This is a genomic window from Thermostichus sp. MS-CIW-36, assembly GCF_054059035.1.
Map to the genome: position 1 here is coordinate 1 of NZ_JBSSBR010000002.1, position 111,807 is coordinate 111,807.

104 protein-coding genes, 2 tRNA genes, 2 pseudogenes and 1 riboswitch (1 of these 109 only partly in view) are annotated in these 111,807 nt (G+C 58.7%); of the genes and pseudogenes, 54 read left to right on the forward strand and 54 right to left on the reverse strand.

Annotated features, from left to right (window positions below):
• Positions 1-90 precede the first annotated feature (90 nt).
• From ACVWVQ_RS01345 to ACVWVQ_RS01355, 3 genes and pseudogenes are all read left to right on the forward strand, one after another.
• Positions 91-1,347, forward strand: a pseudogene (locus tag ACVWVQ_RS01345) (B12-binding domain-containing radical SAM protein); the annotation flags it as partial.
• Between the two features lie 42 nt (positions 1,348-1,389).
• Positions 1,390-2,559: a SpoIID/LytB domain-containing protein gene (locus tag ACVWVQ_RS01350; RefSeq protein ID WP_457506489.1), complete on the forward strand. Its 1,170-nt coding sequence runs from the start codon at positions 1,390-1,392 to the stop codon at positions 2,557-2,559.
• 37 nt (positions 2,560-2,596) lie between these two features.
• Positions 2,597-2,797 (forward strand): hypothetical protein, encoded by a 201-nt coding sequence (locus ACVWVQ_RS01355; RefSeq protein WP_457443114.1) that lies wholly within the window; start codon positions 2,597-2,599, stop codon positions 2,795-2,797.
• 60 nt (positions 2,798-2,857) lie between these two features.
• Here ACVWVQ_RS01355 and topA read toward each other — a convergent pair whose 3' ends face one another.
• Positions 2,858-5,653, reverse strand: a complete 2,796-nt coding sequence (topA, locus tag ACVWVQ_RS01360) for a type I DNA topoisomerase (RefSeq protein WP_457506491.1) — start codon at positions 5,651-5,653, stop codon at positions 2,858-2,860.
• Between the two features lie 195 nt (positions 5,654-5,848).
• Here topA and ACVWVQ_RS01365 point away from each other — a divergent pair, with 195 nt between their 5' ends.
• From ACVWVQ_RS01365 to ACVWVQ_RS01375, 3 genes are all read left to right on the forward strand, one after another.
• On the forward strand, positions 5,849-6,298 hold the full coding sequence (locus ACVWVQ_RS01365) for a VOC family protein (RefSeq protein ID WP_414342591.1): 450 nt from the start codon (positions 5,849-5,851) through the stop codon (positions 6,296-6,298).
• A 166-nt stretch (positions 6,299-6,464) separates the two neighbouring features.
• Positions 6,465-7,433: a CobW family GTP-binding protein gene (locus tag ACVWVQ_RS01370; RefSeq protein ID WP_414342593.1), complete on the forward strand. Its 969-nt coding sequence runs from the start codon at positions 6,465-6,467 to the stop codon at positions 7,431-7,433.
• A gap of 44 nt (positions 7,434-7,477) precedes the next feature.
• Positions 7,478-8,350 carry a hypothetical protein gene (locus tag ACVWVQ_RS01375; protein WP_414383135.1) on the forward strand — a complete coding sequence of 291 codons (873 nt, stop codon included), beginning with the start codon at positions 7,478-7,480 and terminating at the stop codon, positions 8,348-8,350.
• 210 nt (positions 8,351-8,560) lie between these two features.
• On the opposite strand, the gene ACVWVQ_RS01380 is transcribed toward ACVWVQ_RS01375, so the two are convergent.
• Positions 8,561-9,529 carry a 30S ribosomal protein S1 gene (locus tag ACVWVQ_RS01380; RefSeq protein WP_457506494.1) on the reverse strand — a complete coding sequence of 323 codons (969 nt, stop codon included), beginning with the start codon at positions 9,527-9,529 and terminating at the stop codon, positions 8,561-8,563.
• Between the two features lie 196 nt (positions 9,530-9,725).
• On the opposite strand from ACVWVQ_RS01380, the gene obgE reads away from it, so the two are divergent.
• The 4 genes from obgE to ACVWVQ_RS01400 are packed head-to-tail and all read left to right on the forward strand — an operon-like array spanning position 9,726 to position 12,609.
• Positions 9,726-10,769, forward strand: coding sequence for a GTPase ObgE (gene obgE / locus ACVWVQ_RS01385; protein WP_414342608.1), 1,044 nt, complete (start codon positions 9,726-9,728; stop codon positions 10,767-10,769).
• A 60-nt stretch (positions 10,770-10,829) separates the two neighbouring features.
• Positions 10,830-11,204, forward strand: coding sequence for a hypothetical protein (locus ACVWVQ_RS01390; protein ID WP_238376778.1), 375 nt, complete (start codon positions 10,830-10,832; stop codon positions 11,202-11,204).
• Between the two features lie 18 nt (positions 11,205-11,222).
• Positions 11,223-11,936 (forward strand): L-threonylcarbamoyladenylate synthase, encoded by a 714-nt coding sequence (locus tag ACVWVQ_RS01395; RefSeq protein WP_457473574.1) that lies wholly within the window; start codon positions 11,223-11,225, stop codon positions 11,934-11,936.
• Positions 11,937-11,991: 55 nt separating this feature from the next.
• On the forward strand, positions 11,992-12,609 hold the full coding sequence (locus ACVWVQ_RS01400; RefSeq protein WP_457506496.1) for a PAP/fibrillin family protein: 618 nt from the start codon (positions 11,992-11,994) through the stop codon (positions 12,607-12,609).
• 8 nt (positions 12,610-12,617) lie between these two features.
• On the opposite strand, the gene ACVWVQ_RS01405 is transcribed toward ACVWVQ_RS01400, so the two are convergent.
• The 6 genes from ACVWVQ_RS01405 to trpC all read right to left on the reverse strand — a co-directional run bounded on the left by ACVWVQ_RS01405 (position 12,618) and on the right by trpC (position 18,858).
• Positions 12,618-13,511, reverse strand: a complete 894-nt coding sequence (locus ACVWVQ_RS01405; protein ID WP_457506498.1) for a hypothetical protein — start codon at positions 13,509-13,511, stop codon at positions 12,618-12,620.
• Between the two features lie 97 nt (positions 13,512-13,608).
• Entirely contained in the window at positions 13,609-14,652 is a 1,044-nt protein-coding gene (locus tag ACVWVQ_RS01410; protein WP_457506501.1) for a sirohydrochlorin chelatase, read from the reverse strand.
• Between the two features lie 30 nt (positions 14,653-14,682).
• A riboswitch (cobalamin riboswitch) is annotated at positions 14,683-14,818 on the reverse strand.
• 127 nt (positions 14,819-14,945) lie between these two features.
• Complete coding sequence (locus ACVWVQ_RS01415; RefSeq protein WP_457506503.1) at positions 14,946-17,261, reverse strand: heavy metal translocating P-type ATPase; 2,316 nt, start codon at positions 17,259-17,261, stop codon at positions 14,946-14,948.
• Positions 17,262-17,373: 112 nt separating this feature from the next.
• Complete coding sequence (locus tag ACVWVQ_RS01420) at positions 17,374-17,568, reverse strand: heavy-metal-associated domain-containing protein (protein ID WP_457506505.1); 195 nt, start codon at positions 17,566-17,568, stop codon at positions 17,374-17,376.
• 64 nt (positions 17,569-17,632) lie between these two features.
• Positions 17,633-17,872, reverse strand: coding sequence for a DUF5340 domain-containing protein (locus ACVWVQ_RS01425; RefSeq protein ID WP_414357589.1), 240 nt, complete (start codon positions 17,870-17,872; stop codon positions 17,633-17,635).
• 65 nt (positions 17,873-17,937) lie between these two features.
• Positions 17,938-18,858, reverse strand: a complete 921-nt coding sequence (trpC, locus tag ACVWVQ_RS01430; protein ID WP_457506507.1) for an indole-3-glycerol phosphate synthase TrpC — start codon at positions 18,856-18,858, stop codon at positions 17,938-17,940.
• A 283-nt stretch (positions 18,859-19,141) separates the two neighbouring features.
• On the opposite strand from trpC, the gene hmpF reads away from it, so the two are divergent.
• The 4 genes from hmpF to fabD all read left to right on the forward strand — a co-directional run bounded on the left by hmpF (position 19,142) and on the right by fabD (position 24,061).
• On the forward strand, positions 19,142-20,869 hold the full coding sequence (hmpF, locus tag ACVWVQ_RS01435) for a pilus motility taxis protein HmpF (RefSeq protein ID WP_457506509.1): 1,728 nt from the start codon (positions 19,142-19,144) through the stop codon (positions 20,867-20,869).
• Positions 20,870-21,077: 208 nt separating this feature from the next.
• Positions 21,078-22,202, forward strand: a complete 1,125-nt coding sequence (plsX, locus tag ACVWVQ_RS01440; protein ID WP_457506511.1) for a phosphate acyltransferase PlsX — start codon at positions 21,078-21,080, stop codon at positions 22,200-22,202.
• A complete protein-coding gene (locus ACVWVQ_RS01445) occupies positions 22,189-23,190 on the forward strand; it encodes a beta-ketoacyl-ACP synthase III (RefSeq protein WP_457473582.1) in 1,002 nt (333 codons plus the stop codon). The genes plsX and ACVWVQ_RS01445 overlap by 14 nt, the downstream gene beginning before the upstream one ends.
• A 4-nt stretch (positions 23,191-23,194) precedes the next feature.
• On the forward strand, positions 23,195-24,061 hold the full coding sequence (fabD, locus tag ACVWVQ_RS01450; RefSeq protein ID WP_457506513.1) for an ACP S-malonyltransferase: 867 nt from the start codon (positions 23,195-23,197) through the stop codon (positions 24,059-24,061).
• A gap of 21 nt (positions 24,062-24,082) precedes the next feature.
• Here fabD and ACVWVQ_RS01455 read toward each other — a convergent pair whose 3' ends face one another.
• Entirely contained in the window at positions 24,083-25,627 is a 1,545-nt protein-coding gene (locus ACVWVQ_RS01455) for a glycoside hydrolase family 3 protein (protein ID WP_457506514.1), read from the reverse strand.
• A 579-nt stretch (positions 25,628-26,206) separates the two neighbouring features.
• Between ACVWVQ_RS01455 and ACVWVQ_RS01460 the strand changes: the two genes are divergently transcribed.
• A complete protein-coding gene (locus tag ACVWVQ_RS01460) occupies positions 26,207-27,073 on the forward strand; it encodes a hypothetical protein (RefSeq protein ID WP_457506516.1) in 867 nt (288 codons plus the stop codon).
• 35 nt (positions 27,074-27,108) lie between these two features.
• On the opposite strand, the gene ACVWVQ_RS01465 is transcribed toward ACVWVQ_RS01460, so the two are convergent.
• The 6 genes from ACVWVQ_RS01465 to ACVWVQ_RS01490 form a co-directional block, all read right to left on the reverse strand.
• A complete protein-coding gene (locus ACVWVQ_RS01465) occupies positions 27,109-28,335 on the reverse strand; it encodes a class I SAM-dependent methyltransferase (RefSeq protein WP_457506518.1) in 1,227 nt (408 codons plus the stop codon).
• Between the two features lie 40 nt (positions 28,336-28,375).
• Entirely contained in the window at positions 28,376-28,549 is a 174-nt protein-coding gene (locus ACVWVQ_RS01470) for a hypothetical protein (protein ID WP_414344869.1), read from the reverse strand.
• A 47-nt stretch (positions 28,550-28,596) separates the two neighbouring features.
• On the reverse strand, positions 28,597-29,148 hold the full coding sequence (locus tag ACVWVQ_RS01475) for an NAD(P)H-quinone oxidoreductase subunit J (protein ID WP_414407512.1): 552 nt from the start codon (positions 29,146-29,148) through the stop codon (positions 28,597-28,599).
• Between the two features lies 1 nt (position 29,149).
• Positions 29,150-29,884, reverse strand: a complete 735-nt coding sequence (locus tag ACVWVQ_RS01480; protein WP_457384275.1) for an NADH dehydrogenase subunit K — start codon at positions 29,882-29,884, stop codon at positions 29,150-29,152.
• A complete protein-coding gene (gene ndhC, locus ACVWVQ_RS01485; RefSeq protein ID WP_414331498.1) occupies positions 29,881-30,243 on the reverse strand; it encodes a photosynthetic/respiratory NAD(P)H-quinone oxidoreductase subunit C in 363 nt (120 codons plus the stop codon). Before ndhC ends, ACVWVQ_RS01480 begins: the two co-directional genes overlap by 4 nt.
• Before the next feature lie 106 nt (positions 30,244-30,349).
• Positions 30,350-30,592, reverse strand: coding sequence for a hypothetical protein (locus ACVWVQ_RS01490; protein WP_414344867.1), 243 nt, complete (start codon positions 30,590-30,592; stop codon positions 30,350-30,352).
• 403 nt (positions 30,593-30,995) lie between these two features.
• Between ACVWVQ_RS01490 and ACVWVQ_RS01495 the strand changes: the two genes are divergently transcribed.
• The 3 genes from ACVWVQ_RS01495 (at position 30,996) to ACVWVQ_RS01505 (ending at position 33,556) form a co-directional block, all read left to right on the forward strand.
• On the forward strand, positions 30,996-31,655 hold the full coding sequence (locus tag ACVWVQ_RS01495; protein WP_457506519.1) for an XRE family transcriptional regulator: 660 nt from the start codon (positions 30,996-30,998) through the stop codon (positions 31,653-31,655).
• A gap of 460 nt (positions 31,656-32,115) precedes the next feature.
• Positions 32,116-32,925, forward strand: coding sequence for an OmpA family protein (locus ACVWVQ_RS01500; RefSeq protein ID WP_457506521.1), 810 nt, complete (start codon positions 32,116-32,118; stop codon positions 32,923-32,925).
• Between the two features lie 118 nt (positions 32,926-33,043).
• The gene (locus ACVWVQ_RS01505; protein WP_414402360.1) at positions 33,044-33,556 is read left to right on the forward strand and encodes an ATP-binding protein; all 513 of its coding nucleotides are present in this window, start codon (positions 33,044-33,046) and stop codon (positions 33,554-33,556) included.
• Here the strand turns inward: ACVWVQ_RS01505 and ACVWVQ_RS01510 are convergent.
• Entirely contained in the window at positions 33,533-34,663 is a 1,131-nt protein-coding gene (locus tag ACVWVQ_RS01510; RefSeq protein ID WP_011433895.1) for a geranylgeranyl reductase family protein, read from the reverse strand. The genes ACVWVQ_RS01505 and ACVWVQ_RS01510 overlap by 24 nt on opposite strands.
• Before the next feature lie 274 nt (positions 34,664-34,937).
• Here ACVWVQ_RS01510 and ACVWVQ_RS01515 point away from each other — a divergent pair, with 274 nt between their 5' ends.
• The 3 genes from ACVWVQ_RS01515 to ACVWVQ_RS01525 all read left to right on the forward strand — a co-directional run bounded on the left by ACVWVQ_RS01515 (position 34,938) and on the right by ACVWVQ_RS01525 (position 35,986).
• A complete protein-coding gene (locus ACVWVQ_RS01515; protein WP_414331197.1) occupies positions 34,938-35,093 on the forward strand; it encodes a hypothetical protein in 156 nt (51 codons plus the stop codon).
• Positions 35,094-35,204: 111 nt separating this feature from the next.
• Positions 35,205-35,492: a hypothetical protein gene (locus ACVWVQ_RS01520; protein WP_011433893.1), complete on the forward strand. Its 288-nt coding sequence runs from the start codon at positions 35,205-35,207 to the stop codon at positions 35,490-35,492.
• 182 nt (positions 35,493-35,674) lie between these two features.
• Positions 35,675-35,986, forward strand: a complete 312-nt coding sequence (locus ACVWVQ_RS01525; protein WP_011433892.1) for a hypothetical protein — start codon at positions 35,675-35,677, stop codon at positions 35,984-35,986.
• 3 nt (positions 35,987-35,989) lie between these two features.
• Here the strand turns inward: ACVWVQ_RS01525 and ACVWVQ_RS01530 are convergent, their stop codons facing one another.
• Complete coding sequence (locus tag ACVWVQ_RS01530; protein WP_457506524.1) at positions 35,990-37,354, reverse strand: serine/threonine protein kinase; 1,365 nt, start codon at positions 37,352-37,354, stop codon at positions 35,990-35,992.
• Between the two features lie 134 nt (positions 37,355-37,488).
• Here ACVWVQ_RS01530 and ACVWVQ_RS01535 point away from each other — a divergent pair, with 134 nt between their 5' ends.
• Both ACVWVQ_RS01535 and ACVWVQ_RS01540 read left to right on the forward strand, forming a co-directional pair.
• Positions 37,489-39,060, forward strand: a complete 1,572-nt coding sequence (locus ACVWVQ_RS01535) for a photosystem II high light acclimation radical SAM protein (protein ID WP_414330735.1) — start codon at positions 37,489-37,491, stop codon at positions 39,058-39,060.
• Positions 39,061-39,189: 129 nt separating this feature from the next.
• Positions 39,190-40,017 carry a DnaJ domain-containing protein gene (locus tag ACVWVQ_RS01540; protein WP_457506526.1) on the forward strand — a complete coding sequence of 276 codons (828 nt, stop codon included), beginning with the start codon at positions 39,190-39,192 and terminating at the stop codon, positions 40,015-40,017.
• On the opposite strand, the gene ACVWVQ_RS01545 is transcribed toward ACVWVQ_RS01540, so the two are convergent.
• The 4 genes from ACVWVQ_RS01545 to ACVWVQ_RS01560 all read right to left on the reverse strand — a co-directional run bounded on the left by ACVWVQ_RS01545 (position 40,014) and on the right by ACVWVQ_RS01560 (position 42,086).
• A complete protein-coding gene (locus ACVWVQ_RS01545) occupies positions 40,014-40,709 on the reverse strand; it encodes a chorismate pyruvate-lyase family protein (RefSeq protein WP_457506528.1) in 696 nt (231 codons plus the stop codon). The two genes, ACVWVQ_RS01540 and ACVWVQ_RS01545, sit on opposite strands and share 4 nt — an antisense overlap.
• 74 nt (positions 40,710-40,783) lie before the next feature.
• The gene (locus ACVWVQ_RS01550) at positions 40,784-41,287 is read right to left on the reverse strand and encodes an AbrB family transcriptional regulator (RefSeq protein WP_414330730.1); all 504 of its coding nucleotides are present in this window, start codon (positions 41,285-41,287) and stop codon (positions 40,784-40,786) included.
• Entirely contained in the window at positions 41,284-41,766 is a 483-nt protein-coding gene (locus tag ACVWVQ_RS01555) for a Fur family transcriptional regulator (protein ID WP_457506530.1), read from the reverse strand. The genes ACVWVQ_RS01550 and ACVWVQ_RS01555 overlap by 4 nt, the downstream gene beginning before the upstream one ends.
• Positions 41,763-42,086 carry a DUF1825 family protein gene (locus ACVWVQ_RS01560; protein ID WP_011434128.1) on the reverse strand — a complete coding sequence of 108 codons (324 nt, stop codon included), beginning with the start codon at positions 42,084-42,086 and terminating at the stop codon, positions 41,763-41,765. The genes ACVWVQ_RS01555 and ACVWVQ_RS01560 overlap by 4 nt, the downstream gene beginning before the upstream one ends.
• A 150-nt stretch (positions 42,087-42,236) precedes the next feature.
• Between ACVWVQ_RS01560 and cobT the strand changes: the two genes are divergently transcribed.
• The gene (gene cobT, locus ACVWVQ_RS01565; protein ID WP_457506532.1) at positions 42,237-43,364 is read left to right on the forward strand and encodes a nicotinate mononucleotide-dependent phosphoribosyltransferase CobT; all 1,128 of its coding nucleotides are present in this window, start codon (positions 42,237-42,239) and stop codon (positions 43,362-43,364) included.
• Here cobT and clpS read toward each other — a convergent pair.
• The 3 genes from clpS to ACVWVQ_RS01580 all read right to left on the reverse strand — a co-directional run bounded on the left by clpS (position 43,313) and on the right by ACVWVQ_RS01580 (position 46,173).
• Positions 43,313-43,618: an ATP-dependent Clp protease adapter ClpS gene (gene clpS, locus ACVWVQ_RS01570; RefSeq protein ID WP_457506534.1), complete on the reverse strand. Its 306-nt coding sequence runs from the start codon at positions 43,616-43,618 to the stop codon at positions 43,313-43,315. The genes cobT and clpS overlap by 52 nt on opposite strands.
• A gap of 177 nt (positions 43,619-43,795) precedes the next feature.
• Positions 43,796-45,637, reverse strand: a complete 1,842-nt coding sequence (locus ACVWVQ_RS01575; protein ID WP_457506536.1) for a hypothetical protein — start codon at positions 45,635-45,637, stop codon at positions 43,796-43,798.
• 140 nt (positions 45,638-45,777) lie between these two features.
• Positions 45,778-46,173 carry a hypothetical protein gene (locus ACVWVQ_RS01580; RefSeq protein ID WP_011434124.1) on the reverse strand — a complete coding sequence of 132 codons (396 nt, stop codon included), beginning with the start codon at positions 46,171-46,173 and terminating at the stop codon, positions 45,778-45,780.
• A gap of 112 nt (positions 46,174-46,285) precedes the next feature.
• Between ACVWVQ_RS01580 and ACVWVQ_RS01585 the strand changes: the two genes are divergently transcribed.
• From ACVWVQ_RS01585 to ACVWVQ_RS01595, 3 genes are all read left to right on the forward strand, one after another.
• Positions 46,286-46,954 (forward strand): RibD family protein, encoded by a 669-nt coding sequence (locus tag ACVWVQ_RS01585; protein ID WP_238376797.1) that lies wholly within the window; start codon positions 46,286-46,288, stop codon positions 46,952-46,954.
• A gap of 619 nt (positions 46,955-47,573) precedes the next feature.
• Positions 47,574-47,774, forward strand: a complete 201-nt coding sequence (locus ACVWVQ_RS01590) for a DUF2811 domain-containing protein (RefSeq protein ID WP_041436785.1) — start codon at positions 47,574-47,576, stop codon at positions 47,772-47,774.
• Positions 47,775-47,923: 149 nt separating this feature from the next.
• Positions 47,924-49,744, forward strand: a complete 1,821-nt coding sequence (locus ACVWVQ_RS01595) for a tetratricopeptide repeat protein (RefSeq protein WP_457506537.1) — start codon at positions 47,924-47,926, stop codon at positions 49,742-49,744.
• On the opposite strand, the gene rpaB is transcribed toward ACVWVQ_RS01595, so the two are convergent.
• The 4 genes from rpaB to ACVWVQ_RS01615 all read right to left on the reverse strand — a co-directional run bounded on the left by rpaB (position 49,717) and on the right by ACVWVQ_RS01615 (position 53,125).
• Complete coding sequence (gene rpaB / locus ACVWVQ_RS01600; RefSeq protein ID WP_011434119.1) at positions 49,717-50,457, reverse strand: response regulator transcription factor RpaB; 741 nt, start codon at positions 50,455-50,457, stop codon at positions 49,717-49,719. The two genes, ACVWVQ_RS01595 and rpaB, sit on opposite strands and share 28 nt — an antisense overlap.
• A gap of 462 nt (positions 50,458-50,919) precedes the next feature.
• Positions 50,920-51,777, reverse strand: a complete 858-nt coding sequence (gene recO / locus ACVWVQ_RS01605) for a DNA repair protein RecO (RefSeq protein WP_457506539.1) — start codon at positions 51,775-51,777, stop codon at positions 50,920-50,922.
• On the reverse strand, positions 51,774-52,469 hold the full coding sequence (deoC, locus tag ACVWVQ_RS01610; RefSeq protein WP_414407456.1) for a deoxyribose-phosphate aldolase: 696 nt from the start codon (positions 52,467-52,469) through the stop codon (positions 51,774-51,776). The genes recO and deoC overlap by 4 nt, the downstream gene beginning before the upstream one ends.
• Positions 52,470-52,660: 191 nt before the next feature.
• Positions 52,661-53,125 carry a redox protein gene (locus tag ACVWVQ_RS01615; protein WP_414343843.1) on the reverse strand — a complete coding sequence of 155 codons (465 nt, stop codon included), beginning with the start codon at positions 53,123-53,125 and terminating at the stop codon, positions 52,661-52,663.
• 174 nt (positions 53,126-53,299) lie between these two features.
• Here ACVWVQ_RS01615 and ACVWVQ_RS01620 point away from each other — a divergent pair, with 174 nt between their 5' ends.
• Positions 53,300-54,193: a LysR family transcriptional regulator gene (locus ACVWVQ_RS01620; protein ID WP_457465503.1), complete on the forward strand. Its 894-nt coding sequence runs from the start codon at positions 53,300-53,302 to the stop codon at positions 54,191-54,193.
• Between the two features lie 272 nt (positions 54,194-54,465).
• On the forward strand, positions 54,466-55,500 hold the full coding sequence (locus ACVWVQ_RS01625; RefSeq protein WP_414418066.1) for an E3 ubiquitin ligase family protein: 1,035 nt from the start codon (positions 54,466-54,468) through the stop codon (positions 55,498-55,500).
• A 402-nt stretch (positions 55,501-55,902) separates the two neighbouring features.
• Here ACVWVQ_RS01625 and ACVWVQ_RS01630 read toward each other — a convergent pair whose 3' ends face one another.
• The 4 genes from ACVWVQ_RS01630 to ACVWVQ_RS01645 all read right to left on the reverse strand — a co-directional run bounded on the left by ACVWVQ_RS01630 (position 55,903) and on the right by ACVWVQ_RS01645 (position 59,691).
• Entirely contained in the window at positions 55,903-56,457 is a 555-nt protein-coding gene (locus tag ACVWVQ_RS01630) for a DUF4079 domain-containing protein (protein ID WP_414358456.1), read from the reverse strand.
• Between the two features lie 42 nt (positions 56,458-56,499).
• On the reverse strand, positions 56,500-56,829 hold the full coding sequence (locus ACVWVQ_RS01635) for a zinc ribbon domain-containing protein (RefSeq protein WP_457506541.1): 330 nt from the start codon (positions 56,827-56,829) through the stop codon (positions 56,500-56,502).
• Complete coding sequence (locus ACVWVQ_RS01640; RefSeq protein WP_457506543.1) at positions 56,714-57,850, reverse strand: RNA-guided endonuclease InsQ/TnpB family protein; 1,137 nt, start codon at positions 57,848-57,850, stop codon at positions 56,714-56,716. The genes ACVWVQ_RS01635 and ACVWVQ_RS01640 overlap by 116 nt, the downstream gene beginning before the upstream one ends.
• Positions 57,851-58,005: 155 nt before the next feature.
• On the reverse strand, positions 58,006-59,691 hold the full coding sequence (locus tag ACVWVQ_RS01645; RefSeq protein WP_457506545.1) for an S-layer homology domain-containing protein: 1,686 nt from the start codon (positions 59,689-59,691) through the stop codon (positions 58,006-58,008).
• 315 nt (positions 59,692-60,006) lie between these two features.
• Between ACVWVQ_RS01645 and psbE the strand changes: the two genes are divergently transcribed.
• The 7 genes from psbE (at position 60,007) to ACVWVQ_RS01680 (ending at position 62,571) form a co-directional block, all read left to right on the forward strand.
• Positions 60,007-60,252 carry a cytochrome b559 subunit alpha gene (psbE, locus tag ACVWVQ_RS01650; protein ID WP_011433109.1) on the forward strand — a complete coding sequence of 82 codons (246 nt, stop codon included), beginning with the start codon at positions 60,007-60,009 and terminating at the stop codon, positions 60,250-60,252.
• A 76-nt stretch (positions 60,253-60,328) separates the two neighbouring features.
• Positions 60,329-60,460 carry a cytochrome b559 subunit beta gene (gene psbF, locus ACVWVQ_RS01655; protein WP_414356645.1) on the forward strand — a complete coding sequence of 44 codons (132 nt, stop codon included), beginning with the start codon at positions 60,329-60,331 and terminating at the stop codon, positions 60,458-60,460.
• 5 nt (positions 60,461-60,465) lie between these two features.
• Entirely contained in the window at positions 60,466-60,591 is a 126-nt protein-coding gene (locus ACVWVQ_RS01660) for a photosystem II reaction center protein L (RefSeq protein WP_011433111.1), read from the forward strand.
• Positions 60,592-60,732: 141 nt separating this feature from the next.
• Positions 60,733-60,852: a photosystem II reaction center protein J gene (locus ACVWVQ_RS01665; RefSeq protein ID WP_414356643.1), complete on the forward strand. Its 120-nt coding sequence runs from the start codon at positions 60,733-60,735 to the stop codon at positions 60,850-60,852.
• A 526-nt stretch (positions 60,853-61,378) separates the two neighbouring features.
• Positions 61,379-61,849: a photosystem I reaction center protein subunit XI gene (locus ACVWVQ_RS01670; RefSeq protein WP_011433113.1), complete on the forward strand. Its 471-nt coding sequence runs from the start codon at positions 61,379-61,381 to the stop codon at positions 61,847-61,849.
• Between the two features lie 38 nt (positions 61,850-61,887).
• Entirely contained in the window at positions 61,888-62,001 is a 114-nt protein-coding gene (locus ACVWVQ_RS01675) for a photosystem I reaction center subunit VIII (RefSeq protein ID WP_011433114.1), read from the forward strand.
• Between the two features lie 303 nt (positions 62,002-62,304).
• Positions 62,305-62,571, forward strand: coding sequence for an ARPP-1 family domain-containing protein (locus ACVWVQ_RS01680; RefSeq protein WP_414329880.1), 267 nt, complete (start codon positions 62,305-62,307; stop codon positions 62,569-62,571).
• An 83-nt stretch (positions 62,572-62,654) separates the two neighbouring features.
• Here ACVWVQ_RS01680 and ACVWVQ_RS01685 read toward each other — a convergent pair whose 3' ends face one another.
• From ACVWVQ_RS01685 to ACVWVQ_RS01705, 5 genes are all read right to left on the reverse strand, one after another.
• Positions 62,655-64,088, reverse strand: coding sequence for a 1-acyl-sn-glycerol-3-phosphate acyltransferase (locus tag ACVWVQ_RS01685; protein ID WP_457506547.1), 1,434 nt, complete (start codon positions 64,086-64,088; stop codon positions 62,655-62,657).
• Between the two features lie 334 nt (positions 64,089-64,422).
• Entirely contained in the window at positions 64,423-66,015 is a 1,593-nt protein-coding gene (locus ACVWVQ_RS01690; protein WP_414344370.1) for an Hsp70 family protein, read from the reverse strand.
• Entirely contained in the window at positions 66,015-66,578 is a 564-nt protein-coding gene (locus tag ACVWVQ_RS01695; RefSeq protein ID WP_414356640.1) for a helix-turn-helix domain-containing protein, read from the reverse strand. Before ACVWVQ_RS01695 ends, ACVWVQ_RS01690 begins: the two co-directional genes overlap by 1 nt.
• A gap of 48 nt (positions 66,579-66,626) precedes the next feature.
• On the reverse strand, positions 66,627-67,169 hold the full coding sequence (locus ACVWVQ_RS01700; RefSeq protein WP_457506549.1) for a hypothetical protein: 543 nt from the start codon (positions 67,167-67,169) through the stop codon (positions 66,627-66,629).
• Positions 67,170-67,696: 527 nt separating this feature from the next.
• The gene (locus tag ACVWVQ_RS01705) at positions 67,697-68,056 is read right to left on the reverse strand and encodes a hypothetical protein (protein WP_011433121.1); all 360 of its coding nucleotides are present in this window, start codon (positions 68,054-68,056) and stop codon (positions 67,697-67,699) included.
• 180 nt (positions 68,057-68,236) lie between these two features.
• Between ACVWVQ_RS01705 and trpB the strand changes: the two genes are divergently transcribed.
• From trpB to lysS, 7 genes are all read left to right on the forward strand, one after another.
• The gene (trpB, locus tag ACVWVQ_RS01710) at positions 68,237-69,490 is read left to right on the forward strand and encodes a tryptophan synthase subunit beta (RefSeq protein ID WP_457506669.1); all 1,254 of its coding nucleotides are present in this window, start codon (positions 68,237-68,239) and stop codon (positions 69,488-69,490) included.
• Between the two features lie 37 nt (positions 69,491-69,527).
• Positions 69,528-70,310, forward strand: a complete 783-nt coding sequence (locus ACVWVQ_RS01715) for an AMMECR1 domain-containing protein (protein WP_457506551.1) — start codon at positions 69,528-69,530, stop codon at positions 70,308-70,310.
• Entirely contained in the window at positions 70,300-71,169 is an 870-nt protein-coding gene (locus ACVWVQ_RS01720) for a pantothenate kinase (RefSeq protein WP_457506553.1), read from the forward strand. Before ACVWVQ_RS01715 ends, ACVWVQ_RS01720 begins: the two co-directional genes overlap by 11 nt.
• Before the next feature lie 39 nt (positions 71,170-71,208).
• Positions 71,209-72,339 carry a chorismate synthase gene (gene aroC / locus ACVWVQ_RS01725; protein WP_457506555.1) on the forward strand — a complete coding sequence of 377 codons (1,131 nt, stop codon included), beginning with the start codon at positions 71,209-71,211 and terminating at the stop codon, positions 72,337-72,339.
• A gap of 18 nt (positions 72,340-72,357) precedes the next feature.
• Positions 72,358-73,752 carry a DNA repair protein RadA gene (gene radA, locus ACVWVQ_RS01730; protein WP_457506557.1) on the forward strand — a complete coding sequence of 465 codons (1,395 nt, stop codon included), beginning with the start codon at positions 72,358-72,360 and terminating at the stop codon, positions 73,750-73,752.
• Positions 73,753-74,114: 362 nt separating this feature from the next.
• Positions 74,115-74,993 carry a Uma2 family endonuclease gene (locus tag ACVWVQ_RS01735; RefSeq protein WP_457506559.1) on the forward strand — a complete coding sequence of 293 codons (879 nt, stop codon included), beginning with the start codon at positions 74,115-74,117 and terminating at the stop codon, positions 74,991-74,993.
• A 50-nt stretch (positions 74,994-75,043) separates the two neighbouring features.
• The gene (gene lysS / locus ACVWVQ_RS01740) at positions 75,044-76,579 is read left to right on the forward strand and encodes a lysine--tRNA ligase (RefSeq protein ID WP_457506561.1); all 1,536 of its coding nucleotides are present in this window, start codon (positions 75,044-75,046) and stop codon (positions 76,577-76,579) included.
• 93 nt (positions 76,580-76,672) lie between these two features.
• Here the strand turns inward: lysS and ACVWVQ_RS01745 are convergent, their stop codons facing one another.
• The 5 genes from ACVWVQ_RS01745 to ACVWVQ_RS01765 form a co-directional block, all read right to left on the reverse strand.
• Positions 76,673-80,440 (reverse strand): tetratricopeptide repeat protein, encoded by a 3,768-nt coding sequence (locus ACVWVQ_RS01745; protein WP_457506562.1) that lies wholly within the window; start codon positions 80,438-80,440, stop codon positions 76,673-76,675.
• Positions 80,441-80,577: 137 nt separating this feature from the next.
• The gene (locus ACVWVQ_RS01750) at positions 80,578-82,221 is read right to left on the reverse strand and encodes a copper resistance CopC/CopD family protein (RefSeq protein WP_457506564.1); all 1,644 of its coding nucleotides are present in this window, start codon (positions 82,219-82,221) and stop codon (positions 80,578-80,580) included.
• Positions 82,222-82,238: 17 nt separating this feature from the next.
• Positions 82,239-82,832: a YcnI family protein gene (locus tag ACVWVQ_RS01755; RefSeq protein WP_414356620.1), complete on the reverse strand. Its 594-nt coding sequence runs from the start codon at positions 82,830-82,832 to the stop codon at positions 82,239-82,241.
• A gap of 62 nt (positions 82,833-82,894) precedes the next feature.
• Positions 82,895-83,242, reverse strand: a complete 348-nt coding sequence (locus ACVWVQ_RS01760; RefSeq protein ID WP_414418544.1) for a hypothetical protein — start codon at positions 83,240-83,242, stop codon at positions 82,895-82,897.
• Entirely contained in the window at positions 83,242-83,583 is a 342-nt protein-coding gene (locus tag ACVWVQ_RS01765) for a c-type cytochrome (protein WP_011433133.1), read from the reverse strand. Before ACVWVQ_RS01765 ends, ACVWVQ_RS01760 begins: the two co-directional genes overlap by 1 nt.
• Before the next feature lie 135 nt (positions 83,584-83,718).
• On the opposite strand from ACVWVQ_RS01765, the gene dnaG reads away from it, so the two are divergent.
• Positions 83,719-85,659, forward strand: coding sequence for a DNA primase (gene dnaG / locus ACVWVQ_RS01770; protein ID WP_457506567.1), 1,941 nt, complete (start codon positions 83,719-83,721; stop codon positions 85,657-85,659).
• Between the two features lie 147 nt (positions 85,660-85,806).
• On the opposite strand, the gene alaS is transcribed toward dnaG, so the two are convergent.
• Entirely contained in the window at positions 85,807-88,461 is a 2,655-nt protein-coding gene (gene alaS, locus ACVWVQ_RS01775) for an alanine--tRNA ligase (protein WP_457506569.1), read from the reverse strand.
• Between the two features lie 284 nt (positions 88,462-88,745).
• Between alaS and ACVWVQ_RS01780 the strand changes: the two genes are divergently transcribed.
• Positions 88,746-90,407: a protein kinase domain-containing protein gene (locus ACVWVQ_RS01780; RefSeq protein WP_457506571.1), complete on the forward strand. Its 1,662-nt coding sequence runs from the start codon at positions 88,746-88,748 to the stop codon at positions 90,405-90,407.
• A 262-nt stretch (positions 90,408-90,669) separates the two neighbouring features.
• On the opposite strand, the gene ACVWVQ_RS01785 is transcribed toward ACVWVQ_RS01780, so the two are convergent.
• The gene (locus ACVWVQ_RS01785) at positions 90,670-91,173 is read right to left on the reverse strand and encodes a hypothetical protein (protein WP_011433137.1); all 504 of its coding nucleotides are present in this window, start codon (positions 91,171-91,173) and stop codon (positions 90,670-90,672) included.
• Between the two features lie 49 nt (positions 91,174-91,222).
• Here ACVWVQ_RS01785 and ACVWVQ_RS01790 point away from each other — a divergent pair.
• The 3 genes from ACVWVQ_RS01790 (at position 91,223) to ACVWVQ_RS01800 (ending at position 95,077) form a co-directional block, all read left to right on the forward strand.
• Positions 91,223-91,296: transfer RNA gene (locus ACVWVQ_RS01790), tRNA-Asp, on the forward strand.
• Positions 91,297-91,454: 158 nt separating this feature from the next.
• Positions 91,455-92,636 carry an aldo/keto reductase gene (locus ACVWVQ_RS01795; protein ID WP_414413599.1) on the forward strand — a complete coding sequence of 394 codons (1,182 nt, stop codon included), beginning with the start codon at positions 91,455-91,457 and terminating at the stop codon, positions 92,634-92,636.
• A gap of 92 nt (positions 92,637-92,728) precedes the next feature.
• Positions 92,729-95,077 (forward strand): AAA family ATPase, encoded by a 2,349-nt coding sequence (locus tag ACVWVQ_RS01800; protein WP_457506573.1) that lies wholly within the window; start codon positions 92,729-92,731, stop codon positions 95,075-95,077.
• A 227-nt stretch (positions 95,078-95,304) separates the two neighbouring features.
• On the opposite strand, the gene ACVWVQ_RS01805 is transcribed toward ACVWVQ_RS01800, so the two are convergent.
• A tRNA-Pro gene (locus ACVWVQ_RS01805) sits at positions 95,305-95,378 on the reverse strand.
• 290 nt (positions 95,379-95,668) lie between these two features.
• On the opposite strand from ACVWVQ_RS01805, the gene rpsB reads away from it, so the two are divergent.
• The gene (rpsB, locus tag ACVWVQ_RS01810) at positions 95,669-96,463 is read left to right on the forward strand and encodes a 30S ribosomal protein S2 (protein ID WP_414418796.1); all 795 of its coding nucleotides are present in this window, start codon (positions 95,669-95,671) and stop codon (positions 96,461-96,463) included.
• A gap of 144 nt (positions 96,464-96,607) precedes the next feature.
• Positions 96,608-97,399, forward strand: coding sequence for a translation elongation factor Ts (tsf, locus tag ACVWVQ_RS01815; RefSeq protein ID WP_457387299.1), 792 nt, complete (start codon positions 96,608-96,610; stop codon positions 97,397-97,399).
• A 199-nt stretch (positions 97,400-97,598) separates the two neighbouring features.
• Here the strand turns inward: tsf and ACVWVQ_RS01820 are convergent.
• Positions 97,599-97,782: pseudogene (locus tag ACVWVQ_RS01820) on the reverse strand (hypothetical protein); the annotation flags it as partial.
• A 118-nt stretch (positions 97,783-97,900) separates the two neighbouring features.
• Here ACVWVQ_RS01820 and ACVWVQ_RS01825 point away from each other — a divergent pair.
• Complete coding sequence (locus ACVWVQ_RS01825; RefSeq protein WP_457506576.1) at positions 97,901-99,316, forward strand: amidohydrolase; 1,416 nt, start codon at positions 97,901-97,903, stop codon at positions 99,314-99,316.
• A 2-nt stretch (positions 99,317-99,318) separates the two neighbouring features.
• Positions 99,319-100,320, forward strand: coding sequence for a tRNA epoxyqueuosine(34) reductase QueG (queG, locus tag ACVWVQ_RS01830; RefSeq protein ID WP_414417694.1), 1,002 nt, complete (start codon positions 99,319-99,321; stop codon positions 100,318-100,320).
• A gap of 711 nt (positions 100,321-101,031) precedes the next feature.
• Here the strand turns inward: queG and dnaN are convergent.
• From dnaN to pyk, 4 genes are all read right to left on the reverse strand, one after another.
• Positions 101,032-102,351: a DNA polymerase III subunit beta gene (gene dnaN / locus ACVWVQ_RS01835; protein WP_457506670.1), complete on the reverse strand. Its 1,320-nt coding sequence runs from the start codon at positions 102,349-102,351 to the stop codon at positions 101,032-101,034.
• A gap of 798 nt (positions 102,352-103,149) precedes the next feature.
• Positions 103,150-105,432 carry a RelA/SpoT family protein gene (locus ACVWVQ_RS01840; protein WP_457506578.1) on the reverse strand — a complete coding sequence of 761 codons (2,283 nt, stop codon included), beginning with the start codon at positions 105,430-105,432 and terminating at the stop codon, positions 103,150-103,152.
• A 150-nt stretch (positions 105,433-105,582) separates the two neighbouring features.
• Positions 105,583-105,813 (reverse strand): DUF4327 family protein, encoded by a 231-nt coding sequence (locus ACVWVQ_RS01845; RefSeq protein ID WP_457465464.1) that lies wholly within the window; start codon positions 105,811-105,813, stop codon positions 105,583-105,585.
• A 137-nt stretch (positions 105,814-105,950) separates the two neighbouring features.
• Positions 105,951-107,810: a pyruvate kinase gene (gene pyk / locus ACVWVQ_RS01850; RefSeq protein WP_457506672.1), complete on the reverse strand. Its 1,860-nt coding sequence runs from the start codon at positions 107,808-107,810 to the stop codon at positions 105,951-105,953.
• 170 nt (positions 107,811-107,980) lie between these two features.
• On the opposite strand from pyk, the gene ACVWVQ_RS01855 reads away from it, so the two are divergent.
• Positions 107,981-108,223 (forward strand): hypothetical protein, encoded by a 243-nt coding sequence (locus ACVWVQ_RS01855; RefSeq protein WP_414351871.1) that lies wholly within the window; start codon positions 107,981-107,983, stop codon positions 108,221-108,223.
• A gap of 88 nt (positions 108,224-108,311) precedes the next feature.
• Here ACVWVQ_RS01855 and ACVWVQ_RS01860 read toward each other — a convergent pair whose 3' ends face one another.
• The 4 genes from ACVWVQ_RS01860 to tnpA all read right to left on the reverse strand — a co-directional run bounded on the left by ACVWVQ_RS01860 (position 108,312) and on the right by tnpA (position 111,425).
• Positions 108,312-108,974: a hypothetical protein gene (locus tag ACVWVQ_RS01860; protein ID WP_457506580.1), complete on the reverse strand. Its 663-nt coding sequence runs from the start codon at positions 108,972-108,974 to the stop codon at positions 108,312-108,314.
• 143 nt (positions 108,975-109,117) lie between these two features.
• On the reverse strand, positions 109,118-109,864 hold the full coding sequence (locus ACVWVQ_RS01865; protein ID WP_414408714.1) for a GvpL/GvpF family gas vesicle protein: 747 nt from the start codon (positions 109,862-109,864) through the stop codon (positions 109,118-109,120).
• Positions 109,842-110,963 (reverse strand): sugar phosphate nucleotidyltransferase, encoded by a 1,122-nt coding sequence (locus ACVWVQ_RS01870; RefSeq protein WP_457506582.1) that lies wholly within the window; start codon positions 110,961-110,963, stop codon positions 109,842-109,844. Before ACVWVQ_RS01870 ends, ACVWVQ_RS01865 begins: the two co-directional genes overlap by 23 nt.
• A gap of 54 nt (positions 110,964-111,017) precedes the next feature.
• On the reverse strand, positions 111,018-111,425 hold the full coding sequence (tnpA, locus tag ACVWVQ_RS01875) for an IS200/IS605 family transposase (RefSeq protein WP_414408716.1): 408 nt from the start codon (positions 111,423-111,425) through the stop codon (positions 111,018-111,020).
• Between the two features lie 34 nt (positions 111,426-111,459).
• On the opposite strand from tnpA, the gene ACVWVQ_RS01880 reads away from it, so the two are divergent.
• Positions 111,460-111,807, forward strand: the 5' portion of a protein-coding gene (locus tag ACVWVQ_RS01880; RefSeq protein ID WP_414374316.1) for an RNA-guided endonuclease InsQ/TnpB family protein. It continues 846 nt past the right edge of the window; 348 of the gene's 1,194 nt are visible here — the first part of the coding sequence; the start codon lies at positions 111,460-111,462; the stop codon falls past the right edge of the window.

Here is a 111,807-nt window from a genome sequence, read left to right on the forward strand (position 1 = left end):
AAGACTTCTTTACTACTGATCAATCCATCCTCCTTCCGAAGTTGGTTTGCTAAGTGCTGCTATTGTACCCCTTGAGCCCTTAACAGGCTGTATCCAACTTCTGTGCCGCAAGACGCCCTGGAATCCGGGGCTCACTATTTGGTTTTGGACGAAGGGGAAGTGACCATACCGGCTTTCGTCAAGGCCCTAGAAGCAGGTCAAGAGTCGGGCATTTTTCGGGCTGCGGAAAAACCGGATGTAACCCAAAGTCCTTTGCCAAGGTTTGATCTGCTGCGTATGGATCAATACTTCATGATGTCAGTCCAATTTTCACGAGGTTGCCCCTTCAATTGTGAGTTTTGCGATATCATCTCTCTTTACGGACGCAAGCCAAGAACCAAAGAGCCAAGTCAAATGCTAGCTGAGCTGCAAGCTCTCTATGACTTGGGTTGGCGGGGTTCGGTATTTGTGGTAGACGACAACTTTATCGGCAACCAGCGCAACGTCAAGCGATTTTTACGAGAGCTGATCCCCTGGAGCCAGAAGCGCAATTACCCATTTACCTTTATGACAGAGGCTTCAGTCAACCTGGCGGAAGACGAAGATCTGATGAGGTTGATGGTAGAAGCGGGGTTCTATGCTGTCTTTTTGGGCATTGAGACCCCAGACCAAGACAGCTTACAGATGACTCAAAAGCTACAAAATACCCGTCACCCTTTGGTGGAAGCCTGTCGCAAGATCAACGAGGCCGGACTGCTGATCTACGCTGGGTTTATTCTAGGCTTTGATGGAGAGCGGCCAGGAGCAGGGGATCGCATCCAGGCTTTTGTCGAGCAAACCGGTATTCCTCAGCCGATGTTAGGCATTTTACAGGCTTTGCCAAACACGCAACTCTGGAATCGCTTGAAGAAGGAGGAACGTTTGCTGGAAGGGATCGGCGTTACTGAGTTCGGCGATCAAAATACGCTGATGAACTTTATTCCCACCCGTTCTCTATCGGAGATTGCTCAAGAATATCTGGAAAGTTTTTGGAAATTGTATGATCCTGCACGATATTTGTCTCGCTGCCTGCAACAATGCCTGAATATCGGCATCAAAGATGGCCGACGGCAAATGATGAAGCTGCCCCTTCGCAAAGGGATCCATCTGCTTCTACAACTCATCTGGCGGCAAGGGATCCTTCACCCTGAAATTCGCGCCCAATTTTGGCGACAGCTATGGACGATTTGGCGACAGAAACCGAGCCTGCTGAACCTATATTTGGGCCTCTGCGCTGCAGGAGAACACTTTTGGGAATATCGGGAATTGGCCCGCGCCCGGCTTACCCAGCAACTGGGATACGATCCTTTGCTGGCCGGCTCATCTTGACAGTATTTCTGGGGGAATGGTCTATCGATAGAGGATGCCCAGATGGGGCCTATGCGGCGACGACAGTTGGGGGCGATGGTGCTGGGATCCCTGTGGGCTGTTTGGGGAGGCTCTCGGCAGGCCCAAACGTCCGGGCGCGGAGATTGGCTGGCCGTGGAGCTGTTCAGCCGCTGGAGTGCGGATCCCTTGGTCGAGTTGGAGCTGATGGGCCCTTTTGTTTTAAATCAGCAGCCTTTTCCAACAGGCACCTGGAAGTTACAGGTTCGCCGCCAAGAGCTCCTTCTGACCGGGCCGGGACAGCCTCGTCGCTACCAGGGATCCCTTTGGCTACAGGGGGGAGCTCTGCGCTCCCTCGCAGGGGAGGAGCGTCGCTATCGGGGCTGGGTACAGATTCGTCCCAAGGGTTTAGGTCGCCTGCATCTGGTGAATTGGGTGAAGTTGGAAGACTATCTGCTGGCTTTGGTGCCCAGCGAAATGCCCGCCGACTGGCCAGCTGCCGCCTTGCAGGCGCAAGCCATCTTGGCCCGTACCTTGGCCGTTCCCCATCTGTGCCCCGGCCCCAGAAGAGAATGGCCCTCTACCTCGATAAGGCTATTGCAGGATTCCACCGCCCACCAGTTTTATGGTGGCCTGGCCTATGAAACGGCGGCGACCACTGCTGCGGTGCAGGCAACCCGAGGGCAGATCCTAACCCATGCCGGCCAGCCGATAGAGGTTCTGTTTCACTCCACCTGCGGCGGTCACACCAGTGCCAACCAGGATATTTTTGCCCCACCCGCCCGCCCCTACCTACAAGGGGTGATCTGTGACGGGTGTCGTGCCTCTCCTTTCTATGGCCCTCACAGCGTCCGGCTCAGCCGACGGGAGTTGGAGCAAGCCTTGGGCAACGGCGATCTGGAGATTGTGCAGTCGGATCCCTGGGGTCGCCCCCTGCGCATCCGCGTTGGATCCCAACTGTTGACTGGCCAAGAGTTTGTGCTGCGCCTTGGCCAAACCCTGGGTTGGGGGATCCTCCCCAGCAACCGCTTCACGTGGGAACGTCTCCAGCCAAAGGCCGGCCAGCAGGAAGTGTACCTTTTTACCTATCGCGGAGCCGGGCATGGGGTGGGACTGTGTCAGTGGGGATCCCGTGGCTTGGCCGAGAAGGGCTACACAGCGCCGCAAATTCTCAATCACTACTTCCCCGGCACCCAGGTGATAACGTTGAGCTGAAGGCTGTTGGCCCCGACTCCAACTCTCATTTACTCCCGTGTCCCTTGCACACCCCCATCGTCGCCATCCTGCCTACTGCTACTGCAGTGAGCTGGAACACGCCCAGATTCTCAAGTGCCAGCAGCAGGATCCCTTGCCGTTTGCAGAAGCAATGGGTTGCATTGCCAATCGGGAAGCCGCTGTGGCCGCTGCTTGTGGCCCTTGGAGCAGTTGTTTCGTCAGCAAAGCTGCTACATAGCCGATCCCTGAGCCACCTTGAGCAGGCGACCTTGGGCCATCGCACCCCAAGAAGCTGACCTCAGGCGGGGGCTTTGGGGGTGATCTTCACAATGGTGGGACGGGATCCCACCTGGGCTGACCCATTCGCTTGCGGCTCTTTGGCCATCCCGCCGCCGGTGGAAGTTGTTTGTGCTTTACGCCGCTTCTGCGGCACAGCATCTCCAGCCGGCTGGGCTGTAGGGCTGCTGGAGGCAGCTTTGGCTTGGGTTTTACTGACCGAGGAGCCCGCTTTGCCGGTCGAGCGGCTTTTCCCCTTGACCTCTGCAGAAGAGACTTCTTTTTCAGCCAGCACCTGCAGGGCCATTTCCAGGGTAACCGCTTCGGCAGGGATCCCTTTGGGCAAAGAGGCATTGACCTTGCCATGTTTGACATACAGCCCGTAGGGGCCGTCGTGCAGATTGACCGGCTCACCATCCTCAGGATGGGATCCCAGCTCCCGCAGCGGCTTGGCCGAGGCGCGCCCACGGCTTTTCTTGGGCTGGGCCAGCAGCTCCAGCGCCCGCTCCAGGCTGATGGTCAGCACATCCTCCTCGGCGGGCAGAGAGCGAAAATCGCCATCGCAGACCACGTAGGGGCCGAAGCGGCCAATACCGGCCTGCACCTTTTTCCCCGATTCCGGGTGTTCCCCCAAGGTGCGGGGCAAGCTCAGCAACCCCAAGGCGATCTCTGGCGTAACCTGATCCGGTTTCAGCCCTTTGGGCAGAGAGGTGCGCTTGGGTTTTTTGTTGTCCTCAGAAACTTCTCCCAATTGCACATAGGGGCCGTAGGGGCCCTGCGGGATCACATAGATTGGCTCCTGGGTTTCCGGGTGAAAGGCAATGGGCTTGGGGCCTTCTTGCTTCCGCTGGATTAGCTCCGCAATGTGTTCTGGGCTCAGATCGGCGGGGGGAATATCCTCCGGCAAGTTGGCGCGCACCTCTCCAGACTCAGTTTCAACTGCTACATAGGGGCCATAGGGGCCAATGCCGATCTTGACGGGCAGGTTCTCCAGATGGATGGAGCGGGCCAGGCCGGAATCAATTTCCAGCTCGCGGGCCTTTACCTGTCCCTCAAGACCCTGCTCGCCCAAGAAGAAATGGCGCAAATAGGGCAACCACTCCGCCTGTCCAGAAGCGATGTCGTCCAGCGTTTGCTCCATCTCGGCGGTGAAGCGGGTGTTCACCAGGTTGGGAAAGTATTTTTCCAGCAGCTCGGTGACTGCAAAAGCTGTGTAGGTGGGCACGAGGGCATTCCCCATCGGCCTGACGTAGCCACGGCTCATGATCGTATTCAAGATGGTGGCGTAGGTGCTGGGGCGGCCAATGCCCTCACTTTCCAACACCTTGACCAAGGAGGCTTCCGTATATCGGGCTGGAGGCTGGGTTTCGTGGGCAACGGGTTCCAGCTTCTGGCAGCGGAGGGGATCCCCCTGCCGCAACAGAGGCAGATGCACCTCCCGATCTTCCAAAGCCGCCTCTGGGTCGTCGGATCCCTCCACATAGGCGCGGAAAAAGCCGGGAAAATCGATGCGCTTGCCGCTGGCCCGGAACACCGCATCGTCTACGGCGATGAGTACGATGGTGTGGGTCTGCCGCGCCTCAGCCATTTGGCTGGCGACGGTGCGCTTCCAGATCAGGTCGTAGAGGGCCAGCTCCTGGCCGGAGAGGGGGGTTTGGCTGGGCAGGCGAAACTCTGATCCAGCAGGACGAATGGCCTCGTGGGCTTCTTGCGCCCCTTTGGTTTTGGTGGTGTACTGACGGGGCTCGGGGCTGAGATATTCTCTGCCGTACATCGACTCCACGCAGGCGCGGGCAGCGCGGATGGCCTGCTCCGACAGGTGTACCGAATCGGTGCGCATGTAGGTGATGTAGCCCTCTTCGTAGAGCTTTTGGGCAATGCGCATCGTCTGCTGGGCCGACAGGTGCAGCTTGCGGTTGGCCTCCTGCTGCAGGGTGGAGGTGGTAAAGGGAGGGGCAGGTTTGCGGGTGGAGGGGCGCTCTTCCACAGAGCTGACGATCCAGGCTTTTCCCAGCAAGCGATCCCGCAGGGCCTCGGCCTGGGCCTGATCCAACAACACCACATCCCGCCCGGCAATGAGCTGGCCGGTGCTGGGATCGAAGTCTTGCCCATTGGCCAGGCGTTTGCCACCCAAGCTCACCAGCTCTGCTGGAAAGACAGCCTGCTGGCCGGCGACGGTCGTTTTGGGCTGCAGCTCCGCTTTGAGATCCCAGTAGGAGGCTTTTCTGAAGGCGCGCCGCTCCCGCTCTCGATCCACCAAAAGCTTGACCGCCACCGACTGCACCCGCCCTGCCGAGAGTTTGGGGGCAATTTTTTTCCACAGCAGCGGCGACAGGGTATAGCCCACCAGGCGATCCAAGATGCGGCGGGTCTCCTGGGCACGCACCAGTTGTTCATCCACCTCACGGCAGTTTTGCAGCGCCTCCTGAATGGCCTCGCGGGTAATCTCGTGGAACACCATGCGGCGGGTGGGCACTTTGGGTTGCAGCACCTGCTGCAAGTGCCAGCTAATGCTTTCCCCTTCGCGGTCTTCGTCGGTGGCCAGGATCAGCTCGTCCGCCTTCTTGAGGGCCTCTTTCAGCTCCTTGACCACCTTTCTTTTGTCCTTGGGGATGACGTAGAGGGGCTCGAAGTCGGCGTGGACATTGACCCCCAGGCGGCTCCACTCTTCTCCTTTCAATTCTTCTGGAATTTCAGATGCCGAATCGGGAAGATCCCGCACATGTCCCATCGAGGCCTGAACCTCATACCCCGCAGGCAAGAACCCACGGATGGTACGGGCTTTGGTGGGAGATTCGACAATGACCAGCTTAGGCATAATTGAGGTTGGCAGCAATCGGCTTAGGTTGTCGCATTTCCCGCCCCAAGGATTGGGCGGGCCAGCATACACTGCAAGAGGTGCTTAAGATAGACAGCCTACTTTTCTGGAGCGTAGCAAGTCTACCTGCGCTTGACCAGCCGTCATCGGCGATGATCCGAGCGGTCTGGCCCCATCTGGCTGCTTTGCAGGACGATGAAACTACACCATTTTTCCATTCGCACCGCCGATATCTTCCGCTCCATCGCTTTTTACGAGGGGCTAGGCTTTGCGGTGGAAGAACGCTTTACTGCCGGGATCACGCTGGCCTGCTGGATGCGCGGCCCCTGGGGGCGTTTGGAGCTGATGCAAGTGCCGCAGCCCCATCCTGCCCCGGATCCCTTTGGGGATCCCCACTATGTGGGCTACTATCACCCCGCTTTTGAGGTGGGCCCCGAATGGGGATCCCTGGCCAACTACCTAGAACATTTGCGAGCGCAAGTGCCCCTTACCCTGCTGCTGCCGCCCCAGCTCCAGCAAATTGGGGGCCAGGTCTATGAAGTGGCGTTCATCGCCGATCCCGATGGCCTGCCGATCGAGCTCATTCGTCCCCAGGGATCCTCAGGAGAGAGTCTGCCCCAACGCCCAGAGGACATTAATAAATAAATAGTTGGATAACTAGTTGATGGGTTAGAGGATCTAATTTGGGTGGGAGCGGTCGTTCCCCCTTGTCCAGATCCTGGAGAGCCAACCCTAAAGCTAAGCTAGTAGAGCTTCTGGGGAACTTGAGAGAAGGGTTTGTTGGCCGCTTGTCAGTTCAGCCTCACCTGATATGAAAGCTCAGCTTCCGGTGACGATTTTGACAGGTTTTTTGGGCAGTGGCAAAACCACGCTGCTCAAGCGCATCTTGGAAGAGGAGCATGGGTTGCGCATTGGGGTTATCCTCAACGAGTTTGGCGAGATTTCCATCGATGGCGAGTTGGTCAACATGCCCGAGGGGGGGCTGATGCAGCTCAACAATGGTTGCCTCTGCTGCACGGTGCGAGAGGATTTTGAACGGGCGGCCCGCCAGCTGCTCCAGCATGCCCAGGCGTTGGACTATCTGGTGGTGGAAACCAGCGGCGTGGCGGATCCCAGGCAGGTGACCGAGCTATTTGTGCAGAGGGTCTTTCATGAGGAGTTGCGCCTGGATGGCGTGGTGACCTTGGTTGACGGTGCCGAATACTGGCGCAATTTCCAGCGCTCGCAAACCGCCGCCCACCAGATCGGCAGCGCTGACATTTTGTTGCTCAATAAGGTGGATTTGATCGACGAAGCCGAACGAGAGCGGATCCTTCTCGATCTGCGCCGCTACAACCCCGCTGCCCCTTGCCTGCTCACCACCCATGCCCAGGTGCCTCTGGCCCGCATCTTGGATGTGCATGCCTTCCGCCCAGAATTGTGGGATCCCAGGCTCCCCAATGCAGAGACTGAGGCCCACCATAGCCATCACCTCGAGGAAGACGGGATCCAATCGGTGAGCTTTCAACTGCAGCAGCCGCTGGATTTGGCGGCTTTTCGCGATTGGCTACAAGACATGCCCGAGACCCTTTTTCGCGCCAAGGGGGTGCTGTGGGTTGTGGATGAGCCGCAGCGGGTTATCTTCCATCAAGTGGGCCAGCGGCAAACCCTTTTTCTGGAACGGGACTGGGATCCCGATGAGCCCCGCTTGTCCAAAATTGTGTTGATTGGCAAAGGGCTGGAGCCGGAACAGCTGGCTGCCGGCCTCAGCCGGGTGTGCGGGGCAACCGCCGCTGGCTAAGGATCCTCTTCAGTTTTTTCGGTTTTTGGATTGAGTGATCTGGGATGGCTCGCAGCAAACTTTCAGAGCAAGAACAACAGCAAATTGTTAGCGCCTACCGCGGCTCGGCAGCGACCGCCGTCGAATTGGCGGAGCAATTTCAGGTGAGCATCACCACCATCACCCGCGTGTTGAAGGAAAATATCGCTGCCGATGAGTATCAGCGGTTGATCCATCTCAAACGCTCGGCTGCCCGCCGCAAAGACATGGGGGAAAAAGCTGTTGTTGGCGGGATCCCAGCCCCAGAGCAGCAGATTTTGCCGCTGGAGCCGGAGCTGCCTTTTTCATCTCCCTCGCTGCAGCCGAACGCAAACGACGAAGGCGAGGATAACACCGCTGGAACAGAGTCTCTGCCAAAACTGCCCCCAGAAGAACTGCAGTTGGCGGCTGAGCTTCAGGAAGATGTGGAGGATGTCGGGGAAGAGGATGAGGAAGAGACCGAAGAAGACCGTGACCTCGAAGACGAGGATGAGGACGACCCTGACTATCTCCTAGAAGATGAAGATGGGCCAGAAGAGGATCCCCTCACCGATCCCAGCTATCAAATTCAGGTGTTGCCCCTGGAAGAGCTCACCCTACCGGAAACCTGCTATGTCGTTGTTGACCGCTACCAAGAACTGACCACCCGCCCTCTCAAAGAATTCTTTGGCTCGGGATCCCTGCCCATCGAAGGGATGGATAACGCCAATACGCTGCCCATTTTCGACAACCACAAGGTGGCCCGCCGCTTTTCCGAAATGAGCCGTCGGGGCAGCAACACCTACCCACCCTACCGGGTAATCCAGTTTCCCGGCTACATTCTGGAGATTGTGCGCACCCAACTGCAAAAGAAAGGCATCACCCATCTGCTCATGGATGGGCAGATCTACAGTCTTTGACCAGCTCCTCAAGCTCAGGAGCGGGGGATTCCCGTTACTGGCGCAGGTTTGCAGCCCTGCGTGAGCGCCGTCGGCCTACTTCGCCACAGCAGCAGTACCCGTCCCCCTAGGAGCCTGGGCTGCCCCGCTCCCACGAGCCACCCACGCCAACGGAGCTGAAGGCTCCTAACCTCAGTCTCATCGCAGGCAGAGATGGCGCCAAGCTTGCCCTCATTCCACAGCCGTCGCCGCGTATTCCAGCTCCTCTTCCACCACTTCCGGTGGGGCCTCTACCGCTTGTCCTTGCTTAGCGGCCAACAGTTGCTCGCGGTACTTGGCTGCCATCTCCTCGGCCTTCTCGTAAACCAGCTTGGGATCCCGAATCATGTCGCCGGGATTGGGCTCCAGTTGCTTGGTGGACAGCGAGATCCGTCCCCGCTCCGCATCCAGATCGATGATCATCACCTTCACTTCGTCGTTGACGTTGAAGACGCTGTGGGGCGTATCGACATGATCGTGGGAGATCTCGGAAATGTGCAGCAGGCCAGAGACGCCGCCAATATCGATAAAGGCACCATAGGGCTTGATGCCCCGCACCGTACCGACCACCACCTCGCCCACTTCCAGCTTGTTCATCTTCCGCTCCACCAAGGCGCGGCGATGGCTCAACACCAGGCGGTTGCGGTCTTCGTCCACCTCCAGAAACTTCAGGGGCAGCTCTTCGCCCACCAGCTCTTCTTTTGGCTTGCGGCTGCTGATGTGGGATCCGGGGATAAAGCCCCGCAGCCCCTCAATCCGCACCAGGGCTCCACCTCGGTTGGTGGCAAAAATGGTTGAGCGAACGGTGGCATCTTCTTTCTGGAGCTGCCGTACCCGTTCCCAGGCCCGCATGTACTCGATGCGACGGATGGAAAGAGTGAGTTGTCCCTCTTCGTTTTCTTCGGTGAGGATAAAAAACTCGCGGGTTTCTCCGGGCTGCAGCATCTCGTGCGGGTCTTCCAGGCGGCTAATCGACATCTCCTGGAGTGGCAGAAAGGCAGCCGTTTTGGCCCCGATATCGATCAAGGCACCGCGTGGCTCCACCGAGAAGACTGTACCCGCCACAATTTCGCCAGGGCTGAAGTGATAGTCGTACTTATCCAGAAGGGCGGCAAAGTCTTCAGTGGTAAAACCTACATCGGCAGCAGTGAATCGACTCATAGGGGTGCAGTAACAGATCAGTTGCGCGGGATAAAGGGTAGAAGGCCAATCGAGTTTGGCAGGATCCCACTTCCACTTTCCCACCTGGGGAGGATGTGGCTGGGAAATACCATCGTAGCTTAGAGGAGCGTCTTTTGTGGCAAGTTTTCCGGGGATCTTGCCAAGCTGGAAGATAGAAGATTTGGGAGAAGAACGATTGCACTTTATCGACCAAGCCGAAATTGAAGTGCAAGGGGGGAATGGCGGAGATGGCATCGTTGCCTTCCGCCGTGAAAAGTATGTGCCGGCTGGGGGGCCATCCGGCGGCAATGGAGGGCGGGGCGGCTCAGTGATCCTGGTGGCCGATCCCGGCCTGCAAACTCTGTTGGATTTTCGCTTTCAACCGGTGATCAAAGCGGAACACGGGGCCAAAGGGGGGCCCAACCATCGCAGCGGGGCCAGTGGTGCGGATCGGCTGGTGCGGGTGCCCTGCGGTACTGTGGTGTTCAATGCGGAGACTGGGGAATTGTTGGGCGATCTGGTGGGCAAAGGGGATCAATTGCTGGTAGCCCGTGGGGGCAAAGGCGGCTTGGGCAATGCCCATTTTTTGAGCAACCACAATCGTGCCCCCCGCCAATTTACCAAGGGCGAAGCAGGAGAACGGGTGCGCCTGCGCCTGGAGCTGAAGTTGATTGCCGAGGTGGGCATTGTCGGCCTGCCCAATGCGGGCAAGTCCACTCTGATTTCGGTGGTCTCCTCTGCCCGGCCCAAGATTGCTGACTACCCCTTCACCACGTTGCAGCCCAATTTGGGGGTGGTGCCCCATCCATCGGGAGATGGGGTGGTGTTTGCCGATATCCCGGGGCTGATCGAGGGGGCGCACTTGGGGGTGGGGCTGGGCCATGAGTTTTTGCGCCATGTGGAGCGTACCAGGGTACTGATTCATTTGGTGGATGGCACGGCGGCGGATCCCGTCAAGGATTACCAGGTTATTCAGCAGGAGCTGCGCGCCTACGGCCACGGGTTAATCGATAAGCCACAAATCCTGGTTTTGAACAAGATCGATGTTCTGGATCCCCAGCAGGTTGCCGAGCGCGCCCAGAGGCTGTCTGCTGCTGCCGGCACTTCGGTGGTGACCATTTCTGCGATTGCCAAGCAGGGGCTGGATGCCCTCTTGCAGCGGGTGTGGCAGTGCCTGGGTCGGGGATCCCAACAGCCTGCGCAGTTGGATCTTGTGGGGGCAAAATCCATCCAGTCCTAGGGCAGAAGAATCTTAGAATGGGAAAGCCCCTGCCTTCCCAGAACCCAGAGACGAGTGGCCATGTATATCTCGGCGGAGGATCTGCCACCGGATTTGCGTCAGATTATGTTGGCCGTTGAACAGGCGGCTCAGGCGAGGGCGGGAGCGTGTGTGGAGCTGCTGATGCTCCTGCGGCTGCTGGAGGAGTTGCACCGCGCGATCCTGGAAGGTGCCTTTCGGGAGTCTTTGCCCAACACCCGTCAAGCTCTGTATCGGGTGCTTCAGGATTTGGAAGAAGCGGGCGACTGGCCCTATCTGCCCCGTCTGCACATCCAAGCCCTGATGCAACAACTGAAGGACTGGCCCGAATCTCAGGGATCCCCGCCCGCGTCGGTGCCACCGACCCCCCGCCCTCTTGTGGAAAACCCCCTGGGGGGTAGCTGCTCCCAGTCTTGACCTCTTCCCATCTGCCCGATGGCCGAGTACTTTAAGCTGCATCCGCAACAGCCCCAGGCCCGTTCCATCCGGCGGATTGCAGCGGCTTTGCGGGAGGGGGCGGTGATGCTTTACCCCACCGATACAGTCTATGCCATTGGCTGCGATGTGACCCACAAACAAGCAGTGGAGCGGGTACGCCGTATCAAGCAGCTCTCCAACGACAAGCCTCTTACCTTTTTGTGCCCTTCTCTCTCACGCATTGCCCACTATGCCCAGGTAACCGATTCGGCCTATCGGCTGATGCGGCGGCTGATCCCGGGCCCGTTTACGTTTCTGTTGCCGGCCACCAAGCTGGTGCCCAAGTTGGTGATGGAGCCCAAACGGAAAACCACCGGCATCCGCGTGCCCGACTCGGCCATTTGTCAGGCTTTGCTGGAAGAGTTGGGCAATCCAATTGTCTCCACCTCTGCCAAGCTGGGGGGGGATCCCGTCGGATCCCTGGGCTTAAGTTTTGGGCAAGCCTGGGAGTGGGAGAGCGACCCCTGGGATGAGGGTGGGATCTTTGCGGCTGAAGAGATGCGGCAGTTGGAAAAACAGGTGGATCTGGTGCTGGATGACGATGCCCCCCGTCGGGCCAAGGTCTCTACGGTAATCGATTTGACCGGATCCGAGCCGCTGGTGGTGCGGGCCGGGCTGGGGTATGAGCAGGTGGCAGATCTGAACCTGAAACTGGTGGGAGAAGACGGTTAAGGGCAGAGGGATCCCGCGTTCTCTAAAATAGGGTCAGTGCCTTCGGAGTGTGCCCATGTCTGAGGCCCTGGCTCAGCAAAAATCGGCTCTGCTGCACCTACTGGAGGCAACCGACCGGGGCCGGAAAGTTTCCCCTGAGCAGCAAGCCCAGATCCTGTCTCAGATTGCCGCCCTAGAAGCGCTCAACCCCACCCCCAAACCAACATCTGCTGCTGAAGGGTTGGAGGGGAACTGGCTCACCCTATTTACCACGAGCACAGCTCTGCTGCGGCTGGCCAATTTGCCCCTGTTCACCACCGGGGCGATCTACCAGTGTATTCGGGCCAAAGCTGGACGGGTCTTCAACGTGGCGGAGATCCAGGGATCCGGTTGGCTGGAGGCTTGGATGCCACGGGGAGTCTTGGCTGTATCAGCGCGCTTTTACCCCGAATCTGAGCGCCGGGTGAGGGTGATTTTCGAGCGATTGGTGCTCGGATCCCAAGCTTTGATGAGCTACGAGATCGAGAGTTTTCTCTATTTGCTCGAGCGGGCTCCGGAGCGGATCCCGGCTATTCAAATCGATATCCGCCGCCGCGAGCCAACGGGCTGGCTGGATATCACCTATTTGGATGAAGACTTGCGGCTGGGTCGGGGCAGCGAGGGGAGTGTATTTGTCCTGAAACGGGTGAGTTGAGACTTCGGCTAGCCGGAGGGCTTAGAGGGTTCCGTTTCGGCTATTTTGTGAGATAGGTTTTGGGTTAGGGTGAAGCCTATTTCCTGGAGAACTTGCAAGGCGCGGTAGGACTCCCGCAAAGCTTGCAGCTCTTGCTGAGTTTGCTCCAGTTGCCGGGCTTTTTGCTCCTGTAAGAAGCGCAGCCTTTGATTTTCGGACGCCGTGCGACGCAGAACGTGCTTGAGTTTCTGCTTCTGCTGCTGAAGCCGAGTCCGCCTCACCTCCAACTGCTGCAGTTGGATTTCTTGGAGTTCCAGTTCTATTTTCAGAGTGGCGACCTGCATCTGGAGTTGGCGAAGTTTTTGGTTGAGCTCTGGCTCTGGTGTGGGTTTTGCCGACTCAGGGCTTGGGGAAGAAGGTGATGACAATTCTTGTAGGGGCTGCAACTGTTGGGCCTTGGCCTGCGAAGCTTGATCCTGGTGCTGCTCGCCCTGCAGTCTTACTTGAGTGTGTTCGCTTACTTCGGTTTCAGTTTCCGTCTGCTGCTCAGCTTGATCAAGAATTTGTCGATCGCGGATCTGGGTTTGAGGATCCTCGTCAACCGACTGCAAAGGGAGAGAATCCTCCTCGGGTTGCCGAGGGTTGCCGCCATAATCGGCGGGATCAAAGGGAGACAGAGCCGCTACCAGCGAGGCCCGAAAATCAGTCCAGGAGCCCGACTGCAGACCCATCTGAACCACCCGCCAAACCCCATAGGCAGACCCAATTCCAGCCAGGATCCCAGGGATCCCGGCCAGGGAGAGGGAAACCTTGGGCAGGGTGGGCAGGATCTGATCCAGCAGCCCCACCACCAGGGCGAAAACAAAGATCCCGCTCCCCGCGGCAGCGGCACCTGAAACCCAAGAGGAGCGGGAGAGCATCATCGTTTTTTCGTCATCACAACCGCTAGAGCGGGAAAACCAGGTTCAAAAATGGCCTGTCTGCACTCAGTTTATCCCGCCAGCAGCCTCTGTTTCCCTCTTAGGGCACCTGCCATGCCCGTTGGTGGTAGCCCTCTAATTGGGCCCAGGGATCCCCAGCCGCTGCGTGGGTGTGGCCGTGCTGAGGGTGATGGTGAGAATGAGGGTGGTGATGGGATCCGTGCCCGTGATGGTGGTCATGAGGCTCGTGAGGGTGGTGATGGCTGGATCCAGCTCCAACCTCTGCGCTCACGGCCAGGCGAAACTTGCACAGGTGGCAGTTCATCGGGGTTTGGCCCTGCAGGGCTTCCTGCTCCAGTTGCTGCAGGCTGTGCAGCACCGTGTCCACAAGGCCCAATTCCGGCAGCATCAGCCAGTCGATTTCCGGCTGTCGTTGTCGTTGTTGTTCCACTGCCGCCTCGATTTTTTTCACCAACACCCCCGTAAACAGAAAGTAGGGCAGCACGATCACCCGACGCGGATGCCAGGACGAGGCCCGCTCCAACCCCACAGGCAGGCGGGGATGGGTAATGCCGATAAAGCAGGTCTCCACAGCGGCAAACCCGGATCCTTCCCAAAGCAGCCGAGCCAGTTTACAGGCTTCGGCATTGGCCTCAGGATCGCTGGAGCCGCGACCCACAAATAGGAGCACGGTTTCTGCCTCTGGGATCCGCCGCGGTTGGGCAGCTATCAGAGCAGCCAATCGGTCTCGCAGCAGTTGCAGGATCTCGATGCGGATCCCCAGCGGCCCACCGTAATGAATGCGCAACTGGGGATAGAGGGCCTGCAGGCGATCCAGTTCCATCGTCACATCGAACTTGTTGTGGCGGGCCCCAAACAGCAACAGCGGCAGGGCCACGATCTCCTGCCACCCTTGGGCCAAGCACTGCTCTACCCCCTGGGCAATGGTTGGCTGGGTCAGCTCCAGAAAGCAGGGGATCACCGGTCGATGGGGGGTGAGAGCTTGGTAAGCCTGGGCTAGCTCCAGAAAGGCTTGCTGCCCTTGGGGGTCGCGGGATCCGTGGCCGATAAGCAATAGGGGCAATGAAGGAGAAGCGAGCTGCCCAACCGAAAGGGGAGGGGAAACACTGAGGGTATTCAACACAAAAAACTCCGTTCCTTGTGAATCGCAAGGGGTACAGGACAACGGCAGGTGGGTGTTCTGGCTGAGGGAGGGATCCCATCACAGTTGCGTCACAGTGGCGGACTTGCACCGCGCTTTCCCCAGTCTGCCTGAGCCTTTTAGGTTAGCTTGCCGCTTGTCGTTCACCAAGCTCCCGGGGGGGATGTCCTTGTCTGCCAGAAGATAGCCCTGAGGCATGAGCGGTACGGCAGACTCATGCTCAAAGGGCAGCAAAACTGTTGCCGCGCTAATCCCCCTTGCCCCTGGGAGAGGGCCTAACGCCGGCCCGCTGGTCTGGGGGGCTGAAAGTGTCGCAGGCGCAGGGCATTGGCGACCACCGAAATGGAACTCAGGGCCATTGCCGCCCCGGCCAGCATGGGGTTGAGCAGCCAGCCTGTAAAGGGATAGAGCGCCCCAGCGGCAATCGGGATCCCCAGCGTATTGTAGATAAAGGCGAAGAAGAGGTTCTGGCGGATGTTGTTGAGGGTGGCCCGGCTGAGTTGAATGGCAGTGGCGACTCCGCGCAGATCTCCCGACATGAGGGTAATATCGCTGGCGGCCATCGCCACATCCGTACCTGTACCAATGGCGATCCCCACATCGGCTTCTGCCAGAGCCGGAGCATCGTTAATGCCATCTCCCACCATCGCCACCCGCCGTCGCGGTTGTCTTAGGCTGCGTATGTAAGCTGCCTTCTGATCCGGACGGACTTGGGCAATTACCCGCTGAATGCCTGCTTGCCGAGCAACCGCTTGGGCCGTGGTGGGGTTATCCCCGGTTAGCAGGATCACCTCTAGACCCATCTGTTGCAGGTGTTGCACTGCCTCAGGAGAGGTGGGTTTGAGCGGATCGGCAATGGCCAACAGCCCCACCAGGCTCTGGGATTGGGCTACGCCGATCACCGTTTTGCCCTGGCTTTCCCAATTCTGAACCCGCTCTGACCAAGAGGGATCCCAGGGGATCCCCATCTCCTGTAGCCAGCTCAGCCGACCGATGCGGATCCACTGGTCTTCCACCCAGGCTTCTGCCCCACTGCCTATCCTTGCCTGAAAATGCTGGGCAGGAGGGATGGCAATTTTTTCCGCTTCGGCTTTCTGCACCACCGCCTGGGCCAAAGGATGTTCCGAGTGCCGCTCCACCGCCGCTGCCAGGCGCAACACCGCCAGGGGAGAGGAGCCGTGGGCCCAAATATCGGTGACGGTAGGGCGACCTTCGGTCAGGGTGCCGGTTTTGTCCAAGACCACCGTGCGCAAGTGGTGGGCCAATTCCAGGCTGTCGGCACTTTTCACCAGGATCCCCAATTCTGCCCCTCGTCCCGTGGCCACCAGGATCGAGGTGGGGGTTGCCAACCCCAGCGCACAAGGGCAGGCGATGATCAGCACCCCAATCGTGTTCACCAAGGCCAGCGTCAGGTTATCGGCCAGCACCCACCAGAGCACAAAAGTTAGAACTGCCACCCCAATCACCGCCGGCACAAACCAGGAGGTGACCCGATCCGCCAACTGTTGAATCGGAGCTTTGGATCCCTGGGCTTCCTGCACCAGGCGCACGATCTGGGCCAGAACCGTGTCTTTGCCCACCCGCCGCGCCTCCATCACAAAGCTGCCCGTCTGATTCAGCGTTGCCCCAATCACCTCATCCCCCGCCGACTTGAGTACAGGCAGGCTCTCGCCGGTCACCATGGACTCGTCGAGGCTGGAGGATCCCTCTAGAATGACCCCATCCACCGGCACCTTCTCTCCGGGGCGCACTCGGATCCGATCCCCCACCTGCACTTCCCGAATCGGAATATCCTGCTCCACCCCATGGCGAATTACCCTTGCCGTTTTCGGTTGCAGCCCGATCAGCTTGCGAATGGCTTCGGAGGTTTGCCCCTTAGCCCGTTGCTCCATCCACTTGCCCACCAGAATCAGGGTGGTGACCACCGCCGACACCTCATAATAGACATCCGGGTGCAGTCCTTGCCGGTGAAAATAGTCGGGGAAAACCGTTGGGAAAACAGAATAGAAAAAAGCCGCGCTCGTCCCCAAGGCCACCAGCGTGTTCATATCCGCTGAACGCCGTTGCCAAGCAGCCCAGGCTCCCCGGTAAAAATGCCTGCCCACCCAAAACTGCACCGGAGCCGTCAGCAGCAACTGCAACCCAGGATTGTGCAGCCACATGGGAAAGCCCGGGATTTCCATTCCCAGCATCATCGGCAGGGATCCGATCACCAGCACCGTGCTGATGCCCACCCCCATCGCCACCTTGAGCTTCAATTCCCGTTCTGCGGCCCGTTGGGCGATCCGCTCTGGGTCTGTCGGATCGTCCAGTTGCCAATCCTCTTGGATGAGGCGCGCCCGATACCCCACCCGCTCCACCGCCCGAATCAACGCCTGCGGATCCACCAGCCGGGGATCCCCTTTGACGGTGGCCTGCTCACTGGCAAAATTCACGGATCCGGAGGATACTCCCTGCACCTGAGTGAGGGCCTGTTCGATGCTGCGGGCGCAGGAGGCACAGCTCATCCCTTGCAGGGCCAACTGCCAAGTGCCCTCAGGAGAAGGCGCAGAGGCCGATAGTGCACCCGATGACCCTTTATGGGCAGACATGGCAACACCTTGTTGATGAAACGACAGCTACTCTCCACCCTGGGCAGGGCGAAGGCAGCCATCTGTACAGAAATTCAAAACAGACGCCCGACCGTTCCCGGCCCAAAATTGACTAGGCCGGGGGATATCCCACCTGGGTGAGGGCCTGCCGCAAATCGCCCACAGACCGCCCAGAAGTAATCCGCACCTGTTTGGTTTTGGGATCCCCTTCCACCTGGGCCTGGGGATCCAGTTGCCGCACCGCTTGCGCAATGGTGTCCACGCAAGCCGCACAGGCCAGCTTGGGCACTGTCAAAACAACCTGCATCTTGGGAAACCTCCCCAACCCAATGCCACTGAAAGGATGCTAAACCTTACAGTGGACTGGAAGGTCAAGGGGGAGTCTGAGGCTCGTCCATATTCCAGCGGTAGTCCACCTGATAGCCCCGCTGTCGCCAGTCTTCTTCCAGTTGCACCTGTTGGGTGAGGGCTTTGCGCAGAGAGTTGATCAGCTCTTGCGTGCGGGCTCGGTTGCCGAAATCCTGTTCTTCCACTGCCGGAAAGGTTTGCCGCTCCAATACCCGCAGCAGAAATTCGTAGTGGATGTGAGCCGGCACAGGAATACGTTTCATCGGTCTGAGCAATCCTTAGAGATCCATTGTTCTTAACAGAGATCCATATGATGGAGGGTTCTCATTCACTGAGATGACAACAGGTGGCGCACAGCTTGGCCGGGATCCGGCTGTCTCACCAGAGCTTCCCCCACGAGCACAGAGCGCACCCCCCAGGCCCGCAACTGCTGCAAATCGGCAGGGGTATGGATGCCGGACTCGCTGACAATGGGCAGCTCGCCGAGGAGATCCGAGTGGGCGGCCAACAGGTCGCGCGTTGTGTTCAAGTCCACCGTAAAGGTTCTCAGATCGCGATTGTTGATGCCAATGAGCACCTGCCCTCTGGACTCTTGCAGTTGGGGCAAACGCAGCACCCGCTGCAACTCTTGGGAGGTGTGCACCTCCAGCAGAGCCGCCATGCCCAATTGCCGAATCAGCTTGAGAAAGTAGCCCAAATCCGCATCGGAGAGAATGGCGGCAATCAAGAGCACCGCATCCGCCCCCAAGGCGCGGGCCCAGAGGATTTGGTAGGGGTAGAGAATGAACTCCTTGCACAGGATGGGGATCCCTGCCGCTTGACGGATCTGCCGCAGATACTCGCCACTGCCCTGAAAGAACCGCTCATCCGTCAGCACCGAGAGACAACTGGCCCCACCGGCCTCATAGCTCTGGGCAATGGCCACCGGGTCAAAGGGATCCCGGAGAACGCCGCGGCTGGGAGAGGCTTTTTTGACCTCGGCAATCACAGAGATAGGGTGAGGCGACTGGGTGAGGGCCGCCACAAAATCCCGCACCGGCGGGGCTTGATCCAGTTGCCGTTGCAATTCCTTGAGGGGAAGCTGCTCCCGTTGCCGCTCCACCTCCTGCTCTTTATGCCAGACGATCTCTTCCAAGATGTGGCGCGGCTTGGCTTCCGGCGCTGTTGTCTGGTACACCTGAGAGGCTACGACCACCGGCGGGGCAGGAGAACGCCGACGAATAGAAAGCGGCTCACCTTGCAGCTCCATACAAACCCTGAGCAGAACCCTACACCACACCCTAGACTACCTTAGTGCTCCGCCACCGGTTTGAATAGCTACCCCGGACATCCCCAAAACTCATCTGGCGAAGGTGCTTTTTTTAGCCTATGGTTGAGTCTAGAGCGGTAAGGTATAGAGTCTGATGCCATCTTTTGCGCCTTGGGGAGCCCTACTCCGGCAGCCGTTCATTGTTCCCCAGCCAGGGGCGAGGGCTCGGTGGGGTTAGGGTTTGGGATTGGCGTTGTCCATGCTGTTTTGAAGGAGTTCAGGCGTGCTGTACCTGGCAGAGCTATCCAAGCCGATTGGGTTTGCTAAGTCGTCTCTACAATTGCTGGCCAAGCAGCAGCAGGACAATACCTGGGTGGCCGTGAACGAAGAATCGATTACCCTGGAAGGCCGCATTGCCCAGGAGGCCGGGCGTTTCAAGGATGGGTCGCTGGTGCTGGCGGAAATCTCCGGCAGCCGTCAGGTCGCCCGCATCAGCGAAGCTGCTCGCCAACTGGTGACTTACCTGCAAAACTTCAGCCAACTTCAGCTCAAAGCCCGCAGCCAGGAAGAGGAGATCGAGGTTTGGAAACAGTCCCTCACCTTTCAGGCCCATGAGCTTAAACGCCGCGAGATGGATCTGGCAGCCCAAGAAGAAGAGGTGCAGCGGCTGTACGAGCAATACAAAGCCGTAGAGGAAGATCGCAAACTCCTGGACAGCCTCAAAGAGGAGCTGGCAGCCCAGCAAGCTTACTTGGCCGAACAACAGCGGCTGATCGGAGAACAGCGGGAAGCTCTGAATCGACAGCGGCAAGAGTTGGAAGCTCAATTGCAAGAAGCTCGCTCCAGCCGCTTGGGGGAGGCAGAAGCAGCGCAGCTACAGGCTTTGATGCAACAGCTCCAGGAGAGTCTGCATCCGGCTGGAGATCCCTTGGCGCTTCTGCAAAGCTTGAAAAGCCACATTCAGCAGCAGCAGGAGCACTTGAATCAACAGATTGCCCAACTGGAAGCAGAACGTCAGCAGGCCCAGATCCGGCAAGACGAGCTGGATCGAGACTACCGCGCTTGGCAAGAACGCCACACCGCTTGGTGGGGATCCCGACAATCCCTGGAGCAAAGCCAAGCAGAGTGGCAAACTCGACAGGGATCCCTGCGAGCCCATCAAGAGCACCTGCAGAGGATTCTCCAGCAGCTGCAATCTCAAGAGAGCCTATACCAGAAAGCCTCTCGTCTGGTGCAGGAGTACGACTTTATCGTCGATGGCAGCAGCAACGGCAGGGCTGGGGAGCCGGCGATCTCGGTCGAGGAGCTGGCGGCTTTGGTCAGCCAACTGCGCCGAGATTACGAGCAGCGGGCGGCCCAGGTCAGCCAGCAGCGGGCCGAACTGGAGCAAAACCGGCAAACCCTGCGGGAGCTGCAAGAGCGGCTGGCCAGCGCCTCTCCAGAGGAGCGGTTTGACATCGAGATGGATATCGACTATGCCCAGTCTGCCTGCAGTGCTTTGGAAGAAGCCCTGCTGCCTCAGGAAAAAAACCTGCAGCGAGAGTATGAAGAGTTGACCCGCCAGGAAGCCCGCCTTAGACAGCTGCAAAATCAAGCTGCTGCCCCGGTTCAGGTCGATATTGGGCCGCTCCTGGAACAGATCGGCAGCCAGAAGCAGGATCTTCTCCAAGAAAAAGGTCGTCTGCAAACCCTCATTCAACAACTGGAATCGTCCTTGCCTTCTCAGCAGGAGCAGCTCGCCCGCCAACGGCAAGAGTTGGAGCAGCAGTGGCAACACCTGGAGCAAGAGGAGGGATCCCTGCGGGCGCGCGCCCAGGCCATGGCAGAAACCTGGGGTCGCCTGAATCACCTGCAGGCCACCCTCTACCCAGAGCGGGATCGGTGGGCAGCGTTGGCAGGAGAATTGGCGCAGTTGGAGACGGAGCTGGGCCAACACCAGGCCAGAAACTCCACTGCACACGCCCACGTCCAACAGGTACACTTTCTCCTGGCTACCCTCGCGCAGGCGTGAGGGAGTTCAAGTTTCCTGTGGGGGGTGGGGAGAACCGGCGCAAGCGGAACTGCGGCCTTAATTGAGGAAAACAAATCTGGTAAAATTCGCTAGCACCCTGCAGCCACTGGGGCTCCCAATTCTCGGGCGAGGGGACTGCAGAGGTTAGTGCGTTTTGCCCCGCTTCTTGCTTGCAGTTGCCAAGGATATTCCAGTGTGAGGTCAGCTTGTGCGAATTGCGGTTGATGCGATGGGGGGCGACTACGCTCCCGAAGAGATCATCAAGGGCGCCTTGCTGGCCCATCGGCATCTGCGGGTCGGGATTGCGCTGGTCGGTCGTCCAGAGTCCCTCAAGCCCTTTTTGCCTCAGCCCTTGCCTGCTGGGATCACCATTGTGCCTGCCGAAGAGGATGTGGGCATGGCGGAAGAGCCGCTGATGGTGCGCAAAAAGCCCAAAGCCTCCATCAACATCTCGATGCAACAGGTGCGCTCCAACCAAGCGGATGCCGTGGTGGCCGCCGGGAATACCGGAGCAGCGATGGCTGCGGCCTACCTGAATTTGGGCCGGCTGGCAGGGATCGATCGCCCGGCCATTGGTGCTCTTCTGCCCACTTTAAGAGGCAAGCCGGTGCTGCTGCTGGATGTGGGAGCCAATGTGGATTGCCGGCCCCGCTTTTTGGAGCAGTTTGCCCGCATGGGATCCCTCTACTGCCAGTGCGTGCTGGGGATCGAGAAGCCGCGGGTGGGCCTGCTCAACATCGGCGAGGAGCCCAACAAGGGCAATGATTTGGCTCTGGCCACCCACCAGCGCCTGGCCCAATTGCCAGGGATCCATTTTGCCGGCAATGCCGAGGGGCGGGATGTGCTGACCGGGGAGTTTGATGTGGTGGTGTGCGACGGCTTTGTGGGCAATGCCCTCCTCAAGTTTGCCGAGAGCGTCGGACAGGTGATCACCCAGGTGCTGCGGGAGGAGCTGCCCCGCGGTTGGCGCGGCAAGTTGGGCTGCTGGCTGCTCCGGCCCAACCTCAAGCAGGTAAAGCGGCGCATGGACTACGTGGAGTATGGCGGTGCTTTGCTGCTCGGCGTCAACGGCATCTGCGTGATTACCCACGGCAGCTCCAAGGCGCCGATGGTCTACCACGCCATTCGCCTGGCCAAAGAGGCGGCAGAACAGAAAATCCTACAGCGGCTGCAGGCGGAAATGGTTGACCCTCGCGAACCTGAATCCAACCCCAGGCGGCGCACCCGGCCCCTTCAGGTCTACTCTGGCTCTGGCCCGGAAGTGTTGCCGTTGGGATCCCTGGAAAGGACTTCCTCCCGCTGTCCCGAACCCGTGGAAGATGCCCAGCCATAGCCTCCCGACCGTGCGGCTGGTGGGGGCAGGGGCTGCCCTGCCGGATCCCTGCCTGAGCAACGACGATCTCGGCCAGATCGTCGAAACTTCCGACGAATGGATCTGGCCCCGCACCGGCATTCGTCAGCGGCGCATTCTGCCCCCTGAGCTGAGCTTGGTGGATTTGGCGGTCCAGGCAGCCAAGGCCGCTTTGGCTCAGGCCGGGATCTTGCCTCAAGACCTGGATTTGATCCTGCTGGCCACTTCCACCGGTGTCGATCGGTTTGGCTCGGCCCCTCAGGTGCAGGCAGCTCTGGGAGCAACGCGGGCGGTGGCCTTTGATCTGACGGCAGCCTGCACGGGCTTTGTCTTTGCAGTGGCCACGGCAGCGCAGTTTTTGCAAACCGGGCTGTATCGGCGGGCCTTGGTGGTGGCGGCGGATGTGCTCTCCCGCACGGTGGACTGGGCGGATCGCACCACCTGTGTCTTGTTTGGAGATGGGGCTGGGGCAGTGGTTCTGGAGGCGGGGGAAACCGGCGGGATCCTCAGCATTGAGCTGCGCAGCGATGGCAGTGGTAGCCAGCTACTCAGCTTGTCCATGGCTACAGAGGCCAAGCCCCTGGTGGGATCCCTGCAGGTGGGGCAGTATCGCTGCTGCCCCATCACCATGAATGGCCGCGAGGTGTACAAGTTTGCCGTCCAGGCGGTGCCGGAGATCATCGAGAAGGCTCTCTTTCGGGCTGGGATCCCGGCGGAGGCGGTGCAGGGGTATTTTATTCATCAGGCCAACCAGCGCATTCTCGATGCGGTAGCCAAGCGCCTGCAGCTGGATCCGCAGCGGGTGGCCAGCGTCCTAGAGTATTACGGCAACACCTCGGGCGCTTCGGTGCCAATTGCCTTGGCCACTTGGATCGAGCAGGGACGCTTTGGCGCCGGCGATCTGGGGGTAATGGCGGGCTTTGGTGCCGGCCTCACCTGGGGGGCGATTGTGTTTCGTTGGGGGAAGTGAATTGATGACCGTTGCCTGGATCTATCCCGGCCAGGGATCCCAAGCGGTGGGCATGGGAAGGGACTTGCGGAACTGGCAGGGAGCAGCCCAGAAGTTGGCTTTGGCCCGTGAGATGCTGGGATGGGATCCCTTAGCTCTGTCGGAAGACCAGATCCACCAGACCGGCTACACACAACCGGCTTTGTTCACCGTATCGGCCCTGTTGACGGACTATCTCTACGCCCAGGGACAGGCTCCTGCCTGCACTGCTGGCCACAGTCTGGGAGAATACAGCGCCCTCTACGCTGCCGGCGTGTTTGATTTCGAAACCGGCCTGCGGCTGGTGGCGCTGCGGGGCCAACTGATGGAAGCCGCAGGGGATCCCCCGGGCAGCATGGCGGCAGTGATGGGGTTTGACCGCGACAAGCTGGAGCACCTGTGCCAGATGATCCCCGATGTCACCCTTGCCAACGACAACAGCCCGGATCAGGTGGTGATCAGCGGCTCAGTGGAGGGGGTGCAAGCCGTCTGTGAGCAGTTGCAGGCCAAGCGCACCGTTCCCCTCAAGGTAAGTGGCGCCTTTCACTCGCCCTTTATGCAGGCTGCTGCCGAGGAGTTTGCCCACACCTTGCGCGCTGTTGACTTTCAGCCGCCGCGAGTGCCCGTCTACAGCAACTGCACTGCCACCGCCAGCCGGGATCCGCAAGCCCTTAAGCAGGCGCTGCTGGCCCAGATGACTGCCCCTGTCCGCTGGCGAGAAACCGTGTTGCAGATGGCCGCCGACGGCATCCAAGAGGTGTGGGAAATCGGCCCCGGCAACGTGCTGACGGGCTTGGTGAGGCGAACGGTGCCGACCCTGACGCGGTGCAATTTCAGCAACCTCAGCAGCTAGGGGATCTGCTATGGAGCTCCGCTAACGCGACCAGGATCCCTCCGGGTGGGATCCAACCGGCAGGCGACCCCGGGCCGGAATCTGTCCCAACAACACCTGCAGCAACGCCTGTAGAGAGACGGGGGTAGTGCCGTAGCAGGCCAAGTAAACCGGGATCTGGGGCAGGGCAAAGGCATCGTAGGGGGATCCCAAGGCCAACCCAATCACCTTTTCCGGCGGAAGGGATCCCAGCAGCAACCTCTGCGCCGGATGCCGCCACGTCTCCAGGGATCCCACCAGCACCTGCGCAGCCCTTTGAGCCCCTTCTTGGGCAATCCGCTGCTGTTCGGGGGTGGGATCCAGAGGGATGGAGAACACTTGGGCAGCGGGACAGGCTTTTTGCAGCAGCTCCCCCAACAAAGGTACAGGGGTGATAAGCAGCGGGTCAGGGGCCAAGGGAGGCAGGGATCCCCGTACTAGGGTGATGCTGTCTTGGGCGATTCGGCGGGCCAGTGCCCGGTGGTTTTCCAAGCCGGCAGGGGGGAAAGGGGGGCAGGGGGATCCCAATCCGTAGCGCCGCTTCAAGGTCAAAATTCGCTCCACTGACCGATCCAACTGCTCAACCGACAAACGACCGGCACGGAACTCCCGCAGCAGATGGGTATAGGCTTCTTTTTGGATGGCCGGGCTAAAGCCGGGATCTGCCCCAAACAGCAGCACATCGGCCCCTGCCCTAAAGGCCAGTTCTGCCGCTTCGGGAATGCCGTAGGTGCGGGCAATGGCCCCCATGGTCAGGGAATCCGTCAGGACAAGACCCTTGAAACCCAGCTTCTGCCGCAGCCAGCCGGACACCACCTCAGGGGCCAGCGTTGCCGGTTGCAAGGACTTCGTCCCGCTGTCGCCGACGGATCCCAGAGCCGGCATCACCACATGCGCCGTCATCATCGCCTCTGCCCCTGCCCGGATCAAAGCCTGAAACGGGCGCAATTCCGTGGTCTGTAGCGCCTCCAGAGGGCGATCCACCCGCGGCAACCCCAGGTGGGAATCCATATCGGTGTCCCCATGGCCGGGAAAATGTTTGGGCGTACAGAGGATCCCGGCTTGCCGATAGCCGCGCCACAGGGCGAGGCCGTAATCTGTCACCTGTTTCGGGTCTGACCCAAAGGCTCGGATGCCGATGATGGGGTTGTGGGGGTTGCTGTTCACGTCCACAACAGGGGCGAAGTTGAGGTTAAACCCCAAACTTTTCAGCTCCGTTCCCACCGCACGGGCCATAGCTTCCGCCTTTGCCAGGGATCCCGCTGCTGCCACTGCCATGGCGCTGGGGAACACCGTCACCCCCTCGGTAAGGCGCACCACCGGCCCCCCCTCTTGATCAATGGCTATCCACAGGGGGACAAGGGCTTGTGCCTGAGCCGCGGCAATAAGCTGGGCCACCTGAGGCAACGTTTGAATGTTGCCGGCAATCGAATAGAAGATCAGCCCGCCCACGTGGTAGTCCCGGATCATCTCCTCGAGAGCGGAGGAAAACTCAGCTCCCTCAAAATAAACCAGAAACAGTTGCCCCACTTTCTCCTCAAGGCTCAAAGCCCTGGGATCCACTGCGGCAGCGGGACGGGGTCCTTTCGCGTCAGCGGGACGGAGTCCTATCGAGCATGTCAAAGCAGATGTCCTTGGGCGTCGCTGCCAAGAAAGCCGGTCAGGATGAGCGTAAACTACCCGACATCAACACGGAGCGGGCTTTTAGTAGCCCTGCAGTTAGCAAGCCAACCACGAGCCTCTGGGGTGGTTTACAGCACCCCCAATCGACCGTTACCAGTGCCTTAAACAACCGTTTCTGGTGTCCACAGTATTATTATAGCATTCCTCCCGACACCGACCCTACGGGTACAGTGCGGGGCTCCTGCAATTTCTAGCTGAAGTGGCTCTTGCAGGTTTAGAGTGGCGATTGACTTGTAGTTGTGGCCATACTGGAGGAATGGTGTAAAGAACTGTAACCTCAGCAGTACACCAGAGTCATCTTGAAGTGCAGTGATGAAGTGCAGTGAAATAGTGCAGTAAAATTGTCTCTAAGGCGTTCTTTGTTCTTTGTGTTGGTTCTAGCTCCCCTTTCTCCTTAAAAAAAGAGGAGTTGTGAGTGAGAGAAAACCTACCCAAACATTACCTATGGTCAAAACAATCTTCAAGACAATCTCCTCCTCCACCCTGGGGTCGATGATGTTGCCTTTCTCCTGCCGTCAGCTTTGGATAACTGCCTTTCCCGCGTTGGCCGGAGTTACGGTGGCTATTGGTGGCCTTGGGGCGGGAGGATCCCTGTGGCAGGCAGGAGCAGCAGGTTTGGCTACGGGGATGACGGGCTATGTGGCTTCTGCTCTATCTGGGAGTGAGGCCAAAGCCAAAATCCAGCTTCTGCAGCACCTCGAAAATCGACAGAAGCAAAACGAAATCACTCCTTCAGACCTACAGCAATTGCAAAACGAGTTGGCCAGTCTGCGTGCTGCCCTTGAAGATTGGGCAAAAGTCCAGCAGAATGGAAAAGCTGCTGCCAAAACTCATGAGAATGCTCATTCGCAAGCTCAAACTCCTCAGCTTCATTTTGAAACAGAGATCCAGATCCAATCTCAAGAAGAACGACTTCCTCAGTTACGCGCAGAAGAGCAAAGCCTGAAAGCCTCGATTGGAGATTTACAAGCCAAGAAAAAAAGGCCCATTCAGTCCCTCAAAGAGGGCATAGCCAAGGTGGAACAACTCCAATCAAAACAGAATCTCCTCAAGCAAGATATTGCCCGCCTAACCCAGGCTTGTCGGTCAACAGGCTCTAGTAACTCCATTAAACGGTCACCTATGCCCGCGAAAGGATCTTCAGACGTATCTCTTGGCTCGGCCCGCATGACCAAAACTGCCGCCGGCGTCGCATGGGCCGACAAATATGACGAAGTCTTTGCAACCCTCGAGGAGCGAATCGACAACCTGGAAGATAGCGCCAGAGCAATGGCAGAACTGGCATCGATGGAAGGCAACGGTAGCCGGTAGGGGCAGACATCCCATCCCAATAGCACCGAAACGGTTCACAGCTCTGGCTCGCCAAAGCCCCGCAGAGGGTGAGCGTGTTCTGAGGGGATCAAGCCCTTGGCCTGCACCAATACCCCAAAGCCCCCCAACCCCATGGGATCCAGCAGCGCGTGAAGAGCATGTCGCCGCCGCAAAACCTGGCCCACATCCACAGCTTCGCCGCCAACCGGGTTCCCCATTTGGCTAAGGGCGGCCAGCCGCTCGGTCAATCCCAGGTTGACCAAAAAGCTGCTTTGCCGGGTGAACCCCAGACATTTTAGCCCCAGAGATTCTCCCACCTGCTCTAGGGTGGTAAAGTCCACATGAGCGGTGAGATCCTGGGATCCCACCCGAACATAGGGATCCGTGTAGCTGCCGTGCTGTCGATAGGCCAGGAGCGTACCTTGGGCGCGGTGGGGGCTGTAGTAGCGCTGGGCGGTGTGGCCATAATCGATGGTGAGCACGTAGCCTCGCCGCAGCTTACGGGCCAGCAGCTGCAGCCACTCCAAGGCTTTTAGGTTCACCTCGGTTTGGTAGCCCGACGGATAGGTTTCTACAGGGATCCCCAAGCGGGCAAAATACTCCCTCAGCTCAGGAGTGGACAGATCCCCCAGCACTTCCCGGAAGTTGGCTTCTGCAGCCTCGCTGCAATCGACATAGATTTCCCGCAAAGCCCCATCCTGTACCTGCACCCGATGCACCGGAAAAGCATCCACCAGCTCATTGGAGAAAAAGCAGCCTGTAACTGAGTTATCCGGGATCCCGTCCCAATCCAACCAGCGCACCTTCTCCCCAAAAGGAGCCAATCGCTCCTGTTGGAGCCGCCGCAGGTGGGCAGAACGCTCCAGGATCCCATATTCCAGTGCCTGCCAAAAAGGGGGGTTAGCGGAGCGCACGTAGGTCAGCCAATCCTGGGCCAAGCGACCGCTGCCTGCCCCCATCTCGATGACCGTGAAGGCAGAGGGGGATCCCAAAATGTGCCAGAACTGGTGGATTTGCTCCGCCAACAGTTGGGCAAAGTCCGCCGCCAGGTGGGGAGAGGTGAGGTAGTCGGGGCCAATCGGGGATCCCTGCTCGTAATAGCCCAACCCCGGCTCGTAGAGAGCCCACTCCATAAACTGGGCAAAGGTCACCGGCCCTTGAGCGCGAATGCGGCTGCCGATCAACTCCTGCAACTTCTGCGTGGCCTGAGGTGTCGATAGAGAAAGACTCGGGTCGCGTAGGTGTTGCTCAGGAGCGATCACAGGTGAGGATTCCAGGGATCCAGACTTACTCAACTCAAACTTACTTGTTCAGGGGACGACGCCAATTTTGGCGAAACTGACGGTTCGAGACCAACAACACAGGCCAGAGGGCCGATACCACCCACTTCCCGGAGCCCGAATAGATGCGATCCGCCTTGCGGGCCGAGTACCAAACTCCTCCTGCGTAGATTGCCAAGAGCAAAAAAGGCCACATCTCAACCCATCCTATTCAACGCTGCTCACCGAGTCAGGGATCCCCAATCAGTAGGCATCCTGCAGCTCATAGAAGTCAGGCGTGATGTAGTCCTTGCGCAGGGGCCACCCTATCCAGTCTTCCGGCATTAAAATCCGCTTCAGGTTCGGGTGTCCCTCGAAAACAATGCCGTACATGTCGTAGGTTTCCCGTTCCTGCCAATCCGCCGACTTCCAAATCCAGTATACGGAAGGCAGCCGTGGATCGTGGCGAGGCAACTTTACCTGGAGCCGCACCTCCTGAGGGCGATCCGCCCCGTCTGACAGCTTGATCAGGTGGTAAAGGCTGACCAGTGGCTGCCCTGCCCCCAGGTCATACCCGCACTGGCACTCCAGGTAGTTAAAGCCGTAGGCATAGAGGGCGGTACACAGGGGCAGAAGAAAGTCCCGCTCCACCTCCAACAGCTCCACCCCCGCTGCGTCTCTCCCCAAATACTGGTGCTCGAAGCCGTTGTCGGCCAGAAACTGGGAAACCGGGCCCCGCTCCAACGTCACCAAGGGTTCCGACTGCTCGCCTGCGGATGGCGGCGCTTGTTTTTCCTGGGCATTCTCCTCTGCCATCTCACACTCCTCCCTGCAAGGCTTTGAGCTGCTGTTCCGCCCGCTTAAAGTCGGCGGTTTGCAAGGCCGGGGGCACTGGCAAGCCAATGGCCGCAGCCAGCTCTGGCGGGGGAGCTTGGCGAGTCTCGCTCTCCAGATACTTGCCGGTGATGATCTCCGGCACAGGCTTGAGGTTGTGCTTAACCGTGTAGTAGCGGTGGGTTTGCTGCAGACGGCCTCGTTCCCGCATGTCCTCGGCGGCGATCTTCTTGCGCAGCTTGACAATGGCATCCATGATCGCCTCTGGACGAGGGGGGCAGCCAGGAATGTACACATCCACCGGGATCAGCTTGTCCACCCCCCGCACTGCCGTGTAGGAATCGGAGCTGAACATGCCACCGCTGATGGTGCAGGCCCCCATGGCGATCACGTACTTCGGCTCAGCCATTTGCTGGTAAAGCTTGACCAACGCCGGAGCCATCTTCATGGTGACCGTGCCTGCCGTGATGATCAAATCAGCGGTGCGTGGCGAAGAACGAGGCAACAGGCCAAAGCGGTCGAAGTCGAAGCGGGATCCCAGCATGGCGGCAAACTCGATGAAGCAGCAGGCGGTGCCGTAGAGCAGCGGCCAGAGGCTGGACATCTTAGCCCAGTTGTACAGGTCGTTCACCGTCGTCAGAACGACGTTGTTGGAGAGGTCGGTAGTCACCTGGGGGGCAGCCCCCGGAAACAGAACCTGCGATTTCTCAGACGTCATGACCATTCCAATGCTCCTTTTCTCCAGGCGTACACAAGACCCACCACAAGGATGGCGATGAAAATCAGGGCCTCCACAAAGGCCAACAGCCCCAAGCGGTGAAACGCCACTGCCCAGGGATAGAGGAACACCGTCTCTACATCGAAAATGACGAAGACCAGTGCGAACATGTAGTAGCGAATGTTGAACTGGATCCAGGCTTGCCCAAACGGCTCCATGCCCGACTCGTAAGTGCTGCGCCGCAGGGATCCCCGCCGCTTTGGCGCTAAGAGTGCGGAAGCCCCCAGAGCCAAAACCGGCAGCAGAGAGCAGAGGATCAGGAAAACCAGCAAATACTCGTAGCCGGACAGAACAAACACGACGCCAGACTGCCTCAGGTGCTCAACATTTAGATACGTTTCCAGTATAGAGCCAGTCTGGGGCTCCCCTGCGCCACGGGATCTTCAGTTCTGGTGATGATCATGATTATTGGGAGCGGCGTTTTTCCAGCCAGCCCCACACTCCGCTCACCACCGCCCCGGCCATCAGGATCCCCAAAGCCGGCTGAAACAAAGGCAGCCAGAGCCGCATCCAAAGTTTGTAGCCCAGTGGGATCCCAAGAAAAGCCCCGGTTACGGAAAAGACAAACCAGACAAACCCGGCGAACACCAGAAAGACAACGGCAATCAGGAAGTTATCCAGCCAGCGCTTGAGGTCAGAGGAAACCATAGGGATTGAGGCAGAACAGCTTGAAGTAGACCCAGAGGCAATCTGGGAACCGAACCTTTTGGGCCGCTAATGCCGATATCTCAGCATCTTTCACCCAGACAGACTGCCGGAATAAGTTCAACAGACAGGGTAGCTTACCCCAGCACTTGGTGAAGATCCCACGTGCACCTTTTTGGGTAGAGTAAGCTGTGCCGGCCCGCTGCTGACCTGCTGTGAACACAACCCAAAACCACGGTAGCGCCAGTAGGATTCCCCAGCCAGCCTGCTAACAATAAGTGAGATTTCCCTTCTGCCGCTTGGTCAGCTCAGGTTGAAGATTCTCCCCAAATGGCTGCACCGGTTGTTGACTTGTCAAGATATAGTGGTAAAAATCTGCTTATACACAATATATAGCGTTAAGCCGATGTCCATCTCCTCTGGCTCTTCTTTTGCAGACCGCTTGCGATGGGTGATTGGCGATGAAGCCGTCTATGCGTTTGGGCGACGGGCCGGAATTAGCGATACGGCCTTGCGCAGCTACCTGAAGGGATCCGTGCCCGGCATTGACAAGGCCGTGAAAATTGCCCAAGTGGGCCAGGTCAACCTCAATTGGCTGATTACAGGGGAGGGATCCCCGCAGTTGCATCCCGACGCGAAAGCAGAGTATGTGTATGTGCCTTTTGTCGATGTAGCCGCCTCTGCCGGAGCGGGGGTGTTGGTGCGCGAAGAATCAATCGAATCGGTGGTTGCTTTTGAGCGAAACTGGCTGCGGACATACTTGAAGGGAAATCCTGCCGAGCTGAGCCTGATTCGGGTGCAGGGGGATAGCATGTCTCCCACGTTGGAGGATGGCGACTGGATCTTTGTGGAGCGGCAAGAGGGTGGAGACCTGGGCTGTGAAGGGATTTACGTCTTTCAGATGGATGGGGATCTGTTGGTCAAACGGCTGCAGCGCCTGCCCGGATCCCAGGTGAAGGTGATCAGCGACAACCCCCGCTTTCCCCCTTTTGTGGCGGATTTGGCGGATCCCATCAACGGCCTAACCCTCATAGGGCGTTATCGAGGTCGCATCAGTTTTGATTAGCCTCTGGCAGCAGATGGCGGAAAGTGGCAGCTTGACCGACCGAGAATCCCCTTGGCGAGATCGGGTCGCCGGTTAGGATGGGTCTTGAGGGTTGAGTTGAGAGGAGTTCCTGCTCCTTGCCTGCGCCCATCCAGCCGGAGGTTTGCCTGCAATGGCTCGTTCGTCCCAGCTCCTAACAGTCGCTCTGATACATTTACGCTGAACACTGCTGAACATCACTGTTCAACTATGCAGCGATAGCATTCTGTTTGTTTCCAAACAGAATGGCGGTATCCCGCAAAGCTTTGAGTAGAATACCCAAAGCGCAGTTTCCGTGTCGTCTTACTACCAATTTTCTGCTTTGCTTTGGCTACCATGTTGGCAGACTCGAAAGTAAACAGAAAGATCAACTGGTAGTAATCCGTACTGAACATATTATACATTATTTTCAGTATAGTTGAGCTTATTATTGACTAGAGTCATGCTCCATTCCCTAAGCGGGATCCTCTTGGTCAGCAGCGGAATCTGGGTCGGGATGGTGCTTCCCCAGCAAGCTCAGCCTCAGCCCCAGCCGGAGACCAACATCTCTCCCACTCAACCCGCTTCTCCCACACCACCGATCCTGCCCACCTTGGCCCCGCCCCAGGCCAATCCTCCGGTGGCAAGCCCAACAGCCAATGCAGATCCAAATGCAGGTCCAGAGGAAAATCACGAGAGCCCCACGGATCTGGAGGCAGAGATTCGGGAGATCCGCCAGCAGGTGATCCAGCTCTTGATCAGAATTGAGGAATTGGAGTCGCGGCTGCAACGGCTGCGTTCTCAAACAGCCCCTGAGCCTGTCAGGGAATCTTCCACTGCTGCTGAGATCGCTCCAGGAGCAGAAAGCGCCTCTGCGCCCACCCCGGCTCCGACCACAACGCCAACCTCCTTTCAGGTGGGAACCCAAACCATCAGCCTGCCGGGCGATTTGCTGTTCGATTTTGACAAAGCCGAGATTCGACCTGAAGCAGCGGCGCTGTTGGCCCAGGTGGCAAAATCCTTGGAGGCCATGCCCGGCGCCCGCGTTCAAGTCAACGGCCACACCGATAACATCGGGCCCTTAAACTACAACTTGGCCCTTTCTCTGCGCCGCGCCAATGCGGTTAAGGACTATTTGATAAAACTGTTGCCGGAAGGCCATCCCATCAGTTGGACAACCTCTGGCTTTGGTCCCACCTTGCCGGTGGCCGATAACGACACAGAAGCCGGACGGCAGCGGAACCGCCGCGTGGATTTGGTCATCGCTCCCTAGCTACCCCCCCAAAGTGGGGGATGACACGTTCTAGCAGGGCTCTGGTCTAGAATCTGGTAGGGTCAATCCGGCCAGGATTGATGGGCTTGAGTTCAATCCTCATCGTTGGGGTTCGGTTTTGAACGCGGCAGGGATCCCTCTGGACAAGAGGCAAACTTTTGCGCTGAGGGTTGACACAACCCTGGACGCGCTTGACCAGGTTTTGACCTGGTTTGAGTCTTTCCGAAATGCGGGCATCCCGGATCCCATTTGGGCGGAATGTCAGTTGGCTTTGGTAGAGGGGTTTACCAACGCCGTTCGCCACGCCCACCGCGCTCTGCCGGAAAGTACGCCCATCGACATTGAGCTGCTGCTGATGCCGCAAGGGCTGGAGTTGCGCATCTGGGATCAGGGGCAGGAGTTTGATCTGGAGGGATTTGCTCGGAACTTGTCGGATCCCACATCGCCCAACGCCAATCTTGAGTCCGAGGGGGGACGGGGTATTTTGCTGATGAAAGCTCTCTCTACTCACCTCAGCTACAGCCGCCAAGCGGATGGTCGCAACTGCCTGTTGATCGGCAAGCGCTTCGACGATCCTGGATCTCGCCCGCGTCTGTCGGTGCCGGGCTTAGGCGAGCAGACCACCGCTTAACTTGCGAATAGCTGAGCTGGCCACATCGCTGTAGCGCAGTTCACCGGCCAAGATCTGGCCCATGCGCCGAGTGGCTCCCGGTCGTTTGACGCCCACCCTGTAGCCCACGCCCGGAAAGCGATAGAACAACGCCGCAATCCGCTTAGCCCAGCGCATTTCTGAGCCCCATTCCTGCTGCACGCGGGCAGAGTAGTTCGCCAGAGCTTCTGTATCCCCGCCTAGAGCTTGATCGATGGCCTGGGCCGCCAACATGCCGGTGAGAAGGGAAGGGCGGATCCCTTCAGCGGTAAACGGATCGATAACGCAGGCGGCATCTCCCACCAAGAGGGCATTTTGGGTGTGAAGCGGTTGATCTTCGTCCCAGAGGCAGATGGGATGGCCAAACGGCTTGACCGACTTCAAGTCCACACCAAAGCTTTGGGCATATTGGGCGGCAATTTCCCGCAGGTTTTGTTTTTCTCCACCCCGAAAGGTGCCGGCTCCAATCGAGTAGCCATCAGCCTTGGGGAAGTTCCAAATGTAGCCATTGCTGACGGCGCCGAAGTCAAAATGGGCGGCTGCAGTTTGCGGCTGCAGGAGAGGCACTTCTGCTTCCAAGGCGGCAGCCAAGCGACGGCGGCGTTCCTGAAAGCCCAGCCACTTGGCCATCGAGCCTTTTGCCCCATCGGCCCCGATCACGTACCGACCCCAGACCGGGCCGGCGGTTGTCATCACTTGCCAGCGGTCGCTTTGCCACTCGAGGCCAGAGACAGGGCATTCTGCCTGGAGCGCTGCCCCTTGCTTTTGCGCTTGCTGAATCAGGTAGTGGTCGAAAACATCCCGCCGCACCATCCAAACGGGCTCTTTCAAATCCAAATCGACCACCACCGGATCGCCGCCGCGCCAGGTGTAGCGGATTTGCCGGATCTTGAGGGAAATGGCGGGGCCAAAGTCGAAGTCAAACCAAGCCGCCACCATAGGAGAAACGCCGCCCCCACAGGGTTTGTAGCGGGGCAAGGGATCCTTTTCCAGAACCAGCACCGAGCGTCCCCGCTTGGCCAGATGGTAGGCGGCAGATCCTCCAGCAGGGCCGGCGCCGACGATGACACAGTCGTAGAGTTGCGGCATGGTTTTCGATACTCCAGGCCCCCCATCCTGGGTTTTGCTCACCAGCTTCTAGCCTATTATGGCTACAGCGAATTGCCTGCACGTTGCTTGCCTTTTTGTCGGGAAGACCATGCGAATTCGCTGTCAGCGCCTTGCCAACCAGCCCTCAGCTTGCTACTGTGCCGCCTGCGGAAAGCGTTTTGCGGGCGGGAAGCGAGTTCGTTGCCTTTTCAACGATAGGGGTCTGAATCTCGGCCCTATTTGCCCAGAGTGCTTTGCCCTTCCCCCAGAGCAGTTGCGAGAACAGATCCACCGCTATGCCTATTTGATGCGCCTGAATCGTCTGCGGGATCCCGGCAGCCAAGACCACGCCCATCATCTGGAACAAGCGGCCCGGGAGCGCTCCATTCGTTATCCGGGCCTGTGGGGCTGGCTGCGGCAGTGGTGGTAGCGTTGGCAAGGGGATTGGGCATTCTGGAAAAGATGCAGGAAAATCAGGAGAGGTTGCCTTCGGGATCCCAGACCCGTTGGCTTGTTTGCTCTCGTTGGTTGAGGAGCCCCCATGCACGACCTGGACAGTTTGCCAGAACCAGTAGCCGATGCCTTGATCAAAAGCCTGCTTACGGACGTGGAGCGGCTGATCAACCAGCACGGACTGTCAGAGGTTCTGGTGGGGTTGGCCATGTATTGCAACGTGCAGTTCAAGGCCAAGTTCAACAAGCCCAACCGCACGGAGAAGGATGAGGAGTTGGGGTTTTATTTCCGCGACGCCGCCAAAGCTCTAGAGGTGGCTGCCAGCCTCACCTATCGCACCATCGACCGCTCTCAATCTGCCCGGCCCAGCACCTAGCCACTGGGATCCCTTTTTGGCCTCCACCCCCAAGCCCCTCTCCCAGGGGGAGAGGGGGGCAGGCATTTAACCAGCAAACCGTTTCACCGCAATGGGAAGGGAAGGAACGCGGCATCTTGGGGTGGCAAGGGATCCCCCTGGGTTTTTATGCTGGTGGGCAACAAGTTGCATTGAGGCTGAGCGTGAGAATCGTCTGGGAACGCAGCATTTACGGGGGCAATGGCCGAGTGCCCTGCATTATCTGTGGGGGATGGGCCAACCCCATCCAGAAAAAAGGGCACCAAGTGTTGCTGGCGGTGGTCTATAACGACCGCGGGCAAATCTACGGGGAAGTCTGCCGCAGCTGCCTCGGTTTGGGGGCCAAAGGCATCAAAGAGTGCCTGCAAGAGCGGATCGCCCGTTTGCGCAAGCAACTGGAAGATTTGGAAGAGCTGGAGCAGGGAGAGGTGCAACTGCCCACACTGGAGCAGGAGTTGAGTGCCTATTTGGATTGACAACTACACCTTCTGCCGTTCAACTGGGATCTTCAGCCAACGGCTTAGTTCCGAGGCCAACCACTCCAGCTCTGGCTCCTGCAAAGGGATCCCCGCTCCCAACTCGTATTTGCGGTTGCCCGCCCAGATGTTCAACTGTGGGCTTTGGCGTGGGATCAGCTCTAGCCGGTCAATATCCCATCGCCGACTGGGGGGAACATTGCGAAACCTCAGGCCAAACACCTCGTGAGCCAGGCGAATGTATTTTGTGTCGATCCGTAGGTGGACTTTGCCGAATAGACCGTAGAGGATCCCGCCCACCATCCCCAACCCCACCCTCCAGAAGGGCAGGGTGAACAGGCCAACCACCAGATTGGCCGGAAAAGGCGCAGGCACAACCGATATGATCGTGAAAAAGGTGGTGAAGGAGTTCCAAGCGATGGCGAAAGGCAGCAACGCCAAAACACCGGTTTGCCGGGCCGGGATCACCACCTGAAAGGTCTGTTCGGACTTGTGCAGTTGAATCCGGCTGCCTGCTGGCTGTCGAGTAGGGACTGCTGCTGCGTCTGAGGGAATCAAGGCGGGACGACGATCCAAATGCTCCAGCGCCTCCAGGGCCTGCCGGGCGGAAGCGGGACGATCTGCCGCCAAAGGTTCCGTCATCCACCGCAGCCAGTCGCGAAAGGGCGGGCTCAGATGCACCGCTTGCTCGAACGCAATCCGGGATCCCTCCTGGGGCAAGTCCGCCGGATGCTGGCCCGTGAGCAGGTGAATCAGCGTGGCGCCCAGGCTGTAGAGATCGGAAGCGGGCACGGTTCTGCCGCCAAATTGCTCCAGGGGCATGTAGCCGTAGCTCCCCACCACGGTGTAGGATCCCTGCTCCCGGGGGGCAGCCGCCTGAACCGAACCAAAGTCCACCAGATACACCTGCTGGTCGGATCCCAAGAGAATGTTGCTGGGCTTGAGATCCCGGTGAATGACGGGGGGATGGAGTTCGTGCAGGTAGACGAGAATGCGCAGCAACTTTTGCGCCAGATCCCGCACCTCAGGCTCAGCAAAGCGCCGCCCTTGCTCGATCCACTCCTGTAGCGAGGGGGCTTCGATATAGGTTTGTACCAGCGCTAAGCCACGCCCTCCCTTGAGGCTGATCTCGAAGTGGTCACGGTATTGGGGAATGGCCGGATGGGAGAGGGTTTGTAGGATCTGGGCTTCCCGCTCAAACAGTTTCAGGTCGGCCCAATCGAAATCTGGCCCGAAGAGCAGCAGCTTGATCACAACCCGCTCTGAGGTGAGGAGATCCTGCGCCAGATAGGTATGTCTGCCGCTGCGCTTGCTCAATCGCCGCTCTGGCCGATAGCGACTGTGCCAAATTGGACGCTCTGGAGCCATATCCCCTCCTCAGGTCTGACCCTGCTGGTTGTTTCAGCTTTAGCTTATCCTTGTCCCTTTTGGATCCCTGCCGCCGCGCCCCTCAAAAACCGACTAGAGTGAGTGAAGAGATGTGAAGTAAGCTCTCAGGTTGTATGGCCTCGAACCTGAAGATTCAAAAAATCCTCTATGTGCGGCTGCCCTGCAACCCCATCTTTCCCATTGGGGTGGTTTATTTGGCCGATCATGTCCACAAGCTGTTCCCCCAAGTTGAGCAGCGCATCTTCGATATGGGCACCTTCCCGCCCTTGGATTTTCGCCGCCGCATGCTGGAGCAAATCGATCAGTTTCAGCCGGATTTGCTGGTTTTCTCTTGGCGGGATATTCAAGTCTATGCGCCGGTGAACGGGCGGGCCGGCAATCTACTGCAACACTCTTTTGAGTTTTTCTACGCCCGCAACCCCCTGAAAAAATTGCGGGGATCCCTGAATAGCCTCAGGCTGGTGCTGGCCTACTATGGCGAGATTTGGCGCAACACACGGCTGGTCTGGCAGGGGATCCGCAGAGCCAGGCGCTACAAACCTCACGCTGAAGCGGTGTTGGGGGGTGGGGCAGTCAGCGTCTTCTACGAACAATTGGGCCGCTACCTGCCCCAAGGCACCATCATCTCGGTAGGGGAGGGGGAAACCCTGCTGGAAAAAGTGATCCAAGGGCAAAGCCTTGCTGCAGAGCGTTGCTATCGGGCCAAGCTGGAACAGCCTCGCCCAGGTTTGATCCACGAGCCGCCCCAACCTCTGCAAAAAACCGCCTGTGATTACACCTACATCACCGCCATTTGGCCGGAAATTGACTACTACCTAGAAGGGGGCGATTTTTACATTGGGGTACAAACCAAACGCGGCTGCCCCCACAACTGCTGCTACTGCATCTACACCGTCATCGAAGGCAAGCAGGTGCGCCTCAACCCTGTGGATGAGGTGATCCGAGAAATGATGCAGTTGTACGAGCGAGGAGTGCGAAACTTTTGGTTTACTGACGCCCAGTTTATCCCTGCCCGCCGCTACATTGAGGATGCGGAGGAATTGCTGCAGAAAATCCTTGATGCCGGCATGACCGATATTCGTTGGGCTGCCTATATTCGGGCCGACAACCTCACCCCAAAGCTGGCCGAGCTCATGGTGAAAACTGGCATGAGCTACTTCGAGATCGGCATCACCAGCGGATCCCAGGAGCTGGTGCGCAAAATGCGCATGGGCTATAACCTGCGCACGGTACTGGAGAGTTGCCGCTACCTCAAACAGGCAGGATTTAACGACCTGGTTTCGGTCAATTACTCCTTTAATGTTATCGACGAGCGACCGGAAACCATTCGGCAAACAGTACGGTACCATCGCGAGCTGGAAGCCATCTTTGGTCGCGACAAAGTTGAGCCGGCCATCTTCTTCATCGGCCTGCAACCCCACACTCATCTAGAAGATTTTGCTCGCAAAATCGGTGTTATCGACGACCGCTTTAACCCCATGCACATGACTCCTTGGACGGCGCGCAAACTGCTCTGGAACCCAGAACCCCTGGGATCCTTTTTTGGGGAAGTGTGTCTGGAAGCCTGGGATCGCAACCCCCATGATTTTGGCCGCGAGGTGATGGATATCCTGGAGCGTCGTCTTGGCCTGGCAGAGTTGGAAGAAGCCCTGAGCGCGCCCCTGACAGGGGTTTACGTGTCTTAGCTCTTGGGCCAGCAGCCTCGCTGAACCGGGCAGGATATGCTGGTCCGAAAGGAGGGATCCCTGTTGGGGTAAGGTGGCTGGCCTTCGAAGGCAGCCGGTTCTCCCTCTGTTCTGCAACCAACTGCTCCCATGCCTACTCTGCCTGCTTCCCCCACCTACTACCAACAGCTGGGGCTTTCTCCCCAAGCCAGCCTGGAGGAGATCAAAGCTGCCTACCGCCAGCGGGCACGCGAACTGCACCCGGATCGGTTGCCTGCCGATATCCCCGCAGGGTTGCGGCAGTTGGCCCAGCGGGAGTTCCTCCAGCTACAACACGCCTACCGAGTTCTCAGCGATAGCCAGCAGCGTCGGGCTTACGATCTCAGCCTCATGTCCAAACCCTTGCCTCCTCATGCGCCGGTGCAGGTGGTGCTTGAGCCGACTGCGACCTCTGTCAGTTGGCTCGCCCTCTTGAGTGCTGGACTGATAGGGGCTGCTCTGTGTTTGGCGGGCTTGGCCCTTTGGAATGCCCTCAACCCGGCCCAAGACTTGGACGCAGCCGGCAGAGTGGCCCTCCAGGCTCCTGCCAACCCGGATCCCTCTCCCTCGCCCAGGCCAGACTCCGGATGGGATGGGGATCTGCCCGCAACCTCTTCAGAGACGATGACCTCGGCCCCGGCTAGTCTTTCTGAAGCCACCTCTCCACCTTCTTCTGAGCAGATTGACCGCTTTGCCCGCACCCTCCTGGCGGTGCAACCTCTTCTGGAGAGCACCCAAAATCGCCTCCAACAGGCCAACAGCAGCGAGGAACGTCGGCAAATCGAACAACAGTTTGAGGCTGCTGCTGCCGAGATCATCGTCGCCCATCAACTGACCCCAGAGGACTATCAGCGCATCTCCGCCAGCGCCCAATTGGAGCCGCAGGTGGCCGCCGCCATCACCGCAGCCGTGCGCCGTTGGAGGTCTCCGTCGCGCTAGCGGGACAGGGCCCTTGCGGCCAGCCGTGGAGAAAACACCTCGTAGATGACGGTCAAAGGCTGGCCCCTGTGCAACAAAAGATAATGCCTAGCCCAGAAGGGACCGGGACACTGCAGCAGCCGGGCAACCGGGTCTGCCTCGCCGTGGTAAAGGCCGCGCAGCTCGCGAAAGGTCTCCAGTTTTTCTTGGATCAGATTTTGGCCAATGGGCCGATCGGGATGGGGCAAGTATTGAACCAGATGTTCGGAGTTCCACCAAGAGGTGGCATAGAGCAAGGGCTGTTGAGAGGTTACTCCGCACAGCCAAACCCGCCGCCGCATCAAAGGGGATCCCAGCCGCCCCAAATCTCTGGCCAGCTGTTGCATGGACTTGGGGGCAGTGCCCTGCTCTGCCTGTAAATCAACCCGGCCCGTGTCCAGCAGATGAGCCTGGATCGGCTCTTGGATTAAGGTGGCAAGATTACGGGTGGTAAAGCCATCCCCCAAAAGCAGCAAGCGCAGCACGGGATCCACCTGCACCAGCTCAGGCTGTACCGGGTCTGGCTCCCCCTGCCAATGCAGCTGTAGAGGCCACCAATCGCCTTGGCCAGAGGAGACATTGCCCAAAGAGCCATCTGCAGAACGGAGAGCAGCGCTCCAAGGGGATCCGGCAGCGTCGGCATGGCAGGTGAGGGGAGAAGGGGAAAGTTCCAAGGCAGCGGTTCAGTTGTTAAGTTCTGTATCGCCCTTAGTCTAACCCACCCACCATCTCTGCTCTGAGGAGTTTCCTAGCTCGTGCCCGGCTGAACCAACAGCCGCACCACCCAGGGGACGACCACGACGACACTGATCAGGCGTGCCAAGTGCATGACCACCACTGTGCTGGTTTGGGCTCCCATGTCCAGGGCTATCAGGCTCATGTCGGAAATGCCTCCTGGAGCTGTGCCCAAGATGGCGGTTAAGCGCTCGATCCCCAGCCAACGGGAGATCAGGTACCCCGACAAGACCCCCGTGCCCACCGCAATCACTGTACAGAGCAGGGCTGGTCGCCACAGATCTTTCAGGGCCAGAAGCGTATCGGCAGTGAGCTTAGTACCCAAAAGAATGCCCAACACCACCTGCATGGCAAAACGGATCCCAGCTGGGGGAGCGGGAATTGGGATCGCCCCCCAGACATTCACCAAACCCACCGCCACCATGGAGCCCACCAGTGCTCCCGCCGGAAGCCTCAGCTTGACCCCGATCAGGGCGCCAGCCAGCCCGATCAACACCGTCCAGAGATAGCTCATCATTTGGGCTTAGCTTTGAGAAAAGAGGAACGCCGTGAGTCCGGGCTTGGCCCAACCCCTCTACGGCACTGGGCACAGACGCCGTAGAAGTCAAGCACATGGTACTCGATCGCAAATTGGTACTGACTGGAAAGCTGTGCCTCCAAATCTTCCACCGGACAATCGGGCAAAGGCACCACCCGCCGACATTCGGTGCAGATCAGGTGGTGGCGGTTGTGGCCATTGCTGGGCAGAACCTGGTAGTAGGTCTGCTGATCTCCCAAGTTGACCGCCTGCAGCTTGCCCTCATTGCGCAGAGCATCCAAAACTCGGTAAACCGTGGCCAGACCGACGGTGTGGTTGGCATTGCGCAACTCCAAAAAGATCTCTTGCGCCGAAAGGGGTTGTGAACGATGCTCTAGCACCTCCAGAATCAATTTCTGGTTGCGGGTCTGGCGGGAAGAAGACATGATCCCTTTGTGCAGGTCATCCTTAGGGGTCAACGCTCAGCGTCTGCCTCAGCTTTCATGCGCTCTAGGGTCTGGTGCATCTGGTCAAACATTTGGGTCAGGGAGAGCCCAAACCCCCCAAGCTGAGTTTGCAGTTGTTTGATGGTCATTTGAGCCATAAAGTCGTCGGAGAGTTCCAGCCGCTTCATGAAAATGCGCTGGCGCTCCAGCAACTCCTCCATCTGTTCGATGAAGATTTTTTTGCCTTCCCGGTCGAATTGGCCGTACCGTTGACCAAGCTGCATCAGGTTTTGGAAATCCTGAAACAGTTGCTTGGCTTCCTCTTGGACGATCTCAGAGTCGAAGAAGCTCATGGCCTTCCGTTTGCCCTGAATAAACTGCATTGGGTATACCCATCCTATCCGAATCCGATTGCCTCAGCAGGAGGCAACCCCTTCTGCGAGTACGGGATCCCGCCCTTCTGGCTCAGGATAGACTCTGGCTTGTTTGCCTCGGTGTCCGGTATGCTTCCGTTTCCTTGCGTTAAGGCTTACACTCAGCCGGCTGTGGCCCGGCGGTGGTGCGAACGGGTGCAGGGATCCCGACCTCTGTTTCTGGCCTGCTTGGGGTTTACCGAAACGGCTCTTGTTCCGGGCATTTCGGCTGCCGGCGCTACCCCCTCCTTGCGTCGCTACACAGCTCTTGCCGATGGGGAAGTGTTGCTGGCGGGCCATTCTCACCGCTTGCCCACCTCTCCGGATGGCTATCCTTCCCCAGTGGTGATCAGCCGCGCCATCCTAAGGGAGTTGGGGATCCCGTGCCGAGTGTTCGATTGTGGCTTGCCGGAACCTTTGCCGGGGGCAGAAATGGTGAGCTCTGGGGGAGTGGCCCGCTGCTTGAGCACAGGACAGGCTCTGTCTGTGGAGCAGGTGGGATCCCTTTGGCAAGAAGGGTACGACCGCGGATCCCGGCTGGAGCAAGGCTACTGTGTGATTGGGGAGTGTGTGGCAGGGGGCACCACCACGGCGCTGGCGGTGTTGTTGGGACTGGGGTGGGCAGCAGAGGGCATGGTGAACAGCAGCCACCCGGTCTGCAACCACGCCCAAAAGCTGGCCTTGGCCCGGCAGGGATTGGCTCGTCTGCCAAGGGGAGCTTCTGCTGCTGAGGTGGTGGCGGCAGTGGGGGATCCCATGCAGCCCTTTGTGGCCGGGTTGGCGATGGGCGCAGCGCAACGGGGAGCGGTGCTGCTGGCAGGGGGAACCCAAATGTTGGCGGTGCTGGCCTTGATGCAGCGCTGGGGGGAAGAGCAGGGGATCCCTTGGCCCCCGGAGAACGTGGTGGTGGGAACTACCCGCTGGGTGGCAGAGGATCCCTCGGGCAATACGGTGGCCTTGGCAGAGTTGTTGGGGGTTGCTCCCCTTTTGGCCACCCAACTGAGCTTTGCCAATAGCCGCTATCTGCCTCTACAGGCTTACGAGCGGGGCTATGTCAAGGAAGGGGTGGGGGCGGGTGGGCTGGCTATTGCCAGCAGCCTTTACGCCGGTTGGGGCCAAGCGGAGCTGTTGGCAGCAGTTGAGCGCAGCTACGAACGCCTGGTGCTTCAGGCCGGCTCCAAGGGGGCCATGGTCAACCCCTCCCGCAGCAATTGCTGATGGTAGAGCTCCGCCTGTTCTTGAGGGCCGACCCAAACAACTGCTTGCCCTTCGGCATCCACCTGCACGGTCAGTTGCAGCGCTAGGGGCAAAGTCATGCCGGGGATGTATTTCAGCAGACATTCCGTAACGTGCTGAAAGGTATTGAAATCGTCATCCAAGACGATCACCTTGAAGTGGGGGTAGGGCTGGCGAACCTGGGTTCTCGAGGGCGAGAACTGCTGAGCAGGTCGAGTTGGAGCTTCCGTAGTCATAGCAGAAGAGATCGACACAACTACCGAGTAACTTGGGTCTCTCAGGGGTGAGAAACCGGTCGCTTCTGATGATCTATCTCTATCTAGTTTCTAGTCTAATTGGCATCTTGTTGGCAGCTTGTGTCTGTATTCGGATCCCTTGTCGGTCGTTGGCGTCAGCGATAGAGCATGGTTCCTCTAAAGCTCTTCCCGCAGCGGGCGGCGGGGCTTTTGCCCGCCGAAGTGGCGCTCGAAATACAGGGCAGTGGCACGGCGTAGAATCCCGGCTTGGGCAAGGGCCTGACACAGGGATCCCCCTGGCGGCAGGTGCTTCTGGATCTGTTCGATTTGGGTGGCACTGACCAATCCAGAAGCCTTGAGGTAGTCGGCCACGTGGCGTCCCCCCGCCAGTTGAACAGAGTAGCCCCCTTCGCTGAAAAATTTGACGGTCTCCGGCTTGAGGCCGCTGTGGTGGGCCAGCACATCCGTGAAGGTGCCCCCTTCCTTTTCCCAAGCGTGAATGACGGTTTCGATGCCGGCATTGTCGATCAGGCCAGCCGCCCGCAATTGGGTCAACACCCGCTGTACCCAGGGGGTGGCCCGCTGCAAGGCTTCCAAGTCCTCTTCCCCCAAATATTGCTGCGGGGGCAATTCGCTTTCTGGGGCACTCAGCTCGGCTGCCCAGTCGGCTACGGTCAGGGTCTTGAGATCCTCTGCCTCTGGCCGGGCTTTCTCCGAAGCTGGGGTCGGTGCAGCTGCAGGTGGGGAAGTTCGTCGGGCTTCGGCTAGCGCTGCAGCTAGGGCACGGTTTTCCACTTGAGCCGCTTGCAGTTGGGCCTGGAGCTGGCTCACTTGGGCTTGGGCTTGCTGCAAGCGATCTTGAGTTTCTCGCAGTTGGGCTTGGGTTTCTTGGAGCTGCACTTGCAGGCGGTGGGTGGCCTCGGCAGCTTCTTGGCGAACGTGGGCCAGGTCGGCAGTTAAGCGCTGTTTCGTGGACTGGGCCAGTTGGAGTTGATGTTGGTGCTCCTGCAGCGATTGGTTCAGGGCGGCCACTTGGGCTTCCATTTGCTGCAGAGTATGACGCAGGTGGGTTTGCTCTTGGAGCTGCTGTGCCTGATCCTGCTGTATCTTCTGCTGCTCCTGCAGTTGGGATCCCAGCTCTTGCAGCTGGTGTTTGGCTTGAGATTGCCATTCTGTCAACTCGTGGCAGCGGCGACGTAGGATTTCCAGCTCTGCTTGGGCGGCTTGCAGTTGCGCGGATCCCTGAGTTTGCTGGGCTTGGAGTTGCTCCTCCAGTTCCCGAATGCGCTGTTGGGCAGCCTTTTGTTGTTCAGTGCCCTGCTGGATTTGGGCTTCCAATTGGGCAATGCGCTGCTGCTGCTCCTGCTGGCGGGCTTGATGGTCGGCAACCTGCTGCAGCGATTGTTCGACCAGGAGCTGTTGCTGCTGCCGCTGCTGCTCCAGTTGCGCTTCTAAGATGGCAATTTGCTCTTGGTAGCGCTCCAGCTGGGCTTTGTATTGCTGGGTAACTCTGTAGGTCTCTTGAGCTACCTGTAGAGGGGAGACATAAAGAGGGGGCTGATCGGGAATGGTGGACCACTGCTCCACCATCACCTCCCAACTGTTGGCAGCTCCTTTCTGGCGCCGCAGCCGCTGCTGCTTGTCCAAGGCCCATTCCAACCAGTGGGGTTGTACCCAGCCCTGCTGCACCAAGATCTCCCCCAGCTTGCGCTCCGGGTGCTGCCGCTGCTGAATCAGGGCCTGATGGATGTGCTCCAGCTCCAGATACCCATGCAGCATCAAGATCTCGCCGATACGCACCAGTTCGACCGGGATCAACGGATAGAGATCTTGGGGGGCAATCCAGCCGTGCTGCATACACAGCTCCCCCAACATCAAGGGGGTATCGGCCTTTTCCCACATGGCCTGAGCCAGTTGGGCGGGGGTGAGCAGTCCTGCTCGGTTGAGGGCTTCTCCCAAGCGGATCTCAAACTTTTCCTGCTCGATGGCGGTTGGGGTGGGGCTGGTCGGCGGATTCATTGGGCCTCTCGGACGGGAAGAGTAAGCTCTACTACAACTATCGTAGTGGAAAATCCTTAGAGAAGTAGCATGCTGCAACCGAAACGCATTTTGTCAAGCCGAGGATCCACGGATTTTGCCGAAACGTCAATCTTTAAGCCTCAAGAGGGGCGCTGTTCTTGGCTTTGGGCGAACTGTTGCAGCCGCCGCAGCATCAGCAATTGTCCCAAGCCCAAGGGCAGGAGAGAGACGGCCTCTACCCGCAACTGCACCCAGCCGTTCCCCCACAGCCAGTCACAGTAGCCATCGGCTCCTCCCCACATCAGCAGGCGCAGCCGTTCCGGCAGCAGGGTTTCCACCTGGTGCATGATCGAGAGGGGGCCCCATTGGGCCGCAAAGGTGCTGCCCAGCTCCAGCCTTTCGGGAAGGGATCCCTGCAGTTGCTGGGGCCAGATCCACTGCTGCAGCAACCCCACTTCTGTCAGACAGCGCTGCATCGTCGATGCACTGGCCTCGACTTCAACCCGGATGGTGGAGGATTGAAATGTCCCTAGCATATCCATTCCGCGTGGGCGCTCTGGTGACCGGTGCCACGGTTCTCCCGGCGATGCCTGACTCTATTCTGGTCAATTTGTGGGGTTTGCCCACCCTTTCTCAGCAATCTTGTCTTTGAATCGTCCCCATTTGGTAGCTATCTTTGCCCAGAGCTTGGATGGAAAGATCGCAGCCCACCGAGCGCAGAGGCCCTCCTTCAGCAGCCCTGAGGACTATCGGCACTTGGAAACCCAAGCTGCCCAGCAACAGGCTTTGATCATGGGGGCAGCCACTCTGCGGGCCTACGGCACCAGTCTGCGTATTCGGGATCCCGAGTTGATCCAACGCAGAACTGCTCAGGGCCTCTCTCCCCAGCCCCTGACGATCATCTGTTCCGACAGCGGGGATATTCCTGAGGATTTGCCGTTTTTTCGCCAGCCCCTCACCCGTTGGCTGTGGACAACTCCCAAGGGATCCCAAATTTGGCAGAACCGAACCGGCTTTGAGGATATCTGGGTGGCTGCCGATTGGGATCTGCCGGCACGGCTGGCACGCCTGCGCAGCTTGGGCATTGAACGGGTGGGGTTGTTGGGCGGGGGGCGGCTTTTGGGGGCATTTCTGCAGGCAGGGGCCTTGGATGAGCTGTGGGTTACCCTCGCTCCGGTGCTGCTGAGTGGATATGCCGATGCGCCTGCCAGCATTGAGGGTTGGCAAGTGCAGGGATCCCTGCCCCAGTTGGAGCTGCTGGAATGCCGCCGTGGCTCCAAGGAGCTGTTTTTGCGCTACCGAGTCGAGTGGCCCTGAGAAATGCTCTATACAAACACAAAAATTTTTGGACAAATTCAGATTTCCCGGAAATCCACAGGTTTTCCCCAAACTTTCCACAGGCGGGTGGGCTGTTTTCCACAGGGCCTTTCCCTCAGGGGGCGGCATCGGGGGTTTCTGTGGAAAAGTTGAGGTCGGTAAGGTTCAGGCAATTACACCCTGAGAAACGTAACGGGATCGCGCCATTTTTTCCCATCCCATCAAGGCCAATGGAGAGCTTTTGTCCTGTTGGATCCCTGGCTTGGGATTGACATCCCCCATAGGGCAGAGGGCAGAATAGCCCCACCTGAGGGCGAGTGGTGTGGAGATTTTCCCGAGCGCTCTCCTTAGAAAGAAAAGACTTCATCTGTTCTACGGCCCACGACAGGCTTAGGAACAGTTGTGAATGCCCTCCCTCCCATCCGCCGGGATAGGGGCAAGCTATGAACCTATATCGCTTGCTTTTCTTCTTGCGGGCCTGCTGAGGCCCCTAGCCTACCTAGGTTGGGTTTTGGTGTTGCGGGCTCGCTCTGTTCGAGCTGCCCAAGTTTTGGCTGTGGCCGCAGGTTTTGCGGGATGCCGTTTTCTCCCCTCTTGACCCCGAGTGAGTGGTTGGACTATGAGTTCTCACAGCGTTAGCATTTTGAGTGAAATTCCCGAGGAGCTGCATGACACCCTCCAAAACTACCTCTCCCGCCATCCCGACTGGGATCAGGATCGGGTGGTGACGGCAGCGCTCTCGTTATTCCTGCTCCAAAGCGGGGAGAGCGACCGGCGGGCGGCACGCATCTACTTGGACAGCCTGTTTCGCCGCAACTGAGCCCCAAGGATGGCCCGTGAAAACCGGGGCAGTAGGAACCTTTTGTTAGCCTGGGTAGGGATCCTGTCCCACCGCTGTCATTTGGACACTGGGGGGAGGGGGCTAAGAAGTGAAAGGGATCTCAAAAGAGGCAAAAAAGAGGCAAAGACGTGCCACGGGGCTTTGGGCGAGGAAAAGACAACCGGCAAGCGGCTAAGTCACAGAATCCAGAGCGGGGATCCGAGATCCCATCCCCAGAGGCGGCTCTGACGTGGGTTCAACGCTACCGACAGGCGGGGGATCTGAAGACTGCTCTGCACCTCTGCCGGCAGCTTACCCGCGCCCATCCCCATCTGTTCGCCGCTCAGGCGTTGCTGGGATCCCTTTATCTCCAGATGGGGGATCCCCGCCAAGCTTTGACCCCCTTGCAACTGGCTCTGCACCTGCGGGGGGATTGGGTGCCGGCCTGGCAGGATCTGGGCGATGCCTGGATGCAGCTTGGCAACCCAGAGGAAGCGGCGCGAGCCTACGAACAGGGCCTGGCCTTTGCCCCCGGTGATGGGCAATTGCTTTTCCGATTGGGCAGTTGTTGGCTCACCCTGGGGAAATTGGCCCAGGCAATTGAGGTGTTGCAACAGGCAGCAGCAGCCCAGCCTCCCCAGGTTTATGCTCTGGCAGCTTTGGGGAATGCCCTGATGCTCGATGGCCAAGCTGAGGAAGCGGAAGGCTGGTTTCGCCAAGCTCTCGCCCTTGCACCCCAGGAGGGGCGAATTCTCGTTAACCTCGGCCACTGCCTGCACCTGCAAGATCGCTTGGAGGAGGCCGCCGATTGTCTGCAACGGGCCATCTTGCTGCTGCCGAGGGACGCCCAGCCCCACAACAACCTGGGCACCATCTTGCAGGAACAAAACCGGTTGGAAGCGGCCATTGAAGCCTATCGGCACAGCTTGCAGTTGGCCCCCCACTGGCCGGAGATCCACTACAACCTGGGCACGGCTTTGCTGACCCTGGGCCGCTACGAGGAGGGGTGGCGAGAATACGAATGGCGGCTGCAGCGACAAGGGGCGACCTACCCGCGCTTTCTTTCGCCTCTGTGGACGGGATCCCCTCTGGGCCGCCAGACCCTGCTGATCTGCGCCGAACAAGGGTTGGGGGACACGATTCAGTTTGTGCGCTACTTGCCGCTGCTGGCCGAGGCCCATCCCCAAGCGCAAATCTGCCTCCGCTGTCAGGGATCCCTTGTCGAGCTGTTCAGAGGGTGCTTCCCCCTGCCCCAGGTGCAGGTGATCTCGGAAACGGATCCCTTGCCCTCTTTCGATTGCCATCTGCCCTTGCTCAGCTTGCCACAGCGGTTGGGTACCACCCTGGAGACGATCCCGGCCCGCATCCCCTATCTTGTCTATCCCGTTCATGCCGGCGGGCTGCAGATCCCTTTGAGCCTCTCCTGTCGGGAAGACTGGCCGGAGCTTTCCCAGGAGCGGATGAAAGTGGGGCTGGTGTGGGCCAGCGGCCGGCGTGCCCATCCTGAGCTCAACCGCGTACAAAGGCTGAAAAGTTGCCCTCTGGATCTGCTGCTCCAGCACTTGCATGGGCCTTCCATCCAGTGGGTTAGCCTGCAGGTGGGGGAAGATCTAAGGCCGCTGGGATCCCTATTGGAGCAGCACCAAGTGTTGGAGCTGGGATCCCGTTTCCGCAGTTTTGTCGATACAGCCGCAGCCGTTGCCCAGTTGGATCTGGTGATCAGCGTTGATACAGCCGTTGCTCATTTGGCCGGGGCGATGGGCAAGCCGGTATGGGTGCTGCTGCCCTTTGCCGCCGATTGGCGCTGGCTGCTCCATCGAGAAGATAGCCCCTGGTACCCTGGGGTGATGCGCTTGTTTCGACAAAACACACCGGGAGACTGGGTTGGCGTGTTGAGGCGGGTGCAGGCCGCTCTTGAAGAGAGGTTGCGAGGGATCCCCTCTCAAGACCGTGCCTGTTCCTCCCCCTGAACGATGCGCTGAAATAGATAGCCGGTGCCTCGGGCCGTCAGGATCAGCTCTGGGTTGCTGGGGTCATCTTCCAGCTTGGCCCGCAGCCGCGAGATGTGGACATCCACCACCCGCGTATCCACATGGCGCTCCGGGGTATAGCCCCACACCTCTTGCAAAATCTCGGAGCGGGAAAAAGGCTCCCCCGACCGACTGACCAACAACTCCAGCAGACTAAACTCCATCCCCGTCAGGCGAATGCGCTCGTCCCGTTTGTAGACCTGCCGCTTGTTGGTATCGATGCGAATATCCCCCACTTGAATCACCCCAGAACTGGGGATCCCATCGTGGGCCGACCGCGCCACCCGGCGCAACACCGACCGAATGCGAGCTTCCAGCTCCTTGGGGGAAAAGGGCTTGACCACATAGTCGTCTGCCCCCAGCTCCAGCCCCGTGATACGGTCGGCCACATCGCCCAGCGCCGTCAGCATGATGATGGGGATGTCCGATTCTTTGCGCAGCTCCTGGCAAACCCCATAGCCATCCAGCTTCGGCATCATCACATCCAGCACCACCAGGTCGGGATCCTGCTTGTGGAAAACCTCCAGCGCCTCCTCGCCGTCCGAAGCTGTGACCACGTCGTATCCGATCATGGACAGACGGGTTTCCAAAATGCGTCGAATGCTGGCCTCATCATCGACCACCAGAATCCGTTCCTTACGCTGTGCTTCCACGGTGCTGCAACTCCTGAACTTCTAACGGTACTCGGTAAAAGAGAGATCTGAAAAAGAACTAAGGTGGGCGCTATCTTGAGTTGGGCGGATGCAGGAACCTCAGGGGCTGCTCCTCAGTTGGGCAGACTCACCGAGGAAATTGAACACTCACAAGCAATCATCTGCAATTAACCAAAGCCGCACCTCAGGGATGCAGCTCCGGGAAACAAGCACAAAACAGAAGGCCCTCTCGGCAGTGGATTCAATCTTGTTAAAAGCTCCAACTTCAATCCCACCTGATGATGCTGTCCAGTACCTGGTGCAAGGCACTCCTCCCCAAAAAACATTGCTCAAACCTGAGAGGCCTTCGTAAGAAGTTACTTTCCATAACCTAATTTATCATCCAAAATCGGCTGCCAACCCGCCTCGATGCTCTATTTTGCGGCTATCGGGCCGGACTTGATACATACCTTCACAACTTTTTCAGGCCGATGCCCATGTTTTGGGATGTCCCTCAGGAAAAGCCGGGGATCCTTGACCGTTTGCAGTGGAAACAGCGTAGCAACTGGCCAATAGCTCGGCGGAACGGATTTCTCGATCCGTATGATGCTCCAAAACGCGCCGTAACAGACGTTCTGCTTCCAGCCAAGCAGCCAAAGGCAGGGAATCCTCCGGCAGAGGCAGTGTGGAGCTGGGCAGGGATCCCAAGGCACGCAGGGCAGAAGCGGAGACCCAGGCAATCGGGCTGGGCCGCTGGGCCACCCGGCAGGGATCACAGATCAAGCCACCCCATTGGGGGCTGAAAAAAACGCCGTCGACCAACTCCCCTTGACAGAAGTAGCAGGCTTGTACCTGAGGGGCGAACCCCGCCAACGCCAGGAGGTGGTACAACCCGTGGGTGAGCAAGGGCAGAACGGCCCGTTCCGAAGCAGCCCGCTCGATGCGTTCCAAGTGTTCGACCAACACCACAAACAGCTCTTCCTGGGCTTGATCGGGCAAGGCCAACAGCAAGGCCACCTCCGCCAAATACTGCGCTGCTGTGAGATGGGCTAAGCTGCGGCTGAGACGAGGAAAAGTCTGCAGGGTTTCCGCTTGGACAATGCGCTGTAAACGCTGGGAAGTCTCTGTTTGGGCAGACCAGCGCCCCCGCACAATCAGCAAATCGTTGATGACAAAAGGCTCCATCCGCCCTCCCAGCTTGGAAGGCTGCTTACGGGATCCCTTGGCCACCGCCCGGATCAACCCTTGCTCGCGAGTCAAGATGGTAACAATCCGATCCGACTCTCCCAGGGGGATCCCTTTCAGGTTGATGCCCGTAACCCGATAGGTGCGGCCACTCATGGGGTTCCTCTGGCTCGCAGCTCTTGCATCAGCTCCAGCCCCCAAGAGGTGCCAATACGGCTGGCCCCCGCCTGGATCATGGCCTCTGCTTGAGCCACCGTGCGAATGCCGCCCGACGCTTTCACCCCCACTTTGCCGCGGCTGAGTTGCCACAACAGTTGCACATCTGCCGGCGTCGCCCCCCCCATCCAGCCGGTGGAAGTCATCAGAAAAGCCGCCCCCGCATCGATACAAATCTCCCCGGCCAGCTTTTTCTCCTCCTCGGTCAGCAGAGCCGTTTCCAAAATGGCCTTGACGCAGACCCCCGTTTCTTCCACCAGTTGGGCAATCTCAGCATGGAGGCGATCCAGCTCCCCCGCCTTGAGCCAAGCCAAGTTGATGCGGACATCCAGCTCCCGGCACCCCTGCTCCACCGCCAGTTGGGCCTCGTAGAGCTTAGCCTCTGCAGTGGTTGTGCCCAGGGGAAACCCCACCACCGTGCTCACCTTGACCGGGGATCCATGCAGCCGCTCCACCACCCGCGGCACGTAGCAAGGAGGAACGCAAAAAGTGGGGAAGCCATAGCGCAAGGCAATCTCACACCCCTGGTCAATCTGTTCTGGAGTAACCATCGGCAACAGCAGAGTATGGTCGATGTACTCCGCCAAATTGAGCGAGCTATCCGCTATGCCCTTGCGCTCCAGAGAGAGCATTGGTGGATCCCCCAGCACCCATCTTTACTCTAGCTTCAGTTTTCACCCGCAGGGATCCGCAAAGAGGGCTGAGCCTTGCCAACTCAGCAGGGCGACACCTCGACCCCTCCATTCCCCAGGCACAGCTCACACAGGCTGCTGCCCGATTGCGAGCCCTGATTGACTCGCGGGGGGGTATGGGTTAACTGTACTCAGGCACAAATGCGGGGCAAAGGGGCGGGTGCCGAGGTCACCTGCAGCAATCGGGGAATACGGCTGCTGTCGTAGATGCGAAATTCCTTTTCCAAGATGGCTTTTTCGTCGCGCACCGCCTGGTTCAACACAATGGATCCCTCTGGATCGGAGACGGAACGGTGAAAAGTGCCGGGAGGAATGCGCAAAATGCCTCGGTTCGCTTCCAGGCGCACAATATGGAAGGGATCCCGCCAGCTAAAATTCACCAGGTAAAACGTCCGTCCGCCCCATAGAGCCAGCAAGTTGTCCTCCTGGTGTGGATGCATATAAAACTGCCAATAGCCCTGAGGATTATTGGGGGGACTGATGGCCGGCCCATCGTGGTAAACCAAATCGCGGGCGTTGGATCGCGCAACCGTGATGTCAAAAAAACGCACGCCGGGAGTATCTCGAAATTGATGGAAAGGCAATAGGGCAAACATGGATCTCGACATAGGGACACTTGACCAACGACAGGAAGATAAAGATGATTTCACACTGTTTCCCGCTGTTTCGCAGTGTGAAGGAGAAGTTATGTCGTAGTTTAGTCAGGTGCGGCGGAGGGTTCAAACCTGAGATAGCATCACATCTATGCGCAGATCGAATAGATGGGATCCATGAACATCTCGCAACTGCAAACCCTGGTGGCTGTGGTGGAGCGGGGAAATTTCAGCGATGCTGCCCTGCAATTGCACATTTCCCAGTCGGCGGTGAGCCGGGCCATTGCCAGCCTGGAGGAAGAACTGGGGGTGACCCTGTTGGTGCGCGGTCGCTTTGGGGCGCGCCTAACCCCGGTGGGGGAGCGACTGCTGCGCCATGTTCGCAAAATGCTGCAACTGCGGGAACAAATGGATTATGAGGCCAACCTGGAAAAAGGGTTGCGGGGGGGAAATGTGCGAGTTGCCGCTTTTCGCAGTGCTGCAACCCATTTGCTGCCACCGGTGATCGCCCGCTTCCGCCAACAATTTCCGCAGATTACCCTCACCCTCACAGAAGAAGATCCGGCCACCGTTGAACATCTGTTGCGATCAGGCCAGGTGGATATTGGTCTATTGCCTCTGCCGCGGGCTGGTGAGGATCTACAGACGTGGGAGATTGCCCGCGATGAGTTCATTGTGTTGGTTCCGCTGAGTTTTGGGCCCCTGCCGGAAACCCTGACCTGGGAGGATCTTTCCCGTTTTTCCTACATTCTCTACAACTACGCCGAATGCACCACCGCGGTGCGGAACCACTGGGAAGCCGCTCACCAAACCCTCAAGGTGGCCTACTTGGTGAAGGAAGACTCCACCATTGTGAACATGGTGGCACAGGGTCTGGGGGCTGCCATCTTGCCCCGCTTGGCCGCCATCCCGATTCCCGAAGGGATCCAGATCCGTCGGCTGCCGATCCCACTGGAGCGGGTGATCGGGGCTGCCGTTCTGGCCTCTGCGCTGCATCCGCCCGCAGTATTTGCCTTCCTGGAAGCCTTGCGGGGAAACCCATCCCAGTTGCCAAGTCAAGTTCGGAACTGACCGCATTCGGGATTGTCTTAAACTCCTCTTAAATGCTGTTTTATGGATAACTGCTAGCATGAGGCCAACTTCACTCCCACCCCCCGGAAAGGAAGGCCTCTATGAACTGGCTGACGCTGCTTGGGCTACTTTGTCTTCCCGGCTCTCTGTTTTCATGTGTTGAGTATTTGCGCTCCCAAAGGTTGGTTCAACAGCTCTCCACCACTCGGTTGCTCAAGGTAGCCGAGCTTCGCAATCTCGGTCAGACAAGTCCACAGGCAAAAGGAGCAAACTTGGCCCAAGTTTATGGCAGGATTTTGTGCAATCGGCCTTTGGTATCGGAATTTTCGCGACAGCCTTGCGTCTACTACAAGTCCGAGATCTCTTGGGAGTATGACGAAGTCGAATGCTATCGAAAGTATTTGAACAGCGAAGGCGACGTAACCTACAGCGAACGGATCAGCGAAGGCGAATACCAGAACGCTCTGCGCTTGGGATCCCGGGCAAAATCCTATCCGGGGAGAATGACCGCAAAGAAGCCCGGATTGGGCTATTCTGCCCCCAGTTCTTTCCAGAAAAGGGTTGATCCCGGCTACTCCGATTCTTTCCCACAAAAGTCCAACCCTGGCTACTTCGGCGCGGCATCCTTTCCGCAAAAACCCGGCTCTGGCTACCCCGGTTCGGATGCTTTCCAGAAGAAGCCTGGTTACCCCGATTACCCACAAAAGCTCGGCTCTCCAGCCTATCCCGAAAAATTGCCGTTTTCTGAAGCAGGCTCTCCCCAAAAGTACTACAACAATGTGTACTCCGATCCGAGCACAGGCCGGGAATATCTCCTGGAGAGAGAGACGAGAACGAGAGATGAAACCCTTCACTCAGTGGTTCGCCAGATCCCTTTTTTCATCGAAGACGAAACCGGAAGGGTGAGGGTGGATCCCACGGGTGCGGAGGTAGAGGCTATGGCGGTTGTGGATGAGCGTGTCTTTCCCGGAAAAGGCCCCAGCCGCTTCAACTTCGATCTCAAGCGCTACCTTTCCCAAGTGAGAACAGAAAACCGCTCCACTCGCTCTTTCATCTATAAGGAATGGGTGATTCCGGTGGATGCGATGGCCTTTGCCATGGGGCAGGTGCGCTTCGAGGCAGGGGATCCCGTGATCCGAAAACCTCTTTCTGGGGGACGGTTCATGATCGCGCCCAAATCCCCTGAAGCCCTCTTGGAAGAGCAGCGCTCCAATGCCAGCAGCTACCTGGTGTTGTCCATCGTCCTGCTGGGCATCGGCGTTTTCACCGTGCTCTACCTGCTGCAATCCCTGCAACCTTATCGCTGATAGGCTCCCGGCCTTCCTGTCCAGGGAGAGGGAAACCTCGGGTTACCAAAAAACTGGGTCTAAAGCCCCGCCCTAAGGCCTACGGCCCGCTGACGCGACTAGGGCGGCTTTGTGCTATGCTGCCCGCAGCGGCAGGGTAGTCAACCGCTCTAAAAACCCAACAGTCTCACGACTGGATACAGCCTCAGCAGGCTTTGTAGTTGTTGTTTGCAACGGTACCTAAGGGCATAAGGACTCCGTCCCGCTGGCGCGAGAGGGAACCGCTCTGGGTGCTAGGGCTTGCGTAGCGCTTGGGGAGACGAGCACCGCTGCCGTGGAGGGGCAACCCAACACGATAAGTGCTGTCGCAGAACCAGGAACCAGAATCCCCTGCCTTTAGGCAGGGGAGCATGTCAATGCCACTCACAGCGACAAGCCCAGCTTGAGCCCGAACAAGGCATGGGCAAACAGTATGCACAGGATGAGGCTGCCCACATAGGCATGGGTGGTGCGCAGAGCAGCGCGGTTGCCCCCAAAGCCGCTGAGAGACAAAGCTCCATTCACCGCCAACAACAGCAGCACCAGGGATCCCGTCCAAAAATGGGGACTGCTCAATAGGGGCTTCCCTTGCATCACCAGGGAGAGAATGCCGCCGGTGTAGCCCAGAGCGATGAAGGTGGCCATCCAGGGAGCCAATTTGCGGTGATCCAGCAGAGGCTTTTGGGCCGATTCCGGCAGGGATCCCTCTGAGGTTGGGGAGGCGGCTGCCAGACGCAAGGTTCGCCCTCGCCACCCGGTCAGGCCGACAAAGCTGCCCATCACCACCACCACGATTCCCATCATCAAAGGGTGACCCCATTGCACAATGGGTTGGGGCAAGTTGAGGCCGGCAAAAAACTGGGCTACGGGCTGCAAGGCGGCGGTTAACCGATCCGAAGCTGCCGACAGATCCGGCAAGGCCAAGCTCAACAGGTTCATGGCGATCCCTCTACCTCTGCGACGAATCTACAACTGCATGAACTACCCCACCGCATAGGCGGATGGGGTTTCTGATGCCCCATCCCCTTGACGGCAGGATTTTAGTCTCTTCCTCTGCCCCAGGTGCTTCATAGCCCCGCAGGACTTTGAAGTAGAGCTGAAGCATCCAAGACTCACGAGGCCGGTTCCCAACCCCGGTTGCCGATGAGTGGCAACGTTGTACATCACTATCACCGAACCCCGATCCCTCGGTACCTCAAACCCACAAGCCGAGCAGACATGATAGCGGTTGCTCAAGTCCGCCCACTCCTTGTGGACTGCCCCGCACTTGGGACAGCGTTGCGAGGGCTTGAGGGTTTGCGTAGGAAACATGAGAACTAAACCACCTTTCTGCTCGATTTTGTAGGTAATCATCTGGTTCAATGTACCGAACCCCACCGACAGAATGGACTTGTTTAGCCCTGCCTTGCGCTTCCCACCCTTGCGGGTCATCCCCTTGACATGCAGCTTCTCCGTTACGCCGTTCGCCTACGGCGGCGCGGAGCGCTTCGCCATAACGACAAGCTATCTCTGACGTAACTTTGTGTTGCCAGTCTTTGCGCTGACGAGCAGCCTTTGCTTGCAGTTGCGCTTCCCACCGGTGGATTTTCTTCCACCTTCTGGAAGCCTTGACACCCTTCTTCGGAGCGCGCTTTCTCCGCTTCAGTCTGGCGACCTTGCGAATTCTCGCCTCGCTTCTCTGGGTAAAGCGGGGATTGGCGATCTTCTGAAACTCAGCCCCATCAAACAAAGTCAGGGCGGTCTCTGTACCCAAGTCATAGGCAACTATAGATTCGTACTGCAAATCCGACTGTGAACCAAACTTAGGTTCAGGTATCGCCACCTCCACCGTCAACGACGCAAACCACTGCCGTCGGGACGGCTTGTAAACAAGGGTCAGCGTAGTGGGCACACCCCAGTTCCTAGCCTTGCCCCGCATCTTGAGGGTCATGCCCACATCATTCAGCGTTACGGTGCCATGCTTTCCCGTGCTGTTGACCTTCCACCCCGACCGGGCAGGATACGTCCAGCCCGAATACCGGCGAATGGACTTGAATCTTGGCTTCCTACTCAGTCCTTGGAAGAACCGTTGGTAAGCATAATCCACCCGCTTGACGGTAGCTTGCAGGGCTTGGGAGTTCAGTTGGGCAAACTCCACCCACACCTGCTTGAATTCGGGGAGTAGGTTCTGCTGTTCCAGGTAGGTCACTGTTCGGCGGTGGAGCTTGTACTCGGTTTCCCGGTGGCTGACACAGGCGTTGTAGAGGTAGCAGTGCAGACGACGGGCCTCGAACAAAGCCTTTTCCTGAGCTTTGCTGGGATACAGTCGAAAGGTCTGCCTTCTGGTTGCCATGTGCACACTTTATCCCAGTTCTGAGGGCTTTATCCCCCGAACAACCGATCCGGTGGTGCTATCCATCCCCACCCTACAGAGGGTGGGGAACTCCGCACGTTTTGTTAACAAATCTACAATACCCTGATTTTAGTTGACCCTTTGCAGGGATCCCGCTAGGGGGCAATGGTAATGGGCGAGGGGCTGGTTTGGGTGGTCTTTTGGCCCCCTCTTTGCAAGATCACCTCGATGATGCCGTTGTTGACCGGCTGCATGTTGAAGGGCAGTTGCTGCTGGGTTTCGTATAGGCCCGGCGCCACCTCCCGCATTTCAACTTCGGGCGTTATCCCAATAATCCGAAAAGCAGCCCGCCCCCCTGGATCTCCTCGCATGGTGACTTTGAGAATTTCTCCCATGTGCAGGTTGGTGCTGTTGGTGGTGACACTAAAAATCCGGGGCGGCCCCACGGCAACAGGCGCGGAGACCGGCTGAATGGTGGAGCGGGTTCCTCTGGAGCCATCGATGGAAAAGGGAAAAATCTCCCGATGTTCCTGGCTGAGGCCGTCCTTGGTGAGCACAATCCTCAAGGTGGGATTGTTGGCCTGGTGGGTGGGGGCTACCACGTAGGTGCCTTCGTAGTGGTTGGGTCGTACCTCCCGCATCGGCTGGTTCAGGGCCAGATTCCCCAGATCAAACTGGGCGATCCCTCCAGATTCCCCCCAAATGGCAATGGTGAGAATGTCCCCTTCCACCAAGTCGCGCTGGGGATCCAAGCGAATGGCCTCAATGCGCGGATAGCGATTGCCGGCTGCAGTCAGAGGGGCTGGCTGCGGCAGAGGAGCCGGGGGCGGAAATACTGATTCCACTGGCGGAGGAGCAACATTGCCCAAGGCCAGTTGAGGTAGCCGCCGTTGAACGCGGGTACTGACGCCATTGAGGGTCAACTGAATACTGATGTCGGGGCCAAAGACGGCATCCTGAGGACCAAGGCTATAAACTGCGCGGTAGTAGCCGGGCTGCACCTCCTGCATCGGCAGACCCTGAACCACGCCGCCGATATCGACCGTAGCCCTGCCGTTGGGAGTGGCCTGCGCTTCAATGGTCAGAGTTCCCCCCGCAGGAACACTTCCTTCTTCGGGAGTAATCCGCGTTCGGAAGATTTCGGGTTGGACAGTCTCGGCCACCCGGGCTGGGGAGGGACGCAACTGGGCCACAGGGGGTGGCAAGGGCGGAAGCTGACCGCGATATACCAGGGCCTGATGCAACAACACTGCCCCTTCTGCTCGCCTCAGCACCCGATTAGGCTGAAGACGGGCCGGATCCGGCACATTCACCAGCAGCCCCGCCTCGCCTGCCATGGCCACAAAAGCCCGCCCTACCTCCGGCACATCAGCCGCATCGGTGTACAGAGCCATCCAGCGCTCAATGTCGGCCTGGGTGGGAGCAGGCAATTGCAGAGCCCGCACCAAAATGGCCAGGGCTTCCAGGTGGGTGATATCCCCTTGCGGGCGAAACTCGTTGCCCTCGTATAGGCGCATGGCCCCCGCCTGCAGCACGGCTTGGGCAGTCCAATAGTCGGGGGTGTTGGGCTCCAGGTCGCGAATCTCCTGCACCTGGTTGGGATTGGGAATGTAGCCGAAAAACTCCGTCAGCCACTGGGCCAATTCCAGACGGGTCAGGGTGGCTGACAGGGGTTCTTGGGTGATCACCACATCTGTCTGACGTTCCAGAGCCGCCACGTAGGGGTCGGTCCAGGCCAGCGAGGCTTGCTGCTCCACCCCTTGGGACCAAGCCGGCAAGCTGACACCCGACCAGCCCAGCGTCCAACACAAGCTCAGAGCTAGGGGCCACGAGCACCGCATAGCTGTCACTCCTGTTCCAACAACATCCCCTCAGGGCCAGCTTATCTCAAACTTCCGCCGTGTCCCCAAGCCCTCGATACCCGTTGGGATTGCGCCCTTTGGCAGTGAGATTCTGAAAACTCGGGTGAGGAGGTTGGTCACAGGAACCCCATAGGAGATTTTACTTATCCAAGACAAGATTGGGATCCGGCTTGGCAGCAAAGGGGCTAAGCGAATGTCTTGCAACTTGTAGTTGTGCATCCAAATCTTTATCATTGTGTTATAGACTCAGAAAGTTCAGAAAGCACTTTTGCCCCTACCCTAGGGAGGAGTTTCATGGCTGGCAGCACCGGAGAGCGACCTTTTGTCGATATCATCACCAGTGTCCGCTACTGGGTCATTCACGCCCTGACCATTCCCGCTTTGTTTTTGGCAGGCTGGCTTTTTGTGAGCACCGGCCTGGCCTATGATATTTTCGGCACCCCACGCCCCAATGAGTATTTCACGGCAGAGCGCCAGGAGTTGCCGATCGTCAGCGATCGCTTCAATGCTCTGGAGGAGTTGGAGAGGCTGACTCGCTAAGGGTGGCTGTGGGCAAGTGGTTCATGCATTGTTGCAACTTGTAAATTGATTGAGCTTTTTGCGTAGGGTGATATCTATGGCCAGTAAATCTGATGAACCCGTTTTTTACCCTGTTTTTACCGTCCGTTGGCTGGCGGTGCATACCTTGGCGATCCCAACGGTTTTCTTCTTGGGAGCCATTGCTGCAATGCAGTTTATTCAACGGTGAACCCAATGGCTGATCAACCCGAAAGGAATCCCAACTCCCAACCTGTCGAGCTAAACCGCACTTCCCTTTACTTGGGTTTGCTGCTGGTGTTTGTGGTTGGGCTGTTGTTCTCCAGCTACTTTCTCAACTGAGGCCAGGATCCCACTCTGCTCTTGGAGTTGGGAAAGAGCGCAGGGGACAATGCTGGCTTTTGGCTAGCCCTTGCTCCCCTTTGCTAAGTTTACTGAGAATGTAATTGCTGCTAGTCCTGTCTTTTTTGGAGACCAGTTGCTATGACCAGTCAAGCAAGGATCCCTTTGTGGATAGTGGCCGTGGTTGCCGGTTTGGGTGTGCTCACGGTAGTTGGGCTTTTCTTCTATGGCTCCTATGTGGGCCTAGGCTCTAGTCTGTAGGTTTGAGGTTTTCGGTCTGGTAGTAGCCCCCAATAGGTAGGGGTAAAGGGTCCCATGGTTTTTACGACCTAGCCGAATTCAGTTAGGCTTTGTTGACCCATGGCCAGTGTATCTACCACTTTTTTCGGGGCTACCTACCACAGCGCAATATCGATCCCTTGCCCAGCAGGGATCCCACTTCATTGCAGACCTTAATACTCAACTTAATACTCAATACACAGTCCGAAAAAGCTGCCGCTATTCCTCACCACTGGTTACAACCAGGCGGTGAATATGGACTTCTCTCTTCTCCCCCTGGAGAGGGTGAAGTTCGCGTTAGCAGGTCAGGGATCATGGGCAAGAGCGCGAATTGCTGAGGACAGGTTCTGCGAGGGAATGTCTCAAACTTATGTCTCAAACTTATTTAGAAGAGCTATCTCTGTGTTAAGCGAGCATGAACTTTTTTAACGATCCGGGTGGTGGTTGCCGAGAGGGTAACTTAGGCCCCGTAGAATGAATCGCAAAATTCCAGGCAGGACATTCGGACATGGATTACATTCGCACCTTTAATGACGATCCCTGCGAGGGGCATCTTTCGACGCCCATCAGCGATTCTCCTGTCACCCGTCTGTTTATCAACAATCTCCCCATCAACCGTCCTGGCTTATCGCCGCTGTTGCGGGGTCTAGAAATTGGGCTGGCCCATGGCTATTTCTTGGTAGGGCCAGAAATTGTGCTGGGGCCGCTGCGGGATTACCCTGAGGCAGCTAACTTAGGCGGGCTGGTTACGGCGATGGCGATTGTGCTGCTGGGAACCGCCTGCATGTCGGCCTATGGCAGCGTTACCTTCGGAAACAAGCCGGAAACACCGGGGGCCGCTCCTCTGGCTACAGCTCGGGGTTGGGGGGATCTGACGGCAGGATTTTTCTTGGGAGGTATGGGTGGAGTGTTTGCTGCCTACTTCCTGCTGGAGAACTTTGCCGGGATCGACGCCATCTTTCGAGGGCTGGTGAATTAGTTGTCAAGTTTGTCAAGTCACTTGAGAGGAGCAAAATCATGACCGGTTCTTACGCTGCTGCTTATCTTCCTTGGATTTTTATCCCCATTGTTGGTTGGCTGCTTCCTGCAGTGGGCATGGCAGTGCTTTTTTTGTACATTGAGCGGGACTAGTCCCGGAGTGCTTTGATACTCACTAGTGCTGATTAATTTCAATTATTTCAGGCTAGAGATCAACCCCAGATATTGAGGCAGGGATCCCAAAAAAGGGATCCCTCTCTTTTGGTCAGGATGATTTCCATCCGCGCTACCAGAGTCCCGAAAGGCGAAGGCTGTCCCCTCACCTCTTTTTTTTAGGAAGGGAGCATTTCCAAAGGACTTTAGATTGGAGCAGGATCCGGCGAGCTGATCCCAAGCCAACAAGGGGAAGGGCAGCTTCTGCAACACCCTTGCAACTTCAACGAGAAGGAGGAGTCGATGGCCAGCCTTAACTTTCCAACCCTGCGTATAGGCGATCCCATTCAAGAGGGCAGTTTCCAGGTTTTCCCTCTCTTTTCTCAGGGGGAGCAGGAAGTTGCCTATCGCCTTCCAGAACTGCAAACCCAGGAAGCAACCATCACCGAGGTGAGCGAGGCCGGAGCAGTACCTCACCTGGTTGTGGAAAACCACAGTGAGTTCCTATTGCTGCTGGGAGTACCGAGCAGAGTCCCAGCGGGGCGACCAAGGCTCAGCTCTGTTCTATGATGGGAAGGTGGTTTATCTTTCAGCAGTCTCTCGGCAGTAGTGCCAGGCTTCTCACCTAAGCTGGTTCCCCCTTTGGGGGATCCCTAGAAATTGGAAGAAAAAGAAAGAAATTGGAAAGAAAAAACATCCTGAGTTAGCTCGGTCACCGCCTGTTTGGCTTCCTGGCGGCCTCGGCAATACCGCTCTAACCGCTCGCTAACGGAGATGGGATCCCCGACGGTCACGTGAACCCCCCGCCAGCCTAGGCGAGGGCGGGCTGGGTAGGATTCCCCTCGAAGGCGGGCCAGCACATCAAATAGAATGAGGGCAGTTTCTGCCAGCCGCTCAAAAGAGGGTTTGCTCAGCAAATACTCTTCCTGGACGGCTACACAGCTTTCCACCAAGCGCATGTGCTGCAGGTAGAGCGTTGCCTGGTGGGCTTTCCAGTCGAGCAACCCCCGCTGCAGGGGAGACAGGGATCCAGGATGCCGCAATTCTTCTCGGTAAATCTGGATCCAGGCGACTTCTTCAATGCGGCGGCAGCGGCTGTTCCAATCCCCCTGGGGAGATAGGCCAAAGTAGGTCTCTGCGGTTTCCAGGGCTCTGTGGAGCAGCCGCTCCAGGCGAGCGTTAAAGTGGCCAGGGGCTAGCCTCTGCTCTATCCGTGGTTTTTCTTCATCTCTCCCAGAGATGAAGGGAGGTAGGTCGTAGAAAGCTTCCAGTTGTCCCAGGAGATGCTGGGCTAGGCGGCAGATCCGCTGGGTGTAGCGAAGGTTGGGGCTCCTGGAGGATCTTGGCTCTGGCTTCGGAGGCGTCAACCCACTCAGGTGCTCAAGGCGCGCCAGCAGGCGCTCCAGCTTCGTCCAGGAGGGATCCGTGTAGTAGTACCGAATGCCAATGGGCAGCAAAATGACGGTCTCTGAGCGACCAGCTTTGGCCAGGTCCTCGGCGCACCAAAAGCACAGCTGAGCCATTCCCGGTTCCAGGGGATTGATCCGTTCGCTGTGGCCGTTGGTGGCTCCTTCTGGGGCGATTGCAAAGGGAAATTGCCCATCCAGGAGCAGTTGCCGGGCCGCCTTTAGCGCCACCCGATCCACCCTCCGACCGCGGCGTATAGGGATCCCGCCCAGGCGAGACAACAGCCACCCCAGCCATTCCCCTCCCCAGAGGGGCATGCCCCGGTCGTAGAGAAAATGGGCGTGAAGGGGTTCTCGAAGGCGGATCCCTTGTCGACGGGCGGCTTCGGGCACCAGGCGAGATAGAACGTACAGGCCCACCAGCGGGTCATCCACCTCCACATGTCGGAAAGCCAGGACTAGGCGAATTTGACCCTCCTGGAACTGGTGGTAGAGCCGCGCCAAGATCTCCGCCCCTGTGGCCTCGATTTTGGCAATGCCGGAAGGAAGCCAGCGCCGCACCCTCACCCGCAAGAGCAGGGGCAGGATCCCGTGGACGAGCCGTAGCACCCAGGCGCTATAGGCGGGCGGAATAAAGTCGAGGGGAGGACGGGCAAAATGGGGCGGTGGTGACAAGAGCAAGATTTGTTCCCAAGGTAGCTCAAGAGAAGAAGTGTAGTTAAACGCAAATCAGATTCATATCCCATCGCTCAGATTATTCATCAAGTCGCTACAGAGATCACTGGATATGCAGCCATTCTCAATCAATAATCAATATCAACAATATCAATGATTGAGATCCTTCCCCTGAGACCCCACGCCGTCGGCGCAACCGCTCTCTACTCTCCTCAAGCCCCCGACCCCTCTCTCACAAGGGGAGATGAGAGTTGGGAATCGTGGCCATGTCGTGCCCTTTACATTGCTTTCTTTGTCTTCCGTTGCAGTGAAGACGCTCTCTTCTCTCTACTTTCGTCTCTTAACTCAAGGTGGCTACAGGCTGGGCCTCTGCCAAGAGCGCCTGAGTTTGCAGGTCGGTGATGGTAACCAACAAGCGCCGCGAGCTATCAATGGCAAATTCGACGCGAAGGCGATCCTCTCCCACGCGGCCAGGGGGCTGCAAACGGGCCAGACAAACCGGTAAGGACTCCGTCTCGCTGAGGCGAATGGGCAGGGATCCAAGAGGAGCTAGGGATCGGAAATCGGTTTGCCGGGTGAGCTGCCGGCTGCTCATCCGCCCCAGCTCGTCGTAAACCACTTCCGACTGGACTACCTGGGCCACTTCGCCCACCTCTAGGCGAATCTCCGTTTGTCCGTCGTTGGCCACTTGCAGGATCAAGGGCTCAGCCCGTCGGCAGGGATAGGGGCTGCCCTGTTCGAAGAGGGGGTAGTAGATGTAGCTTTTCTGCAAGGGATCCCAGAGGCGGAGGGCATAGCTGTGGTGCAGGCGATCCTCCAGCTTCACCTGGCGGCCCACCTGCAGGGCGCCCAGGGCCACAGCATCGAAGGGGCGTTCGCAGCGCACTTTCTTTTTGCCGAAGTAGGAGCGCAGCAGCTCTTGAACTGCTGGCAGTTGGGAGCTGCCTCCTACCAAGAGCACCTGCTCAATTTGGTTCTTGCCCAATCCCCTCGCCTGGGCGGTGAGGAGAACGTCGTCTAGGCACTGGCGGATTTGATCCAAAAGCTGACGAGCTTCCAGGATCTCTTCCAGCTCCTGCCGGCTTAACTTCAACTCATGGGCAGTGAGGGCTTCGTCGTCAAACCAACTGCCCACCGCTTCCATCTGAGTGGAAAGGGCGATCTTGAGCTGTTCCGCCTGCTCCAGGAGGTTGAGCCAGCCCAGAGCTCCAATTTGCTGTCGGCTTAGCCCCAGTTGCTGCAGTAGGTAGTCGGCAATCCAAATGTCGATGTCCACCCCGCCCACATAGGCATCGGCCTTGGCGATCACCTCCGCTTTGAGGACAGGGCTACCCGCTTGGGGAGCGAGGGTGCGCACCAAGCTGAGATCCAAGGTACCGCCGCCGAAATCCACCACCAGCACTAGGGATCCCGGCTGGCCAACCGCATAGCCCAGGGCTGCTGCCGTGGCTTCATCGACAATTTGAACGGGATCCCAGCCACAGGCACTGGCCACTCCCCGCAGCCAATTGAGGTAGCGCTCAAAAGAGCCGACAGGGGCGGTGAACACCAGCTGTTGCGGCTGCAGGTGTTCTTTCGGGACAGCTTCCATCACCGTCTGCAAAAAAGCTTGGGCCACCCTCTCGGCGTCGTAGCGCTCTCCATCTAGAACTCGCGGCGGAGGGACAAACTCCGCCACCAAGTCCCGCTTAAACCCCTGAAACAGCCGTTGCGGATCCACTGCCCCCCACCGACCGGCGCGCACGGTTTCCCCCACCAGGAGCTGGCCTTTTCCCTTCACGTAGACCAAGCTGGGAATAGCCGAGTGGTCTGGGCGAGAGAGGCCGGGAAGAGTGAGGAGACGGGGCACTGCTTGGGCGGGATCCCAAACTGCCACCACCGTGTTGCTGGTGCCAAAATCAATGGCTAGGGTCGCTTTGGGGGCAGGTGCCATCAGCTCAATCCTCCAGGCAGGGAACGGCTGACTTTGGCTGGGCAGAGGATGTGGTCACCGCGGCGGTAGCCGACAAAGCGAATGTAAACGGGATCCCCCTTTTGAATATCCAGCTGATCCGGTTGATGCAGTTGCGGATCAAAGGGGACGGACTCCAGGGGGTTGCCGATGGGCTCATACCCCCAGCGCTGCAGCAGAGCGTCTAAGGAGCGAAACAGAGCTGTCACGTTTTGGGCCGGCCAATCGGGCTTGCGCTGGGCAATCTGGCGGACAGTGGGGTAGCTGGTCAGCAGCGGCTGCAGCAGAGAGAAGAGGACTTCTGAGGAATCGGTGGATTCCATTTTGTCATTCCCGTTGAGGCGCAGTAGGGATCCCAAATCCCACTGCAGAGCGGCAGCCAACTTTTGCAGTTGCTCCAGGCGCAGGGATCCCCACTTCCCCTGGCGCACCTGATCAAGGGCGCGGCGGCTGATCCCGGCCTGGGCCTGTAAAGCCCGCCAAGAAGACAGGCCAACAACCCGCATGCGTTCCTGCAGCCAACTATCCAGCGGTCTCTCGGCCATTGGGTTTTGCCAGGGATCCCTACGATCATGCCCCAACTTGGGTCTAGCTCAGGGATCGGCAAGGCGCAGGGAACGGGCTATAGCTTCCACATCTCGGTCATAGCGCTCGCGCCGGTTGGCCGGGTACACGAACTCAAAGCCAGCTTGCAGCGAAGGGCGGACAACTGTTTTGAGATAGAAAATCCGCTGGCCAAAGGGCTCCGCACCGCTGACACGAACGGGCTCGTAGCCGGAGACCACAAAGAAATCCCGGCCAACAGCTTGGTAAGTAACCCGGCGTTGGTTTTCCCGGCTGCGCTGCAGCTCTTCCTGCAGGGCGCTGGCAGGGGTTTCTTGAAAGATGTTGTACCCACCCCAAACGCGCAGCTCAGCCCCGTCTTGACCGAGAAACACTTGGCCATCGCCGTTGTCCGATTCCCCTTGCGGAATGAAGTCTGCCGGGTAGTCGATGCGGTAGCCGAAACGGGCATTGAGATAGGGCCGGAAACCGGCTTGGGCAACGGGAAGGGCGGGGGCGGGAGCAATGACGGGGATCCCCGCTCCTAGGATCAGTCCGGCAAGCAGACAAGCTAGGCGAGCAGCAGACTTCATGGTTTTGATTGCTCTAATCTGTAGCTATCCTAAGCTCTCTCACCTCCAGCCCCTCTCCTAGGGGGACAGAATTTGGTTTGTCCAAGCTGATACATTCACGCTGAACTCTCCTGAACATGGTTCAGGAAAGAAGCGATCGCATCCTGCCTATCTCTGAGCAGGAAGGCGGTATCCCGCAAAGCCCTGAGGAATACCCCCCGAGCGCTTTCCCCCTTCACTTCCCGGCAACCGTTGCGGTGGACTCAAGGATCGGGGGGAAACTTGGTCTACTATATCCCTCTCAATGACTTTTGCCAAACCGCCTAAAGCTCAGTAAATTCAGCAAAGTTCAGGGTTTTGGGGGTTAGAGGCATGCTCTTTCCCAAAAGACAAAGGGAATAGGAATCCAAGTTTCACTGCCGTTGAGAATGGGTCGGTTGCGCCGCTTGTATCTGGGTGCCACTCGAAATAGTAGGTATAGCATCTTTTTCGAGAGTTTGAAATAAAATACCGATTTTTGGGCCACTATTTTGTTTTGTCGACCAAGTTTAAGTTTGCCGATCAACATCAGGGTTTTGGCCGGAGCGCAGCCGTTCGATTTCTTCTCTTGCCCGCTGGATAGCGCTGCAATTGTCTACCGCTGCCCAGGTAGAGGCCAGAAACAGTCCGGGTAGGGAAACCTCTCCCTCGTCGTCGCTAAACAACACGCCAAGGAAGAAACACCAGCCCAGAAAAACCATCAAAGCTTTCCACCGCCGCGTGTAGAGGTAGGCTCCGAAGGCAAGCAGAATAGACAGAAGGATCACCATCCCCTCGGACTTTTGAGAAAGGGCATAGGTGCGCCGCACCTCTTCATCTCTGCGCTTTTGATCTTCTTGCTGGAGCAACTCTTGCAGATGCTTGTCCATAAGGCCGCCTCAAAATCGGACGGCCTTATCTTAAAAATCCTGGGAAGACCCTTGTTCAAAACAACTTTTCGGGATCCCACGGCAGAAGAAGAGAGGCGAGACTGGTCATCGCCCCTTCCTTCTGTAGAATGGGAAAGCCTCTCTCTAGTTGCAGGCTACAAGGCCCGGACGGACTCTGCCATGACCTCAGCTTCTTTTGCTTTTTCCCCTCGTGTTTTGGATCCCCTTGACCCGCAGGTGCGTCCGGATCCCCAGGGGCGGTTTGGGCCGTTTGGGGGTCGGTTTGTGCCGGAAACCCTGATGAGCGCCCTGACAGAGCTGGAGGAAGCCTTTGAGCATCACTGGCGGGATCCCGACTTTCGCGCCGAGTTTCACAACCTGTTGCGGGATTTTGTTGGGCGGCCCAGCCCCCTCTACTTTGCCCAGCGGCTAACCGAATACTACGGCGGCCCGCAGATCTACCTGAAGCGGGAAGATCTCAACCACACCGGCGCCCACAAGATCAACAACGCCCTTGGCCAAGTGCTGCTGGCGGTGCGCATGGGCAAGCGGCGGATCATTGCCGAGACTGGCGCCGGCCAACATGGGGTGGCCACGGCAACCGTGTGCGCCCGCTTTGGCCTAGAATGCGTCATCTACATGGGGGCGCTGGATATGGAGCGGCAGGCCCCCAATGTGCAGCGGATGCGCCTTTTGGGCGCTGAGGTGCGGGGAGTGGAATCGGGCACGCGCACCCTCAAAGACGCCCTCTCCGAGGCGATCCGCGACTGGGTGACGAATGTGGAGACCACCCACTATGTGATCGGTACGGTGGCAGGGCCCCACCCTTACCCGAAGCTGGTGCGGGCCTTTCACGATGTCATCGGCCAGGAGACGCGGCAGCAATGCCAGGAGAAGTGGGGAGGGCTGCCGGATGTGCTGCTGGCCTGTGTGGGAGGCGGATCCAATGCCCTGGGCCTGTTTAACGAGTTTGTCCGGGATCCAGGGGTGCGACTGATCGGCATTGAAGCTGCCGGAGAAGGGCTGCACACGCCCCGCCACGCTGCCACCCTCAACCGCGGTCGGATTGGAGTCCTGCATGGAGCCATGAGCTACCTACTGCAGGATGAAGAAGGGCAGGTGCAGGAGGCCCACTCCATCAGCGCCGGCTTGGATTACCCCGGTGTAGGACCCGAGCACAGCTATCTGAAAGAAATTGGACGAGCCGAGTACTACGCTGCCACCGATGATGAGGCCGTAGAGGCGTTGCTGCTGCTGTCGCGGCTGGAAGGGATCATCCCCGCGCTGGAGACGGCCCATGCGCTGGCCTACCTGAAAACTTTGGCCCCACAGCTCGGATCCCAGCAACGGGTAGTGGTCAACTGTTCTGGGCGCGGCGACAAGGATTTGAACACCGTTTTCAAGTATTTGCAGCAGAGAGGGCGTAGCTTTTAGAGTACGGTTGTTGTGACCACCAACGGGATTCTCTTGGGTGTTCACCTGCCGAGTTCACTTCACGGTTCGATTGCTGGGTCTTCAAGGACTCCGTCCCGCTAACGCGATCGGCCTGCTCCTGGCTGCGGGGCTGGGCTTGTGGACGGGATCCCTGCCGCAGCCTTCTGAGACAACTGCCCCTGTTCCTCCGCCGGAGTCCATGGGTGCCTCGCACCGCTTACGGGATCGCACTGGCGGGACGGAGTCCGATTCAGAAGGGATCCCCTCTCCCAGCCGGCGACAACCTCTCCCTGACACCCTGCCGGCGCTGGCGCGTCAGGCCATTGCCCACTACTTCGCCACCGGCCAGGTGCTGCCACCTCCAGAGGAGATCCCGCCCCACTGGCAGCGCTCAGCGGGGGTTTTTGTAACAGTGAGTACAGAAGGTCGGCCCCGCGGCTGCTGGGGCAGCTTGGATCCCAGCGGTGAGGATCTGGCCAGGGCCACCATCCGGGCGGCGGTGGGGGCTGTGACCCGCGACTGGCGCTACGTGCCTCTGCGACCTGGGGAGCTGGAGTCAGCAGCCATTCAGGTGGCCATTGTGCGGCGGGTGGTGCCCATCGCGCTACTCGGACGGAGTCCTTTCGCCGCCGTGGAGCAGGTGGATCCAACCCGCACGGGCTTGTTTATCCGCTCCGGAACACGGGGGGCGGTGTTGCTGCCGGGAGAAGCTTTGACGACGGAATGGCAGCTCGCCACTGCCAAGAGGTTGGCCGGGATCCCTGTCGACCAGCCGGTGGAGCTGTTTCGCGTGGAGGCAGAGCTGCTGCATGAGTTTTGAGGAGGGGGCAGATCTCAGCGCTTCGCACCGCTGTCGTGAATGGCTGGCAGCCGTGCTGGGCAACACTCACGTGCGCTGGGGCTGGTTTGTGGGGGAGACCCTGGTGAAGGTGGAGCAGTTTCCTGCCCACCAGCCCTTGTCCTGGCCGGAGCAGACAGAGCTGTGGCTGGCTCCTGTGGGCTCTGCTCCCCTGCCGCCGGAATCCCCTTGGGTGCATCGATTGGAGCTATCGCAGGTGCCGCTGCGGGATCCCTACCCAGGGCTGGGGCTGGATCGGGCCTTGGCCTTGTGGGCTGCTGGGATCCACTACGGCTGGCCCTGTTTGGTCATCGACGCGGGTACTGCCCTGACCCTCACAGGAGCTGACTCTGAAGGATCCCTGGTGGGAGGGGCCATCTTGCCCGGCCTGGGGTTGCAGGCGCAGGCGTTGGCCGACTACACTGCTCGGCTGCCCAAAATCCACTGGGATCCCTGCTCTCCCTTACCCCCCCGCTGGGCCACTGACACCGTGGCTGCCATCCGCAGCGGCATTCTCCACACTCTGCTGGCGGGGTTGCGGGAGTTTATTGCCGACTGGCGTCGCCGCTTTCCCCAAGGCCCCCTGCTGCTGACCGGCGGGGATGGGGAGTGGCTCTACTCCCACCTGCAAAGTTACCGGCAAAACCCCGTTAGCGACAGCGGGACGGAGTCCTTGAGCAGAGAGCAGAGAGGAAAGAGCGGAGAGAAGAGAGCCTCACTCCTCACTCCTCACTCCTCACTTCTCACTCCACTACATTGGGATCCTCACCTAGTGTTGCGGGGGATCGCCTGCTGCCGTCAGTGGCACCGCGCCGCCGGGCAGCCCCCTGTTGCAGAATAGTTGCAAGACAAAGTTGCAAACCCAAAAGTTCGGGATCCCATGGCCAACGGCAACTCCTTCGGCGTCCTGTTTTCGGTTACTACCTACGGCGAGTCCCACGGTGGGGCAGTGGGGGTGGTGGTAGATGGCTGTCCGCCCCGCCTGCCGTTGACCGAGGCCGACATTCAAGCGGAGCTGGATCGGCGTCGCCCTGGCCAGAGCTCCATCACCACGCCGCGCCAGGAAGCCGATCGCTGCGAGATCACTTCGGGAGTCTTCCAGGGCCTCACCCTTGGCACCCCCATCCACATCCTGGTGCGCAACCAGGATGCCCGCCCCCAGGATTACAGCGAAATGGCCACCACCTTCCGCCCCTCCCATGCCGATGCCACCTATCAAGCCAAGTACGGCATCCGCAACTGGCAGGGGGGCGGACGGGCCTCAGCGCGAGAGACCATTGGCCGGGTGGCGGCAGGGGCCATTGCCAAGAAGATCCTGCGCCTAGCGGCAGGGGTGGAGATCTTGGCCTACGTGCAGCGGGTAAAAGATGTGGAAGCCCAGGTGGATCCCAGCTCGGTAACTGCAGAGCAGGTGGAGGCCAACATCGTCCGCTGCCCCGATCCCCAAGCGGCGGCGGCCATGATCCAAAAAATTGAGGAGGCGGCGCGGGAAGGGGATTCGCTGGGGGGAGTGGTGGAATGTGTGGCCCGCAACGTGCCCCGCGGACTGGGATCCCCGGTGTTCGACAAGCTGGAGGCCGATTTGGCCAAGGCGGTGATGTCCCTGCCGGCCAGCAAAGGGTTTGAGATCGGCTCGGGGTTTGCCGGCACCTACTTGACGGGTAAGCAGCACAACGACGAGTTTTACATGACCCCCGGCGGCTGGCGCACCCGCAGCAACCGCTCCGGCGGCATCCAGGGGGGCATCAGCAACGGCGAAGACATCGTCCTGCGGGTAGCCTTTAAGCCCACTGCCACCATTCGCCAGCCTCAAAACACCGTCACCCTCAATGGGCAAGAGACGGTTTTGGCGGCGCGGGGACGCCACGATCCCTGTGTCTTGCCGCGGGCAGTGCCGATGGTGGAGGCGATGGTGGCCCTGGTCCTCTGCGACCATCTGCTGCGCCACCACGCCCAGTGCGGATCCCTGGTCTTGCCGGAGGTGCCCCTCCCTGTCGCCGCTGCTCCCTAGGCCTAGGAGTCCCCGGCTATGGCCAAGGCCAAAACCGTCTGGGAGTGCAGCCAGTGCGGCGAGCGCTATGCCAAGTTTTTGGGCCGCTGCGACCATTGCGGCGCCTGGAACACCCTGACGGAAGTGGTCGTCGCCCCAGCGGCCAAGTCCCCACGGGCCCAAGCCCTCGCTCCTAGGTCCAACCGCGCCAATGGGATCCCCCGGTCGGCCCTCCCCCTCTCCCAGGTCTCCTCAGATCGCCACCCTCGCCTCTCCTCCGGCTATGGCGAGTTTGACCGGGTGTTGGGAGGTGGCATTGTGCCGGGATCCCTGGTGTTGATTGGCGGGGATCCGGGCATTGGCAAGAGCACCCTGCTGCTGCAGAGCGCTGCCCACCTGGCCAAGAGCGGGCCCATCTTATACGTGTCGGGGGAAGAATCAGCCCAGCAGATCAAGCTACGCGCCGAGCGGCTGGGGGTGGAAAGCGAGCAGCTCTACCTCTTGGCCGAGACCGACCTGGAGGCCATCGTGGCGGAGATCCAGGCTCTGCAACCGCAGGTGGCGGTGATCGACAGCATTCAAGCCATCTTCTGGGGGCAACTCACCTCGGCGCCGGGATCCGTTTCCCAGGTGCGGGAATGCACCGGCCTGTTAATGCGGCTGGCCAAAAAACTGGGGGTGGCTCTGCTGATTGTAGGCCATGTTACCAAAGACGGATCCCTGGCCGGGCCGAAGGTGCTGGAGCATTTGGTGGACACGGTCTTGTACTTTGAGGGGGATCGCTTCCAAAGCCACCGCCTATTGCGCGCCGTCAAAAATCGCTTTGGGGCAGCCCAGGAAATGGGTGTTTTTGAGATGACCGCCTCTGGCTTGGTGGAGGTGGAGAACCCCTCGCAGCTTTTTTTGAGTAGCCGGGATCAGGCCACACCCGGAACGGCCACCATCGTCGCCTGTGAGGGCACCCGCCCCTTGGTGGTGGAAGTACAGGCCCTGGTCAGCCCCACCAGCTACAGTTCCCCTCGCCGCACCTCCACCGGCATTGAAATCAACCGCTTTTTGCAGATCTTGGCCGTGTTGGAAAAACGGGTGGGGATCCCGCTTTCCAAATACGATGCCTACATCGCCTCTGCCGGCGGCATTCAGGTGGCCGAGCCGGCTGCCGACTTGGGGGTAGCAGTGGCCGTGGCCGCCAGCTTCCGGGATCGACAGGTGGATCCCTTGACGGTCTTGATCGGCGAAGTGGGGTTGGGAGGACAGGTGCGCCCGGTGGCCCAGTTGGAGCAGCGCTTGAAAGAAGCCAGCAAACTGGGGTTTCGCCACGCCATCATCCCCAACAGTCCCGTTTTGTCAGATTATGGATTGCGCCTGAGTCGGGTGCAGCGGGTGTTGGAAGCCCTGCTGGTGGCTGTGCCCGGTTCCCAGAGCGCAGAGTGAACATCCCCTTGCCTTCCACCCGTCGCCGGCTGCTGGGCTCTGCTGCGCCTATCTCCAAAGGCCAAGCAAGGACTCCGTCCCGCTAACGCGATTGGACTCCGTCTCGCTAACGCGATTGGACTCCGTCCCGCTAACGCGATTGGACTCCGTCCCGCTAACGCGATTGGACTCCGTCCCGCTAACGCGATTGGACTCCGTCCCGCTAACGCGATCGGCATCCGCTGCTTCGGTGGCATGTCCATCATGTTCCCGAAAACTTTTGTTACCCTCGAAAAAGGCTACGCCTGCTGGGCAAACAGCTCAGCAGCCTTAGCTGAGCCCTAGTCCGTAGTTAGCAACACCAGCAAGGGATCCCGGTGAGCATGGTTTCCGCACCCTCCAGCCCAGTCCAGCCCTCGATGCCGGAGGCGGCATTTCCTCTGCCAGAGCCACCAGATATTAGTGACCTGGTCATCGAGGATGATGAGCCCGCGGACAGCATTCTCTCCAAAAAGCTGCAGCGCCTGCTCACCAGCGCTCTCTACGCCTCCTTCCAGCCCAAGGCCGAAGACACGGGGGAGCTGATCCCCTTTTTGGCCACAGCCAATATTGGCCTGTTCTCTGCCCTCAAACTGCCCCCCCTGATGCCCGATGTGACGCTCAGCCTGGAGGTGGCTCCCCCCGCCAGCTTTGAGCGCAAGGAAGATCGCACCTACCTGGTCTGGGAGATAGGTAAGCCGCCGGATGTGGTCATTGAGATTGTCTCCAAGCGCAAAGGGGAAGAGCTGGGCCGCAAACGCAAAGACTATGCCCGCGCCGGCGTCAGCTACTACGCGGTCTACGATCGCACAGCGGGCGTAGCCTCTCCCTTGCGGCAACTAAGGGAACTGCAGGGATCCCCTCTGGCCCTTTTTCAGCGGCGGGGGGGTGAATTTGTCCCCTTCGCGTCCACATGGCTGGAGGATATCGGGTTGGGCTTGACCCTCTGGCAGGGATCCTTCGAGGGCGTGAACACGGAATGGCTACGCTGGTGTGATCGGGAAGGGGAGGTGTTGCCCACCGGGGAAGAGAAGGCTGCTTTGGAACATCAACGGGCCGAAAGAGAACGCCAACGGGCCGAGGCAGAGTATCAACGCGCCGAAAGAGAACGCCAGCGGGCTGAAGCCCTTCTGGAGCTGCTGCGTTCCCACGGCAAAGGACTCCGTCCCGCTAACGCGAAAGGACTCCGTCCCGCTAACGCGATCGCACCGCCGGCAGCCTGAAAAATCCCGTCCCTAACGGGGCTTCCATTGTCCATTGCCTATCCACCGCCATGTCTACCCTCCCCAGCAGCAGCGAAGTTGCCCAGCGGGCCGCCCGATTGGAAAAAGCCCAACACCTGCGGGAACAAGGGATCCCGCCTTACGCCTATTCTTTCCCTGTTACCCATCTGGCTGCCGAGCTGCAGGAGCAATTTGCCGACCTAGAGCCCGGCGGCGAGCGGGAGGATGTGCAGGTGGCGGTGGCCGGGCGGATCCGGGCGCGGCGAGTCATGGGCAAGCTGGCTTTCTTTACCCTTCAGGATCGCTCCGGCACCATCCAGCTTTACCTGGAGAAGCAACGGCTGACGGAGCATATGGGGGAGTTGGCCTTCAAGAACCTGGACAAGCTCATCGACGTGGGCGATTGGCTGGGGGCCAAGGGCTGCCTGAAGCGCACCGAAAAAGGGGAATTGTCGGTGCGGGTGGACGAGTACCAGGTGCTAACCAAGGCGCTGTTGCCGCTGCCGGACAAGTGGCACGGCCTGCGGGATGTGGAGAAACGCTACCGCCAGCGCTACGTCGATCTCATCGTCAACCCTGAGGTCAAGCAGACCTTGCTCGACCGCGCCCAGATCATCCGCTCCCTGCGTCAGACTCTGGAAGAGCGAGGTTTTGTGGAAATTGAGACGCCAGTGTTGCAGGTGATCCCCGGCGGGGCGGAGGCGCGGCCTTTTGTTACCCACCACAACGCCCTGGATCTGGATCTCTACTTGCGCATTGCCACCGAGCTGCACCTGAAGCGGCTGGTGGTGGGCGGGATCGAGCGAGTCTATGAAATTGGGCGGGTCTTTCGCAACGAAGGCATCTCCACCCGCCACAACCCGGAGTTCACCTCTCTAGAGGCCTATCAAGCCTTCGCCGACTACCACACCATGATGGAGCTGACGGAAACCCTGGTCTGCAACGCCGCCCTGGCGGTGCGGGGATCCCTGCAGCTCACCTACCAAGGGGAAGCCATCGACCTCACCCCTCCCTGGCGACGGGTGACGATGCAGGAGCTGGTGGAGGAGGCCACTGGCATTTTCATCGATGTGGAAAAGGGATGCCCTGAAGAGCTCTTGCCGGCCTTGGCCGCCCAAGGGATCCCCGATCTCTCCCCCCAGGACTCCCCCGGCCAGTTGCTGGTCAAAGCCTTTGAGCACTGCTGCGAGAGCCGCCTGCGCCAGCCCACCTTTGTTCTGGACTATCCCCTGGAGGTGTGTCCCCTCACCAAGCCCCACCGCAGCAAACCGGGGTTGGCCGAGCGCTTCGAGCTGTTCATCGTTGGGCGGGAGACGGCCAACGCCTACTCCGAGCTCACCGATCCGGTGGATCAGCGGCAGCGGCTGGAGGCCCAGGCAGCCCTGAAGGCAGCCGGAGATGAAGAGGCCCACTTTCTGGATGAAGACTTCCTCACGGCCTTGGAATACGGCCTGCCCCCCACAGGTGGCCTGGGCGTGGGGATCGACCGCTTGACAATGCTGCTGTGTGATGCCCCCAGCATTCGCGATGTCATTGCCTTTCCGCTGCTGCGGCCCGAGACGGGAGAAGTGGCGGAGGAGGCTTGAGCCGATCCCTCTAACTGTCCATTCAAATCCCATCGATTTCTAAGAGAGGTTGGAGGTGGCCGCGGCGACGGCGCGGAGCCTTTGGGAAGTGTCTCAACCTATTTTGAAATAACTAGCGATAACGTCTTCCAAAAGCCGACCTTCGTACCCTTGCATCTGGAGGGCAGCCTGGAAATCCTGGCAGGCTCTCTGCCAATCCCCAAGGGCAGTCCGGGCCAGGGCGCGGTTGAGGTGGGCCTTGAGGTGGCAGGGATCCCTATCGCTCGCGTCAGCAGTGCAGAGTGTTATGGCTTGGTCGTAGTCGCGGATGGCCGCCGAAAAATCCCCCTGTTGGGCGTAGGCCCAGCCGCGGTTGTTCAAAACCCAGACCCGCTCCTGGGGATCCAGCTCCAGTTGCAGCAGTCGGGTGTAGTCTTCTATCGCTTTGTCCGTCTGTCCCTCGCCATCCCACAGGAGAGCTCGGTGGAGCAAAGCAGAGTGCTCCTGGGGGTTCAAGGCCAGGGCCTGCGTGTAGTCGGCAATGGCCAGCTCAGGGCAATTGGCCTGCCGGTGTAGATCCCCCCGTTGACGGTAGGCCAGGGCAGCATCGGCCACCCCCCAGTTCTGGTCGAGGCTCAGAGCTTGGTTGAGATCCGCCAATGCCGCCTCTTGATCCCCCAAAGCCAGATGCACCCTTGCCCGCAAAGCAAAAGCCTGAGAAGCCTGCGGTTGCTGCTGGATCAGCGCCGTGAAATCGGCCAACGCCCCAGCCAGATCCCCCCTCTCTTGGCGACACAAGCCCCGATACAACAGGGCTTCGGTGACCAGCACTTCTGGATCCCCTGGGCTGGCCAGCTCCAAGACCCGATCCCAATCGGCTATTGCCCCCTCCAGGTTGTGGCGCAGGCGGCGGACTTGGGCCCGCTTCAGGTGGGCCTCCAGATAGAGCTGCCGGGACTGTTCCCCATCTTGGGCCTCTTCCTGGATGACTTGGTCGAAGTCGGATTCGGCCTGCTCCAAGGCTACGCCCGCTGCAGGAACGGTGCCGCGCACTGCCAACGTCAACAACAGAGAGCCGCGGGCCAAGCGGGCCATCCTGTGTTGGGGATCCCGCTGCAGCAGACGGTTTAGATCTTGCAAGGCCGCTTCGGTCTGACCCAACTGCTGCAGGGCTTGTCCTCGGTGCCACAGCGCTTCCCTGTGGTCAGGATCCTGCTGCAAAACCCGGCTGAGATCCTGAAGGGCGGCAGCCCAGTTGCCCACCTGCCCATGGGCCATGCCCCGTCGCAGCCAAGCCGTCCAGTCCTGGGGATCCTGCCGCAACACCTCGTCGTAGTCGGCAATTGCTTCTTGCCACCGGCCTAGCCGTCGGCACAACTCAGCTCGCTCTTGGCGCAGATCCCGCCGTTCCGGCTGCAAGCGCACCGCCTCGTTCAACTGCTCTAAGGCCGCCTGCAGATCTCCCGTCTGGATTTGGGCCCGCGCCAGATCTCGGCGGATATCCGCCTCGGCCACTGCCACCCCCAGCGCCAAAGCCTGGTGGTAATCCTGGATGGCCCCCAGCCCATCTCCCAGAGCAGCCCGCACTTGGCCGCGATGGAAATAAGCCAAGCCCGACTGAGGATCCCCTTGCAGAGCTTGGTCGAAATCGGCCAGCGCTCCCTGCCAATCCCCCAAGCGTTGCCGTGCCATACCGCGGCGCAGATGGGCATTAACCAGCAGCTCCGGCCCGCGTGGGATCCCAGGCCTCGCCGCCCACTGCAACACCTGCGAGAAGTCCTCACAGGCTGCCGGCCAATCTTCCCGCTCAGCATGGAGTTGGCCGCGGTTGAAGTAGAGCTGAGGGTTCTGCGGATCCCGCTCCAGGGCAGCTGTATAATCCCGCAGAGCCGCTAGGGGATCCCCCAACAGCCAATGGATTCGCCCGCGGCTGCTGTAGGCACTGGCATCTTGGGGATCCAGAGCGATGGCCTGGCTCAAGTCGGACAAAGCCGCTTCGATGTTGCCCAAGTCCAGGTGGGCAATGCCCCGGTTGAGGTAGGCTTTGGCCATTTGGGGATCCAGCTCCAGGGCGCGGTTGAAGTCTGCCAGAGCGCCGCCGGGATCCCCCAGCCCCTGACGGGCCAAGCCCCGGCAGAGATAGGCCCGCGACAGCTTAGGATCCAGGCGGAGAGCCTGTTCACAATCGGCCAGCGCCGACTCCAGGGCGTTGCTGCTCAGGTAGGCCATGGCCCGCTGCAAGTAGAGATCCGCCTGGGCTGCCGCCTCTGCCTCAGGTAGCTCAGTGGCCTCAGCAGACCGTAGGGATAGGGCCTGAGAAAAATCTTCAACGGCCCCTTGGGGATCCCCCAACGCTTGCCGGGCCAGGCCCCGGTGGTAATAGGCTTTGCCGTGGCGAGGATCCAACTGCAGCGCTTGGGTGTAGTCCTCGACGGCCCCTTGCAAATCTGACAACTGGACCCGCGCCACTCCCCGGTTGAAGTAGGCTTCCCCGTCCTGAGGGTCCCGCTTGATCACCTCGGAAAAATCGGCTGCTGCCCCCTGCGCATCTCCCAGATGGCCGCGCACCACGCCGCGGTTGAAATAGGCCCGCACATCCTCTGGGTTGAGCTCAATGGCCCGCGAATAGTCTTCGATGGCCTGCTGCTGCTGATTGAGTTGCCGGTAAGCATTGCCACGGTTGTAGTAGGCCACCGCCCATTGTGGGTTGAGGCCGAGAGCCTGGGTGTAGTCGGCAACAGCTCCCTCGTAGTCCTCCAGCCGGTAGCGGGCAATGCCGCGGTTGAAATAGGCGCGGGCGTCCCCTGCCAGTTGAATGACTTGGGTGTAATCTGCGATGGCCCCTGCCAAGTCCCCACTTTTGTAGCGGGCGCTGCCCCGCTGGCTGTAGGCGCGGCTATTTTGGGGATCCAATTGAATGGCCAACGTGCAGTCGGCAATCGCCCCCTGGAAATCCCCTTGGCGGGCTTTCTCCTGTGCGCGGGCCAACAGGCGCGTCACCAAAACCTGATCCACAGAAACATCGCCGAGCGTCGCCTCTTGGGGAAAAGGCAACAGGGGCCGCAGCGCCTCCAACACTTCAGCAGCCGATTGGAAACGCTCTTGCCAGTGGGGGCAGATCAGGCGATCCAAAATCTCGGCCAGCTCCTCGCTGACCTGAACCAAATCCCGCCAGAGCAGTTGGCCGGTGCGGGGATCATCCCGGATCTTATGGGGAGGACGACCGGTGAGGGCTTGGATGGCCAGCACCCCTACGGAGTACAGGTCGCTGCAGGGCTGGGGCTTGCCGTTGAGCTGTTCGGGCGCCATGTAGCCAACCGAGCCAATCACCGTCGCCAACTGAGTTTGGCCGGGGGCATGGCTGACCAACCGCCCCACTTCCTTGACTGCCCCAAAGTCGATCAACACCAACTTGCCATCGGCATCGCGGCGCATCAGGTTGGCCGGCTTGATATCCCGATGGACGATCTGGTGGGCGTGTACATGGCGCAGGATCTCCAAAATATCCCACAACAGTTTCAAAACCTCGGCCTCGCTCAGCGGCTTGCCCGGGATCAGCTCCTGGCTGAGATCATGCCCGGCAACAAACTCTTGCACCAAGTAAAAATCCTGATCCTGCTCGAAGTGGGCCAAAAGGCGGGGCACTTGGTCGAAGTGGTTGAGCCGGTTGAGAACCTTGGCTTCCCGTTCAAAGAGCTTGCGAGCCGTGGCCAACGTATAGGGATCCGTGGAGAGGGGGCGAAGGCGCTTGACGACGCAAGGGCTATCGAAGGTGTCTTGATCCACCGCCTTGTAGGTTACGCCAAACCCTCCTTCCCCGAGGGGATGGAGAATGCGATAGCGTCCCCTGAGCACACTTCCCGCTCTGATCTTGTCTTCCATAGCCAAGCCAGTCGCCTGAGCGGAGCAGCCTTTTGCCACTACGAGCTGGCTCGATTCTGCCACAGGCCGACGCCCTTGGGCGGAGCAACCCACAGCTCCTATCCAGGGTCTTTTTCTGCTTTTTCTTTTCGCGATCTTCAATGACTTGAACGATTGGGTCGGAGAGAAACTGCAATCTGACCTCGCCGCTCTTCAAAATCGCTGATCAGCAGTCTCACCTCGATCTGCCATTCCCCCGCCAGGGCCAGAGGCACATTTTCCACCACAAATTGGCCAGGCCCATCCGGCGCTACAGTGCGGCGTAGAGGGGGGATCCCCTGTTCTGGCAGGGAAAACCCAAGGGTCAATTCCTGGGCCGGGACTCCCTTCACCTCAGCCCGAATTTGATTTTCCCCAGGACGACAGGGCAGAATCCTCAGGTGCAGGCTGCCTTCCGGCCAGTTCAAGCGCTCTTCACAACTGGTCTGCAAGCCCGACTCCAGGGGGGATCCCATGCCCTGCCTCCCATGACTGGGAGGAGCCTGGGCCACCAGGAAGCTGGTCAAGGCCAGCACCAGCATCAGCCCCACCAACTCCAGGCGGACGATCCGGCGCAGCGACCGGCCCACCGTCTGCCCACCCTGTTGCAATGCCGGCACCAGCCGAAACTTGTTGTGGGCGCCCAACCCCACCATCATCAGCACCAGCAGCAGCTTGGCCCAGAGATACTGCCCATACGGATGATCCCAGTCCCAGCCGCGGTGGATCCCACCCATCCCCACCCCCGCCAGGATAAGCCCCGGTACCGCCCAGGTGGCCACGTCAGAAAACCGTTGGATGATGCCTACAGATGGGTAGGGAGCAGATTCCTTGCCCAGCAGGCGCTCCAGCCCCCACAACCCTCCCAACCAGAAAGCTGAACCGGCCAGATGCAGCCCCAGCAGCGCCATTGTCCCCATCGGATGCTCACTGGTGAGAGCATGGCCAATGGGCAAAAAGGAGCCGAGCACCAACACCGACCCCATACCGCTGGCCCAGACGGCACCTCCCTCACAGGCCCAGATCAGGATCCCTAGCCCCACCAGCCGCAGCCCTGTACCCCAACCGTAGGGAGAAAGCATCACACGCAGCAGCTCTCGCCCATTAAAGTAAGGGTAGAGCTGGGCCAAATGCAGACTGAAGGCCACCACGGTCAAGCTGAGGGTGATCCAAGCTGTCGCAAAAGCCCAAGATAAGGGCTCCGCCCCGCTGACGCGATCAGAATCGGCGAAACTGCTCCGCTGCCCCCGCAACAGTCGCCACCAGCCCAGCACCCCCACCACAAAGAGGCTGCCCAAGTAGATCCCCCAGCGTACCCCCACCAGCGGCCAGTACAAGGGATCCCTTCCTTGAAGCTGGGTCGCCCTCACCGTCTGAACTCGCTCCGGATCCGCTCCCACCAGGAAAACAAACGAACCGCTTACCGGATGAGAATCGGCAGAAATGGCCCGCCAGCTGACAATGTAAACCCCCTCTGGGACCTCCTGGGGCAGATCCCCCTGCGGCGCGTTGCCGGTGCTCACCACGTTTTCCAAAGCTAGCGCCCGTCCGCTGCTACCCAAAACCTGGAGTTGCGTGATCCGCACCGGCTCATTGAAGACCAGCCGCACCTGTGTCGGCGCTTCCTGCAGCACCGCCCCATCCTCTGGGAAGGTGGAGAGCAAGCTGGCATGGGCAAAAACGGGCTGGATCCCGGCCAGCCACAGCAAGAGGCAGAGGATCCCAGACCAAATCCAAGCAAAACCCCTTTTGGGATGAAACATGCTCCTAAGCAGACCGCTTAGCGGGTACCGTGACCATGCCCATGTCCATGCCCGTGGCCGTGCCCATGTCCACTGTCTCCACCTGTCAGCTTCAGCAGCGGAGCCGGCTCCGGCAAACTGTTGGGATCCTCGCCAGGCTGAGCCACCTGAATCCAGCGGTACATGCCCTGCTCGCACTCCTGAATCACTGGGATGGGGATGACCTCACCGGGGCGATTCGGCAGCTTGAGGCTGATGCTGAACTCATCCATGAACTCATCGGGCAGCGAGCCGCCGCTCCAGATCACCTCGGCAACCGTTTCGGTAATCATCTTCCCATGCGACTCATAGGGGGTCTCCAGCGGCTTTTTGACCGTCTCGATTTTCCACAGGGGATGCACCATCGGCTTCACAGAGACGAATCCCTCCGGGATCTGCACCCGCAGGCGCACGGTCGGGGATCCATCGCAGCCATGGGGCACCCGAAAGGTGAGCTTGGCAAAGCTGCCCGCCGGGGCCTCTTTGGGATGGACGGTGACATGGGCCCAGGCAGAGGAAAGGGGTAAAAAACTCATTCCCAGGGCCAGCAGAGATTTCTTGGCCAGGGTCAAGTAACTTTGCAGACTGAACATTCGCAGATGCTCCTTACAAGCCTGTAGAGAAAGAGAAAAATGCAGTGTTTGTTTGTCAAAACCTAGGGATGGTGATGGGATCCGTGGGATTCCGTTATGCTCATGCTGTGCTGTCCCCAACTGGAGAGGCCCATCGACACCAGGCCGGCACTGGCCAAGCCCATCGACACCAGCCCGAAGGAGAGCGCCCCCATAGCCACCAAGCCGATCGAGAGGATGCCGTGGGTCACCACGCCGATGGCCACTACCCCATGGGCAGAAATGCCCACCGCCACCAAGCCATGTGCTCCCACGCCAACCGACAAGATTTTGCGGCGGGATCCCTTCCCTTCACATCCCTGCTCGTGAGGCAGCCGCTCCGCCGGGCTTTCCTGGAGCAGGGCTGGATCTTGAGTCCTCTCTTTGGACACTAGCCTCTACTCCAGTTGTGCTCAGCGCGATCCAAAACGTAGGCCGCCACCGCCTCGATCTCCTCCGGCTTGAGAATCTTGGCAAAAGCCGGCATGGCCCCTTTGCCGTTTCTCACTTGGGCCTGGATCAGCTCAGGGGTGTCTACGTGGTACTCATGAAGAGCCGCCAGAGAAAGGTTTTTCGCTGCCACCAAAGTGTTGCGCCCGTTCAAGTGACAACCCACACATTTGGCCTGAAAGACCTTGGCTCCCAAGGCCAAATCAGGCTCAGCAGAAGCCATTTGCGGGCCTAAAAAGAGGGCAAATACTGCCACCAAAAGCCCGATAAAAAGGTTGATCATTCGCATTTTCATCTCAGGGACTGACCGAAAACTAGCCTTTAAGGCCCGCCCATTATCCCAAGCCCGTTGGGCCAGGTCAAAAGACAGCCTGTCGAGTTTCCCCCGGCTACTATAAGGTCAGGATCCCCCGAAGCCATGAGCGGTCTGCCCCCCGATTTCATTCAGTTGGTGCGCCAAAAGGCCGACCTCGTGGAAGTGGTGGCCGAAAAAGTGGTGCTGCGCAAGCAGGGAAAGAACTTCGTTGGGCTTTGCCCTTTCCACAACGACCACAAACCCAGTTTTCAGGTCAGCCCCAGCAAGCAGATCTACAAGTGCTTCTCCTGCGGGGCAGGGGGAGATGTGCTGCGCTTTGTCATGCAGACCGAGCATCTCTCCTTTGCTGAGGCCGTGCGCCACTTGGCCCGGCGCTACCACATCCCTCTGCCCACCCGCAATCCCGAGGCGCAGCCCTTGGGATCCCTTGATGAGCGGGAGCTCTCCCACCGGGAAAAGCTGCTGGAGATTTTGGCCATGGCTGCCGATTTTTATCGGCATGCCCTCCGATCCCAGCTAGGATCCGCCGCCCGCCAGTACCTGCACAGCCGCCAACTGAGCGAAGAAACTTTGCAAAAATTTCAAATCGGCTTTGCTCCCCCCGGCTGGCAATCTCTCTACGAATACTTGGTCAACCACAAGCGCCAACCGGTCAAACTTTTAGAAGAGGCTGGATTGCTGGTTCCCCGCCAGCAGGGATCCGGCCACTACGACCGCTTTCGCAACCGGATCATGCTGCCCATTTTCGATGTGCAGGGGCGGGTGATCGGGTTTGCCGGCAGAGCCTTGGGGGAGTCAGGACAGCCCAAGTACCTCAACTCTCCAGAAACAGAGCTCTTCAACAAAAGCCAGGTGGTCTATGGCCTCAACTTTGCCCGCGATGCCATTGCCAAGGCCGATCAAGTCCTGGTGGTGGAAGGCTATTTCGATGTCATCGCCCTGCATCAGGCGGGGGTTGCCTATGCCGTAGCCGCTATGGGCACCGCTTTGACGCCCCACCAGGTGAAGATCCTGCTGCGCTACACCCAGTCGAAGCGGCTGATCCTCAATTTTGATGCGGATCGGGCCGGTTTGAACGCCGCCAGCCGGGCCATTGAAGCCATTGAAGAACAAGCGCGGCGCGGAGAAATTGAGCTGCGCATTCTCACCCTTCCTGAGGGCAAAGATGCCGACGAATTTTTGCGGGAGCACAGGGGCTCCGCCCCGCTGACACCAGCGGTTGCTGAACTGCAAACCCTGATCGAGCAAGCTCCCCTGTGGCTGGATTGGCGAATTGAACAGGTGCTGGCCGGTCGGGATCTGAGCCGGGCCGCCGATTTTCAACAGGCCCGTCAAGCCCTTGTGCAACTGCTGGCCGGTTTGGGTGGACAATGGCGCTCTTTGTATTTGCACAAAGTGGCAGAATTGCTCAGCCGCGGCAACGGTCGCCTCAGTCGAGATTTGGAAGAAGACCTGCGCCGAGCCGTGCGGCAGTACCGCTGGGCCAAACCCCAGCAACCTTCCCTCAATAAGGGATCCAAACTCTTGCAATCTGAGTCCCATCTTTTGCAGATCTTTCTGCATTTTGGCGAGTATCGCCGCGAAATTCGGCAAACTTTGCTGGAGCGAGAGCTGCAATTTAGTTTTCGCCCCCACCGCGAGTTGTGGCAGCGGATCTTGGAGCTGATCTCGGCTCAGCCGGAGCTGGAAGAGCAAGAAGAGACGTTGCTGACGGCTTTGCGCACCCTCTGTGCCCAAGATGAGCAGCTCAACGAGCGCCTCAGCCATCTGCTCTGGTTGGACGAAAATACCCGCGTAGCCCTGATGCGTCCACGGATGGTGGTGCGGGCCGCCATTGCCAACATGGAGCTGGAAATTCGCCAGAAGCGCTACCGCTACTGGACCCAACTGTGGGATCAAGCCTTTTCCGAAGGCAACACCGCCCTGGCCGCCCAGTACCAGGCCAGCATCCAGCAGGAATACCAAGCGATTCAGGCGCTGCAGCGGCAGGTGCAACTGAGCCTGGAAGACATGTCGGAAACCCCACTGGCCGAAGATTTATAGTCATTTCGATTCAAACTAGGACACTAAACCCATAACCCCATACGCGGCCAGAAGGCTTCTCTCTATAGCCCGAGTGTCTCACCCTAAACTGAACAGACTGTAGTGGCTGATGGACGGCCTGTTGGTGCTCAAAAGGGCTTCGCTCCCCTAGCGCGAGATCAGCTCCGCTTGCAACCGCTCCCGGGCCACCTGCAAAGCCTCTGCCAATTTCTCCGGCTGTTTGCCCCCAGCTTGGGCCAAGTTGGGCCGTCCGCCACCACCGCCCCCAGTCAGTTTGGCGATCTCGCCGACGAAGGATCCCGCCTTCAGGCCAAGTTGCTGCACCGCAGGGCTAAAGGCAGCCACCAGGCTGACCTTACCGGCTTCCGGCACCGATCCCAGCACCACTGCCCCTTCCCCCAGCTTGTGGAGCAGATGCTCGGCAGCGGTTTTGAGGGCCTCAGGGGTGGTGGATCCCAGTTCTGCCACCAACACCTTGAGATCTCCGACGGCAACCGCTTGGGCCAGCAAACGTTCGGCCTGTAGCAAGGCCAACTGGCTGCGCACCTCTTCCAGTTCCTTCTGGGCAGCTTTCAGCTCCGCCTGTAGGGCGGCAACCCGCTCCGGCAGTTCCTGGGGCTTGGCTTTGAATTGGGCGCTCAGCTCCCGCACCACCCTGTCCCGTTCGTTCAGGTATTCCAGCACAGCCGGCCCGGCCACGGCCTCGATGCGGCGGATCCCGGCAGCCACCCCGGTCTCGGCGATGATCTTGAACAGGCCGATCTCAGCGGTGTTGTTGACATGGGTGCCACCGCACAGCTCCATCGACACCCCCGGAAAGTCGATCACCCGCACCTCGGCGCCGTATTTTTCCCCGAACATGGCCACGGCACCTCTGGCTTTGGCTTCGGCCAGGGGCATGATCGCCACTTGAGCAGCATGGGCCTCGGCAATCCAGGTGTTCACCAAGTTCTCGATCTGTTCCAGCTCCTCAGGGGTGACTGGCCGGGATAGGGTGAAATCAAAGCGCAGCCGGTCAAAAGCCACCAGGGATCCCGCCTGACCAATCGAGGGATCGACAATTCTTTTCAGGGCCGCCTGCAGCAGGTGGGTGGCGGTGTGGTGGGCTTGGGCGCGCCGCCGACAGGCCAGGTCAATCTGGGCTTGGACGGGATCCCCCACCCGCAGGATCCCGCGTTCCACACGGCCAAAGTGAACGAACAGATCCCCTTGCTTTTGCACATCTTCAATCCGCACCAGCAGGCCGTCCCCAGAAAGGTAGCCCCGGTCGCCAATTTGCCCGCCGGACTCGGCGTAGAAGGGCGTGCGATCCAAAACGACCTGCACTGCCTGCCCTGCCTCCACTTGGGGCACCGATTTTCCCTCGACCAACAGGGCCTCGACCACGCCGCGGGCAGAAGATTGGCTGTACCCCAAAAACTCCGTTTGGCTGAGGAAATCCGCCAGCTCGTCCAGGGATCCCTGGGCTGTGAGGTCGATGGTTTGGTGGGCGGCGCGGGCCCGCTGCCGCTGTTTCTCCATCTCTTGCTCAAAGCCCTCCAGATCCACGCTGAAGCCGTGTTCTTGGGCAATTTCTTGGGTTAGCTCCAGCGGAAAACCGTAGGTATCGAAGAGCTTGAAGGCGTCGGCGCCGGAGATCTGCTTTGGCGAGCTGCTGTCACGGCGGGAAGATTCGACGGCAGTAAACAAATCCAGCAGTAGCCGTTCCCCCCGCTCCAGGGTTTTGAGAAACTGCTCTTCCTCCCGTTGCAGCTCGGTCTTGATCAGGGTTTCTCGCTCCCGCACCTGAGGATAGGCAGCCTCGGCCAACTGAATCGCGGTCTCGATCACCGGGATGGTGAAAGGCTCGCCGATCCCCAGCAATCGCCCGTGGCGCACCATTCGCCGGATCAGCCGCCGCAGCACATAGCCCCGATCCACATTGGAAGGGAGCACCCCATCGGCAATCAAGTGCATCACTGCCCGCGCGTGATCCCCGATCACCTTCAGGGAGGTTTGCTGCTCCGGGTCGGCCTTGGAGTAGTTCAGCCCGGCGATCCCAGCCGCCGTCTGAATGATGGGAAAGATCAAGTCCGTCTCGTAGTTGTTGGGCACCCCCTGCAACACTTGGGCCAACCGCTCCAACCCCAGGCCGGTGTCGATGTTTTGCTTGGCCAGCGGCATCAGGTGACCTTCGCTATCCCGGTTCAGCTCCATGAACACCAGGTTGTAGATCTCCAGAAAGCGGGAGTCATCCTCCAAATCGATCCGCTCATCCCCCAGCTCTGGCTTGAAGTCGTAGTAGATCTCAGAACAAGGGCCACAGGGGCCAGTGGGGCCGGCAGCCCAGAAATTATCCGCCTCTCCCATGCGCTGGATGCGGTGGGCCGGGATCCCTATCTCATCTCGCCAGAGGGCAAAAGCCTCCTCATCTTCGCGAAAGACGCTCACCACCAGCCGTTCCGGGGGCAGGCCGAACACCTCCGTCACCAGCTCCCAGGCCCAGGCAATGGCCTCTTTTTTGAAGTAGTCGCCAAAGCTGAAGTTGCCCAGCATCTCGAAGAAGGTGTGGTGGCGCGCCGTTCGGCCCACGTTCTCGATGTCGTTGGTGCGCACACATTTCTGGGCCGTTGTAACCCGTGGGTACTCCGGATCCCGTTGCCCCAGGAAAATGGGCTTAAAGGGCAACATGCCGGCAATGGTCAGCAGCACCGTCGGATCTTCCGGCACCAAGGAGGCGCTGGGCAACACCTGGTGGCCCCGCTGAGCGTAGAAGTCCAGAAAAGTTTGCCGAATGGCGGCACCGGAAAGCGCTGGAAACATGACAGGCGAAGATGGCTGTATTCATCAATTCTAAGTTTTCCCTCTGCAGGGCAGTCCAGCCCTTGTTGTTCTCCTCTGTTCCACCAAACCCCATCCGCCGAAAACCTAAGCGATTTGTCCGATTAACCTCAGGGCGGGCAGACGCTAAGATCAGCCTATCTGAGGCAGTTGTGCAAGATTTGTTTCTTCTTGGTCTAACCTGTATGTATCTCTCACAACTTGCCTGCCGACTTCTTGGCTCCGTCTCGGTTGTCCGGATCGCCAGCCGGTAACCCCAAACTGGTATGCCCACTTGCTACTGCCTTAACCCTGCCTGTTTGCAACCGGAAAACCCGGCGGACGCTTCTACCTGTGTCTCCTGTGGCCATCCCCTCCTGCTGCGCAATCGCTACCGGGCCTTCAAGCGCATCGGCCAGGGGGGATTTGGCTCTACCTTTTTGGCGCGGGATGAGGACATGCCCTCCAAACCTTGGCGGGTGATCAAGCAGTTGCGCCCGGTCGAGGGATCCCCGCAACTGGCCAAGCTGGCGGAGGAGCTCTTCAATCGCGAGGCCCAAGTGTTGGAGCGCCTGGGCGAACATTCGCAGATCCCCAAGCTCTACGCCCACTTTCAGGAAGGCGGCAAGTTCTACTTGGTGCAGGAATTTATCCAGGGCACCACCCTCTCCCAAGAAATGCGTCGCAATGGGCCCTTCTCCGAAGAACAAACCCGGCAGGTGATGCAGGAGGTGCTGCTGATCCTCAGCTATGTCCACAGCCAAAACACGGTTCACCGAGACATTAAACCTGCCAACCTCATTCGCCGCAAAGAGGATCAGCGGCTGGTGCTGATCGACTTTGGGGCCGTAAAGGAACTGGGGCCAGCCCAGGAGCAGGCGGCAGAAGTGACAGCAATCCGCTCCCTTGGCTTTTCTCCCCCGGAGCAAGTAGCCGGCCAGGCGGTCGGTCCCTCTAGCGATCTCTATGCCTTGGCTGCCACCTGCATCAACTTGATGACGTTGGAATCTCCGGCCAAGTTTTATAACCATGAAACGGGACAGTGGGATTGGTCGGATGAACTGCAGCTTAGCCCTGAATTCGACGCCATTCTGCACCGCATGTTGCAGCCGGCCATCAATCAGCGCTTTGCCACCGCCACCGAGGTCTTGCGGGCGTTGCAAGGGATCCCGGTGGAAGAGGCAGGCGGCCCGATCTCTCAGCCGATTGTGTTGCCCAACTCCCCCCTGTCTGCCAATCCCAGCACATCGGTGATCTCCGGCTACTGGGCCAAGCGCCGCTCGGGTGGTTTCGTGCCCACACCCCTCCCTCCGTCCACCGCAGGGGGAATGACAGCCAGCAGCCCGCTATCCATCCCCTCTGAGTGGGGGAGCACCACCGGTTTCACCCAACTGGGCCGAGCCAGTAGCATCACAGGCAGCGGACGGATCAAGCCGGCTACCCCACCGCGGATCCCTTCCATGGCGGGAGCGGATCTGCGGGGAAAGTCCTTTGCCAACCAAAACCTAGCCGGCTATGACTTGCGCCAGGCCGATCTGCGGGGGGCCGATTTCTCAGGGGCCAACTTGCAGGGGGCGGATCTGCGCGGCATCCTCTTCAACACCCCTCAACCCCATTGGCTACGGGTTTTGAGCCAACTGTCTGGATCGGCCAAAACATTGGGAGGGATCCTGACAGGCTTGGGGGGGCTGCTGGGCTCAGGGATCCTGGCCTTTTTGCTTGTCCGCCTGACCACGGGCAATTTGGTTTATGCGTTAGGAGCGGCTGGGATCGCCTTGGTGGTGGCCAGCTCGGTGATCTGGTCGATGGCCGGTGGGGTTCGTTTGGCTCGATACCCAGAAGAAAAGAGCAAGCGCTTTACCAACTTTTGCAAAGCAGATCTGCGGGGGGCACGGATGGACGAGAAGCTGCGGAAGTTTGCCCGCCGACAGGGGGCCATTTTGAGCTGACGCAGGGCGGACTGCGGATCTGGCGGATCTGGAATTTTGCGTTGCGATTTAATAGTTTTATAGTTGTTTCAGGTTAGGATGAGACGTCTGGGCTACTGCTCGCGCCGGCGGGACGGAGTCCTTGAAAAGCCTCCTGTCCCTCCGCATTACTGCCCCGCAATGCCATTGCTCCGCAACGCTGACGCGAAGACGCGACCGACGTCTTAGTGTGGGCACAGTGTCCTGGTTTGAATCGAGGTGACTATAAACAAGAGATCAAAGATCAAGCCATCGAAGGGGGTGGGGAAGCCCATCTGCGAAGAGACCGGTTGACCTGTTCCGTCAGAGCTCGGCAGGCTACGGTTTTGCCCTGTTGCCGATCCCCAGCTTGGTCGTAAAAGACAATACCATCGGCCCGAGAAAGGCCCAACGCCAAGAACAACAGCTCCAAAACCCCAAAAGAAGCGGTCTCCAGCTCCGGCGCTCGATCCTTAAGCTCTGCCAGCGTGGTGTGGGCATCTTCCAGGTGGCCGAAGGCCGGGATCCACAGATGGGTCGTCGGCTGGGATCCCTCTGAGGATGAGTCGCCAGCAGCAGGATCCTCGACCACCCGCACCGTCAGCCAGCCGCCATCGGGGTAGCGCAAGGTGGTGTATTGCAGGTGATCCAGGTGTTGGGCCACCTGAGTGAGCACATCCGCCACCTGTTGCATCGCCGCCGTTGGGATCCCATTTTGCGGAGCGGTATCCACAAGGGTTGCGGCCTGTGCTGCCAGACTAACCACCATGATTGACAACAATCCTCGTCCACATCCAGAATAGATATTCGCAGCGATTGGGGCTGTAGTTCAATTGGTTAGAGCACCGCCCTGTCACGGCGGAAGTTGCGGGTTCGAGCCCCGTCAGCCCCGTACTCCTAAAACACTCTAGCTTAGTCGCTCCCCTGCAGCCTCATATCTCCAGGCTGATCTGATTTCTGATGGAGACTGTTGCGCAACGCGGTTGGCCTGGGGTTTAAGCTTCGGCGGTGGGGCCACTCTAAAATGGGGCTTAGTCCAGGGGAAAAACCATGCAGTATCGCAGATTTGGGCGTACCGAGCTGTCTATGCCCGTGCTGAGCTGTGGTGGCATGCGCTATCAACACAGTTGGCAAGATACTCCTTGGTCAGGGATCCCAGCGGCAAGCCAGCAGAACCTGGAGGCGACGATTCGCCGGGCCTTGGAGGTGGGCATCAACCACATCGAAACTGCCCGCGGCTATGGCACTTCTGAAATGCAGTTGGGCCGCATTTTGCCGCTCTTTCCCCGGCAAGATCTGATTGTGCAGACGAAAATTGGCCCCAGCGCCGACCCGCAGCAGTTCCTGGCCAAGTTCGAGCAATCGATGAGCTACTTGAACCTCGATTATGTGGATCTGCTGGCCATCCACGGGTTGAATACCTGGGAAGACTTGGAGCACAGCCTGCGTCCAGGGGGGTGTCTGGAGGTGTGTCAGCGCCTGGTACGGCAGGGGCGGGTGCGTTTTGTCGGCTTCTCCACCCATGGGCCGACGGAGTTGATCGTGGAAGCCATACGGTCAGGGGGCTTTGATTACGTCAACCTACACTGGTACTTTGTCAACCAAACCAACTGGCCCGCCATTGAGGCTGCCGCCCAGCAGGATATGGGGGTATTCATCATCAGTCCCTCGGATAAGGGGGGCAAGCTTTACGATCCGCCCGCCAAGCTGGTGCAGTTGTGCCAACCCCTCAGCCCGATGGTCTTCAACGACCTGTTCTGTCTGTCCCATCCCCAGGTTCACACCCTCAGCATTGGGGCGGCCCGACCCAGCGATTTTGATGAGCACCTGCAGGCGGTGGAGTTATTGGATCGGGCTGATGAGCTGTTGCCGCCGATCCTGGCCCGCCTAGAGCAAGCTTTGATCGAGAAGGTGGGAGAGCACTACGCCAAAACTTGGCACCAGGGCCTGCCTCGCTACGACCAAACCCCCGGACAGGTGAATATCCCGTTTATTCTGCTGCTGCGCAATTTGGTCTTGGCCTATGACTTAGTGGACTATGCCAAGAGCCGTTACAACCTGTTGGGCAATGCCGGCAGTTGGCTCCCCGGCCAGCGGGCAGACAAGGTGGATGCCGAAGCCCTGCGACCTTATCTTATCCACAGCCCCCACCGCGACCGGATCCCGGCTTTGTTGCAAGAAGCCCATCGCCTGCTCTCTGGAGCTGAGGTGAAGCGCCTATCTCAGAGCTAGCTTGCTCAGGGATCCCCCCGTTTGACGGTCGAGATCCGGTGGAATTACACTGAGATATTGAGCACATTAGCATCACGGGATCCCGCCCCTCCATGAGCTACTTGGTTATCGACACCGAGGGCAACCCCAACCTCAAAGAAATCGCCCTTATCGATAGCAGCGGCAAGCTTATTTACCATGCCTACACCCAAGAATACTCGCCCCACCACCCCCAGCCCAAACCTTTGGCCCAAATCGTTGCTGACCTGCGGCGCTTGGCACAAGGCAAGACTCTTGTTTTCCACCACGCAGAGCAAGACCTAAAAATCCTTAAACAAGCCTTTGAGCAAGCTAACCAAGAGTGGCTTTCTAACCCCGTTTTTTGCACTTGGCTAGCTGCCAAGGAATGTTTCCCCAACCTCCCCAGCTACAGTCTAGAGTATCTTAGCAAACATCTTAGTATCCAACTGGAGAGCGGCTATTTCAACTCCAAACTGGCCCACGACGCCAGCTACGATGCCCTCTTTACCTACCACCTCTATCGCCACCTCACCCACGCTCAGCTCAAAGCCCAGAATGTTCCCAATCCTTTCGCCAACAGCAGAGTTGACAATCCCTTTCAGCATTATCCCGACGAGACCACCATCTATCAGCCTCAGTACCAGCAGCTCACTGCCACCCTACAGGACATCCAACGGGATCCCAACCACCAGAGCCGAGGGGTTGTCTTACTGGGAGAACCTGGATCCGGCAAGACCCACCTGATCATGCGGGTGGCCCAAAACCTCCTGCGCCACAACCGTCTCCTGTTTATCCCTCAGCCCACCCATCCCGACAACATCTACCACCACATCTACAGCCACACCCTGGAATCCCTGCGCGAACGGGTAGATGCCCATCACCACACCCAGCTCGACTACTTGATTGCCAAGAGCTTTGTGGAAATCTTGAAAACCTTCCCCCAAACCTCAAAAACTGAAGAGCTTCTCTCCCTTCTCACGGCGGATCCCCTCAACCTCTTTCATCGCCTGGGAGCAGAAGGCACCGAGCGTCGTCGTCAACAATGGCAAGCCATTGAAAAACAGGTTCTGCGCTGGTGGGCAGAGCAAAACTTTCTCACCGGTTCCACCGAAAACATTCTCAAGGGCATCATCAAATACTGCAGCTACAGGGATCCCAACCGCCGTCAACAGATCATCCGCTGGCTCAGCGGTACCGACCTGGATCCCGAGGATACCGGCTTGATTGGGTTGCCCCCCTGGAGTGCAGATCTCGACCGCAACACCTTTGCTCTAGAAGGAATGAAAGTCATCGGTAGGCTCTCGCTGCTTGACCGACCTCTCATTATTGTCTTTGACCAATTGGAAGCTTTGGGCCGAGAAGAAAATCGAGATATCCTCCTCAACTTGGGCGATGCCCTGAAAGAGCTTTTTACCCGTATTCCCAACAGTCTGTTTATCCTTAATCTGTTCCCCGACCGTTGGCAACATTTCCAAACCCAATTTGACCGGGCTACCGTCGATCGCCTCTCCCAAACCGTTCTCTCTCTGGATCCCCCACCTGCTCCCCAGCTTCAAACCCTTCTGCAAACCCGTCTGCCCTCAGGGATCCACCTCCAAGCTCTCTTTACCGCCGATGACCTCAGCGATATCCTCAGCCAACCCTCCATCCGCGCCATTCTCAACCGGGCCTCAGCCTACTATCGCCACTACATCAACGGGATCCCTCTCCCTCCCCAGGTGCAAGTTGTACCCACTGCCAGCAATCTAGCCGCCCGTGTCCAGCGGCTCGAAACTGAGCTGCAAACCCTCAAACAACTGCTCATCCCCCTTCTTCCTGCCCAGAGTCTCCTTGCTGTAGCTCCGCCTCTCCAGCCACCCAGCCTCTCTGAGGATCCTGCCGAAGTCTTGGAACCCTACCTCCGTGATACCGAGGCCCAGCTTCGTGCCAGCTATCCCCAAGAGGCGATTATGGACAGCACAGCTGATATCGGCAAATTGCGCACCATCGTCAATGCCCTGCAAGGGATCCGTCCTGTCCCCATGAGTGCCCTGAAGCTGGGCAAATGCAAGCTTCCAGATCACCTCTATTTCCCCAGCCAAAAGCGGGTGATCGCCTTTATCCAAGTGGGTCCCAGCAGCATGTATGGACAGCTCAATAACTTCAACCAATTGGTGATTGCTCACCCTGAGCTTCAGTTTCTTTTGCTACGGGATGCCCGCCTTAAGCCTCCTTCCAAAAAGGCTACCGCCACCAAAGAGGCCTTGGCTGCCCTCAACAACAGCCCTAATGGCAAGTATAAGCTGCTCACCAAAGAGGATCGCATTCACCTGGAGCTGATGTACAGAATGATCACCGACATCCAAAACCGCGACCTGGAAATCGACCTGACCCAAGCCGTTCGGTATTATCTTGACCACAGGGATCCCCCCCTTATTGCCTGGATCCTGGGCCGTGATTAAGCGCTCCAGATCCGTCGAAACCCCATGTTGTTCAAGGTCGGCTCCGCATCGGGATCCAGCACCGTAAAACCGGGATCCCATATTGTCCGGCCAAGCTTGTGACCTGATTCTTAAGGCTGCCGATCAACGGAGCCAATGGCAAGGGATTGACAGCGGAGCCAAAGTACCTCAAAGTTTCCGGCATAGTGGGCTTTGTCCGGCTCAAGCCCTCCCCTGATTACTCAGTATCGGAGCGGCGGGATTTGAACCCACGACCCCCACTACCCCAAAGTGGTGCGCTACCAAGCTGCGCTACGCCCCGACGCACTTACGGGTAGAAGCCCATGAAGTGCCTAGCTAGTCTAGCATCGGATCGCGGCCAGAGTTAACCCCAAGCTGCGGGATCCCGTGGAAAACATGCTAGCTTAGTTAAGCCGTTAAGAAATCGCACGCCTGAACTACCGGGTGTCCTTACAGCCCTTTCGCGGTTTGCTGCAACAGCTCCTGAGTTCCTTGCCAATGGGGGTAGAGCGCTCTGTGCAGGTAACCGGCGGGAAGGCCGTAACTGGGATCCGTTCGGGCGGAGGCTAACCCGTAGGAGAGGAAAAACTCATGAGCGTAGTCAGTTTGCCTCAACTGTTGGAGGCAGGGGTTCACTTCGGCCACAAGGCCAGCCGCTGGAACCCGAAAATGCGGCCCTACATCTTTACCGAGCGGAACGGCATCCACATTATCGATTTGGTGCAGACGGCCCGCTATCTGAACGAAGCCTACGAGTATGTGCGGGATGCTGCTGACAGGGGTTGGCGCTTCCTGTTTGTGGGCACCAAACGGCAAGCTGCTGGGATCATCGCTCAAGAGGCTCGTCGCTGTGGCAGCTACTATGTCAACCAGCGCTGGTTGGGGGGTATGCTCACCAACTGGGCCACCATCAAAACCCGCATCGACCGCCTCAAAGAAATTGAGGAGATGGAGAGCAGCGGTCTTCTGGATCGCCTGCCCAAACAAGAGGCCAGCCGTCTGCGGCGAGAGTTGGCCAGGTTGGAAAAGTACTTAGGCGGCATTAAAACGATGCGCAAGCTCCCCGATGCGGTGATCATCGTCGATCAGCGGCGGGAGGCCAACGCCGTTCAAGAATGTATCAGGCTTAACATCCCGATCATCTCACTCCTGGACACCAACTGCGACCCCGATCTCAGCGATATCTTTATCCCCTCTAACGACGATGCCATCCGAGCGATTAAGCTGATTGTAGGCAAGTTGGCGGATGCCATCTACGAAGGGCGGCATGGGCAGCTCGACACCGTTGAAGAGGATGAGTACGACTACGAAGGGGCGATGGATCTGGACGACGACATTCTGGAAGACATGGAGGACGAAGAAGAAGGAGAAGCCGAGGAAGGCTAGACCGAGGGCAGGGATCCCGTGCAATCCGGGCACTTCCCTGCCTGTTCCCTATCCAGAGGCGTGTATTCTTGAAATCTAGGTTTACAATTCTACTGAAGCCCGCTCATTCTCACTCATATCCCGCCACATTCTTCCCGTTCTTTCATTCGAGGAGCCCTCATGAGCATTGATGCCAAACTGGTCAAAGAGCTGCGCGAAAAGACGGGCGCAGGCATGATGGACTGCAAAAAAGCCCTGGAAGATTCCGGTGGCGATATGGAGAAAGCCATCACCTGGCTGCGACAGAAAGGGTTGGCAGGGGCAGCCAAAAAGGCCAGTCGCGTCGCGGCAGAGGGGGCAGTTGACAGCTACATCCACTTCGGCAATCGAATTGGGGTGTTGGTAGAAGTGAACTGCGAGACGGACTTCGTGGCCCGCAACGAAGATTTCAAGAAATTGGTGCAAGACATCGCCAAGCAGATTGCCGCCTGCCAAAACGTAGAATACGTCAGCGTTGACCAGATCCCTGCTGAAGTGGTGGAGCGGGAAAAAGCCATTGAAATGGGCAAAGAAGATCTGGCCAATAAGCCGGAGAACATACGCGAGAAGATCGTGCAAGGTCGCATCGAAAAGCGCCTGAAAGAGTTATCCCTGTTGGATCAACCCTTTATTAAAGATTCCTCGATCACGGTGGAGGAATTGGTCAAGCAGCACATTGCCAAACTGGGGGAAAACATTCGGGTGCGGCGGTTTGTGCGCTTTGTCCTGGGAGAGGGGATCGAGAAAGAGGAAGTGGATTTTGCTGCTGAGGTTGCCGCTCAAGCCGGTCTCAAGCCGGCAGAGGCCCCCAAAGTGGAAGAGACTCCACCCGCTCCTCCTGAAGAACCTGCCCCAGAACCGGCCCCTGCTGCCGAGAGCAAGCCGGCCAAAAAAGGCTCCGCCAAGAAAAAGAAATAGCCGGTCAAGGCTGAGCTGTAGGGCCATGTCGGCGGTGCAGAGGCGTTGAAACTGCCTTATGGAGAGTGTGGGCACCTCTATGTCGGCAGTTCTATAACCACTACGCTTGGGTATCCCTTGGGGGAAAGGCTAGGTTATGCATGCAAATGTTCTGATCCTGATACATTTACGCTGAACACTGCTGAACATCACTGTTCAACTATGCAGCGATAGCATTCTGTTTGTTTCCAAACAGAATGGCGGTACCCCGCAAAGCTTTGAGTAGAATACCCAAAGCGCAGTTTCCGTGTCGTCTTACTACCAATTTTCTGCTTTGCTTTGGCTACCATGTTGGCAGACTCGAAAGTAAACAGAAAGATCAACTGGTAGTAATCCGTACTGAACATATTATACATTATTTTCAGTATAGTTGAGCTTATTATTGACTAGAGTCATGCTCCCGCCTTGGCAGGGTTAACTCCAGCACGCTAAGGTAGCAGACGGCCTTTTTGGATCCCGGGCATGAGTTTTATCTTGCGCAATGCGTTAATTCCCACCGCCACCGGCTACGAAACCGCAGATGTGCGAATCGAGGGGGAACGGATTGCTGCCATAGGCAGAGGGTTACCCGCAACGGGCGCAGACAGCCTGGAACTGGATGCCAGTAACCAACTCTTGCTGCCGGGCTTTGTCAATGCCCACACCCATTCTCCCGAAATGTGGCAACGAGGGATCATACCGCCCTATCCGCTGGAGCTGTGGCTGGCACAACTGCACGAGTATGCGCCGCCGGATCCGGAAAAAATCTATCTCAGCGCGCTGGGGACGGCGGTGGAAACCCTGCTGACGGGGGGCACCTCGGTGGTGGATCATCTGGTGTTGATCCCAGGCCAAGAGTTGGCCACCATTGAGGCGGCGGTACGGGCCTACCGAGAAGTCGGGATCCGCGCCTTCGTGGGCCCCTTGATCCAGGATCAGGCTCTCTCTCGGGGGTTGCCCAGCAGCTCCTCTTGGGATCGGGAGCCGGAAACCTATCCCCTCTCCACAGCAGAGGTGCTGGCCATTGTGGAAGAGGCGGTGCAGCGCTTTCACCGGCCAGAAGAGGGCATTACCCTCATGGTGGCTCCCACAGGGATCCAACTGTGCTCAGACGAGCTGTTCAAGGGCTGTGCGGAGTTAAGCCAGAAGTATGACCTACCCCGCCACGCCCACCTGTTGGAAACCCGCGCCCAGCAGATGTTGGCCCAGGAAAAGTACGGCTGTAGTGCTGTGGAGCATCTGGAGCGCTTGGGCTACCTAGACCAGAGAACTTCCCTGGCTCACTGCGTCTGGCTCAGCGATGCCGATATCGAGATCTTGGCCCGTACCGGCTCTACGGTTGTTCACAACCCCTTGAGCAACCTGCGCCTAGGCAGCGGCATTGCCCCCATCTTGAAATACCGCCGGGCAGGGGTGAACGTGGCCTTTGGCTGCGATGGATCCGCCAGCAACGATTCGCAGGATTTGCTAGAGGCCATCAAAATCGGCACCATCCTTCACAACATCACGGATCCCGACTACCGCCACTGGATTTCTCCCCGCGAGAGCATCGAGATGGCAGCCCGAGGTGGGGCAATCGGCTTGGGCCTGGGGGATCAGATGGGATCCCTGGAAGTGGGCAAGCAAGCGGATCTGGTGCTGTACGATCTCACCCAACTGTCGCTGTTGCCCCGTACCGATCCCATTGGGCTGCTGGTGTTGGGTCGGCCCACCCAGGCAGTGCATAGCGTTTGGGTGCGAGGAAAACAGGTGGTGTCCGGCGGAGCCGTGACGACGGTGGATGTGGCCAAGCTGCGGCAGGATCTGTTTGCCCACAGCACCTGGGATCCCTTCCGCCGATCCCAGCAGGTGGCACAGCTGGAGGCCCGCTACCGCCGCGTGATGGGTTTGCCGGCATAGCCATGGCAGGGATCCCTGCGGGTTCAGAGGTCGACTGGGCCAGAGCCACTGCGCAGGTGAAACGACAGGCCCTGGCCCTGGGTTTTGACAAAGTCGGCATTGCCAGCATAGAGGATCCCCCCGACTTGCGGGGCCTGCAAGCTTGGCTGGCTGCGGGCATGGCCGCCGACATGGCCTGGATGGAGGATCCTAGGCGAATGGATCCAAAGCAGGTGCTGCCGGGGGTGCAGTCGTTGGTCTGTGTGGCTTTGAATTACTACACCCCCATCCGCCACAGCCAGGATCCCGGCAAAGGCAAGATCTCCCGCTACGCTTGGGGTCGAGATTATCACCGCGTGTTGGGGCGGCGGCTGAAGCAGCTCCACCTCTGGATGCAAGCGCAATTTCCGAACTACCGCGGTCGATGCTATGTCGATACCGGCCCGGTGGCGGAAAAGCCCTGGGCCATGCAGGCGGGCTTGGGTTGGATCGGCAAAAACAGCCTGTTGCTCACCCGCGAGTACGGCTCCTGGGTGTTTCTGGGAGTGATCCTGACCACCCTGCCGTTGCTCCCTGACCAGCCCCACACCGCTCACTGCGGCACCTGTACCCGCTGCCTAGAGGCTTGCCCCACGCAGGCCATCGTCAGCCCAGGGGTGGTGGATTCCCGCCGCTGCGTTGCCTACCACACTCTAGAAAGCCACGCCGAGCGGATCCCTGCCAAGATTGCCCAGAACCTGCACAACTGGGTGGCCGGCTGTGACATCTGCCAGGAGGTCTGCCCTTGGAACCAACGCTTTGCCCAACCCAGCCGGATCCCGGATTTTCAGCCCTACTCTTGGAATGTTGCCCCTGATCTCCAGGAGCTGGCCCGGATCGATGATCGGGAATTCGACCACAAGTTTCCGGCCTCTGCCCTGCGCCGGCTCAAGGCCCACCGCCTGCGCCGCAACGCCCAAGCAGCCCTGGAAGGCAATTCCAGCTCTGCAGCTGGCAGCAACGATTTGGAAGCCCCCTCTACTTAACTTGGATACGCTTTCCTAGCAGGATCTTGCGGCCTCGAGGCCGGCGCCAGAAAATGGTGGGGCTATTGTCTCTGGGCCAGGGACGCAAGCTAACATACATGCCCTACCCTCTTTCTGAGGCCACAGTGCTGGGCCGCCATGGTCTTGCTCTCGTGGGAGCGGTTTTGCGCAAAGGACGTGTGGACTTGGTGCAGGAGTTTACCCACCGCTTTGTTTGAGCTGGATCGACTCAAACACAGTAGCCCCACCTAAAACACGGTCACTTCAAGCTAGATTAGGACACTGATACATTCACGCTGAACTCTCCTGAACATGGTTCAGGAAAGAAGCGATCGCATCCTGCCTATCTCTGAGCAGGAAGGCGGTATCCCGCAAAGCCCTGAGGAATACCCCCCGAGCGCTTTCCCCCTTCACTTCCCGGCAACCGTTGCGGTGGACTCAAGGATCAGGGGGAAACTTGGTCTACTATATCCCTCTCAATGACTTTTGCCAAACCGCCTAAAGCTCAGTAAATTCAGCAAAGTTCAGGGTTTTGGGGGTTAGAGGCATGCTCCCTGAACGCTCGGCGCCGCTTCCGCGACCATCCCTGGCTCCTTTCCCTCTGGGAGAGGGGGCAATGCAAACAACTGTAGATTTGTACAAACAACTGTAGATTTGTACTGAGATGATCTTGAGAGTTTTGGACTAGAGCTGGGTGGAGCTCTCCTAAGACTAGGTAGCCCGTAGCTGCACCGGCATAACCAAATAACAGAGCCGCATTGCCCCAAGGGGCTTCCAGATGGCCGGCTGCGTGGCGCCGTTTAGCTCCAGGCTCACCTGCTGCGTATGAAACACCCTGAGGGCATCCAGCAGGTAACGCACATTGAAGGCCAGCTCCAGGTCAGGACCAGACATCTGCACTGGCAACGATTCCTCGCCACTTCCTACATCGGGCGCCTCGGTGCTGATGCGCAGGGTTTGGGTTGCGGCAGAAAGATTGAACTTGACGATGTCGTTTCTTTGGGCAGCGAGTACTCCCACCCGCTCCAGCGACTCCATCAAGGGCCGACGCTCCAGGGTTACCTGCCGCTCAAATTGCTTGGGAATTAGGCGGTTGTAGTCGGGATATTGGCCCTCCAAGAGACGGCTGGTGATCCGCTGTTGGCACTGGGTTTTGCCGGCGCGAGGGGGCAGGACAAACTGCACCTGGGATCGGTCAAACCTCAGCTCCACCGTAGAGGCCGCGGTCTGGGTGCCGAGGATGCGCTCCACCTCCCGCAAAGTGCGAGCGGGAATGGTGAAATCCAACCCCATTCCCGTATTGGCCGACGCAACCGGGATCCCTTCGGCCTCCACCTGCACCATCGCCAGACGATGCCCATCGGTGGCTGCAAACTCCAGGCAAGGGGGATCCCCCGCCAAGAGCTTGACATGCACCCCTGTGAGCACCTGCTTGGTCTCATCTCCAGAGGCCGCAAAAAGGGTTTGGCCGATCCCTTGCAACAGGCTCTCGATGGGCAGCTCCAGGGCCTGAGCTGTTGGGCTTTCCTCCCCCACAAAATCGCCATCTGCGTCGGTGGTGCGGAGCGATATTTCCGGTAGGGTGGGGTACTCTTCAGCCGACATGCTGCGCACTTGGTACTGGCCGGCTGCCGACATGAGAATCACAGGGGCACTCTCCTGGGCTTGGCTGCTCGCGTCAAGAGTCACTGGGCCGCTGGGCAGACGGCTGACGATGTCGCTGAGCAGCTTGGCCGGCAGGGTGGTGCGACCGGATCCCTTGACCTGAGCCTCGAACTCGCTGCGAATGCACAAGTTCAAGTCAAAGGCAGTGAGGGCAACCCGTTGAGTTTCCGCATCGACCTCTACCAACACGTTGGCCAAAACGGGCAGGGCGGGGCGGCTGGCCACAGCCCGTCCAACGGAAGCGAGGTGGTGGCTGAGATCGGCTTGCTCGCAGGTGAAGCTGAAACCCTCCGGAGACGAGTCCACGGCCCCGTCAAGGTATCCCTCCCCACGCTGAGGAGCTGCAGTCTTGCTGCTGCGCAACACCGGCGCGAACGACTCGGTTTCCGATTCTCGATCCACAGGACGTTGAGCTTGCACCATCAGGGGCACTTGAGGGCTGAACATGCACATCCTACACCGGCTGCCCCGACTGGATCCCTGCCCTTGCAGACAAGTTTTGGAAAATTTGCCTCGCGCGTAGGACAGATCTGAAATTTCGATCCCTGCCTAATTTAATTTTTTGATCTAGTAGTAGTAGGGGCTGTGGAAACTGTGGAAAGTGATCGTCAACACCTTGTGCCATGAGCTTTTGAGCCTATTCCCCACCTGTGGAAAAACTGTGGATAACTTGGCCACTTTTCCACAGGGTATTTATACCTGTTAATAACTTGGGGGGTTTTTCCACAGGTTTTCCACAGATTTTCCAGGTTTTTCCACAGGTTTTCCACAGGCTAATGTTATGGTTTTCTGACAAATTCATAAAAATTAACGCACAGTCAGTGTGAGATCCCCTAAGGTAGTGAATCCTTCCCCCTAGATATGGCTGGGGATTCCACCGGAGCTGGGGCGGGCTTCGCTGGATTTCCCCAGGTTTTCCACAGGCTATCGAAGGAAGCCTGGGATATTTCTCTGGGCTTGTCGGCCTTGCCTGGCCACCTGTGAGCTGACACGGGATTTTTGGCAAGACCCCAGAGGAGCGGGAAAGCGCTCTGCGCACCAGAAGCGGCAAAGGAGGTCAGGATGAGGATGGGACAGCGCCTGACCCAAAATTGGGCTGCTGCAGGAGCGAGTCGCAATAGGGATGCGGTCTAGAGTCCGTACCCGCGAAGGGCCAGGCGTAGGTCAACGGGATCCGTTTTGGTGATGGCGGGAGCGCAGCACGATCACGTCAGAAAGCTGGCGCAGTTGACTTTGAACCTGGGTGAGCTGTTTTTTATCACGTACATCGATACAGAGATCGATCAGGGCGGTGCGGTTGGCAAAAGTTTGTACCTTGGCATTGCGAACATTAATGCCTTGATCCGATAGACGGGAAAGAATGTCCCGCAGCACCCCAACGCGGTCGATAACCTCCAGATGCAGTTCTACCGGGTAGATCTGGGCGCTCTGCCGCAGTTGCTCTTCGTTCCATCGTACCGGCACCAGCCGTTCCCCCGAAACCTGAGCCACCCTTGGGCAATCCCGGTGATGGATGCTGATCCCCTTAAAGCGGGTGACTACGCCCAAAATCGGATCCCCCGGCAGCGGATTACAACACTTGGCCAACTGGTGTTTCAGACCCTCCACCCCCAGAATGGGAGATTGGGATTTGACGGAACTGGAAGCCACAGAAGCCTGCGGCAACAACAGCTTGGATCCCTCAAGCGATTCCTCCTCTGTGGGAGCAGATACTGCCGGTTTGCTGACCTCCTGCAGCCGATGGATCACCAGCGTGGGGGTTGTCTCACCATAACCCAGAGCGGCTAACAAATCCTCTACACTGGCGTAGTTGAGCTTTTCGGCCACCTTCTGCATCCGCTCTGATTTGAGCAGGGCATCAAAGCCCGTTTTGCCCAGCTCCCGCTCCAGCAAATGCCGGCCCCGCGCGATGTTTTGCTCGCGATTGGAGCGCTTAAACCATTGGCGAATGCGATTGCGGGCAGAGCTGGTGGCAACGAAATTGATCCAGTCCAGGCTGGGATGGGCATTTTTGTGCGTGATGATCTGCACGATGTCGCCGTTGCGCAGGCGGGTATCCAGAGGCACGATCTTGTTGTTTACCCGCGCTCCTGCACAGTGATCCCCAATTTCGGAGTGGATGCGATAGGCGAAGTCCACCGGACAGGATCCCTGGGGCAGAGCCAGCAAGTCCCCCTTGGGCGTAAAGACGTAAACCTCGCTCTCAAACAGGTTCTCGCGAAGGGTGTCCAGATACTCCTTGTCATCTTTGAGGTCGTTTTGCCACTCCAACAGCTGTCGCAGCCAGGTGAAGCGCTCCTCGTCGGGCTTGACAGTGGTGCTGCCGGCCTCCTTGTACTTCCAGTGGGCGGCGATCCCGTACTCAGCCACGCGGTGCATCTCTTCGGTGCGGATCTGCACCTCCACCGGTCGTCCCTGCAGGCCAATCACCGCCGTATGCAAAGATTGGTAACGATTGGCCTTGGGCAGACCAATGTAGTCTTTGAAACGCCCGGGGATGGGGCGAAAGCAGTTGTGAACGACTGCCAGCACCCGATAGCACTCGCTGTTGGTATGTACGATTACCCGAACTGCTGAGAGATCGTAAATCTCGTGAAATTCTTTGCGCTGCTGCTGCATCTTGCGATAGATGCTGTACAAATGTTTGGGCCGCCCGCTGATCTCGAAATGTTCCAGCCCCGCTTGAAGAAGGTTCTGCCGCAGCTCTTCAATAAAAGCTTGAATCTCTGCCTCTCGCTCGGCGCGCTTGGCATTGACCAATTCCTGGATCTTCCGGTAAGCCTCGTAGTCCAGATACTTAAAAGCCAGGTCCTCCAGTTCCCATTTGAAGTGCCAGATCCCCAGCCGGTTGGCCAAAGGGGCGAAAATTTCCATTGTTTCGGCTGCAGTCTGCCGTTGCTTGCTGGGGGAGAGATACTGCAGCGTGCGCATGTTGTGCAAGCGATCCGCCAGCTTGACCACGATGACTCGAATGTCTTTGGCCATGGCCACGAACATGCGGCGGAAATTTTCCGCTTGCTGCTCGGTTTTGCTGGAGAAATTGAACTTGGAGAGTTTGGTAACCCCCTCTACCAGTAGGCGAACTTCAGAGCCAAATTCGGCTTCCAGGGCCTCTAGAGTAACTTCTGTATCTTCGACAACATCGTGCAAAAGGCCGGCTGCCACTGTCACCGCATCCCCCCCCAGCTCCCGCAGGAGAGTGGCCACGGCTACCGGATGGGCAATGTAGGGATCCCCTGATTTGCGTTTTTGGCCCTGATGCAAACAGTAAGAAAACTCAAAGGCACGGCGCAGCAGATCGGCTTCTTCAGCCGTGTAGGGCCGCAACCCATCGCCGGGATCCTCGGCACCGGAAAGCAGAGCACGCAGCCACCCTGGCACCTCAAAACCGAGGCTATTCAGGTCGAGACCTCCATCTGAGGTGGCAATGACAGCCGTCTGACCCATGCGAACCCGGCGAAAAGGGATGTTTGATTACTGACTATAGTTCATCCAGCTTAGCCGCCGACAGATCAAGAGGGAAAAAACGGGTGGAATAGAAAGAAGCATTGGCTGTCTGCCAACGCCGACCGCTTGCCATCCTCGGCAGATCGAGGCTTAGTCTTCGCCCCACTCCTCGCAGTCGCCGATTAAATCGCAGAGAGGATCCGAGGGGCAGTAGTCTTGCAGCTCCAGCTCTTGGGCAATCGCCTGCCACTCCCGCTGGGGGAAGAAGGGTTGCAGGTGGGCAATGGCTGCAGAGCGGCGCAAGACCCCCTGCCGGACAAGGCGACGAGCTTCCTCCTGGATGGCCTCAACCGCATAGTGGGTGGCTTGTAAAGTGGGCATAGCTTAACCTACACGTGGAATGGATGGGACGCACCGAGGGGTCGGGAAAATCTTGCCTCGCTACCCCCATCATAGAACTGGGTCTCGTTTCGTAGCAAGAGATACAAGTTTGTATTGCAGGCAACCTTAAGGCCCGCTTAAAAGCCCAAGCCATCGGCTCCTGCGGTCACTATGCCTTTTTCTGGGTTCAGAGTGACGATAGATCCATCCCGGATTAAGCGGGTAGCATCCTTGACCCCCACCAGCACCGGCACCCCCAGTCGCAGGCCAATGACTGCTGCATGAGAGGAGGCTCCCTCTTCTTCGGTAATCACGCCGGCTGCCTGTTTGATCGCCTCCACATAGTTGGCGTCGGTGGATTGGGCAACCAAAATGTCTCCGGCGGTGATTTTGCTGGCATCGAGGCTGGATCTCAAGATGCGGGCCGGGCCGCTGACAATGCCTTTGCCAAACCCTTTGCCTTGAGCCACCACCGCTTTCACCACATCCACCTTGATCAGATCGGTGGATCCCGCAACCCCTGGCAGGGTTCCTGCACTGAGCACCACCAAGTCGCCATCCTTGAGCAAGCCATCTTCCTGAGCCAAGCTGATGGCCGCTTGAAAGGTCTGGCGGGTGGTGGCCAAATCCATAACCAACAGCGGATGTACCCCCCAAACCAACTGCAGCCGCCGTGCCACTTCCACATGGGGGGTTACGGCTAGGATGGGAGTGCGGGGGCGAAACTTAGAGACATTGCGAGCAGTAGCCCCTGTTTTGGTCAGGGTCATCACGGCTACAGCATCCAACTCTTGGGCGATCTCCCCCACGGCGCGGCTGATCGAGTCGGTGATCAGGGTTTTGGGCCGCATTCCAGCAGGACTGTTGCCGTTGTTTTGGCTCAGCTCCTGCATGGCAAGGGCGCGAAGGCGTTGTCGTCGGTCGGCGGAGGTCAGGTCAAAGTAATCGCGCTCGGTGCGCACGGCAATGCGGGCCATGGTGGCAACGGCCTCGACAGGGTATTTGCCCACAGCCGTCTCGTTGGAGAGCATGACGGCATCGGTGCCATCCAAAATGGCGTTGGCCACATCGGAGATCTCGGCACGGGTGGGTCGGGGGCTGTGCACCATGCTGTCCAGCATTTGGGTGGCCGTAATCACCGGGATCCCCAGGGAGTTGGCCAGGGCGATCACCCGCTTCTGCAGGATCGGCACCTCTTCCGCAGGCAGCTCTACCCCCAGATCTCCCCGCGCCACCATCACACCGTCGCTGAGGGCCAAAATCTGGGGCAGCTGTTCAATGGCCTCGTGTTTCTCGATCTTGACGATGATGGGTACCCGCTTGTCGGCTGAGCCCGAAGAAGGCCGTTTGGCTGAGGCAATGAGCTCCCGCAGCTCCAGCACATCAGAGGGATCCCGCACAAAGCTGAGGGCCACCCAATCCACCCCTTGGTTGAGGCCGAAGTAGAGATCTTCTTTGTCTTTTGGAGTCACGGCGCGGATGCTCAGGCGCACACCGGGGAAATTGACCCCCTTGTTGTTGGAGAGGGTACCCCCGACAATGGTGCGGCAGAAGAGTTCGCCCGCTTCCGGATCCACGGCTTCCACCCGCATCTCCACTCGACCATCGTCGATGAGGATCGTCGCTCCTTCGGGCACTTCTTGGGCCAGCTTGTCGTAGGTGACCCAGCTGCGCTCTTGGGATCCCAAGACAGGTTTGCTGGTCAACACAAAGGGATCCCCTGCCTTGAGGGTGATCGAGCCTTCGGCGAACTTGCCCAGGCGGATTTTGGGCCCCTGCAGGTCTTGCAAAATGGCGACCTGGATGCCCAGATCCATCGAAGTTTGGCGGATCAGGCGAATGCTGCGGCGGTGTAGCTCGTGATCCCCATGGGAAAAGTTGAGGCGAAGGGTGGTTGCCCCTTGCAGGATCATCTCCCTGAGAATGGCTGGATTTGAGCTGGCAGGGCCGATGGTGGCAACAATTTTGGTGCGTCGAAAAGAATCCCTCAAATGCATGTCCACTGTTCCCAAGGGAGAGCAGCCCAGATCCTTCCCCCACATAGGGATCTCTCTGATTACGATAACCCGTTATGTCTTTTTTGAGGCACCGCTTTTTTAAAATCCCCAGCGAGAGAGGATGGGAAAATAGGCAAAGCAGAGTGTAGAGATCCATCTGGAGTCGAGCGATGCCGGTTGCCCCCGAATACGCCTTCCCCTTCGAGCACCATCAGAAGTTCTCTCTGGATAACCCCACCATCTCCAGCCCAGGGGTTTCCAAGCGGGAATACATAGCCAGCAGAGTACTGCAGGGTATCGTGAGCAATCCCCAGACTCCTGTTGGCGATTTGTCTCCTGAGCAACGACAGGCTTTGGTCTATACGGCGGTGTTGTTGGCAGATGATTTGTTGGCGGCCCTCGGCGCTCAGTAGAGAGGTTCTTGAGATTGCAGCGCACCCTCTTGGGGTGAGGTTTAGGCTGAGGTTAGCTGCTTGCGGCAGCGGGCCGTAGGCTCTGCTGCTACCTACGCCGCAGCCGTTGAGTCAACTCTTCCCCCAAGCGCATCCATTTTGCTATCTCTTCGGGACTCACCTGTCGGTCATTCTGCCAGAGAATGAGGTGGGCGCCGGCCCCTTCGGCACAATAGTTGGGATATTGCTCCAAAAAACTGAGGACGCCGGGATGAAAACGTAGCCGAACTTGAGCTTCATCCTGTCCTCGCAAGAGATAGCTCCGAGAAAACTTAGGGTGGCTCTCGAAGTTGATATCTTGCATGCCAAAGGCTTTGGCGATGCCGTGGAAAAAGGCATTTTCGGGGTGCAGCCGAAAACGCGGCAGATGAAGATCCTCGTGATAGGCGTAGAAGACGGACTGGCGATAAGTGCTAGAACTCTTGCCACTGCCGCGGGTGTATTGGTAATCAAAAACGGTAATCTCAGTGCCATCGATCAGCCGCTTGGACATCGAATTATAGAAACGCCGCCCATGGCCTCGTTCAAACAGTCCAAAGCCTGCTTGCAACAAGCGAGATCGAATCTCTTCAGGCAACTGGGCAGAAAAGCGCATTCCTAGCTGTGCAGCTACCCGCTCCAGAGCTTCTCGACGTTTCTTTTCGTGGTAAAGGGCTAGAGCCAAGATCCCGGCAGCCAGAGCTAAAAACAAGATAAAAATAAGCAACCCCATACCGTCTCCCTCGGCTTACAGACTGCAGCGCCCATCCCCATAATACCTGAGCAGATTTCCAAAAGGATCCCTGCCTTCGACCATTCAGCCGAGCGGTCTCCTCTTGTCTTTTGTAGAGAAGTGACCCAATACAGCTGAGTGTGTCAAAGTTTGACGAAATTGTAGGGAGCGGTGAAGTTGTTGTAGCGAATGCGCAGCCGCCCCTGGAAGGTCTGGTCTAGCTCCTCTACTTTTTGGGCAAAAACCGGCTCATCTTCCCAATTGATCAAAAACGAGCCGTTGTAGGCCATGTTTTCGGTGAGCAGATCTCCTTCTACGCGGTCGCTGGCCAAGGGGCTGAGGGCTGCTGTAAAGGTCTGGGCAATGCGCTGACGTCGCTGCTCTAAGAGCTGCTCCAGAGCCCGTCCGATCTCGACTACCGCGTCCAGCCCCAGAGGAGCGCCGGCCATTTCGTCTCGCCGAGCTTTGAGGGCAGGGTTTTCCTCTAGCCCCAGCTTGAGCTCCTGCTCGGGATCCCAGAAGACCTTTACTCCCACCTCCCGCTTGCCCTCCAGGCGCTCCAGCAGAGCCAGCAGATCCGCCAAGCGGGGCTGCACCAAGTCCCGTTCCACCTGCTCCCAGCCGCTGACCACCAGACCAAATTGCAGAGGCAGCAGAGCCCGGTGTCCCTCGTTCATCACTTTTTCCAGCACGGCCTCATGGGCGAGCAAGTTGGCCCGGCTGGCCAGGTAGCGCTCCTGTCGAGCCTGGGAGTACAAGAAGGCCAGGGATCCCAGCCCGTGAACCTGCACCGGCTGCTTGTCCAATCCCACCACACTCAGGTGGCGCGGGCCGGGGGCAGCGACGATCCCGTAGAGGTAGAGGGAGCTATGGGGATTTGCCGTTGGCATTGCTGCGGGCATCTCCGATCAGCCACGTGAGGTTGGACTCTTCGGTATCGATGGCATTGCCATCCGAGGAAATGCAGTAGCGACCCATCACCATCTGGTGGCGCAGGGTTACGCCTGCCGCGATCTGGGTGTAGTTAAAAATTAAGCTGCCATCCAGCGTACACCCTTCATTCAACACACATCCGTAGCCAATGGCTGTGGGGCCGATGAGTTTGACCCCGTCCGCCAAATGGCTGCTGGCCCCGATGTAGACCGGTGGCTCGATGTGGATGCGATCCCAGTTGGCGCGGATGTTGATCCCCATCCATACGCCGGGTTGAATCTGGATCCCGGGCACCTTGACTCCCTTGATCTCGCCGCGCAGCACTTTTTGCACTGCCAGCCAGTAGTCGTGGGTGCGGCCAATGTCCACCCACTGAAAGTCAGCCGTGATCCCATAAAAGGGAGCGCCCGCTTTCACCAAGGCCGGGAAGAGATCGCTGCCGATGTCGTAGGGGCAGCCGGGGGGAATGTAGTCGAACACTTCCGGCTCGAAAACGTAGATGCCGGTGTTGATGGTGTGGCTGAGGGCCTCTTCCCGCCTGGGCTTTTCTTGGAAGGCAGTGATGCGACCCGTCTCATCGGTTACCACCACTCCGTAGCTGGAGACCTGGCTGGGATCCACCTCCCGCAACACCACGGTGGCCAGCGCTCCCTTGGCTTTGTGGAAGTTGACGATCTGCGTGAGGTTTAGGTCGATTAGCGCATCCCCACAGAGCACCACAAAGGTGCTGTCGAAAAATCCGGAGAAATCCTGGATCTTGCGCATGCCCCCTGCGGATCCCAGGGCCTGGGCCACCGGCTGGCCGTTCTCAAAGTGACCCTCGAACGAAAAGCCGATGTGAACCCCCCACTGCTGCCCATCGCGGAAGTAGTCTTCGATTTGGTGGGCCAAGTGGCTGGTGTTGATCATAATTTGGTTAAACCCATGTTCCCGCAGCAGCTCCACCAAAAATTCCATGACAGGCTTGTGCAAAATGGGGATCATCGGCTTCGGCATCATGTAGGTGATGGGCCGCACTCGCGTGCCTTTGCCTGCTGCCAGGATCATGGCTTTCATGCCGTTGTCACTCCTCCGGGCTAACCGTGCTCTGACTTTATCAAAAATTTGGGTCTAAAACCCCGCCCTTGAGGGCGGCTTTTCTTGATTTTGGCTGTAAGCAACTAAGACTTGTAGAGGAGCCCCACCCACACTCGATGCAAAATAGCTAGGGCTCCACAAGGCAGTTTTGCCGTAGGGCTTGGGAAACTTAGCCTGGCCGTACCTGCGACTGGAGACTCTTGAGAGCGTTAACCATCTGGAAATAGACCACTTAGGTGGGTAGAAAATCAAAAGATGAATATGGTCTGCTCCACCGTTAAACTCTAAAATCTCAAAATCCATCGATTGGGCAACGCTCTTAAATGCTGCCGCAATTAAGTCCAAACCTTCCTGCGTTAGTATCCTGCGTTTGTATTGGGTGACAAACACCAAGTGCGCTTGCAAGCTGGAAACGCTGTTGCGGTCTCTCCTTAATCCCATATGCTAAGATGACGCGCCAACCTAACTTCAACCCATGCAAGCCCGCTATAGGTATAGGTTCTACCCTACAGACCAACAGAAGCAAGCCCTAGCCAAAGTATTCGGTTGTGTCAGGTTTGTCTGGAACGAGGCCCTGGCCCACTGCCAAGCCGTTGGCAAGTATCCAGGGTACAACGCTTTGTCAAAGCGGCTGACAGGGTTAAAGCAATCAGTGGCATGGCTCAAGGAGGTATCCAGTGTTGCCCTACAGCAATCCTTGAGGCACTTAGACCAAGTGTACCGGCGTTTTTTTGAGAACAAAGGAGGTTTTCCACACTTCAAGAAGAAACAATCAAAGCAGTCATTGACTTTAGTGGCCAATAGCTTTTCCCTGAAAGGGGAG

What these genes read in the sequence shown, in the direction of transcription:
- ACVWVQ_RS01350 (WP_457506489.1), top strand. Translation starts at nt 1,390, where the DNA reads ATGGGGCCTATGCGGCGACGACAGTTGGGGGCGATGGTGCTGGGATCC.
- topA (WP_457506491.1), bottom strand. Translation starts at nt 5,653, where the DNA reads ATGCCTAAGCTGGTCATTGTCGAATCTCCCACCAAAGCCCGTACCATC.
- ACVWVQ_RS01365 (WP_414342591.1), top strand. Translation starts at nt 5,849, where the DNA reads ATGAAACTACACCATTTTTCCATTCGCACCGCCGATATCTTCCGCTCC.
- ACVWVQ_RS01370 (WP_414342593.1), top strand. Translation starts at nt 6,465, where the DNA reads ATGAAAGCTCAGCTTCCGGTGACGATTTTGACAGGTTTTTTGGGCAGT.
- ACVWVQ_RS01375 (WP_414383135.1), top strand. Translation starts at nt 7,478, where the DNA reads ATGGCTCGCAGCAAACTTTCAGAGCAAGAACAACAGCAAATTGTTAGC.
- ACVWVQ_RS01380 (WP_457506494.1), bottom strand. Translation starts at nt 9,529, where the DNA reads ATGAGTCGATTCACTGCTGCCGATGTAGGTTTTACCACTGAAGACTTT.
- ACVWVQ_RS01390 (WP_238376778.1), top strand. Translation starts at nt 10,830, where the DNA reads ATGTATATCTCGGCGGAGGATCTGCCACCGGATTTGCGTCAGATTATG.
- ACVWVQ_RS01395 (WP_457473574.1), top strand. Translation starts at nt 11,223, where the DNA reads ATGGCCGAGTACTTTAAGCTGCATCCGCAACAGCCCCAGGCCCGTTCC.
- ACVWVQ_RS01400 (WP_457506496.1), top strand. Translation starts at nt 11,992, where the DNA reads ATGTCTGAGGCCCTGGCTCAGCAAAAATCGGCTCTGCTGCACCTACTG.
- ACVWVQ_RS01405 (WP_457506498.1), bottom strand. Translation starts at nt 13,511, where the DNA reads ATGATGCTCTCCCGCTCCTCTTGGGTTTCAGGTGCCGCTGCCGCGGGG.
- ACVWVQ_RS01415 (WP_457506503.1), bottom strand. Translation starts at nt 17,261, where the DNA reads ATGTCTGCCCATAAAGGGTCATCGGGTGCACTATCGGCCTCTGCGCCT.
- ACVWVQ_RS01420 (WP_457506505.1), bottom strand. Translation starts at nt 17,568, where the DNA reads ATGCAGGTTGTTTTGACAGTGCCCAAGCTGGCCTGTGCGGCTTGCGTG.
- ACVWVQ_RS01425 (WP_414357589.1), bottom strand. Translation starts at nt 17,872, where the DNA reads ATGAAACGTATTCCTGTGCCGGCTCACATCCACTACGAATTTCTGCTG.
- trpC (WP_457506507.1), bottom strand. Translation starts at nt 18,858, where the DNA reads ATGGAGCTGCAAGGTGAGCCGCTTTCTATTCGTCGGCGTTCTCCTGCC.
- ACVWVQ_RS01445 (WP_457473582.1), top strand. Translation starts at nt 22,189, where the DNA reads ATGCCCAGCCATAGCCTCCCGACCGTGCGGCTGGTGGGGGCAGGGGCT.
- fabD (WP_457506513.1), top strand. Translation starts at nt 23,195, where the DNA reads ATGACCGTTGCCTGGATCTATCCCGGCCAGGGATCCCAAGCGGTGGGC.
- ACVWVQ_RS01460 (WP_457506516.1), top strand. Translation starts at nt 26,207, where the DNA reads ATGGTCAAAACAATCTTCAAGACAATCTCCTCCTCCACCCTGGGGTCG.
- ACVWVQ_RS01470 (WP_414344869.1), bottom strand. Translation starts at nt 28,549, where the DNA reads ATGTGGCCTTTTTTGCTCTTGGCAATCTACGCAGGAGGAGTTTGGTAC.
- ACVWVQ_RS01475 (WP_414407512.1), bottom strand. Translation starts at nt 29,148, where the DNA reads ATGGCAGAGGAGAATGCCCAGGAAAAACAAGCGCCGCCATCCGCAGGC.
- ACVWVQ_RS01480 (WP_457384275.1), bottom strand. Translation starts at nt 29,884, where the DNA reads ATGACGTCTGAGAAATCGCAGGTTCTGTTTCCGGGGGCTGCCCCCCAG.
- ACVWVQ_RS01490 (WP_414344867.1), bottom strand. Translation starts at nt 30,592, where the DNA reads ATGGTTTCCTCTGACCTCAAGCGCTGGCTGGATAACTTCCTGATTGCC.
- ACVWVQ_RS01495 (WP_457506519.1), top strand. Translation starts at nt 30,996, where the DNA reads ATGTCCATCTCCTCTGGCTCTTCTTTTGCAGACCGCTTGCGATGGGTG.
- ACVWVQ_RS01500 (WP_457506521.1), top strand. Translation starts at nt 32,116, where the DNA reads ATGCTCCATTCCCTAAGCGGGATCCTCTTGGTCAGCAGCGGAATCTGG.
- ACVWVQ_RS01510 (WP_011433895.1), bottom strand. Translation starts at nt 34,663, where the DNA reads ATGCCGCAACTCTACGACTGTGTCATCGTCGGCGCCGGCCCTGCTGGA.
- ACVWVQ_RS01520 (WP_011433893.1), top strand. Translation starts at nt 35,205, where the DNA reads ATGCACGACCTGGACAGTTTGCCAGAACCAGTAGCCGATGCCTTGATC.
- ACVWVQ_RS01530 (WP_457506524.1), bottom strand. Translation starts at nt 37,354, where the DNA reads ATGGCTCCAGAGCGTCCAATTTGGCACAGTCGCTATCGGCCAGAGCGG.
- ACVWVQ_RS01535 (WP_414330735.1), top strand. Translation starts at nt 37,489, where the DNA reads ATGGCCTCGAACCTGAAGATTCAAAAAATCCTCTATGTGCGGCTGCCC.
- ACVWVQ_RS01540 (WP_457506526.1), top strand. Translation starts at nt 39,190, where the DNA reads ATGCCTACTCTGCCTGCTTCCCCCACCTACTACCAACAGCTGGGGCTT.
- ACVWVQ_RS01550 (WP_414330730.1), bottom strand. Translation starts at nt 41,287, where the DNA reads ATGATGAGCTATCTCTGGACGGTGTTGATCGGGCTGGCTGGCGCCCTG.
- ACVWVQ_RS01560 (WP_011434128.1), bottom strand. Translation starts at nt 42,086, where the DNA reads ATGAGCTTCTTCGACTCTGAGATCGTCCAAGAGGAAGCCAAGCAACTG.
- cobT (WP_457506532.1), top strand. Translation starts at nt 42,237, where the DNA reads ATGCTTCCGTTTCCTTGCGTTAAGGCTTACACTCAGCCGGCTGTGGCC.
- clpS (WP_457506534.1), bottom strand. Translation starts at nt 43,618, where the DNA reads ATGACTACGGAAGCTCCAACTCGACCTGCTCAGCAGTTCTCGCCCTCG.
- ACVWVQ_RS01575 (WP_457506536.1), bottom strand. Translation starts at nt 45,637, where the DNA reads ATGAATCCGCCGACCAGCCCCACCCCAACCGCCATCGAGCAGGAAAAG.
- ACVWVQ_RS01580 (WP_011434124.1), bottom strand. Translation starts at nt 46,173, where the DNA reads ATGCTAGGGACATTTCAATCCTCCACCATCCGGGTTGAAGTCGAGGCC.
- ACVWVQ_RS01590 (WP_041436785.1), top strand. Translation starts at nt 47,574, where the DNA reads ATGAGTTCTCACAGCGTTAGCATTTTGAGTGAAATTCCCGAGGAGCTG.
- recO (WP_457506539.1), bottom strand. Translation starts at nt 51,777, where the DNA reads ATGAGTGGCCGCACCTATCGGGTTACGGGCATCAACCTGAAAGGGATC.
- deoC (WP_414407456.1), bottom strand. Translation starts at nt 52,469, where the DNA reads ATGCTCTCTCTGGAGCGCAAGGGCATAGCGGATAGCTCGCTCAATTTG.
- ACVWVQ_RS01615 (WP_414343843.1), bottom strand. Translation starts at nt 53,125, where the DNA reads ATGTTTGCCCTATTGCCTTTCCATCAATTTCGAGATACTCCCGGCGTG.
- ACVWVQ_RS01620 (WP_457465503.1), top strand. Translation starts at nt 53,300, where the DNA reads ATGAACATCTCGCAACTGCAAACCCTGGTGGCTGTGGTGGAGCGGGGA.
- ACVWVQ_RS01630 (WP_414358456.1), bottom strand. Translation starts at nt 56,457, where the DNA reads ATGAACCTGTTGAGCTTGGCCTTGCCGGATCTGTCGGCAGCTTCGGAT.
- ACVWVQ_RS01635 (WP_457506541.1), bottom strand. Translation starts at nt 56,829, where the DNA reads ATGTTTCCTACGCAAACCCTCAAGCCCTCGCAACGCTGTCCCAAGTGC.
- ACVWVQ_RS01640 (WP_457506543.1), bottom strand. Translation starts at nt 57,850, where the DNA reads ATGGCAACCAGAAGGCAGACCTTTCGACTGTATCCCAGCAAAGCTCAG.
- ACVWVQ_RS01645 (WP_457506545.1), bottom strand. Translation starts at nt 59,691, where the DNA reads ATGCGGTGCTCGTGGCCCCTAGCTCTGAGCTTGTGTTGGACGCTGGGC.
- psbE (WP_011433109.1), top strand. Translation starts at nt 60,007, where the DNA reads ATGGCTGGCAGCACCGGAGAGCGACCTTTTGTCGATATCATCACCAGT.
- psbF (WP_414356645.1), top strand. Translation starts at nt 60,329, where the DNA reads ATGGCCAGTAAATCTGATGAACCCGTTTTTTACCCTGTTTTTACCGTC.
- ACVWVQ_RS01660 (WP_011433111.1), top strand. Translation starts at nt 60,466, where the DNA reads ATGGCTGATCAACCCGAAAGGAATCCCAACTCCCAACCTGTCGAGCTA.
- ACVWVQ_RS01665 (WP_414356643.1), top strand. Translation starts at nt 60,733, where the DNA reads ATGACCAGTCAAGCAAGGATCCCTTTGTGGATAGTGGCCGTGGTTGCC.
- ACVWVQ_RS01670 (WP_011433113.1), top strand. Translation starts at nt 61,379, where the DNA reads ATGGATTACATTCGCACCTTTAATGACGATCCCTGCGAGGGGCATCTT.
- ACVWVQ_RS01675 (WP_011433114.1), top strand. Translation starts at nt 61,888, where the DNA reads ATGACCGGTTCTTACGCTGCTGCTTATCTTCCTTGGATTTTTATCCCC.
- ACVWVQ_RS01680 (WP_414329880.1), top strand. Translation starts at nt 62,305, where the DNA reads ATGGCCAGCCTTAACTTTCCAACCCTGCGTATAGGCGATCCCATTCAA.
- ACVWVQ_RS01690 (WP_414344370.1), bottom strand. Translation starts at nt 66,015, where the DNA reads ATGGCACCTGCCCCCAAAGCGACCCTAGCCATTGATTTTGGCACCAGC.
- ACVWVQ_RS01695 (WP_414356640.1), bottom strand. Translation starts at nt 66,578, where the DNA reads ATGGCCGAGAGACCGCTGGATAGTTGGCTGCAGGAACGCATGCGGGTT.
- ACVWVQ_RS01700 (WP_457506549.1), bottom strand. Translation starts at nt 67,169, where the DNA reads ATGAAGTCTGCTGCTCGCCTAGCTTGTCTGCTTGCCGGACTGATCCTA.
- ACVWVQ_RS01705 (WP_011433121.1), bottom strand. Translation starts at nt 68,056, where the DNA reads ATGGACAAGCATCTGCAAGAGTTGCTCCAGCAAGAAGATCAAAAGCGC.
- trpB (WP_457506669.1), top strand. Translation starts at nt 68,237, where the DNA reads ATGACCTCAGCTTCTTTTGCTTTTTCCCCTCGTGTTTTGGATCCCCTT.
- ACVWVQ_RS01720 (WP_457506553.1), top strand. Translation starts at nt 70,300, where the DNA reads ATGAGTTTTGAGGAGGGGGCAGATCTCAGCGCTTCGCACCGCTGTCGT.
- aroC (WP_457506555.1), top strand. Translation starts at nt 71,209, where the DNA reads ATGGCCAACGGCAACTCCTTCGGCGTCCTGTTTTCGGTTACTACCTAC.
- radA (WP_457506557.1), top strand. Translation starts at nt 72,358, where the DNA reads ATGGCCAAGGCCAAAACCGTCTGGGAGTGCAGCCAGTGCGGCGAGCGC.
- ACVWVQ_RS01735 (WP_457506559.1), top strand. Translation starts at nt 74,115, where the DNA reads ATGGTTTCCGCACCCTCCAGCCCAGTCCAGCCCTCGATGCCGGAGGCG.
- lysS (WP_457506561.1), top strand. Translation starts at nt 75,044, where the DNA reads ATGTCTACCCTCCCCAGCAGCAGCGAAGTTGCCCAGCGGGCCGCCCGA.
- ACVWVQ_RS01745 (WP_457506562.1), bottom strand. Translation starts at nt 80,440, where the DNA reads ATGGAAGACAAGATCAGAGCGGGAAGTGTGCTCAGGGGACGCTATCGC.
- ACVWVQ_RS01750 (WP_457506564.1), bottom strand. Translation starts at nt 82,221, where the DNA reads ATGTTTCATCCCAAAAGGGGTTTTGCTTGGATTTGGTCTGGGATCCTC.
- ACVWVQ_RS01755 (WP_414356620.1), bottom strand. Translation starts at nt 82,832, where the DNA reads ATGTTCAGTCTGCAAAGTTACTTGACCCTGGCCAAGAAATCTCTGCTG.
- ACVWVQ_RS01765 (WP_011433133.1), bottom strand. Translation starts at nt 83,583, where the DNA reads ATGATCAACCTTTTTATCGGGCTTTTGGTGGCAGTATTTGCCCTCTTT.
- dnaG (WP_457506567.1), top strand. Translation starts at nt 83,719, where the DNA reads ATGAGCGGTCTGCCCCCCGATTTCATTCAGTTGGTGCGCCAAAAGGCC.
- alaS (WP_457506569.1), bottom strand. Translation starts at nt 88,461, where the DNA reads ATGTTTCCAGCGCTTTCCGGTGCCGCCATTCGGCAAACTTTTCTGGAC.
- ACVWVQ_RS01780 (WP_457506571.1), top strand. Translation starts at nt 88,746, where the DNA reads ATGCCCACTTGCTACTGCCTTAACCCTGCCTGTTTGCAACCGGAAAAC.
- ACVWVQ_RS01785 (WP_011433137.1), bottom strand. Translation starts at nt 91,173, where the DNA reads ATGGTGGTTAGTCTGGCAGCACAGGCCGCAACCCTTGTGGATACCGCT.
- ACVWVQ_RS01795 (WP_414413599.1), top strand. Translation starts at nt 91,455, where the DNA reads ATGCAGTATCGCAGATTTGGGCGTACCGAGCTGTCTATGCCCGTGCTG.
- ACVWVQ_RS01800 (WP_457506573.1), top strand. Translation starts at nt 92,729, where the DNA reads ATGAGCTACTTGGTTATCGACACCGAGGGCAACCCCAACCTCAAAGAA.
- rpsB (WP_414418796.1), top strand. Translation starts at nt 95,669, where the DNA reads ATGAGCGTAGTCAGTTTGCCTCAACTGTTGGAGGCAGGGGTTCACTTC.
- ACVWVQ_RS01825 (WP_457506576.1), top strand. Translation starts at nt 97,901, where the DNA reads ATGAGTTTTATCTTGCGCAATGCGTTAATTCCCACCGCCACCGGCTAC.
- queG (WP_414417694.1), top strand. Translation starts at nt 99,319, where the DNA reads ATGGCAGGGATCCCTGCGGGTTCAGAGGTCGACTGGGCCAGAGCCACT.
- ACVWVQ_RS01840 (WP_457506578.1), bottom strand. Translation starts at nt 105,432, where the DNA reads ATGGGTCAGACGGCTGTCATTGCCACCTCAGATGGAGGTCTCGACCTG.
- ACVWVQ_RS01845 (WP_457465464.1), bottom strand. Translation starts at nt 105,813, where the DNA reads ATGCCCACTTTACAAGCCACCCACTATGCGGTTGAGGCCATCCAGGAG.
- pyk (WP_457506672.1), bottom strand. Translation starts at nt 107,810, where the DNA reads ATGCATTTGAGGGATTCTTTTCGACGCACCAAAATTGTTGCCACCATC.
- ACVWVQ_RS01855 (WP_414351871.1), top strand. Translation starts at nt 107,981, where the DNA reads ATGCCGGTTGCCCCCGAATACGCCTTCCCCTTCGAGCACCATCAGAAG.
- ACVWVQ_RS01860 (WP_457506580.1), bottom strand. Translation starts at nt 108,974, where the DNA reads ATGGGGTTGCTTATTTTTATCTTGTTTTTAGCTCTGGCTGCCGGGATC.
- ACVWVQ_RS01865 (WP_414408714.1), bottom strand. Translation starts at nt 109,864, where the DNA reads ATGCCAACGGCAAATCCCCATAGCTCCCTCTACCTCTACGGGATCGTC.
- ACVWVQ_RS01870 (WP_457506582.1), bottom strand. Translation starts at nt 110,963, where the DNA reads ATGAAAGCCATGATCCTGGCAGCAGGCAAAGGCACGCGAGTGCGGCCC.
- tnpA (WP_414408716.1), bottom strand. Translation starts at nt 111,425, where the DNA reads ATGGGATTAAGGAGAGACCGCAACAGCGTTTCCAGCTTGCAAGCGCAC.